Raw genomic sequence first — 114,231 nt, 5'->3', positions numbered from 1 at the left:
TGCTCGACGCCCCCGCCCACGGCGATCTCCATGCCCTCGCCCACGATCTGCCGGGCGGCGATGGAGATGGCCATCAGGCCCGAGGCGCACTGGCGATCGACGCTCTGGCCGGGCACCTCCACCGGCAGGCCGGCCCTGAGCGCCGCGGTGCGGGCGATGTTCATGTGCGTCGTGCCCTGCTGCAGGGCGGCGCCGAGGACCACGTCCTCCACCTCCGCCCCCTCCACGCCGGCGCGGGCGAGCGCGCTGGCGACGGCATGGCCGGCGAGCGCGGGGGCGCTGGTGTCGTTGAACGCGCCGCGATAGGCCTTGGCGATGGGCGTGCGGGCGGTGGAGACGACGACGGCTTCCCTCATGGCGCGGGATCCTTCCGGGGGACGTGGAGGGTTTCGGCGAGCGCCCTCAGCGCGGGACCGAGCGGCTGCGGGCGGCTGCTCGTGCGGTCCACATAGACGTGCACGGTGCGCCCCACCGCGGCGGTGAGCGGTGCCCCGGCGCGGAACAGCCCGAAGCCCCAGGCAAGGCTGGAGTTGCCGATGCGCGTGACGCGCACGCCCACCTCCACCTCGTCGGGATAGCTCACCTCGGAGAAGTAGTCGCAACCGACGCTGGCGACGATGCCGATGGCCCCGGCCCCGGCGAGGTCGAGCGCGCCGGCCTCGATCAGCGCCCGGTTGAGGGCGCTGTCGAAGTATTCGAGATAGACGACGTTGTTCATGTGTCCGTAGCGGTCCACGTCGTTCCAGCGCGTCTGCATGACATACAGGCGCGGGAACGCCGTCCGCCCCTCGGGGGCGGGGCGAGGCTCGCTCATGGAAGGGCTCCCGTCAGGCCGCGGCGGCGGCAGCGGCCTTGGCGCGCGCGATGATGCGGTCCACGTGGGCGAGGCCGGCCCCGGTCTCGATCACGCTGTCCAGCCGCGCGAGGTCGGAGAAGGCGGCCGCCACCGCCTCGGGCGTGCGATTGCCCTGCGGCAGGAACACGCCCTCCGTCTCCACGATGGCCATGCGCGCCACCGTGCCGGCGCCCGCGAGCAGGGCGGTGCGGCTCGGCGCGGCCTCGCTCACGAGATAGAGGGCGGCGGGGGTGACGTTCTCGGGCGCGAGATGGGCCAGGGTCTCCGGGTCCATCATGTCGCCGGTCATGCGGGTGGCGGCCGTGGGCAGCACGGCGTTGACGCGGATGTCGTGCTTCTCGCCCTCGAAGTGCAGCACGTTCATGAGGCCGATCAGGCCGGCCTTGGCGGCACCGTAGTTGGACTGGCCGAAATTGCCGTAGACGCCGGAAGTGGAGGAGGTCATCAGCACGCGGCCGTATTTCTGCGCGCGCATGGTCTCCCACACCGCCTTGGTGGCATTGGCCGAGCCGAGCAGGTGCACGGCGACCACGGCGGCGAAATCCGCCATGTCCATCTTGGCGAAGGTGCGGTCGCGCAGGATGCCGGCGTTGTTGACGAGGATGTCGATGCGGCCGAACGCCTTCAGGGCCGCCGCCGCCATGGCTTCCATGTCGGTGGCGGAGGTGACGTTTCCGCCGTCGGCGAGCGCCTCGCCGCCTGCCTCGCGGATCTCGTCCACCACCGCCAGCGCCGCGGCGCTGGAGCCGCCGGTGCCGTCGCGGGCGCCACCGAAATCATTCACCACCACCTTCGCGCCGCGGCGGGCAAGCTCCAGCGCGTGAGCGCGGCCGAGCCCGCCGCCTGCGCCGGTGACGATGGCCACCCGCCCTTCGAACGAGATGCTCATGCCTTGTCTCCCTTGAGGATCAGAACCAGCCATTCGGCCGCAAGCGCCGGCTTGGCGGAGCCTTCGAGCTCCACGGCCGCGTCGAAGCGGATGAGGTGGCCGCCGGCCTTCAGCTCCTGCGCGGCCACGCGGAACACGCCGCGGATGCGACGTCCCACCGGCACCGGCGCGAGGAAGCGCACCTTGTCGAAGCCGTAGTTGATGCCCACCTCGCCGGGCCCCGGCAGGTCCATCACCTCGGCGCCGAGCTTCGACAGCAGCGAGAGCACCAGGAAGCCGTGGGCGATGGTGCCGCCGAAGGCGCTCTCGCGCGCCGCGCGCTCCGGGTCCACATGGATGAACTGATGGTCGCCGATGGCATCCGCGAACAGATCGACGAGGGGCTGGGTGACGTCCAGCCAGCCGCTCGCGAGGGGCGGGGCGCCGGGGGAGGGAATGGGGCGGCTGAAGGGTCGGCTCATGGGGCGTGTTCTGGCATATCCTGCAACGGCGCGCTTCCGGGACAAGGGGCCTCCGGAGCAACATACTCAGTAGTATGACGGCGCCGGCCGATTTGTCCAGCCACCTTCGCAGGCCTTGCGCGCGGGGCATGTTCGCGCCTTAGTGCAGCGGAATGCGCAAAGGACCGGGTCGGGGGCATGGCGGGCGAGCACAAACCGGAGATCAGGACCGACGGCACCGGCAATGCCGACATCCTGGAGGCGGCTGCCGCCTGTTTCATGGAGCAGGGCTTTTCCGCCACCAGCATCGACGACGTGGCGCGCCGGCTCGGCGCCACCAAGGGCCGCATCTACCACTATTATTCCTCGAAGACGGACCTGTTCTTCGACGTGCACCGCGAGGGCATGGATCGCCTGTTCGTCGCGGTGGAGGCGGCATCGGCAACGGACGGGCCGGCCGGGGAGCGCCTGACCCACATGTTGGAGGCGCACGCCCTCGCCTCCATGGAGAACCACACCTACATCGCGGTCGTGGTGCAGGGCGTGCACATGCATCGCATGGCCGCCACCACGCCGGCCCAGCGCCGCACCCTGGACGCGGTGATGGACATGCGCCGCCGCTACGAGCGGCTGTTCCGCAGCATGCTCGATGCCGCCATCGCGGACGGCAGCGCGGTCTCGGAGCAGCCGTCCCTCACCATCAAGGCCGTGCTCGGCGCCATCAACTGGATGTCGATCTGGTACCGCCCCAAGGCCGGCGAGACCGGTGCGGACCGCGCGGCGCTGGCCGAGCACATCGTGCGTCCGCTGCGCCTCGGCTTCGCGCCCCGCACCGGCGCGTGAGCGCCGGCGAGGGGTGCGCCGGCGATCGCCGGTCGGGACAGGGATCGAACCGGCGCCTCAGCCGTTGCCGGGCGGCCCGTCTCGGGTCAGGAGGCCGCGCCGTGCCAGGTTGCGCATGAGCGCGCCGGCGCCGAAGGTCCAGGGCTCGCAGGCATCGCAGGCCCGCACCCGGTTGACGAGGCGGCCAAGCTCCGCCGAGCCGATGGCGACGATGTCGCCATCCTTGTGCGTGAAGCCCTGGTCCGGCGCGTCGCGATCCTTGACCGGCGCGAACATGGTGCCGAGGAACAGGACGACGCCGTCCGGATACTGATGGGTCCGGCTGATCATCTGCCCGACGATGTCCGCCGGATCGCGGCTGATCCGGGCGATGGAGGAGCGATCCTCCAGCGTGAACCCGTCCTCGCCGGTGATGGACATCACGATGTCCATGCGCCGGACGCTGTCGAGATCGAACCCCGCCCCGAACAGCCGCACCAGCGGGCCGATGGCGCACGATGCGTTGTTGTCCTTGGCGCGGCCCAGCAGCAGCGCCGAGCGGCCTTCCACGTCCCGCAGGTTGACGTCATTGCCGAGCGTGGCGCCGACGATGCGCCCGTCCGAGGCCACCACCAGCACCGCCTCGGGCTCCGGATTGTTCCATGTCGACCTGGGATGGACGCCCGCATCCATGCCGGTGCCGACCGCGGACATGGGCGGCCCCTTGGTGAACAGCTCCGCATCCGGGCCGATGCCGACCTCCAGATACTGGCTCCAGGCGCCGTTGGCGATCAGCACCTCCTTGGCACGGCGCGCCTCCTGCGAGCCCGGGCGGATCGTCGCCAGATCCCGCCCGACGGCCTGCTGCAGCTCGGCCCGGATGGCTGCGGCCTCCGACGGATTGCCCCGCGCGCGTTCCTCGATCACGCGCTCGAGCAGGGAGGCGACGAAGGTGACGCCGGTGGCCTTGATCGCCTGGAGATCGATGGGCGCCAGCAGCCACGGGCGCGTGCGGTCGCGGCGCTCCGGCGGGGTGTTGGCGAGGAGGGCTTCGAACGGCCCGAGGTTCTCGCCCGAGGCCGCCGCCAGCGCGGCGGCGGGATCGTCGGTCTCGCACAGGTCGCGCATGGTCGGGAAGGCGGCGCTCACGTCGACGACGCCCTCTGGGCGGACCGCGACAACCGAGGGGCCGGCCACCTCCGGCCGGAACACCCGGCCGGCGAGAACCGCCCGGTCGGCATCGTCGGGCAGGCTTGCTGTGAGCGCGGCGGCGAAGTCGAGCCCGCTCAAGACACCGCCTCCGCGGCGACCGCGGGCGCAACGCGCGGCTCCCATTTCAGGATGTGCTCGGCCACGGCCACCGTCTCGCCGTGCTGGTTCACCACCTCGATGGACGACCGCGTGCGCAGGCGGTCGGCTTCGACCTCACGGATCGTGTAGGTCAGGGTCACCGTGTCGCCGATGAACACCGGCCTGATGAAGCGCACCCGGTCATAGCCGAGGGAGACGGGCGTCGAATCGATGCCCTTTTCCAGGCTCCGGTCGATCATCAGCGTCGAGCAGGTGGACATGTAGCCCACCATCAGCGCGCCATGGGCGATCCGCTTGCCGAAGGCCGAGGTGCGCATGAATTCCTCGTTCACGTGGTTGCCCGAGAAGTCACCCGTGATGCCGGCGAACAGATAGACGTCGCTTTCGGAGACGGTCTTGGCGAACCGGACCTGATCCCCGACTTCCGCATACATGGCCTTCATGCGACCTTTCCTTTCCTGTTCGCGTTGCTTTCGGCTGCGTGGACCACCTTGTCTTCCAGCAGCTTGTCGATTTCGGCGGCGGAGAAGCCGAGCGACTGGAGGATCTGCGCGCTCTGCTCGCCGAGCCCGGGCGGCAGGAGCCGGACCGGCGGAACCTCGCCGTTGAACTTCAGGGGGTGCTTGACCACGGTGGCCTCGCCGCCGCCGATCGGGATCTGCTCGAAGATCTGGTTGTGGATCACCTGCGGATCGGTCCGCAGCTCGTCGTAGGTCTGCACCCGCTCGCACCAGACGCCCTGCGCATCGAAAGCCGGGCCGAGATCCGCCCAGCGCCAGCCGGCCAGCTCCCGCGCCACCTCCGCCGCGATCCAGTCGCGCTCGGCATAGGGGTCCAGCGGCGCCAGGGCCGCGAGCGCGGCGCTGCCGAGGGCGTCGGCGAGGCGCTGCACCGGATTGAGCGATACCGCGACGGTCCCGTCGGCGATGCGGTAGACCCCGTAGGGCGCCTCGTGGAACCAGGTGACGAGATGGCCCTCGCGCTCGAAGCGCTCGTTCCCGTAGCCCCCGCTGTAGTAGAGGGTCAGCGCCTCGGTCTGCATGTCGATGCCGGCGTTGAACAGGCTTCCCTCGATGAAGGTGCCCTTGCCGGTCGCCAGCTTGTGGGCGTAGGCCGCGGCCACGCCCATGGCCAGCAGTGCCGCGCCGTGCTGGTCCACCGCCGCGCAGCCGATGCCGGTGGGCGCCGCCGCGCCGGTGGCGGCGATGAGGCCGGAGCGCGCCTGCACCAGCAGATCCTGCCCGGGCCGGTCACGGGCAGGCCCGCTGGAGCCGAAGCCGGTGGCCGAGGCATAGATGATGGCGGGATTGATGCGGGCCATGTCGTCATAGCCGAGCCCGAGGCGCTGCATCACGCCGGGGCGATAGTTCTCGATGACCGCATCGGCCGACGCGATGAGGCGCTCGAGCACGACCCGGGCCTCGGGGTGCTTCAGGTCGAGCGCGAGGCTGCGCTTGTTGCGGTTGGCCGAGACGAAGAACGCGCTGACGTCGCCGACGAAGGTGGAGGCGCCGGACCAGTGCCGCTCGAAGGCGCCCTTGATCGGCTCCACCTTGATCACGTCGGCGCCCATGTCGGCGAGATATTGCCCGGCGGCGGGCCCCTGCAGGTAGTGGCAGAAGCTGAGCACCCGCATTCCCTTCAGGAGCGCGGTCGCCTGCGCTGCGCGTTCGGTGTCCTCATGCTGCATCTCGTTACTCCCGTCGGCGCCGCGCATGTGGCGGGCGCCTGGCTTGGCCTGTCGGCGGTCGGTTCAGCGGGTGCCCAGCAATTGCCGGGAGATGATCAGGCGCTGGATCTGGCTGGTGCCCTCCCAGATCTCGTAGACGCGGATGTCCCGGAACATCCGCTCCACCGCGCTGTCGCGGGTGTACCCATAGGCCCCGTGGATCTGCAGCGCGTCGCTCACCACGCGGTTGGCCATCTGCGAGGCGAACAGCTTGGCCTCGGAGGCCTCGCGGATGATCGGCGCGCCCTGGTCCTTGAGCCGCGCCGCGCGGCGCACCATCAGGCGCGCGGCCTCGATGGTCATGGACATGTCCGCGAGGGTGAACTGGATGCTCTGGAAATCGGTGAGGGCCTGGCCGAACGCCTTGCGGTCGCGGGCATAGGCGAGCGCGTGCTCCATGGCGGCCCGGGCGATGCCGACCGATTGCGCCGCCATGCCGATGCGTCCCGAGCCGAGCGAGGTCAGCGCCCGCTTCAGGCCGTCGCCCGGAGCGGCCAGCACCCGGTCGTCCGGCACGAAGCAGTCGTCGAACACGAGCTCGCCGGTCGCGAGCCCGCGCACGCCCATGACCGGCGCCGCGGCGCCGCGGATGAAGCCTTCGGTGTCGGCGGTGGCGAGGAACATGCCGATGCCGCCGCGACCGAGGCTGCGGTCCACCGTGGCCACCACGATGGCGAGGTCGCAGTTGAGCGCGAAGGTGATGAACTGCTTTGCGCCGCTGATGCGATAGCCTCCCTCCACGCGACGGGCGGTGGTGCGCACGGCGGCGACGTCGGAGCCGGTGTCCGCCTCGGTCTGGGCGATGGCGCAGATGAGCTCGCCGGCCGCCATGCGCGGCAGGAAGGCGCGGCGCACCGCCTCGCTGCCGTTGGTCAGCAGCACGTCGCACATGAGCTTGCACACCATGTGCGCGTCCGCCACCGCGGCCGAGGCGGTCGCCAGCTCCTCCAGCACGAGGGACCAGGACACGGTGTCGGCTTCAGCGCCGCCGTACTGCGCCGGGAGCGTCATGCCCAGCAGGCCCAGCGCGCCCATCTGGCGATAGATGGCGGTCGGGAACGCGTCGCTCTGGTCGATGCCCGCGGCGGCGGGCGCCAGCACCTCGCGGGCAAAGCTGCGCGCGGTGTCCTGGATGAGGGATTGGTCTTCGGTAAGGTCCAGCATGATGAAAGGTCCGGCACCCTGGCCTGTTGGTGCGGCCGGCCGGCGAACAGGCCGGCGCTGCGCGGTGTTGCGGTCGATGTCCGGCCGCCGGGTGGGGCCGGGCATCGTCTCGTGGCCCGGCGTCACGCCGGCGCCGGCCGGAGGCCCGCAGGGGGCTCCCCCATCGGCCTTGTCCGCGGCCTCACTTGGTCTTGAGGGCGGCCTGCGCGTCCTTCAGCAGGGCATCGCCGTTGGGCACGGCGGTGAGCAGGCTCGGCCACACGCCGCGCGCCACCTGCTTGAAGGGCGCGAGATCGGGATAGATCAGCTCGACCTTCGCCTTCTTCATGCCCTCGACGCCTTCCGCATAGGTCTTCTTGTAGGCTTCGAGGGACGCCTTGGCGGCCTGCTTGGCGGCGCTGCGCACCAGCTCCTGCTGCTCCTTCGTCAGGGCGTCGAACCGCGCCTTGGAGAAGACGAGCAGCGACGGCATGTAGTGAATCTTGGTGAAATTGAAGAATTTCGTGACTTCGACGAACTTGTCCTGCACCACCTGCGCCGGATCGGCCTCGGCGCCGTCCACGACGCCGTTCTGCAGCGCGACGAACACTTCCGAATAGGCCATCGGCGTCGGCTGCGCTCCCAGCGCCTCATAGGTGCGGATGAAGCCAGGGCCCTGCAGCACGCGGATCTTCATGCCCTTGAAGTCCTCGACCTTGCGGATCGCCCGCGAGCCGAACACCGAGCGCTCGAACGAGGAAAGGAAGGTGAGGCCGACAAGGCCGCGGCTGTCGAGCTGCTTGAGCATCTGCTCGCCGAACGGCCCCTGCATCACCGTATTGGCCTGGTCGAGATCATCGAACAGGTAGGGCAGCGACAGGATGGAGTATTCCTGGACCGTATTCTCCAGCGGCGGCGCGGCGGTGATGAAGGCGGCGATGGCGCCGGTCCGGGCGCTCTGGATCATCTTGACCTCGCCGCCGAGCTGGCTCTGCGGAAAGATGTTGACAGTAATCGCGCCCTTGCTTCCCGCCTCGACCACTTCCTTGAACTTGAGGGCGGCCGCCTGATAGTGGCTGTCGGTGGTCAGCGTGTGGCCGACCTGTATTTCAACTGCGAGGGACGCGGTCGTTGCGGCGAGCGTGAGCCCCGCGCCGATGATGGCTGAACGCAGCAAGGTCTTCATTCGGAAATCCTCCCTTTTATTGTTGGGTGTTCTGCGGGCGTGGTTCGGACCCGCCCTATTTGAGAAGCGCGAGCGAAAGCACCGGCACGTAGGAAATGATGAGGATGTCGACGACGAGAACGCCGAGGAAGATCAGCAGCGGGCGGATCAGCTGATCGATCCGCAGCCCCGCGATCTCGCAGGCGACGAAGAGGTTGACGCCCACGGGCGGCGTCACCATGCCCACCGCGAGGTTCACCACCACGATCATGCCGAAGTGGATGGGGTCGATGCCGAAGTGGATCGCCACCGGTCCGAGGATCGGCGCCAGGATGATGATGGCCGCGAGGGTCTCCATGAACATGCCGACCACGAACAGCAGCAGGTTCACCAGAAGCAGGAAGGTGAAGGCGGAGCCGGAGACTTCCGAGATCCACGCGCCGATCTGCTGCGGCACCTGGTTGATGGTCAGCGCGAAGCCGAACGCCGAGGCGAAGGCGACGATGAACAGGATGCCCGCCGAGGCGAGGCCGGAGCGGATGAAGATCCGCCCGAGATCGGCGACGGCGATCTGCCGGTAGACGAACAGGCTGATCACGAGGGCGTAGAAGGCAGCCACCACCGCGGCCTCGGTGGGCGTGAAGGCGCCCGTGTAGATGCCGCCGAGGATGATCACCGGCATGAGCAAGGCGAGCGAGGCGTCCTTGGTCGCCACCGCGATGCCGCTGATCCACGCGACGGGCGTCATCGGGGTGATGCGGTCGTAGCCCTTGATGGCGCACACGATCAGCACCGTGCCGATCAGCGATCCGCCCACCACCAGCCCGGGAATGATGCCGGCGATGAAGAGCGAGGTGATGGAGAGGTTCATCACCAGCGCATAGATGATCATCGGCAGCGACGGCGGGATGATCACCCCGAGCTCGCCGGACGAGGCCACGATGGCGGTGGCGAAGGGCAGCGGATAGCCCTTCTTCTCCATGGCGGGGATGGTGGTGGAGCCGATCGCCGCCGTGGTGGCGGACGACGAGCCCGAGATGGTGGCGAAGATCATGCTGGTCAGCACCGCGGCGGCGCCAAGTCCGCCGCGCAGCCAGCCCACGAACGCGTTGGCAAGATTGACGAGCCGCTGCGAGATGCCGCCCGCCTGCATGATGTTGCCGGCGAGGATGAAGAAGGGCACGGCCATGAGGGAGAAGCTGTCGAGGCTCTCGAACGCCGCCTGGACGCCGGCGATGATCGGCATGCCCTTGGACCACAGGATGCCGAAGGAGATGAGGCCGATGGCAACCGCGATCGGCACCGAGATGAACAGCAGGACGATCAGGCTTCCGAGGATCTGGACCACGAGCATGGCGATCAGTCCCCCGCCAGTTCGGCGAGCTCGGCGGCGTCGGCCGCTTCCTCCGCGGGGTTGGCGATGCTGGCGACCAGGAAGCCCACCAGATTGAGGAGCGCGAGGATGCTGCCGACGGGCAAGGCTGCGGCCACCCAGGTCATGGGAATGCGCATCACCGGCGACAGCTCGATGGCGCTGAGGGCCATCCATTCCATCCCGGTCTCCACCAGCAGCACGAAGAACGCCATGGTGAGAACCATGCCGCCGATCCTGAGCGCCTTGCCGAAGGGGAGGACGATAGTGAGGATCTCGACGGCGATCAGCTTGGCATGCCGGCAGAGCACGCCGACGCCGATGAAGACGCACCAGACCACGAGGTAGCGCGCCAGTTCCTCGGTCCACGGCGCGGAGGCGATCAGGCCGAGCTTCGGCAGGACGAAGCGGACGCAGACCTGGATCAGCACGGCGCAGGTCGCGACCGCGAACAGCACCGCGACGATCCAGCAGGCCACGCGGTTGATCACGTCCAGTGATTGGAGAAAGAGCCGGTTCATCGAAACCCCCGGCTCAGGCGGCGCGCGACGTCTGGCCGGCAAGGCCGGCGCACGCGGACTCGATGACGGAAACGACCTGCGCGCGCTCGGCTCCGGAGAGCGGGAGCCGCGGGGTCCGGCACCATTCCGGCGCGCCGTACACGATGTGCTCGGCCAGCTTGATGTACTGCACGAGCTTCACGTGCGTATCGAGATGGAACGCCGGGGTCAGCAGCCGGTAGAGCGGGCGGGCGGCCTCGAGGTCACCGGCCCTGCAGCGCTCGAACAGCTCGACGCATTCCGCCGGCCAGGCGTTGGTCATGCCCGACACCCAGCCCACCGCCCCGAGGGCGACGCTTTCGAGGATCAGGTCGTCGACCCCGCAGAAGACGTCGAACCGGTCGCCATGGGCGTTGAACAGGTCCGTCACCCGGCGGATGTCGCCGGTCTCCTCCTTGATGGCCGCGATGGTCGGCACATCGGCGAGGCGGTCGAGGATCTCCGGCGTGACATCCACCCGGTAGGCGAGGGGATTGTTGTAGATCATGATCGGCAGGCCGGTGGCGGCGCCGATGGTGCGATACCAGTGGACGGTCTCGTCCGCGTCGGTGCGGTAGACGAGGCTCGGGAAGGCCATGAAACCCTCGGCGCCCCAGCTCTCCATGCGCCGCGCCGTCTCGCAGGCGGTGTCGAGCGTGATCTCCGCGAGGCCCGACAGGAGCGGGACGCGGCCTGCGACCACTTCCCGCGCGGCACGGATCACCTGCTCCTTCTCCGCCGGCGACAGCGAGGCGTTCTCGCCGAGCATGGGCAGGACGATCAGGCCGGAGACACCGCTGGCGAGGAGCCGCTCCATGGCGGCCTGGCTCGCCTCGATGTCGATGGAGCCGTCCCGCTTCATCTTGGTGGTGACTGCCGGAAACACGCCGGTCCAGGTCATCTCGTTCTCTCCCCGATATGGATGACGCATCGACAGCCCCCGCCCACACGCTTCGGCGCGCGTTCGTTGTCAGCGGGAGCCTCGGTTCCTGTGGCGCTGGCGACCGCTAGCGCGGGCGCGGCCTGGATTCCGCCCGGGAGAATGCGAGTGGGTGGCGTTGCATGGGGTTTCTCCCGACCGTCCTGAGCGCTTGCAGAGCTGGTGTCTGGACGCTGCTGTTTGTAAGCGCTTACAGTAAGGGTCAGCCGCGCGGGCTGTCAACGCCCGTGTGAGCCTGCCGCGCCGTTCTGTGGCGGAAGCCGACCGCCGATGGTAAAGGTCCGGGAGCGCTGCAACGCTGGCGGGATTGGCCGTGAAGGCGTTGGCGCGCCTGATTTGAGTGGGATCGACAGGGCATCGTGACCGAGAAGAAGAGAAAGGCGGTCATCGCCGATATCGCCGCCGCGGCGGGCGTTTCCACGGCGACGGTCTCGCGGGCGATCAATACGCCCGCGATGGTCCGGCCGGAGCTGCGCGCGCGCGTTCAGGAAGCCTTGCGGCAGCTCGGCTACGTGCCGGACGGCGCGGCCCGTGCGCTGGCCTCCCGGCGCAGCCGCTCCGTGGGCGTCCTGGTGCCGACCCTGAGCACCTCGATCTTCGCGCGGGGCGTCGAGGCGCTTCAGAACCGGCTGGCGGAGGCCGGCTACAGCCTGCTGGTGGCCAATTCCCAGTACGATCTCGACAAGGAGCTGATGGAGGCCCGCGTTCTCCTGGAACGCGGCGTCGACGGCCTCGTCCTCGTGGGCAACGAGCGGGTCTCGGAGGCGCGCGCGCTGCTGCGGCAGTCCGGGCTTCCCATCGTCGTCACCTATGTCAGCGACGGGGCCGACGGACTGCCGGCGGTCGGGATCGACAATTTCCGCCTGGCGTATGACCTCACGCGCTATCTCGTGGATCTCGGCCACCGGCGGTTCGGCGTGATCTCAAGCCCCTTCGCCGCCAACGACCGCATCCGCGCGCGCAGGCAGGGCATCCTGACCTGCCTCGACCATCGCAATGCGATGCCGGAGGCCAGCGCGCTGCTCGAGGTGCCCTACACCATGGAAAGCGGCCGGCAGGCGCTGCGCCGTGTCGTCGAGGCCTGCCCGCCGATGACCGCGCTGGTCTGCACCACCGATGTGCTGGCGATCGGCGCCATCGCCGAGGCCAAGGACCTCGGGCTCAGGGTTCCGGAGGACCTCTCCATCGCCGGGTTCGATGATCTGGAGTTCGCGAGCTATCTCGACCCGCCGCTGACCACCGTGCACGTCCCGACCGAGCAGATCGGGCTCCGCGCCGCCGAGCTGCTGCTAGGACTGATGCAGTCCCGCCCGGTGGAGAGCCGCACCGAGCTGGAGGGCGAGCTCGCGATCCGCCGCTCCACCGGCGCCCCCCGGCGCAGCGGGGAGCTGGCGCCCCGGCGCTGAGGCCGCATCGCGCCGGGACGGCGTCAGCGGTTGAACCGCGGCGGCCGCTTCTCGATGAAGGCGGCAAGGCCTTCGGCGAGATTGGCGCTGCCGTAAAGCGCTCCGAACGCCTCGGCCTCCCGGGTGTCGATATCGCCGGACGGCTGGGCCGCCGCCACGCAGGCCTTGGCAAGCTCAAGGGCATCCCCCGGCAGGGCGGCGATCTCGGCCGCGAGCGCGTCCACCCGGCGATCCAGCTCGGGCGGTTCCACCACCTCGTTGATGAGGCCGATGGCGAGGGCGCGTTCGGCCGGGATGAAACGGCCGGTGTAGATCAGCTCCCGCGCATGGACCGGCCCGATCTCGCGCACGAGCCGCTTCACGCCGCCGGCCACCGGCAGGGCGCCCAGCTTGATCTCGGGAAAGCCGAAGGTGGCCTCGGTGGAGGCGATCCTGAGGTCGCAGGCCAGCATCAGCTCGCCGCCGCCGCCGAGGGTCAGGCCGCCGATCTTGGCGATCACCACTTGCGGCAGGGCCGAGATCCTGTCGAGCAGATATTGCTCGAACCGGATCTTGGCGACGCCCCCGAGCTCCGTCGTGGGAAACTCGCGGATGTCGGAGCCCACCGAGAAGGCGCGGGGCCCTGCCGCCTCGATCACCACCACGCGCAGATCGCCCCGATGCCCGGCGGCGCAGGCCGCCTCGAACAACGCTTCGCGGACCGCAACGGTGAGGACGTTGAGGGGAGGATTGGCGATGGTGATGCGCCCCACGGGGCCTGACGCGGTGAGCGTCACGCCCTGGGACGCGAACAGGGGGGCGTCGGTCTCGGCCACGGCTCAGATGGTCCCGTAGGTGGGGCGGAAGCGGCCGGGCATGACGACCTGGCAGAGCGCTTCCACGAAATAGTAGTCGCCGAACAGCACCGCGGAATCCGGCCCGATGTCGTGGGGGCGGGAGTAGCATCCGTGCTTCAGCAGCCCGCGATGGCTGCCCTCCTGCGCCAGCGAGGTGCGGCACAGCCCCTCCAGCAGCCACAGCCCCTGGCCGCGGCGCAGGGCGGAGCGCTCGGCGTCGGCATCGAGGTCGGCCATCTTGAGCAGCGCATTGGCGACGATGGCGGAGGCGGCGGTGTCGCGCGGGCTGTCGGGAATGGCGGGATCGTCGAAATCATAGAACGCCACGGGATCGTCGCCGATGCGCGCGAGGAAATGGTCGGCGAGGGTGTTGGCGAGCTCGAGATAGTCCCGCCGCCCGGTGGCGGCGGCGGTATCGGCATAGCCAAGGATCGCCCAGCCCTGGCCGCGGGACCAGCAGGACTCATCGGCGTGGCCCTGGAAGGTGTAGCCGCGCGCCCGTGCGCCGGAGGGCAGGTCATACTGGACGGCGTGGTAGGTCGACTGGTCCGGCCGGATGAAGGCGCCGCGCGTCATGTCCGCATGGGCGACGGCGGCGAGGGCGTAGCTCGCATCCCCGGTGTGGCGCGAGGCCCAGTAGAGCAGCGCCAGGTTCGCCATGGTGTCGATGGCCGAGCTGCAGCGGGCGCGGGCATCGTCCAGCGGCCCCCAGGAGGAAAGGTAGGCGCCGCGATCGGTCATCACGGTGCGGCTGCGCAGGCGCTCCGCCGCCGCGAGGCCGATGGCGGCCAGGTCCGCATCGCCGGTGACGTGATGGAGCGGCACCGCGCTCGCATTGAAGATGAAGCCGATGTCGTGGGTGTTGGGATCGTCCGCCCGCTGCGCGACGAGGCGCATGCGTTCCTGGGCGATCGCGAGATGCCGGGGATCGCCGGTGTGGAGATGGGAGGCCAGCAGCAAGCCCACCCAGAAGCCGCAGAACCAGTTGCCGTGGCTCCAGCCCGAAGGGCCATAGCCGGCGGATTCCGAGGCGAGCATGGTCTGCCAGGAGCCGTCGGGGGCCGTGACATAGGGAAAGGCGACGCCGAGGCGGCCTTCGTCCTCCAGCAGCTTGGTGGCGAGAAGGTCGAGGGCGTTCCTGTAGAGGTCGATCTGAGCGTTTGTATGCGCTTTCATGTCTTGGCTCGTTCGGCTGGTCGCGGAGCGGCGTCTGAAGCTCCGGCAGAAATTGCGTTGTAATTATTGAATTTTATGACGATTGCGGATCGCGGAAGTCAAGCTGCCATCGCCGCCAATCGCTGTCAATGAATGTTGCAATCGCTTACATAAGGCGCGCCGTCATCCGCCCGCTGGCGGAGTTGTGCGCCCCGCGCGGCGCACGTCACGATGCAGGCGTGCTACCAACGCGCAGGCGCGCCCGGCCGACCGATGCCATCGGCCCCGGCGGCTGCGCCGACACGGACAGGAGAGCGATCGCGATGATGCGCACCTTCATGAATGCGGCCCTCGGCGTGGGCCTCCTCGTCGCGCTGGCCCAGCCGGCCGCCGCATTTCCGGTGCCGGCGAAGCCGCCGGCGGCGGCTGCCGCGGCAGAGGTGGTGCCGGTGGCCAATGGCTGCGGCTGGGGCTGGTATCGCGGGCCCGGCGGCGCCTGCCACCGCTACGGCCATGGGCCATTTCCGGGCGGCTATTTCGGCCCCTACGGGCACTCCTTCGCCCTCGATCACGGCTGCGGCGCGGGGCGCTATCGAGGGCCCTGGGGGGCCTGCCACCGGTTCGGCACCGGCCCCTATCCCGGCGGCTATTTCGGCCCCTACTACCGCTGAGCCTCTTCCAGTTTCCAGATCTCCGGAGACCGACATGAAGCACCTGACTTCCGCCGTGGCCGCGCCCCTGGTCGGCGCGCTGGCCGGCTGGCTGCTGCTCGCTGTTCCCGCGGCGCAGGCCCAGCCCGCGACCCCCGCCGCCGCCGAGCCCGACATCGTGGTGGTCTACACCGACGCCGATGCGAGGGCCGTCCTCAACGCCCGCATCGCGGCGCTGAAGACCGTGCTTGAGCTCACGCCCGAGCAGGACAAGCTCTGGGGGCCGGTGGAGGCGTCCATCCGCAAGATCGCGGCCGATTCCATGGCACGCGGCAAGGCCCGTTCGGAGGCCCAGCCGCCGGCCGACGTGTTCGACGTGCTCGGGCGCATCGCCGATGCGGAAGCGACCCGCGCCGCCGACCTGAAGGCCTTCGTCGAGGCGGCGCGGCCGCTCTTCACATCCCTGACCGATGCGCAGAAGGCCCGCATTCCGGCCTTCCTGGGCATGGCCGGCAGCGCCGATTCGCCGCTCTCGACCCGTTCCCTGTGGCTGTTCGAGGAAGAGGAGCGCTGAGGCTCGCGCGCCGGCCGCCGCCTCCGAAGTCCCGGCCTCAGGCGGCGCAGGTGGGGTGCGCCCGGCGCTGGGCGTGCAATTGCTCGATCGCCGCGACGAAGCGCTCGGCGGCCGGCGGCTCGGCCCGCAGGGCCTCTCCCATCCGGCGGGCGCTCGTGGCGAAGTCGGGTTCCCACAGCAGGCGGGCGATGGCGTCGGCGATGACCGGCGCCGCGCTCGCCGCGTCGAGCCGCAGGCCGACACCGTGATAGGCGACCCGCGCCGCATTCTCGTTCTGGTCGCGTCCCATGGGCAGGATCAGCAATGGCACGCCGTGCCGCAGCGCGCGAAGCGTCGTGCCGTGGCCGCCGTGGGTGATGACCAGGGCGGCATGGGGCAGGATCGCCTCGTGCGAGGCTGAATCGAGGACCCGCACATTGGGCGGGATCTGCGCGCCGAACCGCTCCAGCACGTTGCCGAGCGTCACGACGGCCTCGACCGGCAATTCGCCCAGAGCCGAGATGATGGTCTCCAGCGCGCCGGACTGGCCCTGGTCCGTGGTGCTGAACGACACCAGCACGAGCGGGCGCTCCGGTGGCGCCGCCACGGGCGCCGCGCCGCCGGCGATCCAGCTCGGCTCATCCAGCAGCGGCCCCACGTAGCGCACGTCCGGCGGAAGCGCGGCCGCGGGATAGTCGAAGGCCGGGCTCGTCGCCAGGAGGTGCAGGTCGGCGGCGCGCAATTGGTCGAGCACGCGGGCGAGCGGCTTTCGGCCCAGCGCCTGCCGGGCGGCGTTGAGGCCCGGCAGGAAGCCGTTCCACATCTCTTCAGCCCACGCCGCCACCGATCGGTCGCGCTCGTGGTCGGCCGCGGTCTCGGCCGGCAGGAAGCCGGGGCCGAACGGCGGATGTCCCGGCAGGGGGGAAATGGAGACGTTGGTGGAGAGGATGGCCGTCGGCAGCTGCGCCACCTCGCCCGCCAGCACGGACCCGAACAACAGGTCGCTCGCCACCAGGACATCGGTGGGCTGCACGGTCATCACCTCGATGAGGTCGCGCGCCTGGGCCTCGGAGGGGCCGACGAAGATGCGCTCGCACCAGGCCGCGAAGGCGGCGAAGGGATCGGCCAGCTCGGTATCCCGCACGAAGCAGCTCGCCGCGGAACGATCGGGGCGGTTCGGCGCGCGCTTCCAGCCCACGAAGCGGGCGCCCGCGGCGCGGGCATCGCCGGCGATGGAATCGTCGGCGACGACCGTCACCTCATGGCCGCGCGCGCAGAGCGCCGCGACGGCGGAAATCGTCGGCGGCACGTTGCCGCCGCCCTTCCATCCGGCCACGACGATGCGCAGCCGGCCCGCGAGAGCCGGTGTCGGTTCCATCTGATGTCTCCCCAAAATGCCGGCGATCGGGTGCCGGCGCCCGTCAATCCTCGCGGAGCAGCCGCTCCACGATCTCGCTCATCAGGCGCGCCGTGCGCTCGGCCGAATGGCCCTGCCGGCGCCGCATCAGGTGCCAGACCCAGACGTCCGTCGTCGCCAGCAGCTCGGCGAGAAGATCCTCCCGCCGGGTCCCCTCGCGCCGCTCCAGCCAGGGGCGGAACATGTCCTCGATCCATTCCCGATGGCCGCGCCGGCCCTGCTCCAGGACCGCGCCGAACTCGGGAATGCGGTCCTCCTGGTTCAGGGTCCGCACCACCAGATCGCCGCTGCGCTCATAATCGGTCATCAGCACGGCGATGATGCCGGCGACATCGGCGGGCCGGTCGCGCCAGCGCTGGGCGCGGATGGTGGTGTCCTGCTGCGCCGCCATGGCGCTCAGCACGCCCGCCTTGTTGCCGAACCGGCGGATCACCGTCTGCCGCGTGGTGCCGGCCGCGGCGGCGATCTCGTCCAGCGTCACCTCGTCGAACCAGCGGGTCTCCATCAGCGCGGCGAGCGCATCGACGATCTGCTTCTCGGTGTCGCGCACGGCAGTCTCCCGCGCCACCTGTCGATACGGCCGTGCCGCCATGGTCATCTCCAATTCGTGTTACACACAGTAACTCGAAATATCTCGATGTCAACGGGCCTCGTCGCGCGCCCCGCTTGACGGAACGTCGTCGCAGCGGCATGGCCTTTGCGGCCACGTTCCCGCTCCCACCATTTCGAGCCCAGGTCGATGAATCGTTTCCGGATCCGCCAACGCCTGCCCGGCCTCGCCGCCGCCTGCCTCGCCGCCATCTGTGTCCATGGCGGCGCCGGGGCGCAGGAGGGCCGCGCCTATCGGCCGGTCGCGGTGGAGGTGGGCGCGCAGGTGACGCCGCCGCCCGAGCTGGTGGCGACCGCCCGGCGGCTCCATGTGGCCGCCGGCGCGCGCGATGCGCAGGCGGTGGCCGCCCTGATCGCGCCCAAGGTGGCTGTCGTCACGTCCGGCCTCACGCCCGCCGTGCGTCGGCAGGTGGAGACCCTCGGGCCCTGGCCCGAGGGCGATGCGGCGCTCGCGGCCATCGGCGCCGCCTTCCTGGAGGGCGATGCGCCCCCGGCGGGGGCTGCCGGGCGGGAGGCTCAAGGCCTTGCGCAGGCTCTCGACACCATCGCGGCCGCGACGGAGCGGCCGGACTGGGGCCGGGATCCTCTGCTCAAAGGGGCGTACTGCACCTACCGCGGCCTGCGCTGGGACGCCGAGACCGCGGCGCGGATCGCCGAGGGCGCGCGCGGCCTGCATGTGCCCGCCGCCACGCCGGTCCATGCGGCGCCCGTCGCCGCCGGGGCGGCGTCGGTGCCGCCCATCGCCTCGCTGAAGCCCGGACTGATCTATTTCGAGGGTGAGATGGACGACCTTCCAGACGGCTGGCGCGCCGTGCGGCTGCCTTCGGGCCGGGTCGGCGCGGTGCGCGAGGCGGATGTGCGCGACACCGCCGCGCAGGGCCTGTGCTTCCTGCGCGGTCCGGACGGGCGCTGGCAGGTGTCCGCTTTCTCCACCGTGCTGTTGTGATTTCTTGGGGGATTCATGAACATCGCTGTCGAAGCCGCCCTGCGCGTGGTTGGCCTGTTCTATGTGATGAGTGGCGTGCTGGTGGTGCGCTCGCTGGCCGTGTCGGGAATGGCGGATGCCGCCTACACGGCCATCATGGGCACGCCGCCGCACCCGGCGGAGCGGGCCCGCGAGCTCTGGCTGGCGGCAAGCTCGGTGCTGATCGCGGCCGGCGGCTTGGCGCTGATCCTGCTGCTGGACCTTGCCGCCGTCCTGTTCATTCTCGGGGCGCTGCTGCAGATCGCCTATCTCGGCGTGATCGCGCCGCGCTATCTCGATCCCCATGATGCGCCGGATGCCGGCGGGCGGGCAAAGACGTGGAACGCCGCCATCGTGTATCTCGTGGCCACGGGCCTCGTGGTGCTGGCGGCGCTGGGCGGCGTGCTGCGCCCCTGGCACGATGCGCCGGTCTGGCTGCTCGGCGCGGCCGGCGTCGCCCTTGTCGCGGGCATCGGCTGGACGGTGTGGGCGATGCGGCTGCGCAAGTCGCTCGGGCAGGGCGAATAGCAGGCGCCGGGGCGCCGCCCTCAGCGCGGCTCGATCCTTTCCGCCTCGGCGTCGGCGAGGCCGACGAGCAGGTGACGGCCCTCCGGGTCGACGTGGAAGATGCCGTAGCGGGCCCGCGCGTAGAGGTCCCCGTGGCCTTCCTGGAACAGGAACGAATGGGGCTCGACGCGGACGCCGCTGCCGACCTCGCTGCGGGTGACCCGGAACGCCACCTCGCCCGGCCCGGCGGTGCCTGCGATGCGCCGGAAGCTGCCGATGCGGCGCGCATCGAGGGCGAGGATGACAGTCCCGGCCGGGGCGCCGAGATCGATCTTCTCGCGTTCCAGCCCATAGGCGAGGCGCATGTAGTCGCCTTGCATCAGCGAGCGCGGATCGACCGGCGCCAGCGGCAGCAGCACCACCTCGCCGGCGGTGCGCAGCGTCTCGAGGCCGCGCACGCTCCAGCCCAGAGCGGCCAGCACGCCGAGGCTGGCGAGCAGGAACAGCGCGCGTCGGATCGTCTGGCTCACGGCGTCTCCTCCCGGTCCCAGCCGGCGCGGGCGATGAGCGCCTGTCCGGCCAGCAGGAGGACCCCGCTGCCCACGAGCGTGGCGGATTTCTCGAGGAAGGTCATGTCGCGCCCGTAGTACCAGAGCACCAGGAAAGCGGGCAAAGCGAGGATGCCCGCTACCCGCAGCGGCGTGTCATGCAGCGCGTGGCCGACGATGAGCACCAGCATGGCGAAGCTGATGCCCGGCGCCCCGGCGAGGCCGAGCAGGACCGCCCCCGCCGCCGCGGCGAGGAGGGGCGGCCGGGCCAGCCGGTCGAGCCCGCCGGCCGCCCAGCCGATCACGCCCACGAGGGCGATGGTGAGCACCGCCTCCACCGGGCGCGGGTCCATGGGGCGACCGCTCGCCCAGGCCCCGGCGTCCTGTCCGGCGGCGAGGATGCAGACGATGGTGCCCATCAGGGCAAGCGCGGCAGTGCCGATGGGCCGCAGCGCCAGCGGCACGCGATGGGACAGCAGGAGCAGCCCGGCGATCGCCGTCGCCAGCGTGAACAGGGCGGTGAGCGCGAGGCCGGGATCGATCCCGTAGCTCCGGCGGGCGAGGATTTCCACGATGGCCGCCACCCCTGCCGCATAGGGGGAGAGCACCCGGTCCAGCGAGGTGGCGGACACCGGATAGGTCAGGGCGGTGACGGCGAGGATGGCGGCTGTGGGCACCCACGGCCGGTCCTCGCCCGCCAGCAGGATGACGCCGGCGACCGTCATCACCTTGCCCAGCGCGAGGGCGGTGAAGGCGGTCTGCGCGAGGGCATCCCGGCCCAGCCCTGCCGGCACGCGGGGCAGCGCGAGGGACAGGACGATGCCGGCGGCGATGAAGGCGAGCCCCCAGGCGAGCACGCCGCCCCCGTCCCGGAAGGAAATCAGGTCCGCGACCACCAGGAACGACAGGAAGAAGGCGGTGGCGAGCAGGGTGCCGACGGCCGTCAGGATCTTCAGGTGCAGCGGCGGGTGCTCTTCCCGGGCGTCGGCCCGCAGCGCCGTGACCACCGCCGCCTCCGCCTCCGGCTCGAGCGTGCCGGAGGCGCGCCAGGCGGAAAGGAGCGTTGCGGCGTCGATGGAGGGGCGTGTCGTCATCTGGTGCTTCACGGACGCGCCTCCAGGTGGCGGGAGGTGGCCCTGAGCCAGGCGACGGCGGCGGTGAACAGGGCGAGCGTGACGACGCCCATGATGAAATAGGTGCCCATGTCCCCCCGCCTGCCGTCGCCGACCAGGCTGCGGAACACGGCGAAGTCGGCGATGACGCAGACCGAGAGCGCAACCGCGGCCAGCATGGCGAGGTCGGGCAGGGGACCGCGGTAGACCGCGGCCATCGCGACGAGCACCACGACGATGGCGAGGATCGCGCCCCCTTCCGCCGGGCCGAAGCGGCCGAACGCCGCCAGCAGGATGATCGCCAGCTGGACCGTCGCGGCGAGGAGCGGCAGGCCGAGGAAGAACCGCGTCCATCGCGCCGCCGGCCAGGAGACGCCACGCGCCGCAAGCACCTCGCGGGCGATGAGCGCGGCGCCGAACAGAGCCATCAGGCTCAGGTTCCGGCCGCTGTGGAAGGCGGCATCGGCCGGCTGGGTCTGGTCCCACCAGGTGACGAGCGCGGTGGCGGCGACGGCGATCCACACTGCCCAGGTGGCGGCCGAGCCGGCGAGCAGCGTCCAGGCGAGGGCAAGGCCGGCCCAGGCGGCGAACAGGGTCCAGGCGTCCGCGCCGGTCTGGTAGATCTGGCCGGCCACCGCGAGGAACACGCCCACCAGGGTGACGGCGGCGGTGGACGCCACCTGCGAGCCGCGCCGGCCAAAGCCGAGCACCACCACCGCGAGGCAGGCCGCGGCCATCATCCCGGCGATCAGCCCGAGCCGCGTGAGGGGCGGGATGCGGTTCCAGTTGAAGGCGAAGAAATAGATGATGCCGCACAGCACCAGCGCCGCGCCAACCGTGCCCAGCAGCCGCCCGGCCCACAGCCCCCACCGGCGCGGCGGCTCGATCAGGGCGAGGGCCGCGTCGCGCGCCTCCGCCGGGATCAGCCCGCGCGCCGCCAGCCGGTCCACGGCGTGGCGATCCACCCGGATCCCCGCCAGCCCCTGCATCCCGTCGATGACGTTCCCGCTCATCCGTATTTGTCTCGTCTTGCCGCCACTTCCGGCTCGGCTAACCTCGCGCAGGATGCCACCGAGGTCCAATCATGATCCGAGCCGCCTGCGCCGCCCTCCTCGTGCTCGCCGCCGCGGCCCCCGCGGCGGCGCTGGAGTGCGCGCTCGACAAGGCAGTCTATACCCCGCTCGATGCCGACGACGACTGGAGCGCGCCGGAGGGCGTCGCCAACGCGTGGGAAATCACCCATCCCCTGAAGTCCGATGCCTCCGCCGACCGGCCATGGGTGCTGCGCCTCGCCGAGACGCGGCAGGGCCTCGCCGCCGAGTTCGGCATTGCCGATCCTCCGGGCTTCAGCGCCACCCACGTCTTCATGCGGGTCCCGCCGGGCGGCAAGGCGAAGGGGCTGGATGCCGGCAAGGCGCCGTCTTCGCTGCTCTATTATTTCGGCGATGACCTCAAGCGGGTGGACCCGCGTGGCGAGACGCCGCCCAAGGCGCCGCCGCTGGTGCAGCTGCCCGGCCTGTCCAAGGCCTTCTGGGCGTGGAAGCGCGACGGGCGCCGCTTCGTGCCGCCGGATGGCCTGTGGAAGCTGACCGCCTGCCGGCCCTGACCGCGCACCGGCCCGGGGCGGAGCCATTTTCACGCCCTATTTCAACAGCCTATACTCACCTAACTCAGGGGGAGGCCCGCCGGGGCATGGGGGGGTGACGGAGATATCGCCGGGATACCCGGAGCGACGGCATGCGGCACGCGGCCGCAGCCCATTCCGCACGGTGCGACGTCCCGCGCGGCAACGTCCCGCGCGCGGGCAGGGCGTCTTCGGCCTTCTGGCCGGGGCGCTGCTCGCGTTCGCGCTGGCGTGCCCGCATCCGGCGGCGGCGCGCAATCTGGCGCTGCTGGTGGGCGTCGCCGATTACGACGAGCCGAAGATCCGCCCCCTCGCCGGGCCGCGCAACGACGTGATCCTGCTGTGGCGCCATCTCTCTCGCCATGGCTTCGAGGCGGCCGACATCACCGTTCTGGCCGAGGGGCTGTCGCAGGCGCCGGACGTGCCGGTCCCCGCCGCCACGCCCACGCGCGCCGCGATCCTCGACGGCCTCGCCCGCCTCGCGCAGCGCGCCGGGCCGGGCGACACCGTGCTGTTCCATTTCTCCGGCCATGGCACGACGCAGCCCGAGGCAGCCCGTGCCGACGGCGCGCTTCCCGAGGCCGGCGGCCGCGACCAGGTGCTGCTGCCGCGCGATGCCGGGCTCTACGATCCCGCCGCGCGCACCATCCGCAACGCCATCGTGGACGATGAGCTGGGCGCCGCCCTCGACCGCATCCGCGCGCGGGGCGCCACCGTGTTCGTGGTGGTGGACGCCTGCCACGCCGGCACCGTCACCCGCTCGGCCGACGTGGCGCGCGGTGTCGATGCCGCCGCGCTCGGCACGCCGCCGACCGGGGAGGCGCCCTTGGCTGCCGCGGCTGTGCGCGCGCCATCCCGTCCGCCGCAGCGCGGCGCCATGCTGCGGGGTGCCGGCGCGCCGGCGCCGGTGGAGGCGGGGGCGCTGGTGGCCTTCTTCGCGGTGGATTCCTGGACCCCCGCCATCGAGCGGGCCTTTCCGGCGCCTGCGGCCGGCCTCGTCGCGAAGCCCGTCGCGGACGGGCCGACGCAGGCCACGTTCGGTGTGTTCACCTGGCACCTGCTGCGCGCGCTGGAAAGCGGGCGGGCGGCCACGTTCCGCGATCTCGCCCGAATGATCGCCCTCGACATGGCGGCGTCCGCGCAGCTTGCCCAGGCGCCGCTCCCGGTGTTCGAGGGCGATCTCGACCGGGGCCTGCCGGGTGCCGGCGCCAGCGGGCCCCGCCGCTTCGCGACCCGGCGTGAGGGCGCGGACCTGGTGATCGAGGCCGGCGCGCTGCAGGGCTTCGACGAGGGGACGGAAATCGCCGTGTTCGACGGTCCGCTGGCGGATGCGCGGGCGCTCGGCAGGGTGCGTCTGCCGGTGGCAGCGGCCGGGGAGAGCCGCGTGCCGCTGGCGGATCTGCCGTCTGGCATTGCCGCCGCGCGCGAGGTGCTGTGGGTGCAGATGGAGCGGCCCGGCGTCGCCTTCCGGTACCGCGTGGCGAATGTCGCGCCGGCCGAGGCGGCGCTGGCCATGGCCCGCGCGCTGGAGCCGCGCGAGGGGGCGCCGGCCATCGGCATCGAGCTGGTGCCGGCTGGCCAGCCGGCGGATCTCGCGCTCCATCTGGCGGACGGGCGGCTGTGGCTGGTGCCGGAGGGCGGCCGCCTCGTGACGGATACCCAGGCCTACGGCCGCAGCTTCTCGATCCCCGCCGGGGAGCCCGGCCGGCTGCGCGATGCGGTGTGGGCCTTCGCACGGGCGGCCAATCTGGTGCGTCTCGCCAGCGTCGCCGACATGGGCGCGGGCGCCGCTTCGGGCGACGTGGAGATTGGCCTCGAGCTGATCCGCGAGACCGATCCCGCGCAACTGGCCGATGCCCGGCGCGGCTGCGGACCGGCCGCCCGGCCCTCGGCGCCGCAGCCGGTGGACAGCGGGATGGCGGCGGCGCTCGTCCATTGCGACACGGCGCGCCTCACCATCACCAACCGCTCCGAGCGCGAGATCGACCTCGGCATCTTCCTCATCGATCCGTTGGGCGGCATCGAAGTGCCGGTGCGCGGCTGGCGGCAGAACGGCTGCATCGCCACGCTGCCGGCGCGTGCCTCCGGCCCGCTCGTGCTGCGCACGACATTGCGGACATGGGGCAAGGATGGCCCCGGCCAGATCGGGCTGCACCGCATCCTCGTCTTCGCCCTGCCGCGGTCCGGCGGCATCCCCCCGTCGCTCTGCCACCTGCTGCAGCGGGACGTCGCGACCGCCGCGGCCGGAGCCTTGCGCGGAGGGGCGGGACAACGCGGCTTCATCGACCTGCTGGGCCGGGCTGCGCTGGTGGAGCCGGGCCTGCGCGGCGCCAATCCGTTCGAGGCGGAGGACGGCGCTGCCGGCGGCGTGGTGGTGCGCCAGTTCAGCCTCGACCTGTTGCCCCCGGAGGCCGGCCGATGATGCGCCTGCTGCTCCGTCTGATGCTGCTGGCGGCATGCGCCCTCGGCCTTGCTCCGCTCCGTCCGCTCGCGGCGCAGGAGGCCGTGCCCGCGCCGGCGCAGCTGCGCGACGAGGCCTTCCAGGCGGCGCAGAAGGCCATGCTCACCTCCGCCAGCGTCGCCCTCGCCCAGCTCGGCGCGCGCTTCGCCGCCGGCTCCGACGAGCTCGCGCGGCTGGTGCGTCAGCGGCAGGATCTCGTCGCCGCGTGGAAGGGGGCCGACCGCGCGCTGGTCAAGGCGTTCGGCATGGCCGCCAGCGGCGCCGCGGCGGAGAAGGACGTGGAGGCCCGCCGCGCCGAGGCGGGCGCGCTTCAGGCCCGCATCGCGGAAAGCGACCGGGAGATGGCCGCGCGCTTCCCCGCCTATGCCGAGCTGTCCCAGCCGCAACCGGTCTCCATCGCGGCGGCCCAGGCGCTGCTGGAGCCGGACGAGGCGCTGGTGCTGGTCTTCGTCGGCACCCGCGAGACCTTCGTCTGGGCGCTGACCCGCGACGCCGCCGACTGGCACCGCGTGGCGGTCCCGCGGGACGAGCTGGTGGCGCAGGTGAAGGCGCTGCGCGCCGGCCTCGATCCCGCCGCCGTCGCGGTGATGCGGTCCGCCCTGCGCGACTTCGGCGATACCGACGTGGACGGTGACGGCATCGCCACCCGCGCGCAGTCGGCCTTCAGCCGCGCCAGCGCCCATGATCTCTACCGCCAGATCCTGGCGCCGCTCGAGCCGCTGCTGGCGCAGCGCCGGCGCGTCTTCATCGTCGCCGAGCGGCCGTTCGATTCGCTCCCGTTCGCGCTGCTGGTGACCGAGCCGCCGCAGGGCGACGATACCGATCCCGGCGCCTTGCGGGAGACCGCCTGGCTGATCCGACGGCAGGGCATCGTCACCCTGCCGTCGGTGTCGAGCCTGAGGTCGCTGCGCGCGGCGCCCGCCACCCCGGCGCCGCTGCCGTTCCGCGGCTACGGCGCGCCGCTGCTGGGTGGGCGCGGGCCGCCGGTGCAGGTCGCCGCCGCGACCCCGGCCGTGGCGGACACGCTGCTGCGGGGCGGGCGGGTCGATCTGGAGACGGTGCGCGGCTTGTCGCCGCTGCCGCAGACGGAAGGCGAGCTGCGCCGCCTGGCGGAGGCCCTCGGCGCGCCGGCGGATGCGGTGCAGGTGGGGGCCGCGGCCACCAAGAGCGCGGTTCTGGCGGCCGATCTCTCGCGCTATCGCGTCCTCGCCTTCGCCACCCACGGGCTTCTCGCCGGCGACATTCCCGGCCTGTCCGAACCGGCGCTGGTGTTCACGCCGCCGGTGGCGGACGGGGACGACGACGGGCTGCTCACCGCATCGGAGGCGGCGCGCCTGCAGCTGGCGGCGGACTGGGTGATCCTGTCCGCCTGCAACACCGCCGGCAGCGACGGCACGCCGGGCGCGGACGGCCTTTCCGGCCTCGCGCGGGCCTTCTTCTATGCCGGCGCGCGGACGCTGCTGGTGTCCCACTGGCCGGTGCGGGACGACGCCGCTGCCCGGCTCACCACCGGCACCCTCGCCGCGCTCCGGGCCGATCCCGCGCTCTCCAAGGCCGAGGCGTTCCGGCGCGCGACCCTGGCGCTGATCGCCGATGCCGCCGACCCGACCCTGGCGCATCCCGCCATCTGGGCGCCCTTCGTCATGGTGGGAGAAGGGCGATGAGGCGGCTGTCTCCCGTCTCAGCGGCGCTCGTGGCCGGCCTTCTGCTGCACCAGCCCGCTTTGGCGCAGGCACCGGCCGCGCAATCCGTCGCGTCGCAGCCGGCGCCGGCCGCTCCCCTGCGGGACGAGCTCGCCGCCCGCCTCGATGCCGCCTACCGGCTGCTCGCCGCCGGCGAGCCCCGGCAGGCTGCGGCCCTGCTGCAGACGCTGCGCGTCCCGCTGGAGGATGCCGGCGATATCGACCTGCTGATCCGGTTCCACGATTTGGGCGGATACGCCGGCCACGTGCTGAAGGACCGCGCGGCGGAGATCGAGGGCAACGCCCAGTCGGCGATCCTGAACTATCTGGGCGCGCCGCTGGACGCTCCCGATACGGTGCTGGCCGAACTCGCCCTGGCCGAGGCCCAGCGCGGGCGTGACGGGCAGGTCTACGCGCTGGCGCACGTGCTGGCGGCGGCGCAGAACGGGCGCCGGGCCGGCGAGCCCTCCGCCGAACTGGAGGAGATGGAGGCGAAGGCCGCCGCGCTCATGGGCCAGCGCCTGCTGCGCGACGGGCGCCCCGAGCTCGCCCTGAGGTTCCTGCGCCAGGCCGTCGCGCTCGCGGCGAAGGGCCATATCGAGCCGGACGATGTCCGCAAGCTGGGCTTGCTCGTCGCCGAGGCCGAGCGGGATGCCGAGGGGCGGCGCGGCCTGCCGCCCGCCTCGCCGGAAGCGTGTGCCGGCCATCCCGGCCTGTCCGAGGCGCAGATGGCGGCCTGCCGGCGCAGCGCCGACATGGCCCTCGCGCAGGGGGACATGGCGGGTGCGGAGGCGATCCTCGTCGCCCTCACCAGCGATGTCCCGCGCGCCTCCCTGCGGGCGGACCGCTACGAGGCGGCGCGGGACCTGCTGGTGGCGCGCCTGCTGCATCGGCGGGCCGACGATCCGCAGCTGCGCGCCAGCGCCGATCTGATCGCCAACTATCTCGCCTTCACCGGCGACGTGGCCTCGGCGGCTCTCGTCGCCGCCCGCGCCGCCCGTGTCGCCATCGACGGCAAGGCCTATGACGCCCAGCTGGCGCAGACCTGCGGCCACGTCGCCCGCCGCGCCATCCGCGCCGGCGCGTCGGATCTCGCCCGCCGCATGCTGGCGCTCCAGCGCAGGGTGCTGCTGGCCGGTCTTCCCGATGCCGGCGCGTCGCTCGCCGTCGCCGATCGGCCGGTGCTGCAGCGGCGCCTGTCCGCCGCGCTGCTGCGGATCGAGAGCGCCCGCATCGCCGAGGACAGCGGCCTGCCGCGCCTCGCCGCCGCCCAGTGGGCGGAGGTGGAGCGCCAGGTCGCGGCCATCGACCTTGCGCAGTTCGACACCATCGAGCGCCTCACCGCGGTGGAATATGCGGGCGTGGAGGATTTCGTCTTCCCCAGCTACGCCGCGGCGCTGGAGTTCATGGGCCGGCTGGGCCGGCGCCTGCCCGCCAGCGACCCGCGGCACGATGTGGCGCGCGGCGCCTGGGTCAATGCCATCGAGGTCTGGTGGGGTGACACCGCCCGTGCCGACGCGCTGGCGGAAGAGGCCATCCGCGAGATCCGCGCGGCGCCGCAGGGGCGGGCGCAGGCGCTGGTGAACCTGCTTGCCGCCCGCTCCAGCATCGTCGCCCCGGCCAATCCGGCGCTGTCGGCCCGGCTCACGCGCGAGGCCTACGAGATTGTCGCCGCCCTGCCGGGGGAGGAGACGCGGCGGGTCGAGCTCCTGCTCGACATGGCGCTCGACCAGACCGACGCGGGCCTTGTGCGCGCGCTGGTGGCGGAGGCGCAGAAGCTGCGGGAGACCGGCGCAGCCATCGGCGTTGCCGCCGATGTGCGGCTGGACCTGAAGCGCGCCTTCATCGCCTTCGACGACGGCGACAGGGACCTGGCGCTGCGGCTCGGCGAGGGCGCGCTTGCGCGGCTGGTGGAGGCCGGCAAGGGCGACAGCTGGATGATGGTCGCGCCGGCCCGCGACCTCGCCGGCCTCTATGCCGCCCTCGGCCGCATGGACGCTGCCCGCCGCACCTACGAGACCCACGTGCTGGCGCGCAGCAACCCCATGCTGGATGGCGAGGAGAAGGCCATCTCCGACCGGCTCGGGCTCGCCAATCTGGAGGCCTATTACGCGCCGGACGGCACCACCGTGCGCACCCTTTCGACCCTGCTGGAGCGCGCCCGGCTGCGGGTGCGGGCCGATCGCGACCTGTCGCAGCGCATCCTGCGGGCGCAGGCATTCGCCTATCACGGCATCGGCGATGGCGAGAAGGCGCGGGCGGCGGCGCGCGACGCCCTCAGCGCGCCTCAGCCGCCCGTGAGCGATACCGAGGCCGCGCGCGAGGATCGCAAGCTCCTGGAGGCGCTGGTGGGCGCGGACTGGCTCGGCAGCCGCCCGGCGGGGCAGCCATGATCCCGCTCATCCCCTCGCGCACGACCCTGCAGGGCGTAGGCGCCGAAACCGCGCGCCGGCGCGCGGCGATGCGCGGCGCCCGCACCGAGGCCTCGTGCCGGTCGGCGACCCCGCGCGGCGCCGGTGCCGACTGGTCCGGCCCTCGCGTCCGGCGACGACGCGGCCGTGCGCCGCCTCCGGTTCCCTCCAGCGCCTCGCTCGAGCGGGCGGCTTGCCGGTCCTTCCAATCCCTGATCCCCCTCCCGACAGAGTGACACCCATGATGCTCCAGTCGTTCCGCTCCCGTGCCGCAAGGGGAGGCTTCCGGCTCCTCGCGCTGGCCGCCTGCATCGCGGCGGCCCCCCTCCCGGCCTCGGCCGAAGGCCCGGCGGCCGCGCCGGCCGCGCCCGGCACCGACCTGCTGCTCCAGCCGGCCCCGGGCAGCGCGCCCGCACGTCCCTCCACCCTGCCGGCCGTGGACAGCGTCGGGCCGGCGGAGCTGGCGGCGGACCGCGCCGCACGTCCGGGCGCCGCTGCGCGCGCGCTGCCCTATGCCGCCGCCGGCGCGGCGGTGAAGACCGGCGGTCTCCTGAAGCGCGGCACCAACGAGAAGATCGTCGGCGGCACGCAGGCGCCTGCCGGCTCCTATCCGTTCCAGGCGGCGATCGTTCGCGTGGCCAGCACCAACGGCAAGATCACCGGCTTCTCGCCCATGTGCGGCGGCACGGTGCTGACCTCGCGCTGGATCCTGTCGGCGGCCCATTGCTTCGTGGAAGGCGAGGGCGGCAAGGTGGAGGGGCTGCGCAGCACCAAGAACCTCCTCGTCCACGTGGGCAACACCAGCCTGCTCGCCGAGGACGGCGCGCGCGACTGGATCCCCATCAAGCGCATCATCGCCCATCCGAAGTACGTCACCGGCACCAACGTCAACGACATCGCGCTGGTGGAGCTGGAGCGCGCGCCCAAGCCGGGCGTGAAGGTGCAGCAGGTGACGGTGGTGACGCGGGAAACCGAGCCGGCGGATCTGCCGGAGGGGGCCGAGCTGCGCATCATCGGCTGGGGCACCACGGCCGAGGGCGGGCGTGCCTCGCCCGACCTGATGGAGACGCGCCTGAACGCGGTGGACCGCAACCGGTGCAACCGGGTGCTCACCTCCGCGCTGGTGGGCTCGCCGGATGCGCGCCGGGCGCTGGAGGACCTGAGCTACGTGTTCAACCTCTCCGCCGCCGCGCGCCGGACGCTTGAGCAGCAGCTGCCGCAGATCGGCGGCGTGGTGACCCCGCAGATGTTCTGCGCCGGCGCCGCGGTGGACGGGGTGGATACCTGCCAGGGCGATTCCGGCGGCCCGATCCTGAGCCGCAAGGGCGATGGGCCGCTGGTGCAGGTGGGCATCGTCAGCTTCGGCATCGGCTGCGGCCATGCCGAATTTCCCGGCGTGTACACCCGGCTCGCGCTCTACATCGACTGGATCAAGGCCACCATCGCCCAGCCGAGCCCGGCGCCCGCCGCGGCAGCTCCGGCGCCGGCGGCCGCCAGCACGCAGCGCCGGCCCTGAGCCGGCCGATCGAACCGGCCCCGTACCGCGGGGCCGGTTCCGGTTCGCGGGAGGGTGCCTCTAGGGCTTCACCGGCTGGCTGATGGGCCAGAAGGCGAGGGACAGGCTGGCGCTTTCCAGCGGCAGCCGCCCGCCGCGGGTCGTGCCGTCCATGAGGTCGTCGAGACCTGCCCCTTCCTCGCCGCGCGTCGCCGCGCCGGGCAGGTCGTTGTAGCCGGTGAGGGCGCACAGGGACGGCAGGTCGGTCTCGCCCTCGATGAAGGGCACGCCGATCACGAACACCCCGTTGGTGGTGCCGGGCGCGCGCCCCGGCACGATGGCGCGGGGATGGTAGGGCACCTCGAACACCAGCCGCCGCCCCGGCTCCAGCCGATCGGAAACCGTGAGGCCCACCGGGCAGGTGGGGCGGCGCGCCATCAGGTTCCACGCATCGTCGAGGAAGAAGATGGCGGGCATGACCGGGCGGGTGCTGCGGTTCTCCACCGCCACCTGCACCTTGTCGCAGACGGTGACGGGCGCATCCTCGGCCACCGCGGCCGCCGGGCCCTTGAACGCGCACTGCCGCGTTGCCGGGTCGAGGCCGAAGCGCATCACCTGGGTCGAGACGTCGAGGTCGCGCCCGCTGCCGGCGGCGGCGATCGCCTGCAGCCGGGTCATCTGGCGCGCCCGCAGCACCGCGCGGGCGATCGCCACGGCGGCGCTGCCGGTCTCCATGCCCGGCGGAATGGCGACGAGCGGGCCGGTCTCCACCGCCTGGGGATCGAGCCCCGCAGGCATGAAGCGCAGGCCGTCCATCGACATCCACGCCACCAGCGCCGGGGCGGCGTCATCGCGCCGCGCGCCGTCCTTCAGGGGCCCGGCGAGGGCGGCGTCGAACGCCTGCTGCAGCCGCGCGGCCTGCGCCGCATCGGGCGCGGCGGCGCCGGGCCACGGGCGCGGGCCGGAGATGGCGAGTGCCTCCTGCGGGGCGGGGCGCGCCAGCCGCGCGTAAGCGGCCTTGTCCAGCATCGCCGCGCCGGCAACCGTGGGGCAGCGTGCGCTCGCCGGCATGCAGCCCGGCTTGAGCGCCGCGAGGCGGGCGCGGGTTGCCTCCACCTCCTGCACCACGGCATGGCCCGATGGCCGGCCCGCCGGCTGCGTCGCGCTGTCGTAGAGCGCCACGACGGCACCGGTCTCCACCCCCTCCATCTGCCCGGCATGCAGGATGCCGGCGCCGACCCGCCACGCCATTGCGTCGACGGCCTGCGCGGCGCCGCCACCCGGCACCGGGGCGTCCATGCCGTCGCCGTCGAAGCTCGGCGTCTGGCGGGCCTGGAAGGCGGCATCCGCCCGCAGCACGCGGCCGGTCTCCACCATCAGCTGGCGATAGCTGAGCGCGGGCGCGCGCTGCATCACGTCGGTGAGGGCGGTGGTGAAGATGGAGCCCCAGGACCGCCGCTCCATCGGCGCGCCGGGCGGCAGCGCCACTTCCCGGGCGGTCTCGTTGGGCTGGGACGCGTAGAAGGCGGCGAGCTGTCCGGAGCCCGGCGGCAGAGCCGGCGTGAGGTCGGCCAGCACCGTGGTCTTCTCCGGCGTCATGGCCCCGGCGGTGGACAGGCCGATGTCCTCCAGCGCGATCTTCTTGTCATGCACGCCATCGCCCACGGCGCGCGAGGCGGAGCCGGAGAAGCAGCTGTCGAGGATGAACCAGACATGTGCCCCGCGGCTGCGGATGGCATCCAGCCGTGCGCCGAAGTCCGGCCCGGCGATGGCATTCTCGAAGCGGTTGCGCTCCGCCCCGGAAGTCGCTTCGGGTCGGGGCGGCGCCGCGTCGCGCGGCAGGAACACCTGGTCTAGCCCGTCCACCTTCAGGGCGGTGCGCGAGGGCTGGCGGGTGCCATGGCCGGACGCATAGAAGATGACGAGATCGCCCGCCTGCGCGCTCGCGGCCAGCTGGTCGAGGCCGGCGAGAATCGCGGCGCGGGTGGGCATGCCGGCGCTGCCTTCCACCCCGTCGGCGAGGATCGCCATCTCCTCCGGCGCGACGCCCCGGGCCTTGAGCGCCATCTGCATGCGGCGCACGTCGTTGGCGGGGGCCTTGAGCTGCTTGTCGGCCGGCAGGGCCGGATAGTCCGAGACGCCCACGAGGAGCGCCAGCGTCTTCGCCGCGGCGGCATCGGCCGCGAAGCCGGCGACGAGGGCCCCGAGCAGCGCCAGCGCGGCGCGGCGGCGCGGCCTCATCGTCCTGGCTTCCGGCCTTCGGCGAGGCGGCGGAGCAGTTCCTCGGCGGCACCATAGCGCCCGGCTTCGGCGGCGAGCGCCGCCGCCTGCAGGTCCCATTCCGCCGGCTTGCGCTCCAGCAGCCAGAGCGCGCCGGCCACCTGCGCGAAGGCCGGCGTGGGCGCGCCTTCGGCGATCCAGGCGGGAACGGGCGGCGCTGCGGGGTCGGCGAGCAGGTCCACCTTCGCCTCCGCGCCCTCGCCATCGCGGATCGCCAGCACCAGCGAGCCGGCGGCGGACGGCGGCAGCGCGAGGGTTGCGGTGCGTCCGCTCACCGGTGCGGTCGCAAGCACGGCGCTGTCCGGGCCACCGGCGCGGATCTCCACGGTGAAGGGGGCGACGCCACCCTGCCAGCCCAGCCACAGGCGGGTTCCGGGCACCACGCGCTGGGGCGCGCCGCGGCCGATCTGCAGGCGCAGGGGACCGTCGTTGCGGCCGATCAGATTGACCGTGCGCGCCGACGGCTTGGTTTCGAACAGCTCGCCGATCATGGCGGCGATGGCGCTGAAGCGTCCGCCGGTGGGCAGCGCTCCCTTGACCGGGTGCGGCGAGCGGGCGGCATCGACCCGCAGCTGGCGGTCGTTCACCGTCTCGATGGTCACCGCCGCGCCAGGCGCGCGCACCACCACGGCGTCGCCGTCGAACAGCGCGCCGCCGATCTGCACCGGGATCTCCTGTCCCTCGCGCAGCAGGTGGGCGGCAGCCTCGGGGTCGGTGTCCGGCAGCTCCACGCCGACGATGTAGCCGGCCGGGGGACGCATATCCGCGTCGCGGGCCTGCGCCGGCACCATCGCGGCGAGGTGGGCAGCGAGCAGGCCCGCGAGCGGGAGCCGCCGCGCGAGCGCACGGCGCGGTCCGGCAGGCAGCGGTGTGGCGCGCATCACGTGGGGGTCTCCGTGGGTTGCGGCGTCGGCTTGTCGGGCTTCAGCAGCGCGCGCCAGCCCCGCGCGCGCCAGTCCTTGCCGATGGCCAGAAGCCCCTCGGCGGTGGAGAGGAAGGCGACCATGCCGAAGGCCGCCAGCACGATGTCGCTCGCGGTGGAGGGCGCGAAGATCCGGCCCAGCACCATCAGCGCTCCCAGAACAGCGAGCGCCACGACCACACCCGCCGCCAGCGGCCGCAGGCGGGCGGTGATCAGCGCCAGCGTCCCCAGCAGCGCCAGCGCGATCAGCGTTCCGCCGAGCGGGCCGAGGGGCTGGCCGGACAGCACGGCCGGCGCCGTCGCCACCGCATTGGCGACGATGAGCGCGCCGGGCAGGAAGCCGATGGGCGTGAGGTGCCCGTCCATGCTCTCGGCATGGCTGGCGCCGATGATGACGAAGCGGTCGCGCAGCAGGTCATCCGCCACCGCGCGCGGCGCCACCACCGTACCCGAGGCCGTCATCAGCATGCGCGCCGAGACGCGCCGGAACAGAGGCACCTGCCGGCCGCCCCGCTCGATGAACTGCGGCGCCGCAAGGTCCGGCCCATCGGGGATCAGGAAGGCGATGGCGGCGCTCTGGTCCGGGTTGCGGGGCCAGGCGGGGGGCGGCGTGGCCGTCGCGGGCGCGCACACGGCCGCGGCGCGGGCGGTCCCGAACGCCTCGACGGCCGAGAGGGGGTGGGGCGGCACGCCCGCCACCGCCGCGGCGAACAGCTGGGGCGAGGGCAGGGTCCTGCCGCCGCCGGGCGCGCAGGTGGTGTGGCTCAGCTGCCACCGCCGTACCACCCGGTCCTCGTCGATGCGGCTCACGCTCGCGGCCCAGATCACATTCGGCCGGCCGCCCACCGCCGCATCGAGGATGGAAGGCTGCTCCTCCAGCGCATCGGCGCCGGACCCGCCGAGGGTCGGGACGCCGAGCCGGCGCGCGAGCGCGAGCGGAGGCGCCTCACGCGGGTAGGCGGTCACGAGGCCCGCCAGCGCGGCGTCGCCCGAGGGCGTGCCGGGGCGGGAGGTATCCATGTCCAGGAATATGCCACTCGCCTGCTTGGTGGCAGCGAGGGAGATGAGCCCGGAAAGCAGCTCTCGCGGCGCGACCTGGGGGTGGCCGAGCGCAGCCATGGTGGCCGGGTCGATGTCGACCAGCGTGACCGGAATCGCATCACGCGTCGCGCCCGACAGCACGGCGGACCAGCGCACGAGGCGATCCTTCTCGCCAAGGCCGGCGCTGAAACCGGCGATCCGCTCAGCGAGGCCGAACGCCCAGACCAGGGCGACGACGCCAGCGATAAGCATCGGCTTGGTCAGCAGGCCGAGCCACCGGGGTGGGCATTTCACGAACGGATCGACCTCGCGGATGCGCCGGCGACGACCGGCTAACAAGCTGGTAAATCGACAGATACAACTCCAGCATGGCTTTGGAAAGAGGCGGGGGTGCCGGAGCGGCACCCCGGTGCTCCGCAACCTTTCCAGCGGCAGGCCGGGGCGCAGGCTAACGCTGCGTCCGCCGAAGTCGCGGGCACGGCGGCGCGGGCATCGGCTGTGGCCAGCTTCAGCTGTGCGTAGGCCTCACGGCCCCGCCCGGCGGCCGCCACGGAGCGCCCTTCCTGCGCGGGCAGAACGGGTGTGGGGGGATGCCGGGGACGCCCGCTTATGGCGGCCATGCCGCGCGCGTCCACGCCGACGGCCGGTGGACCGTCAGTCCGCGCTGCCGGAGGCCCGGCGCGCCTCAGGGGCGCGTCCGCTTGCCCTTCGGTCCCTTGCCGGGGCCCTTGTCACGTCCCTTGTCTCCTCCCTTGCCCGGTCCGCTGGCGGGTCCACGCGGGGGATGGCCCTTGGCCGCGCGCTCGCCCTTGCCATGGCCCGGGCCGCCCTCCGGCCGCTCGTGCGGGGCTCCGCTTCGGAACGCCTTGCCCCGGAAGGGCTTGTCGTGCGCCGGCTTGCCGCCCGGCCGCCGGGCCCGGACGGGACGCTCCTCCCCGGCCGGGCCGGCGGGCAGCGGCTCGATCTGCACATCGTCTCCGTCGGCCTTGCGGGCCGCCTTCGCGAACCGGTCGGCGGCGGCGAGGCTGACCTCGAACGCGGTCTCCTCGTCGAAGATGCGGATGACGCCGATATCCTTGCGGGTCACGTTCCCGCGCCGGCAGATCAGCGGCAGGAGCCACTTGGGATCGGCATTGTTGCGGCGGCCGACGTTCAGGCGGAACCAGACGCTGCCCGCTCCCGCCCCGCCGGCGAAGTCGCGGTCGGCGGCCCGCTCGCGTGCCGCCCGCGCGGTGCCGGGGTCGCTCACCTCCTCCGGCGCCGGCAGGCCGGCCCGGTAGAGGCGGACCAGCGCCGCGGCCAGGTGCTCCGGCGAATGCGCGGCAAGGAGAGCCAACCCGGCGGCGGCGTCTTCCTCCGCCGGCTCCTCGGTGATGAGGGGATCGTGCAGCATCCGCTCGTGGTCGAGCGCGCGGATGTCCTCGGCGGTCGGCGGCCCGGACCAGGCGGGCACGATGCCGAGGCCGCGCAGCTGGTCCTCGGTGCGGCGGCGGCGGAACGGGGGAACCAGCAGCACGCTGACGCCCTTGCGCCCGGCCCGCCCGGTGCGGCCGCTCCGGTGCTGCAGGCTCTCGGCGTCGGTGGGCAGCTCGGCGTGGATGACGAGGCCGAGATTGGGCAGGTCGATGCCGCGCGCCGCCACGTCGGTGGCCACGCACACCCGCGCCCGCCCGTCGCGCAGCGCCTGCAGGGCGTGGTTGCGCTCGTTCTGGCTCAGCTCGCCGGACAGCGCCACGGCGGAGAACTGCCGCTCCTGCAGCATGGCCTGCAGGCGCCGCACCGCCTCGCGCGTGTTGCAGAAGACGATGGCGCTGGGGGTATCGTAATAGCGCAGCACGTTGACCACCGCGTGGTCCACCTCGGTGGGGGCGACGCGCATGGCCCGGTATTCGATGTCGGCATGGCCGCCTTCCGCGCTCGCCACGTCGATGCGCAGGGCGTCGTGCTGGTAGCGCTTGGCGAGGGCGATGATGCCGCGCGGCATGGTGGCCGAGAACAGCAGGCTGCGCCGCTCCGGCGGAGTGGCCTCGAGGATGAACTCCAGATCCTCGCGGAAGCCGAGGTCCAGCATCTCGTCGGCCTCGTCCAGCACCGCGACCCGCAGCGCCGACAGGTCGAGGCGACCGCGCTCCAGATGGTCGCGCAGCCGGCCCGGCGTGCCCACCACCACATGGGCGCCGAGGTTCAGCTGGCGCTGCTCCTGCCGCGGGTCCATGCCGCCGACGCAGGACACGATGCGCGCGCCCGTCGCCCCGTAGAGCCAGGCGAACTCGCGCTGGACCTGAAGCGCCAGCTCGCGCGTCGGCGCCACCACCAGCGCCTGCGGGGCGGATGCCGGGCCGAACCGCTCGGCACCGTCGAGCAGGGTGCCCGCCATGGCGAGCCCGTAGGCGACGGTCTTGCCGGAGCCGGTCTGGGCCGAGACCAGCAGGTCGCGGTCCGCCGCCTCGGGGGCCAGAACCGCCAGCTGCACCGGCGTCGGGGTGGTGTAGTCCCGCTCGGCCAGGGCACGGGCGAGCGCCGGATGGGTCGTCAGGAAGGGCACGGCTGGTTCCACCTGTTTCGCAGCATCGTCAGGCGTCGAGGGGAGCCATCGGAAGAGTGTCTGGGATGTCTTCCTAATCCCATGGGCGCCCGGACGCCACCGCCGCCGTTCAGGCCGGCGCGCCGCCGGCGCCTACTCCGGGGGCGCCGAGCCGACGGGCGCCGGGGCGCTGCCCGGCCGGTGCAGCAGCGTGAGCGACAGGAAGGCGCCCACCCACGAGCCCACCGCCGCGAACACCACGTACACCCAGTTCTCGGTGTAGCTGATCACGGCGAAGGAGGAGAGCATGTACCACACGCTCGACCAGTTGGCGGCGGAGAGCCGCCTGCGCGCCACCACGGCCGAGGTGAAGGCGACATAGCAGGCATCGGTCGCCGCCGTGGCGATGAAGACGCCGAGCGCGATGAGCGGATCGAGGGCTGAAACGGACGAAAGGAAGTGCTGCATGGCGGGCCTGCGCGGGGAGGGGAGCGGGGGAAACGCGTCTCCCATCATGGCGCAAGCCCCGCACCGGGCAATGACTGGGCGCGCGGACGCCGAGGCGGGGGAATGCCCTGGCGGGGGAATGCCCTGGCGGGATCAGACAATTTGGAGAGGGGGCTTGGTGGAGCCGCGAGACTGCGGAGCGGCGCTGGGTGTCGGCCGCGTCGGCACCAAGCGTAGGCCTGTTCACTGCCAATTGCGCGGCCGAGACCTTGCCGGGGCATAGGGGAGGTCCGGATTTCGACTTCGCGAACACAGGTCCCAAAGCGACTTGGCCGGCCCGCGAAGCTGGCTGCGTGTGCGGTGGCCTTCCTCCGGCTCGGGCGCGGAGTTCGGCGCCCCCGTGCGGCCGGCGGGTGGAGAGGGTCAACTGGTGCCTCAGATGAGCCTGCGATATGGGTTGGCCGAGGCTGGCGCGCGACGGCGCGGGATGCCGTGGCGCGGAGAGACGACCATGCGTGTTGGGGTGCTCGGCGCCACTGGGCTGATCGGTTCCGCTGTGGTCGCCCGGCTCCTCGCGGATGGTCATCAGGTGCTGGGCTGGGCCCGCAGCACCGCGGTTGCCGGCCGCAGCCAGCCCGCGGCATCATGGCAGGCCATCGACATGAGCCGCCTGACCGCTGCCGAGGACTGGAATTGCCACCTCGTCGGTCTCGATGCCGTGGTGAACTGTGCCGGCTTGTTGCAGGATGCTCCGGGTGAAAGCGTGGAGGCCGTGCATGCGCGCGCCGTGGCGGCGCTGGCGCTGGCTTGCGAGCGAAGCGGCGTCCGCCGGGTCATCCAGGTTTCAGCCATAGGGCTCGACGCTGGCACGCCCACCGCATTCTCCCGCACCAAGCATGTCGGCGACACTGCCCTCATGGCGCGGGATCTCGAATGGGTGGTCCTGAGGCCGTCCGTCGTGGTGGGGCGCCGAGCCTATGGCGGTAGTGCCTTGTTCCGGGCGCTTGCCACCTTGCCGATCCTGCCGGTGGTGAAGGAGACCGGCCCGCTCGATATCGTCGCGCTCGACGACGTGGCCGCCACCGTCGCGTTCTTCCTGCCGCCGGGGGCAACGGGCCGGGTTGTGCTCGACCTCGCCGGGCCGCAGCACCTGTCCTTCGCGGACGTCATCCGCCTCTACCGCGCTTGGCTTGGATGGCCGGAGGCCCGGATGATGGGGGTTTCCGCGACGGTCGCAGGCTTTGTCTTCCGGCTCGGGGACGCTGCCGGCCTTCTGGGCTGGCGCCCCCCGGTGCGCAGCACGATCCTCAGGGAGATCCGCCGCGGCGCAGCCGGCGACCCAAGACAATGGCAGGAGATGACGGGCATCGCCCTGCAATCCTTGACCGCCGCCCTCTCGGCGGAGCCGGCCGGTGTGCAGGAGCGCTGGTTCGCCGTGCTCTATCTGCTGAAGCCGGTCGTGCTCGCCACCCTGAGCTTGTTCTGGATCGCCACCGGGCTGATTTCCCTGGGCCCGGCCGCTTCCGCCGGAGAAACCCTGCTTCAGGAGGCGGGAACAGGTGCCCTCGCTCTGCCGCTGGCCCTCGCCGGGGCATTGGCCGACCTCGCCATCGGCCTCGGGATCGCCTGGCGCCGGACCGCACGGCTGGCCCTCGCTGGCGGGGTAGTGCTTTCGATCCTCTATGCCCTGTCCGCGACCGCGTTGGTGCCTCGCCTGTGGCTGGACCCGCTCGGGCCGTTGGTGAAGATCGTCCCCATCGTCGTCCTGCACCTGCAGGCGCTGGCCACGCTGCGCGACCGCTGATGGACTACTTCGTCCAGAAATACCTGCACATCCTGGGCGCCACCGTCCTGCTGGGAACGGGGGCCGGCATCGCCTTCTTCCTGGTCGCCGCCCATTTCACGGGGTCAGCGGCGACCGTCGCGGCAGTGGCGCGCATCGTCGTGCTCGCAGACTTCATCTTCACCGCCACGGCTGTGGTTCTGCAACCGATCAGCGGTGTTCTGCTCGCGTGGAACACGGGCTATTCCCTCACGGAGGGATGGATCGTGTTGTCGATCCTGCTCTATCTCCTCACAGGCGCGTTCTGGCTGCCGGTGGTGTGGATGCAGATGCGCATGCGCGACCTCGCTCAAAGCGCTCACGCGGGCGGCTTCCCGCTCCCCATCCTCTATCATCGGCTGTTCTGGGCCTGGTTCGCGTTTGGCTTTCCGGCGTTCGCGGCCGTCGCCGGCATCTTCTGGCTCATGATCACCAGGCCAAGCCTTCCCGCCTTCAGTTTCGGCGGATAATCCCCGAGATGGTCGCGAACCGCTTCGGGCGTTTCCCGCCGCAGGACAGGGCACCGCCCGCGGTGCAGATCCTCAAACGGGAATGGCGCCGAGCCTAACGGCCGCGTCCCGGTAAATCCCGCGCGTGTCCGTCATGGGCAACCGCGCGCTCACGCACGTGCTGGGCGGGAAATCCCGGGGTCGAGATTTTGCCAGAGTTTTCAGGAGGTTGATTGGTGGAGCCGAGGGGAATCGAACCCCTGACCTCTGCAGTGCGATTGCAGCGCTCTCCCATCTGAGCTACGGCCCCGATCCATGGGAGGCGCCATTTATGAGTTGGGGCCCCTCCCTGTCAAGCGGCCCGGGCGGCGAAAACGGAGCCGCGCGCGGGCTGTCCACCGGTCAGGTGGTGGCCGGTCCTTTCCGCTCCCCGCGCAGCACCACGTAGATGGCGGGGATGACCAGCACCGTCAGCGCCGTGGACGAGGCCAGCCCGAACAGCAGCGAGATGGCGAGGCCCTGGAAGATCGGGTCGGTCAGGATCACCGCGGCCCCGATCATGGCCGCCAGGGCGGTGAGCAGGATCGGCTTGAAGCGGATGGCGCCCGCCTCCAGCAGCACGTCCGTGAGCGGCCGCTCGGGCGCGCGGGCGTGGCGGATGAAGTCCACCAGCAGGATCGAGTTGCGCACGATGATGCCGGCGAGCGCGATGAAGCCGATCATGGAGGTGGCCGAGAACGGCGCGCCGAACAGCCAGTGCCCCGCCATGATGCCGATGAAGGTGAGGGGGATCGGCGTCAGGATCACCAGCGGCAGCTTGAACGAGCCGAACTGCGCCACCACCAGGATATAGATGCCGAGGATGGCGACGCCGAAGGCCGCGCCCATGTCGCGGAAGGTGACCCAGGTCACCTCCCACTCGCCGTCCCACAACAGGGTCGGGCGGCTCTCATCGGTGGGCTGCCCGTGCAGGGCCACCACCGGCTTGGGCAGCTCGCCGAAGTCGGCGGCCTCGATGGCGCGGCTCACCGCCAGCATGCCGTAGACCGGGGCCTCGTAGGCGCCGGCGAGATCGGCCGAGACCATCTCCGCCGCCCGCCCGTTGTGGCGGAAGACGGGGAAGGAGGCCGGCTCGCGCACCACCCGCACCACGTCGCCCAGCTCCACCACGCCGCGCCCGCCGGGCAGGGCATTGGCCGGAACGGGCGTGGACAGGGTGCGCGGATCCACCGCCTGCCCGCCTTTCGCCATGGCAAGGCGGATGGGGATGGGCGCGCGCCCGCCGCCGCGATGGGAATAGCCCAGCGTCGCGCCGGAGAAGACACCACGGATGGCGTCGTAAACGTCGCCCTGCTCCACCTTGTAGAATTCGAGGTTGTCCTGATCGATGGCGAGGCGCACCCGCTCGCCCGGCGTGCCGAAGCTGTCGTCTACGTCGACGATGAAGGGCACCGCCTCGAACGCCTGCCGCACCTTGCGGGCCACGGCGCGGCGGGTGTCCGGATCGGGGCCGTAGATCTCGGCGAGCAGGGTCGCCAGCACCGGAGGGCCGGGCGGGGGCTCCACCACCTTCAGGGCGCTGCCGGCGGGCAGGGGGATGGCCTTGAGGCGTTCGCGCACGTCGAGGGCCACCGCGTGGCTCGGCCGGCTGCGCTCGCCCTTGGGCTTCAGGTTGATCTGGATGTCGCCCTGCCGTGGTGCGCTGCGCAGGCCGTAGTGGCGCACGAGGCCGTTGAAGTTGAACGGCGCCGCCGTGCCCGCGTGGGTCTGGAACGAGACCGCCTCCGGCAGGTCGGCCAGCACGTCCACCATGGCCTGGAGCGTGCGGTTGGTGGCCTCCACCGAGGTGTCGGCGGGCAGGTCGAGGATGACGGCGAGCTCGGTCTTGTTGTCGAACGGCAGCAGCTTCACCGTCACGCCGTGGGTGTAGAACAGGCTCAACGAGGCCAGCGTCGCCACGCCCACGGCCGTGAGGAAGGCCCCCGAGCGCGCCCGCGAGGCGAGGATGGGCTTCGCCACCCGCACGTAGAGGCGCCCGAGCCGCCCGCCGTCCGCCGCCTCCGCATGGACGGCCGCGCCGCCGCGGCCGGCCACCTTCAGCATGAGCCAGGGCGTGAGCACCACCGCCACGAAGAAGGAGAACACCATGGCCGCCGAGGCGTTGGCGGGAATGGGGCTCATGTAGGGGCCCATCATGCCGGAGACGAACAGCATGGGCAGGAGCGCCGCCACCACGGTGAGGGTGGCGACGATGGTGGGATTGCCCACCTCCGCCACCGCGTCGATGGCCGCCTGCGCGCGGGAGCGGGCGTCCTTCATGGCCCAGTGGCGGGCGATGTTCTCGATGACGACGATGGCGTCGTCCACCAGGATGCCGATGGAGAAGATGAGCGCGAACAGGCTGACGCGGTTGAGCGTGTAGCCCATGAGCCGCGCCGCGAAGAGCGTGAGCAGGATGGTTGTGGGGATCACCACCGCCACCACCAGCGCCTCGCGCCAGCCGATGGCGAAGCCCACCAGAACCACGATGGAAACGGTGGCGAGGCCGAGATGCAGCAGCAGCTCGTTGGCCTTCTCGTTGGCGCTGTCGCCATAATCGCGGGTGACCTTCACCTCCACGTCGGCGGGGATGGTGCCGCCGCGCGCGGCAGTGATCTGCGCCAGCACCTCCTCGGCGATGACCACGGCATTGGTGCCCGGCCGCTTGGCGATGGCGAGCGAGACCGCCGGCCGGCGGGTCAGGCTGTCGCCGGTCTTCTCCACATGGGTGACGCGGGCCTCGGAAGGCTCGGTGGAAAGGGTCACATCCGCCACGTCGCGCACATAGACCGGGCGGCCGTCGCGCGCCGTGAGGAGGATGTTGCCGATCTCGGCGGGGGTCTGCAGCGTCTGGCCCGCCACCAGCGTGCGCTGGGCGCCGGCTTCGCGGACCGTGCCGGTATTGAAGGTGCGGTTCGCGCCCTCCAGCTTGCCGGCCAGCTGGGCAAGCGTGATGCCGTAGAGCGAGAGCTTCTCCGGATCGGGCGCGACGCGGATCTCCTCCGGCTGGGCGCCGACGATGTAGGTCAGGCCGATGTCCGGCAGCTTGGCGATGTCCGCCTGCAACTCGCGCGCGACGCGGGTGAGGTCGTTGGCGGTCCAGCGCGCGGCGGCCTCGGGCTTCGGGGTGAGTGTGAGGACGAGGATGGCCACGTCGTCGATGGAGCGGCCGACGATCAGCGGCTCGGCGATGCCCACAGGGATGCGGTCGAGATTGGCGCGCACCTTCTCGTGCACGCGCAGGATCGCCGCGTCGGGGCTGGTGCCGGTGAGGAAGCGGGCGGTGACCACCACGCCGTCGTCCTGGGTGTTGGAATAGACGTGCTCGACCCCGTCGATGGCCTTGACGATGGTTTCCAGCGGCTCGGTGACGAGCTTCACCGCATCTTCCGCCTTGAGCCCCTGCGCGGACACGCGAATGTCCACCATCGGCACGGAGATCTGGGGCTCCTCCTCGCGCGGCAGGGTGACGAGGGCGATGAGGCCGAAGGCGAAGGCGGCGATCAGCAGCAGCGGGGTGAGGGGCGAGGCGATGAAGGCGCGCGTGAGCGTGCCGGCGATGCCGAGGGGGCGGGGCTGTGCGGTCATGGTCAGCGGCCCGGGAAGAGGATGCGGTCGCCGTCGCGCAGGCCGGTGAGGACCTCCACGCGCGCGCCGTCTGCGGTGTCGAGGGGCGCGCCGAGCACCACCGGCACGTCGATGGCCGGGCGGGCGGCGTCGTCGGCGGGGGGAACGCCCTCCGCCGGGCCGGGCAGGATGCGCACGTAATCCACGCCATGGCGGGTGGAGATGGCGGCCGGCGGCACCGCCAGCACGGCGCGGCGGCCGATCTCGATCCACACGAGAGTGCGCTCGTTGACGAAATAGTCGCCGAGCCCGTCCACCTCCACGTCGGCCACGACGCGGCCGGCGGTGATCTCGGGATAGACCTTCACGATGCGGCCGAGCCGGGCGGCGGCGGGCGAGCCGGCCGCCTCCTCCTTGATGCCGCGGGCGCCGATGCGCACGCTGCCGCCCTCGCGGATGGTGGCGGCGTGGCGCTCCGGCAGGCTCAGGCGCAGGTAATAGGGGCCGGAGGCGATGCGGGCGATCTCGTCGCCGGCCAGCACCACGCTGCCGGGGGTGACGGGCACGGTCAGCACCCGCCCGTCCGCCGGCGCCACCACGGCGCCTTCGCGGGCACGTTGGAGCACCACGGCGCGGTCGGCCTCGGCGGCGCGCACCTGGTTGGTGGCGACATCGAACTGGGTGCGTGCGGTGTCTACCCGGCTCTGGCTGGCGACGCCGCGCGCCAGCAGCTGCTGGGCGCGGTCGAGCTCGGTGCGGGCATTGTCGAGCTGGGAGGTGAGCTCGCGGATGCGCGCCTCGGCGGCATTGAGCGTCAGGGCCAGCTTGTCGTCCACCACGAGGGCGATCTCGTCGCCCTCCTTCACCTGGCTGCCCTCGCTCACCGAGACCTGACGCATGGTGCCGCCGATGCGGGCGCGGGCCGGCACGACGGTGCGGCTCTCCACCTCGCCGAACACGGCTTTCAGCTCCGGCACGTCCAGCCGGCGCACGGTGAAGTCGTCCGCAGCCACGGCGGCGGAGGAGGCGAGGAGCGCCGCGAGGAGCGCGAGGGACCGCAGGATCATGGATGTCTCGTCAGCCGGGTAGCTTCGCGATCAGGAAAAGGCGACGCCGGGCTTCAGCCCCAGGCGCTTGAGGATCATCGCCGCCGGGCAGAAGCCGGTGACGGAGGCCTGCATCAGGTTCGCCCCCACGAAGGCGGTGAGCCACAGCCAGTAGGGCGAGACGAGGACGCCCAGCGCCAGCGAGGCCAGCACCATGAACCCGGCAAACATCATGACGGCGCGATCAACGGACATTATCCTGCTCCGTGAGGGGATCGTCGGCCCCAAGCCGGCGACGCTTCGTTGCATTTAATATTCAAAGATTGTAAATTCAAGTCTATGAATGTTTCAGACATGATGCCTGCCTCCGAGCAGGCGGCCGAGCTGATGCGCAGCCTTTCCCATCCGCAGCGGCTGATGGTGCTGTGCGCCCTTGGGGGAGGGGAGAAGTCGGTGGCGCAGCTGCGCGACGAGCTGGGGATCGATCAGGTGCCCATGTCGCAGCAGCTCATGCGCCTGCGCGCCGACGGGCTGGTGGAGGCGCGCAGGGAAGGCACCAGCGTGTTCTACCGCATCGCCCGCGCCGAGGTGCTGCTGGTGATCGAGGCCCTGCACAAGGCGTTCTGCGCCAAGGAGCAGGCCTGCTGAACAGGCCGGCCCAGGCCAACGCCCGGCGGGCAGTCCCGGGCGTTCGTGGCACCCCGGCCCGGGCAAGGGAACACGGGATCCGATCAGATGGCGATGCACTTTGATCGGCGGGTGCTCTAGCATGGTCGCAGTCGATCCGGTTTCGCCAAGGTCGATGGGGGGACCATGCCGAACGAGACGAAAGCAGCCGAGGGGCGCGGCGGGAGCCTCGCCGACCGGCTCCTCGCTGTGTGGGATCATCTGGGGCTCGAGGCCGCCCATGTGGCGACGCAGATGCCGGGCAGCCTCGCCGGCTTCGCGGCGGCCCATCCGGCGCGGATCGCGGGCCTCCTGTTCCACGAGCCGGTGGGCTGCGAGCCGGCGGCGTTCGCGGCGGTGGCCAGCCGATTGACGGTGCTCGCCGGGGATGGCGGCACCTCGTCCCAGATCGCCGGCGTGGTGGCGGCGGCGCTGCCCGAGAGCCGCCGGCGCACGCTTGAAGGCTATGCCCAGCCGGGATGGGCCGATCATGTGCGCGACCGCACGGACGAGGTGGTCGACGCCCTGCGGGATCTGCCCGGAACCGCCAGCCCGCCGGCCCGAGCGCCTGAAAGCGGCGCCCATGCCGGCATCAGCTATGAGATTGTGGGATCGGGGCCGGCGCTCGTGCTGTTCCCGCTGTTCCTCGCCCCCACCCAGTGGGACGCCGCGCTGCCCCGCCTCGCCGACCATTTCACCGTGATCCGGCTGGGCGGCGCGCATCTCGGCGGTGTCGCCCTGCTGGAGGATCGCGCGAGCAGCCCCAGCTATCGCGGCATGTTCACCACGCTCCTGGACATCATCGCCCCCGCCCCCACGGATCACGTCCTCGACGTGGGCGCGGGATCGGGCGCGCTGGCGCGGATCGCGGCGCGGCGTGCGGCCCAAGGGGCGGGGCATGTCACCGCCTGCGATATCAACGCCTACATGGTGAAGGAGGGGGCGGGCCTTGCCGAGCCGGCCGGCCTGTCGGATCGCATCACCTTCCGCGAGGCGGACGCCGAGCATCTGCCGTTCGCCGACGCCGGCTTCGACCATGCCTACAGCGTGACCGTGCTGGAGGAATGCGACGCCGACCGCGCCCTTTCCGAGCTGTTCCGGGTGGTGAAGCCCGGCGGGCGGGTGGGCGTCATCGTTCGCGCCATCGACGGCCGGCATCAGTTCAGCGCCGATCTGCCCGATGCGATCCGCGCCAAGGTGGAAGTGGTGCCACCCATGGTGTCGCCCGGGGGCGCCGCCGACGCGAGCCTCTACCGGCGGATGCGCGCGGCGGGCTTTCGGGATCTCGTGCCGTGCCCGGCTATGCCGTCGTTCGAGAACGGCAGCGGCTTCTGGCGCTTTATCGTCGGCCGGCTGGAGCCGCGCCTTTCGGCGGAAGAACTCGCCGTGTTCCGGGTGGCGCTCGCGGAAGCCGAGGCCGCCGGCACGCTGTTCGTCACCTTTCCCCATCACGGGATCGTCGGCACGAAGCCCGGACCCTAGAGCACGCGCTGATCGGATCGCATCGCGATCTGATCGGATAACGCGTTCTCGATCTAAGAGTGAGAGGGCGATTCACCGATCAGGTTGGTCCAATCTGATCGGATCGCGCTCTAGGTCCAGCCCCGGCTTCCGGCCTCAGCGATCCCGGCGCGGCCGCCACACCGCCGTGCGCTTGATCTCCATGTCCTCCAGCTCCCGCGTCACCGGCACGCTGTAGTCCGCCAGGCGCTCCAGCCGGTCCTTGGGCAGATAGGTGCGGCCGGGATCGCCGATCAAAACCGTTGCGCCACGTCCGGCGAGCGCCAGCAGCCAGGCGAACACCCGCTCCGACAGGTCCCGCTCATAGGCGATGTCGCCGGCGAGCACCGTGTCCCAGCCGCCATCGTGCCCGATCAGGTCGTCCTGCACGGGGGAGAGGACGACGCCGTTCGCCTCCCCGTTGAGCGCGATGGCCGCCACCGCGAACGGATCGATGTCGGCACAGGTGGCGGATACCGCCCCCGCCTTCATGGCGGCGATGGCCACGAGCCCGGAGCCGGAGGCGAAATCCAGCACCTTGCGGCCGCGCACGGTCTCCGGATGGTCCAGCACATGCCGGGCGAGGGCCTGCCCGCCGGCCCAGGCGAAGGCCCAGAAGGGCGGCGGCAGGCCCATCTCGCCCAGTTCCTCCTCGGTGCGATGCCAGATGGGCACCGCCTCGTCGGCCACATGCAGCGAGACCTCCGGCACCAGCGGCACCGGCCGCAGGCGGGTCTCGGCGCGGATGAAGGCGGCGGGATCGAGAATGCGGCTCACAAGCCGCCCATGGCGCACACCAGCTCCCATTCCGCGTCCGTCACCGGCTGCACGGACAGGCGGGAATATTTCATCAGCGCCATCTCGGCGAGGCGGGGCTCGCCCTTCACCGCGGCGAGCGTCACCGGGGTCTTCAGCGGCTTCACCGCCTTGATGTCCACCATCACGAACTTGCCGGTGGCGTCGGACGGGTCGGGATAGGCTTCCTTGATGACCTCCACGATGCCGACGATCTCCTTGCCCTCGTTCGAGTGGTAGAAGAAGCCGGTGTCGCCGATCTTCATCGCCATAAGCTGCTGCTTGGCGAGGTGGTTGCGCACGCCGTCCCAGTGGGTGCCCTTGGCGCCGGCCTTCACCTGCATCTCCCACGACCACTTGAAGGGCTCGGACTTGTAAAGCCAATGGGCCATGGCAGAGCTCGCGTTGCACCGGATGCTGCGGGTTTGCCGCGTCGCGTCCGGCTTGGCAAGCCTGCGGTGGCGCCCCGGGGCCGCCGGACCATCGGCCGCGCTCGCGCTTTCGTCATGGCGGGCAGTGTTCCTGCCGGCCCAAATCGATCTAATGTCGCGCCGGCGGCGCGGACGGGCCGCCCGATGCGAGGAACACGCCATGGTCTATGAGATCGCCACGATCGACATCAAGGAAGGCTCCGAGGCGGCCTTCGAGGCGGCCGTGAAGGAGGCTGCGCCCTTCTTCCAGAAGTCGCGCGGCTGCCGCGGGCTATCCCTGGAGCGCTCGATCGAGGCTCCCTCCCGCTATTATCTGGTGGTCACCTGGGACACGGTGGAGGACCACATGGTGCATTTCCGCAATGCGCCGGAATTCCAGGAATGGCGCCGGCTCGCCAGCCCCCATTTCGCCAGCCCGCCGCAGGTGGAGCACACCTCGGTCGCGCTCACCTGCTTCTGAGCGCCCGCGTGGCCCGCACCTGCGGGCTACGCGGTTTCCCCATGTTGAGAGCTGTATCCGAATAGACATAGCTTGTTCCATCTCAATGCGCCGGCTCACGAGGCCGGGGAGCCTTGGGGCGCCCGTTGCGGGCGGACCGGAATTTTTGGAGGCTTGCGGTGGAGATGGATCGGGGTCCTGCGGAGGCGGCCGACGGCCCCGCCGCCTTCTTTCGTGCCCAGCAGGCGGCCTTCGGCGCCACGCTTGCCGCCCACCGGGGCGCGCAGGACGTGGTGGACCGGGTCTGGATGCAGGCCTTCTCCAGCTACGAGCACAATGTGACCGAGCAGACCCGCGACCTGCCGGAGCCGGCCTGCCGCAAGGGCTGCGGCACCTGCTGCCGCATCCAGGTGGTGGCGACCGCGCCCGAGGTGCTGATGGTGGCGCGCTATGTGCGGGCCATGGCGGAGGGCTTCCGCAAGGTGGGCATCGACCTGCCGGCGCGCCTCGCCGCTGCGCCGGCGCGCACCGATGCCGCCGGCACCATGGCGCTGGGCTGCGAATGCCCCTTCCTCGCCGAGGGCATCTGCGTGATCTACCCGGTGCGCCCGCTCGCCTGCCGCGGCCATGTCTCGTTCGACGAGGAGGCCTGCGTCGCGGCGCTGGAAGGGCAGGCGGACGAGGTGCCGGTGTCCGAATCGCACCGCACGGTCCGCGCGCTGGTGCAGGGCGCGCTGCAGTCGGCCCTGCGGGACGCGGGCCTGGCGTGGGACCTCTACGACCTCGTGGGCGGCTTGCGGGTGGCCTTGGCCCGTCCCGATGCGGAAGACGCCTTCCGCGCCGGCGCGGACGTGCTCAGCCCCGCCCTGATCGATGCGGTGAGCCGCGAGGAGATGGCCCGCACCTTCGACCGCCTGAAGGCGTAGGCCGCGGCCCGCGCCACTGCGGGGCACGTGAGTGGGAGGGGTCGACCCGCCCGCCGCTTTCCGTCGGCGTGTCTTCGGGCGTGTCCTCGGGCGGGAACATGACGGCATGCGTCCTGTCCCGCGGAGCCCCTTAGGGCGGCGTCCGGGCCAGACGGGGACGCATTGATGGCGCTCGATGCGCGAGATGGCGAGCCGACGCTCCGGCGTCCGCACGAGGAGCGCTAAGGGCAGGGCGTCGCGCGGCCCAGGTCGTGCCTTCCGCCCAGGTCGTGCCTTCCACCCAAGTCGTGCCCTACACCCGTGTCGCTTCGTGGGCGGCGCCAGTCGGCGTGTCGCCAATCCATCGAGCGCTTCGCGCCGAGCCTTCGGCTTCGCTCAGCATGCCACGCGGAGCGCGTTGGTGCTGCTTTGTTCAGCACGCCTGCCGGCGCGCCTTGGTGTTGCTTCGGTCAGCGCGCCTTCCGGCGCGCTTCCACGGCGGCGAGGGCGGCGGCGAAGGCGCCGGGAATGTCGAGGGTCGAGGTATCCAGCAGCACCGCGTCGTCCGCCATGGTGAGCGGCGCCGCGGCGCGGCCTGAATCCCGCTCGTCGCGCCGGCGGATGTCCTCCAGCACGGCATCGTAGGCGATGTCCTCGCCGCGCCCGCGCAGCTCGAGGAAACGCCGCTCGGCGCGCACCTCGGGCTTCGCGGTCACGAACAGCTTCGCGTCAGCGTCCGGGCAGATGACGGTGCCGATGTCGCGCCCGTCCAGCACCGCGCCGCCGGGCTGGGTGGCGAACCGGCGCTGCAGCTCCAGCAGGGCGGCCCGCACCTGCGGCCGCGCCGCCACCACGGACGCCGCCTCGCCCAGCGCGGCGGTGCGCAGGGCGTCAGGGTCGAGGGCTGCCACGTCGAGCGCATGGGCGGCGCGCACCGAGGCCACCTCGTCCGCCAGCACCCCCTCGGCGAGGCAGCGCGCCCCCACCGCCCGGTAGAGCAGGCCGGTGTCGAGGTGCGGCAGCCGGAAATGCGCCGCGAGGCGCCGGGCGAGCGTGCCCTTGCCGGAGGCCGCCGGCCCGTCGATGGCGATGATCACGGCCATCCTCAGGCGATCTCGCCGCCGAGGCCGCGCATCATGGGAATGAAGCTGGGGAACGAGGTGGCGATGAAGGCCACGTCGTCCACGCTCACGCCCTCGGTGGTCGCAAGGCCGAGCACCAGGAACGACATGGCGATGCGATGGTCCATGTGGGTCGCCACCGGCCCGCCGCCGCGCACGGTCTGCGCGCCGGTGACGAGCAGGTCGTCGCCATGGACCTCGTGGGCGATGCCGCAGGCGGCAAGGCCGTCCGCCACCGCGGCGAGGCGGTCGCTTTCCTTCACCCGGAGCTCGGACAGGCCGCGCATGGCGGTCACCCCGTCAGCAAAGGCGGCGGCTACCGCCAGCACGGGATATTCATCGATCATGGCCGGCGCGCGCTCGGCCGGCACCTCGACGCCCTTCAGGCGGGAATGGCGCACGCGCAGGTCGGCGACGCGCTCGCCGCCCTCCTCGCGCTCGGCCAGCACCTCGATGCTCGCGCCCATTTCCAGCAGGGTGGTGATGAGGCCGGTGCGCAGCGGGTTCATCATCACGTTGGTCAGCGTCACGTCCGAGCCGGGGACGATCAGCGCCGCCACCAGCGGGAAGGCGGCCGAGGAGGGGTCCGCCGGCACGTCCACCGGCGCGGCCACCAGATGCGGGCGGCCGGCGAGGGTGATGCGCCGTCCGTGGGCGCCGTGCGGCTCCACCCGAACCGAGGCGCCGAAATGGGCGAGCATGCGCTCGGTATGGTCGCGGGTGGCCTCGCGCTCGATCACCACCGTCTCGCCGCGGGCGCCGAGGCCGGCGAGCAGCACGGCGGACTTCACCTGCGCCGACGGCATGGGGGTCTCGTAGGTGATGGCGCGGGTGGCATCGCTGCCCTTGAGCGTGAGCGGCAGGCGGCCGCCCTCGGCGCTTTCGGCCACCTCCACGCCCATGGCCACGAGCGGGTCCAGCACGCGCTTCATGGGTCGCTTGCGCAGGCTGGCGTCGCCGTCGAACGTGGCGCTCACGTCCTGCCCGGCCACCGCGCCCATCATCAGGCGCACGCCGGTGCCGGAATTGCCGAAATCGAGCGGCGCGTCGGGCTGGGCGAGGCCGTTGGCGCCGGTGCCCTCCACCTCCCAGCGGCCCTCGCCGAGCCGGGTGACGCGCGCGCCGAGGGCCGAGCAGGCCTTGGCGGTGTTCAGCACGTCCTCGCCCTCCAGCAGGCCGGTGATGCGCGTCACGCCCTCCGCGAACAGCCCGAAGATCAGCGCGCGGTGCGAGACCGACTTGTCGCCGGGCACCCGGACGTGGCCGGAAAGCGGTCCGGAAGGCCGTGCGGCGGCGGGCTGGGCGGGACCGGATCCGTGGCCGGAGGCGGGAGCGGCGCTGGGGGTGGCGGACATCTGGGCCTCTTGGGGACGCTGGACCGGCGCGGCGGCCGTCCGAAGCTCTTCTGTGGGAACAGGAGCGTCGTCTAGCACAGGGCGTGGCGAGGCGTCACCGCCCGGCCCGGCGGATCGGCCCTTGACAGGGAATACGCCACGCGCCAATGGAGCACGCTCCTGTTGAGCCCTTCCGAGGATCTTTGCCGTGGCGAAGCCTGAACTCGGCACCAAGCGCATCTGTCCTGTCACGGGGCGCAAATTCTACGACCTGAACAAGGACCCGATCGTGTCCCCGTTCACGGGCGAATCCTATCCGCGTTCCTATTTCGAGCCGGCCGCTCGTGGTGCCAGCCGGACCGAAACACCCCGTAACGTCCCCGAGGACGCCGAGGGCGAGGACACCGAGGCCGAGGTCATCAGCCTCGAGGAAGCCGACGAGGAGGCCTCCGGCTCTGCCAAGGTCACCACCGGCGACGACGTCGATGTGGATGACGACATCGAGGCCGGTGACGACGACACCTTCCTCGAGGAAGACGAAGATGATGGGGATGACGTCTCCGATCTGATCGGAGAGGGCCTCGAGGACGACGAAGAGGCTTGATACCCGTCGCGGCCTGTGCTTAAAGGCCGCTCTCGCTCGGCGGACCTGTTTCTCCGAGCTTCCGCCGCGGGTTTCCCCGCATGCAGATCCGGCGTTTCCACCCCAATGGAGACGTTTCTGCAGGCAGGCCGCGGTCCGGTGGGGCCATAGCTCAGTTGGGAGAGCGCTTGAATGGCATTCAAGAGGTCGGCGGTTCGATTCCGCCTGGCTCCACCAATTCACTTTTAAGCGTGCGAAGCGCCGGTCCGGATCCTGCCCGGGTCCGTCAGGCGTGACCACGCTTCCCCGCGTGGGGCCATAGCTCAGTTGGGAGAGCGCTTGAATGGCATTCAAGAGGTCGGCGGTTCGATTCCGCCTGGCTCCACCACTTCCTCCACGCTGATCCGGATCACCGCCGTGTCGTCGCCGACCCGGGCGGTGGCGGCTGCGCCGGATGTCTGTCGGCCTCCCTTCCCCTGAGAAGAGCGTGGTCGGGCGCGACTGGCGCCCGCAGCCGCCCGCTTCCTCGCGCTCCCGGTTCGGCAGCCCGACGCCGCGCCCGTGATCCGTGCCCCCCTCGACCGTGCTCCGCGACGGCCCCGCCACAGGGACCTGCCGCCTGCGAATCACTTCGGCCGCCCGGCACCGGTGCGCGGCGCGAATCACCTGGCGGACCCGTCTCCAGTCCGAAGCCGCGGCATCACCTGCCCCCGCTCTGGCCCCCTTGATCGGGCTTGCCCTGCGTGAACGCGCACGGGTCGTGCGCGGGGCGCCGGCCGCGCGCCGGGAATGTGATGCTGCGGTGCATTGACGGCGGCGGTTGCCGGGTCTTTTCTCCCGCTCCCTCCCTCTCCTCCCCGGAGCCTTCCTCTCCATGCTGGAGTATCGCCCCCTCGGGCGCACCGGCCTTTCGGTGTCGTCCATCGCCCTCGGCACCATGACGTTCGGGCAGCAGAACACCGAAGCCGAGGGCCACGCCCAGATCGACCGCGCCCTCGATGCCGGCATCAACTTCATCGACACCGCCGAGCTCTATTCCATCCCGCCCAAGGCCGAGACGCAGGGCTCCACCGAGCGCATCATCGGCACCTGGCTGAAGGCCCGCGGCGGACGCGAGCGCGTCATCATCGCCACCAAGGCGGTGGGCCGCTCCGACCAGACCTGGTTCCGCGCCGGAGAGCGCAAGACGCGGCTCGACGCGCGCAACATCAACGAGGCCATCGAGGGCTCGCTGCGCCGGCTTCAGACCGATTATGTGGACCTCTACCAGCTGCACTGGCCGGACCGCTCGGTGCCGCTGTTCGGCGGCCATGCCGATCCCCGGCTCGCCACCGGCGAGGGGCCGGAGGTGCCCATCGAGGAGACGCTGGGCGCGCTCGGCGATCTGGTGAAGGCGGGCAAGGTGCGGCACATCGGCCTGTCCAACGAGACCGCATGGGGTGTCCACCGCTTCCTCGCGGCGGCAGAGGCGGGGCACGGCCCGCGCATCGCCTCGGTGCAGAACGCCTACAACCTGCTGAACCGCACCTACGAATACGGCCTGTCGGAGTTCGCCGAGCGGGAGGATGTGGGCCTTCTGGCCTATTCGCCGCTGGCGCAGGGCTACCTCACCGGCAAGTATCTCGACGGCGCCCGCCCGGCCGGCACCCGCACCACCCTGTTCAACCGCGGCCAGCGCTACGAGAAGCCGGGAACGGAGGCGGCGATCCGCGATTATCTGGACGTCGCCGCCGCGCTCGGGCTCACGCCGGTGCAGCTGGCGCAGGCCTGGGTGACGAGCCGCAGCTTCGTCACCTCCAACATCATCGGCGCCACCTCCATGGCCCAGCTGGAGGAGACGCTCGCCACCCTCGACGTGGCCATCACGCCGGAGATCGAGGCGCGGGTGAATGCGGTGTTCCAGCTGCGCGGCAGCCCTGCGCCGTGAGCTGTCCGGGCGCGGGATTCGGTCCGTTTCGGATCAGTCTTTCCTGCGGCTTCACGGACCGCGTGATAGACATCTGCCCACACAACCGGAGCGCCACGAGACGGCCTCCGCGAGCGGGCCGGACGAATCGAATCCCGTGCCAAGCCCTGACCGGCACGGGGTGGGCGGGCCGGACGGTAGCCAGAAATGGCGCCGTCCGGCTCGTTTCCCTCAAGGCCCCATCCCTCACCCAATCCGGCTCCTGAACGACCCCGGCCTCCCGCGCGCCGCGCCGTCCCCACGGACGGGGCAAAGCCCCTGCCGCGCCGTCCCCTGATTGCGGCCAGCCGCTGGCGTCCAGCCCCTCCGTCCAGGGTCCCGCTTGGCGGCCTGCGCCCGTCTGCGATCAGCCGGGCGCAGGTCCTTTACGCGGTTGCGTGCATGGATTGCGCCCGCATTCCGAGATTTTTGCGCGCGCCGGTTGTCGATCTGCGTCGGAATGGAGTGAAATTTCGCGCTCCGGCCTATTCCGCCGCGGAGCGCTCGCCCGCCCGTGCCGGGGCCGCGGCGCGCAGGCCGAGGCGGGCGAACAGCGCGGCGTCCTTCTCCCGTTCCGGATTGCCGGTGGTCAGCAGCGTGTCGCCGGTGAAGATGGAATTGGCGCCGGCGAGGAAGCACAGGGCCTGCAGCTCGTCGCTCATGGCGTGGCGGCCGGCGGACAGGCGCACCACCGAGCGGGGCATGAGGATGCGCGCCAGCGCGATCAGCCGCACGAAGGCGATGGGATCGGGCGGGTTGGCGGTGTCCATCACCGGCGTGCCGTCGATCTCGTTCCACATGTTCAGCGGCACGCTCTCGGGGTGCGGCGACAGGCCGGCCAGCAGCACCAGCATGGAGATGCGGTCGTCCACCGTCTCGCCCATGCCGACGATGCCGCCGGTGCACAGGCGGATGCCGCCGGCGCGCACCGAGGCGAGGGTGTCGAGCCGGTCGTCCATGGTGCGGGTGGTGACGATCTGCGGGTAGAATTCCGGCGAGGTGTCCACGTTGTGGTTGTAATAGTCGAGGCCGGCGGCGCCTAGGCGGTCCACCTGCGCGGGGGTGAGCATGCCCAGCGTCACGCACGCCTCCAGCCCCATGGCCTTCACGCCGGAAATCATGGCGCACACGGCGTCGAGGTCGCGGTCCTTGGGGCTGCGCCAGGCGGCGCCCATGCAGAAGCGGGTGGCGCCGCCGTCGCGGGCCGCGCGGGCCTGCGCCAGCACCTCGTCCACGCCCATCAGCTTGCTGGCCTTGAGCCCGGTCTCGTGATGCGCGCTCTGGGAGCAGTAGCCGCAATCCTCCGGGCAGCCGCCGGTCTTGATGGCGAGCAGGGTGGCCGTCTCCACCTCGGCCGGGTCGAAATGGCGGCGGTGGATGGACTGAGCGCGGAACAGCAGATCCGGGAAGGGCAGGTCGTAGATGGCGCGCGCCTCGTCCTGGGTCCAGTCGGAGCGGGGTGCGCCCGCGTCCACGCCGTTGCCGGTTCCGGCCATCGCGCTCATGGTTCGTCCTTCCTCGATGTCGTCGGTTTCCCGATTACGCCGCAACGCATCATCGATGCAATCCCGCCCGAGGGGGAAGCGGCCGCGGACCGGGCGCGCGCGGCCATTCAGCCGTTCGCGCAGCGGGGGCCGGGTGCGCGAGGTGGCCGATCACCATCAGGTGAGCGCCGCGGCGGCGGCTGGAGTGGCACCCTGCGCCCGGCGGCCGGGGTGTCGTGGTCCTGTCATCGAAGCCGACGACACCACGGCGCCGGATCTGCGCGCGGGGGCCCCCGATGGATTATTTCAGACGCTTCAACTTCCTGTTCGCCACCCCGGCCTTCGACGCCGAGGATCTGGAAGGCGCGCGGCTCGGCCAGATCGTGGCGGAGATCGAGCGCGCCGGCTTCGAGGTGGTGCGCGCCCGCAACCTCGAGGACGCCGAGATCGTGGTGCAGACCGACGCCGCCATCGGCTGCATGGTGGTGGACTGGGGCAAGAAGGGCCTGGAGGGCAAGACCTCCGCCCTCATCAACCTGATGCGCCGGCGCGGCCTCGACTTCCCCATCATTTTGCTGATCCGCAGGAAGCGGCTCGAAGACGTGCCGGTGGAGGTGCTGGACTTCATCGACGGCTATGTCTTCCTCTCCGAGGAGACGCCCCCCTTCATCGCCAAGAACCTGGTCAGCCGCCTGAAGCAATATGCCGAGACGCTGAAGACCCCGTTCTTCGGCGCGCTGGTGGATTATGCCGAGGAAGGCAACCAGCTGTGGACCTGCCCCGGCCACAACGGCGGCGTGTTCTATTCCAGAAGCCCCATCGGCCGGGTGTTCATGGAGCACCTGGGCGAGGCGGTGTTCCGCGACGACCTCGACAATTCCGTGCTTGATCTCGGCGACCTTCTCACCCACGAGGGGCCGGCGCTGGCGGCGCAGAAGGAGGCGGCGAAGATCTTCGGCGCCGAGAAGACCTATTTCGTGCTCAACGGCACCTCCACCTCCAACAAGGTGGCCCTCTCCGCCCTCGTCACCGATGGCGACCTGGTGCTGTTCGACCGCAACAACCACAAGGCCGCCCACCACGGCGCGCTGCTCATTTCCGGCGGCATCCCGGTCTATGTGCCCACCATGCGCAACGCCCATGGCCTCATCGGCCCCATGGACTACGCCGCCTTCGACGAGGAGGCCCTGCGCGAGCGCATCCGCACCCACCCGCTGGTGAAGGACCCCGATGCGTGGAAGAAGCCCCGGCCGTTCCGCGTGGCGGTGGTGGAGCAGTGCACCTATGACGGCACCATCCACAACGCCGAGATGATCCTGGAGAAGATCGGCCACCTCGCCGAATACATCCTGTTCGACGAGGCGTGGGCCGGCTTCATGAAGTTCCACCCGCTCTTTGCCGGGCGCTTCGCCATGGGGCTGAAGGATCTGGGACCGGATGCGCCGGGCATCATCGCCACCCAGTCCACCCACAAGCAGCTGGCGAGCTTCTCGCAGGCCTCGCAGATCCACATCAAGGACCGGCACATCAAGGGCCAGAAGCGGCGGGTGGAGCACCGCCGCTTCAACGAGAGCTTCATGCAGCACGCCTCCACCTCGCCCTTCTACCCCCTGTTCGCCTCCCTCGACGTGGGCGCGCAGATGATGAAGGGCCGCTCCGGCGAGGTGCTGTGGGACGACACCATCCGCCTCGGCATCGAGCTCAGAAAGAAGATCCGCGCGGTACGCCGCGAGTTCGAGGAGAAGGAGCAGCGGCCCGAGCGGCGCTGGTTCTTCGAGCCGTTCGTGCCGGACCGGGTGGCCATCCCCGATGCCTCCCGCTCCGGCGCGGTGCATGAGGTGGCGTGGGAGAGCGTCTCAACCGACCTCCTCGCCAGCGATCCCGCCTTCTGGCAGCTCGCCCCCGGTGCGGCGTGGCACGGTTTCCCCGGCATGGCCGAGGGCTTCGCCATGACCGATCCCAACAAGCTCACGCTCCTCACCCCCGGCTTCGAGCGGGGCGGCGGCTATGCCGAGCACGGCATCCCGGCGCCGGTGGTGGCGCAGTATCTGCGCGAGAACCGCATCGTCGCCGAGAAGAACGACCTGAATTCGCTGCTCTTCCTGCTCACCCCGGGCGTGGAGGCCTCCAAGGCGGGCACGCTCATCTCCGGCCTTGTCGCCTTCAAGAAGCTGCACGACGACAACGCGCTGCTGGAGGACGCCATTCCCGAGTTCTTCCGCCGCCGCCCGGCCCGCTATGCCGGGGTGCGGCTGAGGGACCTGTGTGGCGACATGCACCGCTTCTTCCGCGCGGCGGATGTCAGCGGCCTGCAGGCCCGCCAGTTCTCGGCCCAGCACCTGCCGGAAATCGCGCTCTCGCCCCACGATGCCGCGCGCTGCCTGGTGCGCAACGACGTGGACTACCTGCCCATCGACGCCATCGCGGGGCGCATCGCCACCACGCCGTTCGTGGTCTACCCGCCGGGCATCGCCACCATCGTGCCCGGCGAGCGGCTCGGCGACCGGGCCCGGCCCATGATCGACTACCTGAAGATGTTCGAGGCCTGCTTCAACGCCTTCCCCGGCTTTGACGTGGAGATCCAGGGCGTCTATCGCGAGACGGACGGCATGGGCCGCGTGCGGCTCCACACCTATGTCGTGGCGGAATAGGGCAGGGGCGTACGGACCGGCCATGGAAGGCGAGACTGACCAGCAGGGCGCAATCGTCATCCGTCCCTCGCGGGACACGGACGTGGAGGCGATGCTCGCCATCTATCGCCGCCACATCCGGCGCGGCGTCGAGGCCGGGGTGGAGGACGACGGCGCGCCCGAGCCGGACGACCTGAAGGAGCGGCGGAAGAATTTCCGCGCCCGCCGCTTCCCCCATCTGGTGGCGACGCGCGACGGCGAAGTGGTGGGCTATGCCTATGTGGTGCTGTTCCGCAAGCGCCCGGCCTATCGCTACACCGTCAAGCATTCCATCTATGTGCACCACGATCAGGTGGGCCGGGGCGTCGGCAGCACGCTCATGGGCGCGCTCATCGACGCCTGCGCCGCAACCGGCTTCCGGCAGATGATCGGCTATATCGACGCCGACAACGCCGCCTCCCTCGCCTTGCACGAGCGGTTCGGCTTCGTGCGGGTGGGCTTCCTGCCGGGGGTCGCCTATCGCTATGGGAAGTGGGCCGACAGCGTGATGGTGCAGCGCTCGCTCGGCCCCGGCGCCACCACCCCGCCGCCGCCTCTGCCCCTCTCCACCCGCTGAGGCCGCGCGGGCCGTCACGGTGGCGCGGCGGGATCGCGCCGCGCGTGGCAAACGGCGCGCGGCGGCCTATGCTCGCGCTTGCCCATATTCCGACACCAGGACCCGCCCCCGGCATGAGCGCCCTAAGCCGAGACTTCCGCTGCCTGTACCGCCACGGCTTCCTGCGCATCGCCGCCTGCGTGCCGCGCGCCACCGTGGCCGATCCCGCCTTCGCCACCGCGCGCACGCTGGAGCTGGCCCGGCAGGGGCACGAGGAGGGGATCGCCGTGATGCTCTTCCCCGAGCTCGGCCTGTCCTCCTATGCCATCGACGACCTCCTGTTCCAGACGCCGCTGCTCGACGCGGTGGAGGCGGCGGTGGGGGAGATCGCGGACGCCGCGCGCGATCTCGATCCGGTGCTGGTGGTGGGCGCCCCCCTGCGCCACGCGGGGCGCCTGTTCAACACCGGCATCGTCATCCATCGCGGCACGGTGCTGGGCGTGGTGCCCAAGAGCTACCTGCCCAACTACCGCGAGTTCTACGAGCGCCGCTATTTCTCGCCCGGCGTGGACGAGCGCGGCGGCGCGATCCTCCTGGGCGGGCGCGAGGTGCCGTTCGGCGTGGACCTGCTGTTCCGCTCGGAGGGCGCGGTGCCCTTCACCTTCCATGTGGAGATCTGCGAGGACGTGTGGGTGCCGCAGCCGCCGTCCACGCGCGCGGCGCTGGCCGGGGCCGAGGTGCTGCTCAACCTTTCCGCCAGCAACATCACCATCGGCAAGGCCGAGGCACGGCGCCTGCTGTGCGGCTCCCAGTCGGCCCGCACCGTGGCGGCCTATGCCTATTCGGCGGCGGGGCCGGGGGAATCCACCACCGATCTCGCCTGGGACGGGCACGCCGCGGTGTTCGAATATGGCGACCTGCTGGCCGAGGCGGAGCGCTTCCCGGTCGGCTCGGTGATGGCGGTGGCGGACGTGGACCTGGAGCGGCTCCGGCAGGAGCGCATGCGCGTCAACACCTTCGGCGATTGCGCCCGGGCAGAGGCGGGGGCCGTGCCGGCCTTCCGCACCGTGCGCCTCGCCTATGAGCCGCCGGCCCGCCCGGTGGCGCTGAGCCGCGTCGTGCCGCGCTTCCCGTACGTGCCGGACGATCCCGCCCGGCTGCGGGAGGATTGCTACGAGGCCTACAACATCCAGGTGCAGGGCCTCGCCAAGCGGCTGGCGGCCACGGGCATGAAGCACGTGGTGATCGGCGTGTCCGGCGGGCTCGATTCGACCCAGGCGCTCATCGTCGCCGCCCGCGCCATGGACCGCTGCGGGCATCCGCGCGCCAACGTGCTGGCCTACACCTTGCCGGGCTTCGCCACCTCCGAGGGCACCAAGGCCAATGCGTGGGCGCTGATGCGCGCGCTGGGCGTGAGCGCGCAGGAGATCGACATCCGCCCCGCCGCCCGGCAGATGCTGGCCGATCTCGGCCATCCGTTCGCGCGGGGCGAGGCGGTCTATGACGTGACGTTCGAGAACGTGCAGGCCGGCCTGCGCACCGATTACCTGTTCCGCCTCGCCAACCACAACAATGCGCTGGTGGTGGGCACCGGAGACCTCTCCGAGCTGGCGCTGGGCTGGTGCACCTATGGCGTGGGCGATCACATGTCCCACTACAACGTCAACGCCTCGGTGCCGAAGACGCTGATCCAGCACCTGATCCGCTTCGTGGCCGCCTCCGGCGACGTGAGCGGCGAGACGGCGCAGGTGCTGGCGGCCATCCTCGCCACGGAAATCTCGCCGGAGCTGGTGCCGGCGGAGCCGGGCGGCGCCATCCAGTCCACCCAGAGCATCATCGGCCCCTATCCGCTGCAGGATTTCACGCTCTACTACCTCAGCCGCTACGGCTTCGCCCCCTCGCGCATCGCTTTCCTGGCCGAGCACGCCTGGGCCGATGCGAGCGCCGGCCGCTGGCCGGATGCGGTGCCGCAAGGCGAGCGGCACGCCTATGACCTCGCCGAGATCCGGCGCTGGATGAAGGTGTTCCTGCGGCGTTTCTTCACCAGCCAGTTCAAGCGCTCCACCATCCCCAACGGGCCGAAGATCTCCTCCGGCGGCTCGCTCTCCCCCCGCGGCGACTGGCGCGCCCCCTCCGACAGCGGCCCCGGCCCCTGGCTTGCCGAGCTGGAGGCGAACGTGCCGGACGAGGCGGCGCGATAGGGGAGGCGTGGCGGGTCTCGCGCCGGGTTGGCGGACGGCGGCGGCGCGGGGCAACAACTGCGCCGGGTTGGCCGGCGGCGGCGCGGGGCAACAACTGCGCCGGCTTGGCGGGCGGCGGCGCGAAGGGACCGGCGCGCCGGGTTGGAGGGCTGCGGCGCGGGAGCGGGGATGGTGCCGGGTGAGGGGATCGAACCCCCGACCTTCGGTTTACAAAACCGCTGCACTACCGCTGTGCTAACCCGGCTCCGGCCCATGCTGTACCAGCGCCGCAAAACGCGGACAAGCGGCCGGAAACGAAACGGCCCCGCCGGAGGGCGGGGCCGCGTCGTGCGGGCTGTGTGCGGCGGCCGCGCGGCGCGGGGCCGCGCGCTGGCGTCAGTGCCAGTGATCGATGTTGCGATCCTTGGTCTCGGGCACGAACAGGAGGCCGATGACGAAGGTCATCAGGGCGATCACGATCGGATACCAGAGGCCGTAGTAGATGTCGCCGGTGGCGGCCACCATGGCGAAGGCGGTGGCCGGCAGCAGGCCGCCGAACCAGCCGTTGCCGATGTGATACGGCAGCGACATGGAGGTGTAGCGGATGCGGGCCGGGAACAGCTCCACGAGAGCCGCCGCGATCGGGCCGTACACCATGGTCACGAACAGCACGAGGATGAACAGGAGCCCGATCACCGCCGCCACCTGCGGGCGGAAGATGTCGAACGGATGCGCCATCCTCACCACGTCCTTGTTGGTCGCTGCCGACGGGTAGCCCGCCGCCTGGAGGGCCGCGGTGGTCGCCTTGCTGAAGTCAGGCGAGTAGGGAACCACGGTGTCGTTCACCTTCACCTGCACCGGCGAGCCGGCGGGGGCGGGCTCGGTGGTGTACTTCACCGACGACTTGGCGAGGAAGTCGCGGGCGAGGTCGCACGGCTGGGTGTAGACGCGGGTGCCGACAGGGTTGAACAGGCTGCCGCAATTGCCGGGATCGGCCACCACGGTCACGCGCACGTTCTGGATCGCCTTCTCCAGCGCCGGGTTGGCGTAGGTGGTGATCATGTTGAACAGCGGGAAGTAGCTCGCTGCGGCGATCAGGCAGCCGGCCAGGATGATGGGCTTGCGGCCGATCTTGTCGGAGAGCCAGCCGAAGAGCACGAAGAAGCCCGTGCCGAACACCAGCGACCACGCGATCAAGAGATTCGAGGTGTAGCCGTCCACCTTCAGGATCGATTGCAGGAAGAACAGGGCATAGAACTGGCCCGTGTACCAGACCACGCCCTGGCCCGCGACGAGGCCGAACAGGGCGAGCAGCACGATCTTGAAGTTGCCCCACTGGCCGAAGGCCTCCTTCAGCGGCGCCTTCGAGGTGGTGCCCTCCTCCTTCATCTTCTGGAAGGTCGGCGATTCGGACAGCTGGAGGCGGATCCAGACCGAGATGCCGAGCAGCGCGATGGAGACGAGGAAGGGAATGCGCCAGCCCCAGGCCGCGAAGTTCTGCTCGCCGACGACGGTGCGGGTGACCAGGATGATGATGAGCGACAGGAACAGGCCCAGCGTCGCGGTGGTCTGGATCCACGAGGTGTAGAAGCCGCGCCGCCCATGCGGGGCGTGCTCCGCCACGTAGGTCGCGGCGCCGCCGTACTCGCCGCCGAGCGCGAGGCCCTGCAACAGGCGCAGCACGATGAGGATGATGGGCGCGGCGATGCCGATGGAGGCGGCGCTGGGCAGGATGCCGACGATGAAGGTCGACAGGCCCATGATCAGGATGGTGACGAGGAAGGTGTACTTGCGGCCCACGAGATCGCCGACGCGCCCGAACACGATGGCGCCGAACGGACGCACCAGGAAGCCGGCGGCGAAGGCCAAAAGGGCGAAGATGTCACGCGTCGCCGGCGGATAGGCGCTGAAGAACTGCGCGCCGATGATCGCCGCGAGCGAGCCGTACAGATAGAAATCGTACCACTCGAACACCGTGCCGAGCGAGGAGGCGAAGATGACCTTCTTCTCCTCCCGGGTCATCGGGCGCGCCTTGGCGCCTGCGGTTGCTGTCGTAACGCTCATGGACGTGGTCCCTCCCGTTGTCGGGCTCCGCCGGGGCGGAATCGAAGCCGAACACGAGCCTTGTCGAGGAGGGGCCGGGCGGAAAATGCACGTTCGCCCGCCGGCACGGTGGGGTGCGGCGGGCTGCGGGGCGTTCCTTCCTTCGGCCCTTCGTTCCGCCTTGGTGTTGGCGTGCGGATTTTCGACAGGGCAGGGCGCTTTGCGCGCCATGACGTAACGTTGGCGGACGGGCGTTAAACTTTCGATTGGCAAAAGGTATTAGGTGCAGGCGCGAAGGTGCTCGCCTGCCGCCTGCTGCATTGCGGGATCGGGCCTCAGGCCCGCTTCATCATCCGTCGCGCCATGCCCAGGGAGAGCGCGGCCGCATTGGAGACGTTCAGGCTCTTGATGGCGCCCGGCAGGTCGATGCGGGCAAGCACGTCGCAGGTCTCGCGGGTGAGCTGGCGCAGGCCCTTGCCCTCGGCGCCGAGCACCAGCGCGAGCGGCGCGCGCAGCGGCGTGTCCTCGAGGTCGGCCGGGCCCTCGCTGTCGAGGCCCACCACCAGCATGCCGTTGTCCTTGAGCTCCGTGAGCGCGCGCGCGAGGTTCTGCACCAGGCAGAACGGCACGTGCTCGAGCCCGCCCGAGGCGCTCTTGGCCAGCACGCCGGTGGCCACCGGGCTGTGGCGCGCGGTGGTGACGATGGCGCTCACCCCGAAAGCCGCCGCCGAGCGCACGATGGCGCCCACGTTGTGCGGGTCGGTGATCTGGTCCAGCACCAGCACGAGATCGGTCTTGGCGATGTCCTTCAGCGGCGGCGAGCGTAGGTGGTCCACCTCGGCCAGAAGGCCCTGATGCACCGCGTCCGGTCCCAGCAGCTTGTCGATCTCCGAGGGGCGCACCAGTTCCGGCGCGACAGGCAGGGTCAGCCCCTCCTCGGCCAGCCGGTTCACCGCATTCTCGGTGGCGAGGATGCGGCGGAACTTGCGCTTCGGGTTCGCCAGCGCCTCCGCCACCGTGTGCCAGCCGTAGAGCAGCGCCACGTCGTCCGCGCCGGCCCATGGCGGGGCCTTGCCGCCCTTGGCGCGGCGGGGCGGAAAGGGCGCGCCGGACCGGCCGCCGGGGCGCTGGGCGAAGGCGGGGCGGGAACCGGGGCGGCGGGGCTCGCGGGGATGGTCGGACATGGGATGGCTTTGTCAGACCCCGCCGCCCGGCGCAAGGGGCGGCGGGACCGGATGCGGCCGCGCCCGGCGCAAGGGGCGGCGGGGCCGGCGCAGGCGCGGCGTCTGCGCCGGTGCTCCCGGGGCGGCGGCCGGAGGCCCGTGGCGGCGCCTGAGACCGGGTTCGCGATCCCGCCGTCCACAGGACCGTCGCAGCCGGCGCATTTCCGGTTGACTTCGGCGCGCCGCTTTCACATAAACCCGGCCTCGGACGGCGATTTGAGCTTGCTTGTCGCTGCCTTCGGCCCGCTGGCGTTCTCCTGCATCACCAGTCCGGCTCGAAGCCCTGGCCGCAAGGCCCGGGTCTGAACGATGACGGGCGTCGTTATGGAGGGGTGCCCGAGTGGTTAAAGGGGACGGACTGTAAATCCGTTGGCTCTGCCTACGTTGGTTCGAATCCAACCCCCTCCACCACCCGTCATCGTCGCGCAGGCCAGCCGACAGGCGTCAGCGTCCGCCCGGTTCCCGCAAGGGGCCGGCACGCTGTCGCGCGGTATTGTCCGGCTTGTCCCCAGCCGGCGGGCCAGCCATCGCGGCGGCTTCCGCGGGGCACGGGCCTGTGTTAAGCGTCGCGCAGCGCGGGTGTAGCTCAATGGTAGAGCAGCAGCCTTCCAAGCTGAATACGAGGGTTCGATTCCCTTCACCCGCTCCAGCGCCTCGCGCGGCGCTCTGACGCAAGGTCAAGTTTCCGCTTTCATCCTCAGGTTGTCCGGGGCAGCTTCCTCTCGCCTCGTGCGACGGGAGAAACGCGTGCGCCTCAAGATCGTCGTCCTGCCGCTGCTGCTGATGGTGCTCGCGGCCTGCGCCTCCGTGCCTGGCCCCTCGCTGACGGCGGGCGACCTCGGGCAGTTCCGCCTCGCGGCGGTGGAGGTGAAGGGGGCGCAGGCGTTCGGTGCCTGGCCGGCCGAGGAGGAGGCCTTCATCGCCGCCCACGCGCTCGACCAGGAGACGCTGACGCGCATCCGCACCCGCCCCATCAAGGAGGACCCGGCGCTCGCCGCCTTCGCCCTGTCGCAGGCGACCACCCTGTTCCAGCAGGAGATGCCAGCGGCGACGCAGAGCATTCTCTCCGGCCAGAAGCCGGTGAGGATGGTGGTGCACCTCCAGCGCTTCGACGTGCCCTCGGTGGCGCGGCGCATGTTCACGGACCAGGTGGCGATGCTCTCCGCCCGGGTGCAGCTGGTGGACGCGCAGGGCGCGACGGTGCTTGATTCTCCCGACCTGCGCGTCGCCACGCCGCTCCTGGGCGGGCTTTCGAGCGCGGTCGCCTCGGCGGTCGAGAGCTCCTCCGGCAACGAGCCGGGCGCGGGCCTCGTGCGCAAGTTCGCCGAGGCCTATCGCGGCTGGCTCTTGCAGAAGTAGGAGAAACCCCCTATCCCACGCCCGGCTTTTTCGCGCGGCCCGTGCTGGGCGCTGACCGACTGAGAGAGAACGATGGCCAAAGAGAAGTTCAACCGCTCGAAGCCGCACTGCAACATCGGCACGATCGGTCACGTGGACCACGGCAAGACGTCGCTGACGGCTGCGATCACGAAGATCCTTGCCGAGACGGGCGGCGCGACCTTCACGGCGTACGACCAGATCGACAAGGCGCCGGAAGAGAAGGCGCGCGGCATCACGATCTCGACCGCGCACGTGGAGTATGAGACCAGCAACCGCCACTACGCGCACGTCGACTGCCCCGGGCACGCCGACTACGTGAAGAACATGATCACCGGCGCGGCGCAGATGGACGGCGCGATCCTGGTGGTTTCGGCGGCCGACGGCCCGATGCCGCAGACCCGCGAGCACATCCTGCTCGCCCGTCAGGTGGGCGTGCCGGCGCTGGTGGTGTTCCTGAACAAGTGCGACATGGTCGACGATCCCGAGCTCCTCGAGCTCGTGGAGATGGAGGTGCGCGAGCTCCTCTCGAAGTACGACTTCCCCGGCGACGACATCCCGATCGTGCGCGGCTCTGCGCTGGTTGCGCTTGAGAACGGCGATCCGGAGCTGGGCAAGAACGCGGTGCTGAAGCTGATGGAGGCGGTCGACGCCTACATCCCGCAGCCCGAGCGTCCGATCGACCTGCCGTTCCTGATGCCGATCGAGGACGTGTTCTCGATCTCCGGCCGCGGCACCGTGGTGACCGGTCGCGTCGAGCGCGGCATCATCAAGGTGGGCGAGGAAGTGGAGATCGTCGGCATCCGTCCGACCGTGAAGACCACGGTCACCGGCGTCGAGATGTTCCGCAAGCTGCTCGATCAGGGCCAGGCTGGCGACAACGTCGGCATCCTGCTGCGCGGCACCAAGCGCGAGGACGTGGAGCGCGGCCAGGTCGTGTGCAAGCCGGGTTCGGTGAAGCCGCACACCAAGTTCAAGGCCGAGGCCTACATCCTGACGAAGGAAGAGGGCGGCCGCCACACGCCGTTCTTCACCAACTACCGCCCGCAGTTCTACTTCCGCACGACGGACGTGACCGGCGTGTGCACGCTGCCGGAAGGCACCGAGATGGTGATGCCCGGCGACAACGTGTCCATGGACGTGCACCTGATCGTGCCGATCGCCATGGAAGAGAAGCTGCGCTTCGCCATCCGTGAAGGCGGCCGCACGGTTGGAGCAGGGGTGGTGGCTGCGATCATCGAGTGATCGCAGCGCTGGACCTCGAGTCCGGAGCGTGACGGAACAGGGCGGCGCCTTCGGGCGCCGCCTTTTTCGTTTGGCGAAGTCACTGCTTTCGGGGGACGCATGATCGGACGGTTGAATGTCGTCGCTCTGGTCCTGCTGGCGATGGGGATGCCTGCGGCGGCAGGGGAATTCGCTCAACGCCGCGCACAGGCGCTGGGAGATCGGACCTATGTGTCCTTCCCTCTGCTCCTGCCAGAAAACATTGTCGGGCTTCACTATCGCCCCGGCCGCGATGTGTACGACGCCATCGCCTACTTTGAGGCGCCCCAAGAGGGTGCTGAAGGCGGCCGTCTCGTGGTGTGGACCTCGTACGAGAAATCCTTGCAGTACGGGACGTGGACGGCTGAAGATTTCCGGATCTGCGTCGAGCCGAATGCCTTCTACACGAGGCAAATTGATTGGCGGCTTCACGAGCGCCTGTGCATTGGACGCGACACGGATGTCGCCACAAAAAGCCTGTTCTTCGAAGGCGACGTGTTCGGGCTGGCGAAGCGGCCGACGGCTCCGTTCGATCTGTCTGCCGCGAACCTGCCAGAGGTTTTCCGGCTCCTGCGCAACGCGACCCCCGCGCAGGCCGTGCCTTGAGCGAACGGGGCGGATGAGGTTCCTGTGGCGTGTTCGCCATCCCCCTTTACACGCGCGCCGCATGCCACTACACACACCCGTCCGATGCGCTGGGTCACTCCCCGGCGCGGCGGAGTCTACCCTTGAAGCCGGCGGGCATCGGCTCCCCTTCAAGGTGTCGGCCTAGGAGTGTAGCTCAACTGGTTAGAGCACCGGTCTCCAAAACCGGGGGTTGGGGGTTCGAGTCCCTCCACTCCTGCCAGTCCAGGTTCCCGGAGAGGGGCGGGCGGCAGGGCAGGCAGACGGCGGCGATGGGCGCGGCACGCGCGACCGGAGCGCCGCATTTTGGAATCCCGCAGCAGGGCCTCGCAAGGACATCCCTTCGAGCCGGTGCCGGCGGAACGGACATTTCATGCGGCGCCCGGCGTCGCGAGAGAGAGGTGGCGGCCACCGGGTTTTCCCAAGGGGCCGCCGGCGACACATGGCGAAGAACAGTCCTGTCGAGTTCTTTCAGCAGGTCCGCGCCGAAACGGCGAAGGTCACCTGGCCGACCCGGCGCGAGACGCTCATCACCACCGCCATGGTGTTCGTGATGGTGCTGCTCGCCTCGATCTTCTTCCTCGTCGCCGACCAGATCATCCAGTTCGGCGTCTCCGCCCTGCTCACCATCGGGCATTGAGGCGGGAGGCATTCATGGCAAAGCGCTGGTACATCGTTCACGCCTATTCCAACTTCGAGAAGAAGGTGGCCGATTCGATCCGCGAGCAGGCTGATCAGCGCGGGCTGACCGACCTGTTCGAGCAGATCCTCGTGCCCACCGAGAAGGTGGTCGAGGTGCGGCGCGGCCGGAAGGTCGACACCGAGCGCAAGTTCTTCCCCGGCTATGTGCTGGTGAAGATGGACCTCACCGACGAGGCGTTCCATCTCATCAAGAACACGCCGAAGGTCACCGGCTTCCTGGGCGCCGACAACAAGCCCATGCCGATCTCCGAGACTGAGGCCATGCGCATCCTGCAGCAGGTGCAGGAAGGCATCGAGCGGCCGAAGCCGTCGATCTCGTTCGAGGTGGGCGAGACCGTGAAGGTCTCCGACGGGCCCTTCGCCTCCTTCAACGGCATCGTGGAAGAGGTCGACGACAGCCGCTCGCGCCTGAAGGTGGCGGTGTCCATCTTCGGCCGCGCAACGCCGGTGGAACTGGAATTCGGTCAGGTCGAGAAGGTCTGATCCGAAAGGGTGGCCTTCGGGCCGCCTGAAGTCGGGCGCTCCGCGCGAGCGGGCGCCGGCGTGGGAGGGAAGGGGGCGTCTCGCCAAGCGCCCCGCCGTCCCGAACCACGCGATCCCGGCCGCACCCCGATGCGGGGCTGCGGCGCATATTGGGAGTTGTTGCAATGGCGAAGAAAATTACCGGCTACGTCAAGCTGCAGGTGCCCGCCGGCAGCGCCAATCCGGCCCCGCCGATTGGTCCCGCGCTCGGCCAGCGCGGCCTGAACATCATGGAATTCTGCAAGGCGTTCAACGCCCAGACGGCGCAGCTCGAGAAGGGCATGCCGATCCCGGTCGTCATCACCGCCTACCAGGACCGCTCCTTCACCTTCGAGCTGAAGACCCCCCCGGTCTCCTACTTCCTGAAGAAGGCCGCCGGCCTCGACACGAAGAAGAAGCCCGGCACCGGCTCCAAGACGCCCGGCAAGGGCACCTTCGTTGGCAAGGTCACGCGCGCCCAGCTCGCGGAGATCGCCGAGAAGAAGATGAAGGATCTGAACTGCGAGACCGTCGAGGCCGCCGTCCAGATGATCGAAGGTTCGGCCCGTTCCATGGGCCTGCAGGTTCAGGGGTGAGCGCCATGGCGAAGGCTGGCAAGCGTATCCGCGCCGCGAACGAGGGCATCGACCGCGTCAAGCTGTACGGGCTGGACGAGGCTCTGAACCTCCTCAAGGAGCGCGCGACCGCCAAGTTCGACGAGACCATCGAGGTCGCGCTGAACCTGGGCGTCGATCCCCGTCACGCCGACCAGATGGTCCGTGGCGTCTGCAACCTGCCGAACGGCTCCGGCCGTACGGTGCGCGTGGCGGTGTTCGCCCGCGGCGCCAAGGCCGACGAGGCCAAGGCCGCCGGTGCCGACATCGTCGGCGCCGAGGACCTGCTGGAGACCATCCAGGGCGGCAAGATCGAGTTCGATCGCTGCATCGCGACCCCGGACCTGATGCCGCTGGTCGGCCGTCTCGGCAAGGTGCTCGGCCCGCGCGGCCTGATGCCGAACCCGAAGGTCGGCACCGTGACCATGGACGTGAAGGGCGCCGTCGGCGCCGCCAAGGGCGGCGCGGTGGAGTTCCGCGTCGAGAAGGCGGGCATCATCCACGGCGGCGTGGGCAAGGCCTCCTTCCCGGTGGACAAGCTGGCTGAGAACATCCGCGCCTTCGTGGACGCGGTGGTGAAGGCCAAGCCCGCCGGCGCCAAGGGCACCTATGTGCAGCGCGTGGCGGTGTCCTCCACCATGGGCCCGGGCCTCAAGATCGAGCCGTCGACCGTCCTTTCGGCCTGATCGGCCAAGAGGTTGCGCATTCTGGAAAGGCCGGGCCGAGCGCCCGGCCTTTTCGCGTCCGGTGGCCGGCGGGGCGCGCCATCCTTTCCGGAACGTTGCGCCAGCCCCGGCGTCAGGTCGGGGCAGGGCTGCGTTTGCGGCGCTACTGCCACGCTGCAATGCGGGATAATTTCTCCTCACCAGTGCGGTGCATCATGCGTACGGCCGCACGAGGAGGATGAGATGTTCGCGCTCCAGACCCTTGGCGTCGCCCTGCGCAACGTGTTCGCCGGCGAGATCATGCGCCGCCGCGTCACCGACGAGCTGGCCCGGCTGAGCGATCGCGAGCTCGCCGACATGGGCATCAGCCGCTCGGACATCCGCCGCCTGGCCCGCGAGGCCGCGGTGGAGGCGACGGCGGTGCCGGCCGACGTGCCCGCCGCACAGGCTGCCGTGGCGCCCCGCCGCCCCGCCGTGACCGGCGCCGCCCGCCCGGCGTGAGATGCTGCCACCCGTCGTCCGGCGCGAAAAATGCACGGAGGACGTGACAAGGTGGCGGGAACCGAGTATATGGCTTGTTTCCGGGCGGCTTGCCGCCCGGTCAGGTATCTGAGCTTTCGCCCTTGACGGGGTGAAAGGGCTGGGAGGGTTCGCCCGCCCGGCCTAATCGTCTGTCAGATATCCGCAAGCGTGGCCTGCCGGCCCGTAGGCGGAAGGAGGCAGGCGGAAGTCCTGTCCGAGACTGCCGGCGCCCTGATGATCGCTGAATTCGGCGTTCGCTCAAGGCTTAATTCTCGCCACCCGCCTCCCGGAGGCGGCCCCTGGAGAGCCAGCATAGACGGGGAAGACCGGAATTTGCCTCCGCCTGCCAGTGCGGGCGGGGAGGAAGATCGGTTCGGAACCAGCGCCTTGCGCTCCGCGTCACGGTTCGCCCGTGCCCCGGATCGAGAGGGGACAGGGCATGAGAGCGTCGCGGATCGCGGCCTTCATGCCGGCTTCGGCAAAGGTCGCGGCGCGCGGCAAGGCGCAACCGGCGGAACTGAGCCCTTCGGGGCAAGGTGCCGCCAAGGCTTAAAGAGAGCCAGACGTGGATCGAGCGGAAAAACAAGAGCTCGTCACGACGCTCACGGAAGTGTTCAAGTCCACTTCCGTCGTCGTGGTCGCCCACTATTCCGGCCTCACCGTGGCCCAGATGTCGAAACTCCGTCGACAGATGAAGGCCGAGGGTGCGACCGTGAAGGTGGCCAAGAACCGCCTCGCCAAAATCGCTCTGGAAGGCTCCGACGTCGCCCATGTGGCGTCCCTGCTCAAGGGACCCACCGTGATCGCCTATTCGGATGATCCGGTGGCGGCGCCGAAGGTTGCCGTCGACTTCGCCAAGGCCAACGACAAGTTCGTGATCCTCGGCGGCGCGATGGGCAAGACGGCCCTCAACGTGGACGGTGTGAAGGCGCTCGCCACACTCCCGTCCCTGGACGAACTGCGTGCCAAGCTCGTCGGCCTCATCCAGGCTCCGGCGACCAAGATTGCGCAGCTCACCACGGCACCGGCGGCCAAGCTCGCCCGCGTGTTCGGGGCCTATGCCAAGCAGGACGAAGCAGCGTGAGGCCGCGGCCGCCACAGGCGGCCTGATCTCGCAATTCGAAAATCCGAACCTATCTTAAGGAATATCCCATGGCTGACCTGACCAAGCTCGTTGACGAGCTGTCCTCCCTCACCGTGCTCGAGGCCGCCGAGCTGGCGAAGCTCCTCGAGGAGAAGTGGGGCGTTTCCGCCGCTGCCGCCGTGGCTGTGGCCGCTGCCCCCGGCGCCGGCGCTGCCGCCGCCGCGGTGGAAGAGCAGACCGAGTTCACCGTTGTCCTGGCTGGCGCCGGCGACAAGAAGATCGAGGTCATCAAGGAAGTCCGCGCCATCACCGGTCTCGGCCTGAAGGAGGCCAAGGATCTGGTGGAAGGCGCTCCCAAGCCCGTCAAGGAAGGCGTGGCCAAGGACGAGGCCGAGAAGCTCAAGGCCCAGCTCGAGAAGGCTGGCGCCAAGGTCGAGCTCAAGTGAGCCTTTGACTTCGGGGGTCCCGGCCGCATGGCCGGGACCTCTTCATAGCCGGCCGGTGAGGCCGGTGCGCGAGGAGAGACGGTTCTCCCGGCAGCCTATCAGGTCGCAAGGCCCGAGGCTGCCGGGAGAGCCGTCATGGTGCTGAAAGGGGATGGCGTTTTCGCCCCCAACCCTAAAGGCGCCGATGGCATGGAAAGGTTCCGGTGCCGGCGCGGCGAGCCCCGCCCTCCTGACGGAGGCAAGGGGCGCCGGCCCGACAGGACCAGGACGGACGAGGATCGAGATGGCGCAAACGTTCACCGGTCGGAAGCGGATCCGCAAGTTCTTCGGCAAGATCAAGGAAGTGGCCGAGATGCCGAACCTCATCGAGGTTCAGAAGGCGTCCTACGACCAGTTCCTCCAGATCGAGGAGCCCAAGGGCGGACGCGACGACGACGGCCTGCAGGCGGTGTTCAAGTCGGTCTTCCCGATCTCCGACTTCTCCGGCGCCGCCATGCTGGAGTTCGTGCGCTACGAGTTCGAGCCGCCGAAGTATGACGTGGACGAGTGCCGCCAGCGCGGCATGACGTTTGCCGCGCCGCTCAAGGTGACGCTGCGCCTGATCGTGTTCGATGTGGATCCCGATACCGGCGCCAAGTCGGTGAAGGACATCAAGGAGCAGGACGTCTACACCGGCGACATCCCGCTCATGACCATGAACGGCACGTTCATCGTGAACGGCACCGAGCGCGTCATCGTCTCCCAGATGCACCGCTCGCCGGGCGTGTTCTTCGACCACGACAAGGGCAAGACCCATTCCTCGGGCAAGCTCCTGTTCGCCGCGCGCATCATCCCGTATCGCGGGTCCTGGCTCGACATCGAGTTCGACGCCAAGGACATCGTCTATGCGCGCATCGACCGGCGCCGCAAGATCCCGGTGACGAGCCTGCTCTATGCGTTGGGCCTCGATTCCGAGGAGATCCTCTCGACCTTCTACGAGACCATTCCCTTCGAGCGCGCGAAGGACGGCTGGCGCATGCCGTTCGATCCCAAGCGGATGAAGGGCTACAAGGCCGTCTCCGACATGATCGACGCCGACACCGGCGAGGTCGTGCTCGAGGCCGGCAAGAAGCTGACCGTGCGGGCCGCCCGCCAGCTGGCCGAGAAGGGCCTGAAGTTCCTCAAGGTCTCCGACGAGGAGATGGTCGGCCAGTACATCGCCGAGGACCTCGTGGACGCCGCCACCGGCGAGATCCACGTCGAGGCCGGCGACGAGATCACCGAGAAGACGCTGAAGCTGCTCGAGGAAGCGGGATACAACGAGATCCCGGTGCTCGACATCGACCACGTCAACACCGGCGCCTACATCCGCAACACGCTCTCGGCCGACAAGAACGTGACCCGCGAGGACGCGCTCTTCGACATCTACCGCGTGATGCGTCCGGGCGAGCCGCCGACGCTCGACAGCGCGCAGGCCATGTTCCACTCGCTGTTCTTCGATCCGGAGCGCTACGACCTCTCCGCGGTCGGCCGCGTGAAGATGAACATGCGCCTCGACCTCGACTGCCCCGACACCGTGCGCGTGCTGCGCCGCGAGGACATCCTCTCGGTCATCAAGACGCTGGTGGAGCTGCGCGACGGCAAGGGCGAGATCGACGACATCGATCACCTGGGCAACCGCCGCGTCCGCTCGGTCGGCGAGCTCATGGAGAACCAGTACCGCGTCGGCCTGCTGCGCATGGAGCGCGCCATCAAGGAGCGCATGTCCTCGGTGGACATCGACACCGTGATGCCGCAGGACCTCATCAACGCCAAGCCGGTGGCGGCGGCGGTGCGCGAGTTCTTCGGCTCGTCCCAGCTCTCGCAGTTCATGGACCAGACCAACCCGCTCTCCGAGATCACGCACAAGCGGCGTCTCTCGGCGCTTGGCCCGGGCGGTCTGACCCGCGAGCGCGCCGGCTTCGAGGTGCGCGACGTGCACCCGACCCACTACGGCCGCATCTGCCCGATCGAGACGCCGGAAGGCCCGAACATCGGCCTCATCAACTCGCTGGCGACCTTCGCCCGCGTGAACAAGTACGGCTTCATCGAGGCGCCCTACCGCCGCGTGGTGGATTCGAAGGTCACCGACGAGGTGGTCTATCTCTCCGCCATGGAGGAGGGGAAGTATTACGTCGCGCAGGCGAACATCCCGCTCGACAAGGACGGCCGCTTCGAGGAAGACCTCATCATCTGCCGCCACGCCGGCGACGTGTTGATGGTCGCCCCCGACCGCGTGGACTTCATGGACGTGTCGCCGAAGCAGCTCGTTTCGGTCGCCGCGGCGCTCATCCCGTTCCTTGAGAACGACGACGCCAACCGCGCGCTCATGGGCTCCAACATGCAGCGCCAGGCGGTGCCGCTGGTGCGCTCGCAGGCGCCGCTGGTGGGCACCGGCATGGAGGCCGTGGTGGCCCGCGATTCCGGCGCCGCCATCGCCGCCCGCCGCACCGGCGTGATCGATCAGGTGGATGCCACCCGTATCGTCATCCGCGCCACGGAGGAGAACGACCCCTCCAAGTCGGGCGTCGACATCTACCGGCTGATGAAGTTCCAGCGCTCCAACCAGTCCACCTGCATCAACCAGCGTCCGCTGGTGCGCGTGGGTGACGCGGTGAAGAAGGGCGACATCATCGCCGACGGTCCCTCCACCGAGCTCGGCGAGCTGGCGCTCGGCCGGAACGTGCTGGTCGCGTTCATGCCGTGGAACGGCTACAACTTCGAGGACTCCATCCTGCTCTCGGAGAACATCGTCAAGGAAGACGTGTTCACCTCGATCCACATCGAGGAATTCGAGTGCATGGCCCGCGACACCAAGCTCGGGCCGGAGGAAATCACCCGCGACATTCCCAACGTCTCGGAAGAGGCGCTGAAGAATCTCGACGAGGCCGGCATCGTCTACATCGGCGCCGAGGTCCGCGCGGGCGACATCCTGGTGGGCAAGATCACGCCGAAGGGCGAGAGCCCGATGACGCCGGAGGAAAAGCTCCTGCGCGCCATCTTCGGCGAGAAGGCCGCCGACGTGCGCGACACGTCCCTGCGCCTGCCCCCCGGCACCACCGGCACCATCGTCGAGGTGCGCGTGTTCAACCGCCATGGCGTGGACAAGGACGAGCGCGCCCTGGCCATCGAGCGCGAGGAGATCGAGCGTCTCGCCAAGGACCGTGACGACGAGCAGGCGATCCTCGATCGCAACGTCTACGGCCGCCTGACCGAGATCCTCGACGGCAAGGTCGCCATCGCCGGGCCCAAGGGCTTCCGGAAGGAGACCCAGGTCACCCGCGAGATCCTCACCGAGTATCCGCGCTCGCAGTGGTGGCTGTTCGCGGTCGCCGACGACGCCATCATGGCCGAGCTGGAGGCGATCCGCGCCCAGTACGACGACTCCAAGAAGCGCCTCGAGCAGCGCTTCCTCGACAAGGTCGAGAAGCTGCAGCGCGGCGACGAGCTGCCCCCCGGCGTGATGAAGATGGTCAAGGTCTTCGTCGCGGTGAAGCGCAAGATCCAGCCCGGCGACAAGATGGCCGGCCGCCACGGCAACAAGGGCGTGGTCTCGCGCATCGTGCCGGTGGAGGACATGCCGTTCCTCGAGGACGGCACCAACGTGGACATCGTGCTGAACCCGCTGGGCGTGCCCTCGCGCATGAACGTCGGGCAGATCCTGGAGACGCATCTCGGCTGGGCCTGCGCGGGCCTCGGCCGGCAGGTGGCCGCCGCGGCGGAAGCCTATTATGCGCGCCAGGACCTGAAGCCCCTGCGCGAGCGGCTGGAGACCATCTACGGCAAGGACGAGATCGAGCAGCTCAAGGACACCGAGCTGCCCGAGCTCGGCGAGAACCTGCGCAAGGGCGTGCCGATGGCCACTCCGGTGTTCGACGGCGCCCACGAGGCGGACATCGAGCACGAGCTGGAGCGGGCGGGGCTCGATCCCTCCGGCCAGTCGACGCTGTATGACGGGCGCACCGGCGAGCCGTTCGATCGTAAGGTGACCGTGGGCTACATCTACATGCTGAAGCTCCACCACCTGGTCGACGACAAGATCCACGCCCGCTCCATCGGCCCCTACTCGCTCGTGACCCAGCAGCCGCTGGGCGGCAAGGCGCAGTTCGGCGGCCAGCGCTTCGGCGAAATGGAGGTGTGGGCGCTGGAAGCGTACGGCGCCGCCTACACGCTGCAGGAGATGCTGACCGTGAAGTCGGACGACGTGGCCGGCCGCACCAAGGTCTACGAGGCCATCGTGCGCGGCGAGGACACGTTCGAGAGCGGCATTCCGGAGAGCTTCAACGTGCTCGTGAAGGAAATGCGCTCGCTCGGCCTGAACGTCGACCTCGAGAACACCTGACGGGTGCGCGGCCCACGCGGCCGCCCCGTCCTCCGCCTCGCGCGGACAGCCTGACCGGCGTTCGGCCGGTCAGGATCGAATAAAGGCCCACTTCGTCTGGGAGCCAGCTTATGAACCAGGAAGTCCTGAACGTCTTCAATCCGACCGTTCCGGCCCCCACCTTCAATCAGATCCGCATCTCCATCGCGAGCCCGGATAAGATCAAGTCCTGGTCCTACGGCGAGATCAAGAAGCCGGAGACCATCAACTACCGCACGTTCAAGCCCGAGCGTGACGGCCTGTTCTGCGCGCGCATCTTCGGTCCCATCAAGGACTACGAGTGCCTGTGCGGCAAGTACAAGCGGATGAAGTACAAGGGCATCATCTGCGAGAAGTGCGGCGTCGAGGTCACCCTCTCGCGCGTGCGGCGCGAGCGCATGGGCCACATCGAGCTTGCTGCCCCGGTGGCGCACATCTGGTTCCTGAAGTCGCTGCCGAGCCGCATCGGCCTGCTGCTCGACATGACGCTCAAGGACCTCGAGCGCATCCTGTACTTCGAGTATTTCGTGGTGACCGAGCCGGGCATCACCAAGCTCAAGTACCGTCAGCTCCTCTCCGAGGACGAGTACCTGCGCGCCCAGGACGAGTATGGCGAGAGCGCCTTCACCGCCATGATCGGCGCCGAGGCCATCCGCGAGATCCTGCGCGGCATGGACCTCGACAAGATCGCCGCCGACCTGCGCGTCGAGATCTCCGAGGCCACCACCGAGCTCAAGCCCAAGAAGCTCGCGAAGCGCCTCAAGATCGTCGAGGCCTTCCAGCAGTCCGGCAACAAGCCGGAGTGGATGATCCTCACCCACGTGCCGGTGATCCCGCCAGACCTGCGCCCGCTCGTCCCCCTCGACGGCGGCCGGTTCGCGACCTCCGACCTGAACGACCTGTACCGCCGCGTCATCAACCGCAACAACCGCCTCAAGCGGCTGATCGAGTTGCGTGCGCCGGACATCATCATCCGCAACGAGAAGCGCATGCTTCAGGAGGCGGTTGACGCGCTGTTCGACAACGGCCGCCGCGGCCGCGTCATCACCGGCGCCAACAAGCGTCCCCTCAAGTCGCTCGCCGACATGCTCAAGGGCAAGCAGGGCCGCTTCCGCCAGAACCTGCTCGGCAAGCGCGTGGACTATTCCGGCCGCTCGGTGATCGTGGTGGGTCCGGAGCTGAAGTTGCACCAGTGCGGCCTGCCCAAGAAGATGGCGCTGGAGCTGTTCAAGCCGTTCATCTACTCGCGCCTCGACGCCAAGGGCCACTCGGCCACGGTGAAGCAGGCCAAGAAGCTGGTGGAGAAGGAGCGTCCCGAGGTGTGGGACATCCTCGACGAGGTGATCCGCGAGCACCCGGTGATGCTGAACCGCGCGCCGACGCTCCACCGCCTCGGCATCCAGGCGTTCGAGCCGGTGCTGATCGAGGGCAAGGCGATCCAACTGCACCCGCTCGTCTGCTCGGCGTTCAACGCCGACTTCGACGGTGACCAGATGGCCGTCCACGTGCCGCTCTCGCTGGAAGCCCAGCTGGAAGCGCGCGTGCTGATGATGTCCACCAACAACATCCTGCACCCGGCGAACGGCCAGCCCATCATCGTGCCGTCGCAGGACATCGTGCTCGGCCTCTACTATCTCTCGATCATGCGCGAGAAGGAGCCCGGCGAGGGCATGCTCTTCGCCAACATGGCCGAGATCGACCACGCGCTGAACGCCAAGGCGATCACGCTGCACACCAAGATCAAGGGCCGCTACATCGGCCTCGGCGCCGACGGCAAGGAATACTCCAAGATCTATGAGACCACGCCCGGTCGCATGAAGATCGGCGAGCTGCTGCCGAAGGATCCGAAGCTGTCCTACGACGTCGTCAACAAGCTGATGACGAAGAAGGAAATCTCCAACATGATCGATGCCGTCTACCGGCACTGCGGTCAGAAGGAGAGCGTGATCTTCTGCGACCGCATCATGGCGCTCGGCTTCTACAACGCGTTCCGCGCCGGCATCTCGTTCGGCAAGGACGACATGGTGGTGCCGAAGAAGAAGTGGGACCTGGTGGAGGAGACCCGCGCCCTCACCAAGGAATACGAGCAGCAGTACAACGACGGCCTCATCACCCAGGGCGAGAAGTACAACAAGGTCGTTGACGCCTGGGGCAAGTGCACGGACCGCATCGCCGACGAGATGATGAAGGAAATCTCGTCCGTGAAGCGGGACCCGAAGACCGGCCGCGAGAAGCAGATCAACTCGATCTACATGATGAGCCACTCCGGAGCGCGTGGGTCGCCGGCCCAGATGAAGCAGCTCGCCGGCATGCGCGGCCTCATGGCCAAGCCGTCGGGCGAGATCATCGAGAGCCCGATCATCTCGAACTTCAAGGAAGGCCTGACCGTGATGGAGTACTTCAACTCCACCCACGGCGCGCGAAAGGGCCTTGCCGACACCGCTCTGAAGACCGCGAACTCGGGTTACCTCACCCGCCGCCTCGTGGACGTGGCGCAGGATTCCATCATCACCGAGCGCGACTGCGGCTCGGACAAGGGAATCCACATGCGCGCCATCGTCGACGCGGGCCAGATCGTGGCCTCGCTCGCCTCGCGCGTCCTCGGCCGCACGGCTGCCGAGGACGTGGTGGAGCCGGCGACCGGCACCGTCATCGTGCCCCGCGGCACGATGATCGAGGAGCCGCACATCGAGCGCATCAACAAGTCGGGCATCCAGGAGATCAAGATCCGGTCGGTGCTGACCTGCGAGACGCGCAACGGCGTGTGCGCCACCTGCTACGGGCGCGATCTCGCCCGCGGCACGCCGGTCAACATGGGCGAGGCGGTGGGCGTCATCGCCGCCCAGTCCATCGGCGAGCCGGGCACCCAGCTCACCATGCGCACCTTCCATATCGGCGGCGCGGCGACCCTCGCCGACTCGTCGTTCGTGGAAAGCAACTTCGAGGGCACGGTCCGCATCCGCAACCGCAACGTGGCGCGGAACTCGGACGGCGACCTCGTGGTCATGGGCCGCAACCTCGCGGTGGTCATTGTCGACCTCGACGGCACCGAGCGCGCGGTGAACCGCGTGCAGTACGGCGCCCGCCTCAAGGTGGACGAGGGCGACACCATCAAGCGCGGCCAGCGCATCGCCGAGTGGGACCCCTACACCCGTCCGATCCTCACCGAGGTGGACGGCACGGTGGCCTTCGAGGACCTGGTGGAAGGCGCGTCCATGAACGAGACGGTCGACGAATCGACCGGCATCGCCAAGCGCGTCGTGACCGACAGCCGCGCCGGTCGCGGACCGGAGCTGCGCCCGGCCATCCTCATCAAGGGGAAGGACGGCAAGGTCTCCAAGCTGCCGCGCGGCGGCGACGCCCGCTATCCGCTCCCGGTGGAGGCGATCATCTCGGTCGACCCGAACCAGAGCCTGAAGGCCGGCGACGCGGTGGCCCGCGTGCCCATGGAAAGCGCCAAGACCCGCGACATCACGGGCGGCCTGCCGCGCGTGGCGGAGCTGTTCGAGGCGCGTCGTCCCAAGGACGCGGCCATCATCGCGGAGATCTCCGGCACCATCCGGTTCGGCCGCGACTACAAGAACAAGCGCCGGCTCTCCATCGAGCCGAGCGACGGTTCGGATCCGGTCGAGTACCTGATCCCCAAGGGCAAGCACATCCATCTCCAGGACGGCGACGTGGTGGAGAAGGGCGACTTCATCGTCGACGGCAACCCGGCGCCGCACGACATCCTGGCGATCAAGGGCGTGGAAGAGCTTGCGGCCTTCCTCGTGAACGAGATCCAGGAGGTCTACCGGCTCCAGGGCGTGAACATCAATGACAAGCACATTGAGGTGATCGTCCGGAACATGCTGCAGAAGGTGGAGATCGACGACGCCGGCGAGACCGACTTCCTCGACGGCGAGCAGGTGGACCGGCTCGAGTTCCTCGAGGCGAACGAGAAGGCGGCGGAAGAGGCGAAGAAGCCCGCCACCGGCCATCCCGTGCTGCTCGGCATCACCAAGGCGTCGCTGCAGACCCGCTCCTTCTTCTCGGCGGCCTCGTTCCAGGAGACGACCCGCGTCCTCACGGAAGCGGCGGTCAACGGCAAGATCGATCCGCTCGAAGGCCTGAAGGAGAACGTCATCGTCGGCCGCCTCATCCCGGCCGGCACCGGCGCCCAGATGAACCGCCTGCGGACCATCGCGACCAACCGCGACGACCTCATCGTCGCCACCCGCGACGAGCAGACCGAGGGCCAGCCGCTGGTGCAGGGCCCGGCCGACGCGGCGGAGTGATCCGCCGGCGTGTGACGCCGCGATAAAGGGAAAAGGCCGCCTCCGGGCGGCCTTTTCTGTTTCGGAGCCGGGTTGGAGGCTGGTCCATCGCGGCGGGGGCGGCGGGCTCGGAGAGGGACGGCCGTCTGGCGTCGCGCGCGCACAGCGGTCATGCAGCGCGTTCGTGTGCATGGCGCGGGTGGCTCCACGACGGAGGCCAAGGCCACCTAGACCGCACTTCATGCCGAGCAGGCGGTCGACGACTTTTCCTTCAGCAACGCGGTGAAGTTGCGCGTGGTCCGGGAGGGGCGGTCCAGGCGGGATCGAACGATGCTCAGGGTCAGGGGGATCGGCTCCTTCAGCTGACGGACGCTGATCCCCAACCATCCGCCGTCTCCGACGGAAAACTGGTCGACGATGGCGATGCCGACGCCCGCGCGCACCAGCGCGCAGGCCTGCTCGGCACGCAGGATGTCCACCTTCACCCGCCACTCGACACCCGCCCGCTGGAAGGCTCCCGACACCATCTGGCCGAATGGAATGGATCGGCTGTAGAGGACAAGCGGATAGGCGGCGACCTCGGCCAGGCTGACCTCGCGCTTCTGCTCCAACGCATGGCCTTCCGGCATGATGCAGACCATGCGCCCTTCGGCGAACGGCTCCACCACGAGGTTGGGATGGTCCACCGGCAGCACGGAGACCGCGACATCGGCCTGCCTGCTGAGCAGCTCGTGCGCCATGTGGCTCGTGAGCGTGGTGCGGAAGCGCAGGTGGACGCCGGGGTATTGCTCCAGGAACCGGGCGACGATCGGCGGCATGTAGTTGATTGCAAGGCTGGGGCTGGAGCAAAGGTCCAGCGTGCCGCTCGAGCGCAGCGTGAGATCGCGGGCAAGCTCGTCGATGCGCACCGCTTCCTCGTAGAGCCGGTCCACCTCGCGAAACAGCAGTTCCGCCTCGTGAGTCGGCTTGAGCTTGCCGCGAGCCCGCTCGAACAACTGAAGCCCCAGGCTCTGCTCGGTGTAGGCGATGAGGCGGCTCACGGCCGGCTGCGAGATGAAAAGCAGCTTTGCGGCTCCATTCATGGAGCCCGTGAGCATCACGGCACGGAACGCCTCCATCTGCCTCAGCTTGAAGCGCATGCTTGCCCTATAACATAACATTATATGATGGACCGACATTCGCATTATGCCCACCACCTGGAGAGCCGTAAAGTCGCGCTGCAGACGGGCTCTGCGACGGGCGCATCGCGGCGTAGGGCAAGGTTATTTCGTTGAAGTTTCCTACAGTAATGCATGAGGTCGCGCCTCGCGCACGAGCCTGCGGATGGCCGGGCAAGCGAACATATAAGAAAAAAGCATCTGTTGGTGCAGGAGGAGGGTCTGCCAAAGAACGGACCCGCTGACCGTGGTCAGAACAACATGAATTCAAGGGAGGAGTTCAGGTGAATTCACGCGAAACGCGCAAGCGGACAAGAGACTGGCGTGGCGCCGTGCTGGCACTGGGAGGCATCATCGCGCTTCAGGCGCCGGCCTTTGCCCAAAGCGGTGCGGCACCGCAGGCGCAGCCGCTGAAAATCGGCGTGATGTCGGACATGGCCGGCCCCTACGCCGATTTCGCCGGCACAGGGTCGCTTGTCGCGGCGCAGATGGCGGTCGAGGCGTTCGGAGGGAAGGTTCTGGGCCGGCCCATCGAGATCGTGAAGGGCGATCACCAGAACAAGGCCGACGTCGGGTCGTCGCTCGCGCGGAAATGGTTCGACGTGGAAGGCGTCGAGATGATCACGGACGTGCCCAATTCGGCCGTCGCGCTCGCCGTGCAAGGCATCGGCAAGGAGAAGGACCGCATCGTGCTCAACACGTCCGCGGTCAGTCCCCAGCTGACGGGCGCCGCCTGCTCGCCGACCGGTGCCCATTGGGTCTCCGACAGCTACGCGCTGGCGAACGGCCTGACCAAGGCCGTGCTCGCCCAGGGCGGGAAGACCTGGTTCTACCTCGTCGTCGACTATGAGGGCGGGTACGCCCAGGAGCGGGAGTCCGTTCCGGTGGTGGAAAGCTCCGGAGGCAAGGTGCTCGGTCGGGTGCGCCACCCCCTCAATACGACCGACTTCGGCTCCTTCCTGTTGCAGGCCCAGACCTCGAAGGCCGAGGTGGTCGCCCTCACCAACGCCGGCAACGATACGATCAACGCGATCAAGCAGGCGGCCGAGTTCGGCATCGCGCAGGGTGGCCAGCGTCTCGTCGGCATGTTCGTGAACATCACCGACATCCATTCCCTCGGCCTCCCCGTGGCCCAGGGACTCACCCTGATGGAGGGCTTCTACTGGGATCGCGACGACCAGTCCCGCGCCTTCAGCCAGGAGTTCATGAAGCGTCACGGCAAGATGCCGACGCAATACCAGGCCGGCGTCTATTCCGCCGTGTCCCATTACTTGAAGTCCGTCGCCGCCGCCGGCACCGTCGCCGCCGCTCCGGTGATGGAGAAGATGCGGGCGCTCCCCGTCACCGACGCCTTCGCCCGCAACGGCCGGCTGCGCGAGGATGGCCGCATGGTGCACGACATGTACCTCGTGGAGGTCAAGAAGCCGGGGGACTCCAAGGGGCCCTGGGATCTCTACAGGATCCTCGCCACCATTCCGGGCGATCAGGCGTTCCGCCCGCTCGATCAGGGCATGTGCCCTCTGGTGAAGAAGCCCGGCTGACACCGTGATCGCTTCGATGCGCCAGCGCCGGAGAGGGCCGTTCGGCTACCTCCGGCGCGTGGCGGAGGAACGGCTGCACCAAGTGGCGCCGAAGGCAGACGACAAGACACATGCGGAGACAATGATGGACATGGAGATGTACGAGGCCGGCCTTGCGGCCCGCAAGCGCGTCCTCACCGAGCCCTACGTCGAGAAGGCGCTCCAGTCGGCCGACAAGTTCACGCAGGAATTCCAGACATTCATCACCACGTATTGCTGGGGCGAAGTCTGGACAAAGACTGTCCTCACCGACAAGCAGCGCAGCATGAACAATCTGTGCATGACGGCGGCCCTCAATAAATGGGCCGAGTTCGAGCTCCACTTCCGCGGCGCCATGCGCAACGGGCTGAGCCTCGCCGAGCTCCGGGATGTGCTTTTGCAGATCACGGTCTATTGCGGCGTCCCTTGCGGAGTGGAGGCTTTCCGCCATGCGCGCAACGTGCTGACCGCAGACGGCATCGACCCCGACAAGGAGGGAAGCCTTTGAGCGACATGGTCATCGGCTTCATCGGCCTCGGCGACATGGGCGGCCCCATGGCGGGACATATAGCGGCGAGCGGCGCGACGCTGGTGGCGTACGATGCCGCGCCGACGCGGGAGGCGCCGCCCGGCGCCAGACGTGCCGGCAGCGTGGCGGAGGTCGCCCAGTCCGCGGATGTGATCTTCCTGTCCCTGCCCGACGGATCGGTGTCCAGGGCCGTGGCGGAGCAGATCGTCACCGCGGCCGGGCGCCGGGCCACGGCAGTTGTGGAGCTCTCCACCATCGGTCCGGCAGCCGCGCGCCTGCTGGATCTCCAGCTGGCGGAGCACGGACTTGCATTCGTTGATTCTCCGGTGAGCGGCGGACGGACGGGCGCCATCAGGGGAACGATCGCGGTCATGTGGAGCGGCCCGGCCGCTTTGCTGGAGCGCCTGCGCAGCGTGGTGGAGTCGTTCTCCGGATCGGTGTTCCTCGTCGGGCCGACGCCCGGTCAGGGCCAAGCCCTGAAGCTGCTCAACAATTTTCTTTCCGCGACCGCCATGGTGGCGACCTCGGAGGCAATGCTGTTCGGGCGCCGCTATGGTCTCGACATGGGCACCATGCTGGACGTGGTGAATGTTTCGACGGGCCGCAATACGGCGACCAGCGACAAGTTTCCGAACCGCATCCTGACCGAAACCTACGACGCCGGGTTTCGCATGGCGCTCATGGCCAAGGACGTGGCGCTTTACCTCGACGAAGTGAAGAAGGCGGGAACGGTCTGCGGCGTCGGAGAGCGGGTGGCCGCCTGCTGGAAGCAGGCCTTGGGGGCCTTTCCCGACGGGGACTTCACGGAAATCTACAAGGTCCTCGCCGAGACGAAGACCTTGGAGCGCGCCTGACGGGCGGCTGGGAGAATAGATCGCGATGATGCTCACGGAAACCGAGATCGACCGCCTGCTGGCGACCGCACCGCAGCCGCTGCGGCAGGTGCGCCCCTTCCTCACGGCCGGGCTGACGGCGCCCGGCAGCTTTCTGGTCGGCCTCGGTGCCGTCCGACAGGTCGGCGCGGTCGCTGCCGCGCTGACGCAGGGCCGGCGTGCCGTCCTCGTCAGCGACCATGTGATCGCGGGAACGGGGGCGGTCGCCGTCGTGGAGGGGCGACTGGCGGATGCCGGCTTTCGTGTCTCGACCTTCCTCGATGTCGAGCCCGAACCGCATCTCGCGACCATCGAGCGCGTGGAGATGCTCGCCCTCACGCAGGGGGCGGACGTGGTCATCGGCCTCGGGGGCGGCTCGGTGATGGACGTGGCCAAGATCGCTGCGATTGCGATCGGCTCCGGCCATTCGGCTGCGTCCCATCTGGGCGCGCCCCAGGCGACGCCGCGTGCCGGGCGCCTGCCGCTGGTTCTGCTGCCCACCACGTCGGGCACCGGCAGCGAGGTCAGCATCTTCGCGGTCGCGACGATGGACGGCCGGAAGCGCTCCCTCGTCGGACCGGAGCTTGTGCCGCACGCTGCGATCCTCGATCCGCTGCTGACGCTCTCGATGCCTGCGAAAGTCACGGCGGCGACCGGCCTCGATGCGCTGACGCACGCGACCGAGGCGGTGATGCATGCGGCCGCGACACCGCTCAACGAGGTTCTGTCGACCGGCGCGATCGCGACCATCATGCGCGCGCTGCCCGCCGCCGTAAAAGACGGTTTCGATCTCGATGCGCGCTATGCCATGGCCGTCGCCTCAAGCCTCGCGATGATGAGCTTCAACCTGTCCGGGGGCCTTTGGGCGCACAGCGTGTCGTATGTCCTGACCAGCCATCACAAGATGCCCCATGGCCTGGGGTGCGCGCTCGCGCTGCCTTGTCTCGTCGATTTCAATGCGTCAGCGATATCGGCCGTCCTGGATCGCCTGTCGCCGGTGTTCGGCGGCGCTCCCAGCGCGCGCATCCGTCATCTGCTGGAGGCGGTCGATGTCCCGCCCGGCCTTGCCAGCCACGGCGTCGGGGAAGCGGAGCTTCCGATCCTCGCCGACGAGATGCTCGCGCTCTACCCGCGCGCCGCCAATCCGGTGTCGATGGATTACGACGCAGCCCTTGTCTTCTGGCAGAAGATGCACGCGGGCGGATCGGGCGGCAATGCCTGCAAGCACCGTGCATAAGGCCGGGTGCGATAATCGACACTCTTCGGATTAATGGCTAGATACTGCCAGTCGTGAGCCGCCCCGGCGCGGCGCCAGGCCGCCGCAACAGAAATCGGGCTCCAAGGAGGCTGCCGTGACTTCCCTCGCATCCAACGGCGCGACGCGCGACGCCTATCCCGACGTTCAGCTCCATATCGCCGGCGTGTGGCGCGATGCCGAAGGCGGCCGCCGCATCCCGGTGGTCAATCCGGCCACCGAGGAGCAGATCGGCTCCGTCGCACACTGCTCCCGCGCCGATCTGGACGAGGCGCTCGCCGCCACCGAGCGGGGTTTTGAGATCTGGAGCAAGGTCTCCGCCTTCGACCGCTCCAAGCTCATGCGCAAGGCCGCGGACCTGTTGCGCGAGCGCGCCGATTCCATCGCCCGCCTCATGACCCTTGAGCAGGGCAAGCCGCTGGTCGAGGCCCGGATGGAGACGCTGGCGGCGGCCGATGTCATCGACTGGTTCGCCGAGGAGGCGCGTCGCGCCTACGGGCGGGTCGTTCCTGCCCGTGCGCCCGGCGTGTACCAGCTCGTCATCAAGGAGCCGGTGGGACCGGTGGCGGCCTTCACGCCCTGGAACTTCCCCATCAACCAGGTGGTGCGCAAGCTTTCCGGCGCGCTGGCGGCCGGCTGCTCCATCATCGTCAAGGCGCCCGAGGAGACCCCTGCCTCACCGGCCGAGCTGATCCGCGCCTTCGTGGACGCGGGCGTGCCCGAGGGCGTCATCGGCCTCGTCTACGGTGTTCCGGCGGACGTGAGCGCGTATCTCATTCCGCACCCGGTCATCCGCAAGATCACCTTCACCGGCTCCACCCCCGTGGGCAAGCAGCTGGCGGCGCTGGCCGGCGCGCACATGAAGCGGGCGACCATGGAGCTCGGCGGCCACTCGCCGGTCATCGTGTTCGACGATGCCGATGTGAAGGCTGCGGCCAGGCAGATCGCCACCGCCAAGTTCCGCAACGCCGGACAGGTGTGCGTGTCCCCCACGCGCTACCTGATTCAGGAAAGGGTGTACGAGGAATTCGTGGATGCGTTCGTCACCGTCGCCAAGGCGGTGAAGGTGGGCAACGGCCTCGACGCCGGGACCACCATGGGGCCGCTCGCCAACGAGCGCCGCATCCCTGCCATGGAAGCGCTGATCGCCGACGCTCGCCAGAAGGGCGCGGACGTCGCCACGGGCGGGGCCCGCATCGGCAACAAGGGCTACTTCTTCGAGCCGACCGTGGTCACCGGCGTGACCCGCGAGATGCGGATGATGAACGAGGAGCCGTTCGGCCCCCTGGCCATGATGCTGCCCTTCGCGGACTTCGACGAGGCCGTCGCGGAGGCGAACCGCCTGCCGTACGGCCTTGCCTCCTACGCCTACACGCGCTCGGCGAAGACCGCGAATGCCGTGGCCTCGCAGGTTCAGGCCGGCATGATGACCATCAACCACCTGGGCCTTGCCCTGCCGGAAGTCCCGTTCGGCGGCATCAAGGATTCGGGCTATGGGTCGGAAGGCGGCTCCGAGGCGATCGAGGCCTATCTGAACCCCAAGTTCGTTTCCCAGGCGGGGGTCTAGGTCGCGAGCCCAAAAGCTCTGAGCCATAGGCGGGTTGATGCGCGGCCCGGATGAGGGGCGCGCTTCGGCGTGCGCGGTCTCTCGCGCGCGGCTGTGCCTGAGGCGGCGAAAGGCGCCGTCGGGCGGCGGGGGAAAAGTGGTGCTGCGGCTGACGCGCGTGCGCGGCCAGCATGTTAAGCAAGGTCGAGCGCCGAATCGGGAGCCGCCTTCATGCCCGTCTCGCCCCCCCGTCCGCCGTTCGAGGAGACCGAGATCGCCATTGTCGGCGCAGGCATCGTCGGCCTGTCGGTGGCCCACGTCCTTGCCCGCCTTGGCATCCATGTGCGTTGCTTCGATGCCGGCGCTGCGGGCGGTGCCCAGTCCGCTGGCGGATCGCGCATCATGCGCGCGGCCTATAGCGACCCGCGCATGCTGTGGCTGGCCCGCAAGGCCAGCAAGGGCTGGGCGCTGTGGGAGGAGGAGGCCGGCCGCACCCTCATCGAGCGCACCGGCTCCTTCCTCATCGTCTCCGAGGCCGAGGCGGAACTGAAGCGCCTCGCCGGCCTCGACCTGAGGGTCCGCTTCGTCTCGCAGGCCGAGCAGGAAGAGCTTCTGCCGGTGCATCGGCCCTGGTCGAGGCCGGTGATCCTGGAGGAGGAGGCGGGCACCATCCGCGCCCGCGACAGCATCGAATGGCTCGCCGGCACCCTCGGCGATGCGCTGCACGAGCACACTCCCGTGCTGGGCCTGACCCAGCGGTCGGGGCACGTGCTCGTCTCCACCCGCAGCACCATCTGGCGCGCGCGGCGCGTTCTGGTGGCGGCGGGAATGCAGACGCCGGTGCTCTCCGGCGCCATGGGGGTCAAGGTGCCGCAGGTCTACAGCGTCCACCAGCGCCTGCTCTTTCCCATGACCGGGGATCTGGCGTCCCGGCCCATGGTGTCTTTCCGCGACAAGAGCGACCACCGCCACGGCGTGCTCTACACCTACGGCCTCCCGGCGCTGCACGACGGCCTGTTCGCCGTGGGGCTGGAGCCGAGCGACACCGACCGCAGCGGCGGCGGCCATCCGGACCAGGTGATCGAGCATACGCTGGCGCTGGCGGCGGAGACGCTGCCGGGCCTCGACACCGCGCGCTTCACCATCGAGAGCTGCGTCTCCACCTCGCTGGAGCATCCCGACGACGGCGCGCCGTGGGAATCCGAGCGGCTTGAGGTGGTGCGTCGCGGCGCGGTGGATTTCTTCGCCGGCGGCCACCTGTTCAAGTTCGCCCCGGCGCTGGGGGAAATGCTGGCCGGCGTGGTGCTGGGCGGCGATGTGCCCGATATGCTCTGGCCGCAGTGAGGGAGCGCCTGCGCGCGCCCGGCGCAACAACAGCCGCGCAGGCGGCGCACCCCGAGGAGACCCCATGCCGCTTCCCGCCAATGCCTTCAAGCGCGCGATCCACGCGGGCCGTCAGCAGATCGGCTTCTGGTGCGCCATCCCCTCCAGCTACACCACGGAGATCCTGGCCGGCGCCGGCTTCGACTGGCTGGTGCTGGACACGGAGCATTCGCCCAACGAGCTGCCGAACGTCCACGCGCAGCTCCAGTCGGTCACCGGCGGCACCGCCCATCCGGTGGTGCGCGTGCCGTGGAACGATCCGGTCACGCTGAAGCGCTTCCTGGACGTGGGGGTGCAGACCTTCCTCATCCCCATGGTGGAGAACGCGGAAGAGGCGCGGGCGGCGGTGGCGGCCACGCGCTATCCGCCGGACGGCGTCCGCGGCTTCGCCGTCGCCTCCCGTGCCACCGGGTTCGGGCGGTACACCGATTATTTCGAGCGCTACGAGCAGGAATTGTGCGTGCTGGTGCAGGTGGAGACGGCGGAAGCGCTGGCGCGGGTGGAGGAGATCGCCGCCGTGCCGGGCGTGGACGGCGTGTTCATCGGCCCCGGCGACCTCTCCGCTTCCATGGGGCTCCTGAACCAGTCGGCGCACCCGCGCGTGGTGGAGGCCATCGAGGACGGGCTGAGGCGCATCGCCGCCGCCGGCAACCGGCCGGGCATCCTCGCCGGCGATCCGGCGCTGGTGAAGCGCTACATGGCCGCCGGATCGGTGTTCACCGCCGTGGGGGTGGATGCCGCCGTCTTCACCCGCACGGTGGATGGCATCGCCCGCCAGTTCCGCGCGTGAGGCGCGGGGCTACTGCGGCGCGCGGCGTCCATCGCTGCGCACCGGCACTGTCCCGCAGGACGGGCTGATCCGGGCAAGGGCAAAAGGGATGCGGGAGGGTGGTAGCAGCGGGCGGACTTGAACCGCCGACCTCCGGGTTATGAATCCGGCGCTCTCACCAACTGAGCTACGCTGCCACGTCCATCGACGTGATGTCGAGAGACGGGCTTATAGGGGCGGCCGGTCGCGGGTGTCAAGAAAGCGCGGGCGGCGCGGGGCATCGCACGGGCGGATTTCCACCGCCCGCGCCGGGCGCCGCAGCCGTCAGCGCGCAGCCTTCTTGATGCGCACCAGCTTGAAGAAGCCGACCGGGAACACCGGGGCGATCTCGATCACCTTCATGTCGGGATAGCGGGCGGCCCAGTTCTTCAGGCGGCTGGCCTTGAAGGCGATGCTCCAGCCGATCTTCTTCACCAGCGGGGCGAGCGCCGCCTCCACATGCATGGTGGCGCCCTCGTCGGCGCCCAGCTTGGAGGCGACGACGATCTCCCCGCCGGGCTTGAGCACGCGGTACATCTCGTCCAGCGCGCCTTCCGGATCCGGCACCAAAGTGATGACGAACGGCACGGTGATGGCGTCGAAGCTCTCGTCCGCGAAGCCGAGGTTGCAGGCGTCCATGGCGGCCAGCAGGCCCACCTGGGAGAGGCCGCGCGAGACCTTCTTGTCCACCGCCTTCTGCAGCATGTGGAACGACAGGTCGATGCCCGTCACCTGCGCGTTGGGCGGGTAATAGGGCAGCACGAGGCCGGTGCCGACACCCACCTCCAGAATCTGCGGCCCGCAGGCGGCGGCGGCGCGGGCGGCCTTGCGCTGCGCGTCGGCGAGCAGCTTCACGTAGACCTTGTCGTAGATGGGCGCCCACTTGGCATAGGCCCGCTTCTGCCCTTCAAGATCGTACTGAACCGACATCGTCCGTCTCCCGGCCTCCGGCCGCATCTTTCCCCCGGCCAGCCGGCCGGCCACTTCCTCAGGCGACGGCGGCGACGCTGCCGGCCACGCCCTCGGCCTTCACGATCGTCCCGCCCCCGAGGAGGCGGGCGCCCGGGCCCGGGCCATCGTAGAACACGCAAGCCTGTCCCGGCGCAACGCCTTCCTCGCCTTCAGCGAGCAGGACCGCCGGGCTCCCGTCCGCCGCGCGGCCGAGATGGGCCGGCACGGGGGGACGGGTGGAGCGCACCTTCACGCTCACCTCCGCCTCGCGGGCGAGCGCGTCGGCGAAGGGGATATCCCCCAGCCAGTTCACGTCCTCCAGCACGATCGCGCGCACCGCCAGCGCCGCGCGCGGGCCGACGCGGACCTCGCGCCGGGCGGCGTCGATGGAGATGACGTAGAGCGGCTCGGGCGTGGCGATGCCGAGGCCCTTCCTCTGGCCGATGGTGTAATGCATGACGCCGCGATGGCGGCCCAGCACGCGGCCGTCCAGATGCACGATGTCGCCCGGCTCGCCGGCTTCCGGCCGCAGGCGGCGCACCACCTCGGCATAATCGCCGCCGGGCACGAAGCAGATGTCCTGGCTGTCGGGCTTGTCCGCCACCGGCAGGCCGAGCTCGGCCGCGAGCGCCCGCACGTCCGCCTTGCGCATCTCGCCGAGCGGAAAGCGCAGGCGCGCCAGCTGGGCGTCGGTGGTGGCGTAAAGGAAATAGGACTGGTCCCGCGCCTCCTCGGCGGCGCGGTAGAGCGCGCGGCGGCCGCCGGGCAAGGCGCGGCTCGCCACATAATGGCCGGTGGCGAGCACGTCCGCGCCCAGCTCCCCGGCGGTGGCGAGGAGGTCGCGGAACTTCACCGTGCGGTTGCAGTCCACGCAGGGAATGGGGGTGACGCCGGCCGCATAGCTGGCGGCGAAGCGGTCGATCACCTCTTCCCGGAACCGGCTCTCGTAGTCGAGCACGTAATGGGGAATGCCGAGGGTGCGCGCCACCTCGCTGGCGTCGTAGATGTCCTGCCCCGCGCAGCAGGCGCCGCGCCGGTGGGCGGCCTCGCCATGGTCGTAGAGCTGGAGGGTGACGCCCACCACGTCGTATCCGGCGCGGGCGAGCAGGCCGGCGACGACCGAGGAATCCACCCCGCCCGACATGGCCACCACCACGCGCGTCGTGGCGGGATCGCCGGCGATGTCGATGGGGGGGAGGGGCAGGTGCATCTGTGCTCTTCGGTCTCGTCCCGGGGCGGGGCGCCGGCTCAATATAGGGGGGCGGGCCCGGCGTGCAATTCGTTCCGCTTCGCGGAATGCCTCCTTCTGGGCCGGGAGCGGGGCGAAAGCGGGGCGGCGCTCAGGGCAGGTTGAGCTGCCAGGAGACGCCGAAACGGTCGTTGACCCAGGCGAACTTGCGGCTGAAGCCATAGGCCCCCGGCGGCATCATCACCCCGCCGCCGTCCGCGAGCGCCGCGCACAGCCGGTCCAGCTCCTCCTCCGCCGTGCAGGTGACGAACAGGGAGAAGGAGGGGGTGAAGGTGAAGGCGTGGGGCATGGGGCTGTCGAAGATCATCAGGCTCTGCCCGCCCACCGTGAGCCGCGCCGTCTTCAGCCCGCCCGCGGGGCCCTGCTCGTCCTCCGCGTAGCACACCACGTCGGTGACGGCGCCATCGGGAAACAGGCCGGCATAGAAGCCGACCGCCTCCTCCGCGCGGCCCTGGAACATGAGGAAGGGCGTGACGCTGGCGCCGGCCTTCGGGGAAACCTCACGCGCCATGGTCCTCTCCCTCAGATGGGGCCTCTCCCTCAGGTCCGGTCCCGCGCCGCCCGCGCTCCGGCCGGCGCCTCACCCGCGCGCGGCGCGGCGGGCGGGCTCCTCGTCCTCCACCGGCCCCTCGAACACCGAGACCAGCGCCCGCCGGATGGCCGACTGGCGCGCCGCGCCGGTGATCTTCGCGCCCATCAGGTCGGTGACGTAGAACACGTCCACCGCCCGCTCGCCGAAGGTCGCCACATGGGCCGAGGCGATGTTCAGGTTCAGCCGCGACAGGGTGTTGGTGAGGGCGAACAGGAGGCCCGGACGGTCGAGGCCGGACACTTCCACCACCGTGTGGCGGTTGGACCAGGAATTGTTGACCGTCACCTCCGGCTCCACCGTGAAGGTGCGGCGGCCCTTGGGCAGCTTCTTGGCCATCACCTCCGGCAGGCGGACCTCGCCGGTGAGCGCCTGCTCCACCGCATCGCGGATGCGGCCGGCGCGGCGCAATTCGTCCTCGTCATGGTCGAAGGCGCGGCGCAGCGCGATGGTGTCGAGCGCAAGGCCGTCGGTGGTGGTGGAGATGTGCGCGTCCACGATGTTCGCGCCCGCCGCCGCGCAGGCCCCGGCGATGATGGACAGGAGCTTGGGATGATCCGGCGCTAGCACGGTCAGCGTGGTGATGCCGCGCCCCGGCTCCAGTGCCGCATGGGTGGCGATGGCGCGGCCGTCGGTCTCCGCCTCGTCGATGAAGCGGGCGTGGCGCAGCTTGGTCTCCAGGTCCACGCGCAGCCAGTAGGGCGGATAGTGGCGTGCCACATAGGCCGCCACCTTCGCGTCCGACCAGTCCGACAGGGCGGCGCGGAACTGGCTCTGGGCGGCATTGACGCGCTTGCCGCGGTCCACCTCGGAGAAGCCGCCCGTGAGCACCGGCTCGGTCTCGTAATAGAGCGTCTTCAGCAGCTGCGCCTTCCAGCCGTTCCAGGTGCCGGGCCCCACCGCGCGGATGTCGGCGGTGGTGAGGATGGTGAGCAGCTTCATGCGCTCGAGGTTCTGCACCACGGCGGCGAAGTTCTCGATGGTCTTGCGGTCGGACAGGTCGCGCGACTGGGCGACGGTCGACATGACCAAGTGCTGCTCCACCAGCCAGGCCACCGTCTCGGTCTCCACGGGAGAGAGGCCGAGCCTGGGGCACAGCCGCCGGGCGATCCGCGCGCCGGCCACCGAATGGTCCTCCGGCCGGCCCTTGGCGATGTCGTGCAGCAGGAGCGCCACATAGAGCAGGTTGCGGTTCTTCACCGTGGCCATCAGCTCGTTGGCGAGCCCGTTCTCCGGGTTCACCTTGCGCTCGATCTCCGAGAGGATGCCGATGCAGCGCAGCAGGTGCTCGTCCACCGTATAGTGGTGGTACATGTTGAACTGCATCATGGCGACGACCTTGCCGAACTCCGGCAGGAAGCGCCCCAGCACGCCGGCCTCGTTCATCCGCCGCAGCACCGTCTCGGGCGCGTTCTTGGAGGTCACGATCTCCAGGAACAGGCGGCTCGCCTCGGCATTCTCGCGCAGGCCGGCGTCGATCAGCGGCAGCGAGCGCGCGGCGAGGCGCATGGCGTCCGGATGGAGCGCGAGGTTGCGCTTGTCGGCCACGTGGAAGATGCGGATGAGATTGACCGGGTCACGCCGGAAGGCGTCCTCGTCCGCCACGTTCAGGCGGTCGTGGTCGAGGATGAAGTCCGGATAGTCCTTCAGGGTGATGCGGCGGGAGCCGGCGCGGAAGCGCTCCACCATGCCCTTGAGGCCGGGCACCGGCTTCTCGTGGCGCTCCTCCAGCGCGGCGGAGAGGATGGCGGTGAGGTCGCCCACGTCCTTCGCCACGAGGAAATAATGCTTCATGAAGCGTTCCACGTCGCGCTGGCCGGGATGCTCGGTGTAGCCGAGCCGCTGGGCCATCTCCCGCTGCACGTCGAACGACAGGCGGTCCTCGGCGCGGCCGGTGAGGAAGTGCAGGTGGCACCGCACCGACCACAGGAAATCCTCGCACCGCGTGAAGAGGCGCGCCTCCTCGCGGGTGAAGACGCCCTTCGCCACCAATTGGCCGGTGGTCTGCACGCGGTAGACGTACTTGGCGATCCAGAACAGGGTGTGCAGGTCGCGCAGGCCGCCCTTGCTCTCCTTGACGTTGGGTTCCACCAGATAGCGCGACTGGCCGGAGCGGCGCAGGCGCTCCTCGCGCTCGGCCATCTTGGCGGCCACGAACTCTGCACCCGTGCCCTCCACCACCTCGGCGTCGAACCGCTTCTCCAGGTCCTCGAACAGGGCCTTGTCGCCGACGATGAAGCGCGCCTCCAGGATGGAGGTGCGGATGGTGAAGTCGGCCCGCGCCTGCCGCAGGCATTCCTCCACCGAGCGGGTGGCGTGGCCCACCTTCAGCCCGAGATCCCAGAGGATGTAGAGCATCGCCTCGGCCACGCTCTCGCCCCAGGCGGTCTGCTTGTAGGGGAGGAGGAACAGGATGTCGGTATCGGACCCCGGCGCCATCATGCCCCGGCCGTAGCCGCCCACGGCCGCCACCGCCATGCGCTCGGAGCGCGAGGGGTTGTCCATGGGGTAGAGGAAGGTGGTGGCCACCTCGTGGGCGGAGGCGATCACCGCATCCTGCAGGGCGGAGAGGCGCATGGCGCAGCAGCGCCCGCAGCCGTCCTCGCGCAGGAGACGCTCGGCCTCGGCGCGGCTGGCGTGCATGGCCTTCTTCAGATGGGCCACCACGGCGTTGCGCAAATCCAGCTCGCGGCCCTTGTGGGCGGCGGCGATGTCGCGGATCTCGGCCCTCAGCTTCTGGCCCACGAAGGGTTCGCCGATGACGCGGTTGGCTTTGGCGGGACGGGGATTGGACATGCTCGGCGATCTTGCTCGGCGATCTTCTTCGCGATCTTGGGCGGCGACGGTTTCAACGAGGCCAGTCGTTCTCTTTACCGCAATCCCGCGACGGCCGCGAGCGGTGCGCGCGCCCGTCCGCGCCGGAGCCCGGCGGGCGGCGACCGGCTCGCGCCCCGGGGGCTCGGGCATGGCTTCCGAATGGCTTGGCAGCCGGGCCCGGTCTGCCGGTCTGAGCCGGGCATGGGCGGCGAACCACTCCCATGCTACCGCCAAAGCGCCGCGATCGACCGGTAGATGTCATCTCCCCCAAGCGGCGGCATCCTGCGCCAGACTGGAGGCGGCGCTTGCCTTGCGGTCTTTCCGATGGGTTAGCTGGGCAGGCGGGGCTGTGACGGACGGGTCTCACGCTCCAGACGGGCGAAAGGCGGCGCGATCACGCGCGCGACAGGCGGAGGGAAGGGCATGAGGCGCGCGAACCGGAGCACGGCGGCAGGGCTCGTCGCGGTCCTGTGCCTTGCGATGCCCGGCGCGGCGGATGTCCGCGCCGCCATGCCCGGGCAGGCGGCATCGCCCCTCGGGGCCGGGAGCATGTCGCCGCGTCCGAGCGTCCGGCCCGCGCCGCGCCCCTCGACCCGCCCGGTGACGCGTCCCGTCACCCGCCCGCCATCTGCCGGCTCCACCCGGCCCGTCACCCGTCCCCCCGCGATCCAGCCGCGTGCCGTGTCACCCTCGACGCCGCGCGTAGGCCCCTCTGTGCCGGAGCCGTCCAGCCGGCCGCTTCCCGGAACCGCCGGCACATCCCCCGCGCTCGCCAGCCCGCCACCCGGTGCTCCAGCCGGGCCGCGCCCCATCTATCGCCCGCCGGGATCGCCGCGACCGGCGGGAACCTTCCCCGGTGCCGGAGGGACTGCCACGGAGGGAACCGCGCCGCCTTCTCCGACCATCCCGGCGACGGGACCGGCGGCCGGTGCGGCGAGCCGCTTGCCGGGCGCGCCACTGCCGGGCGGCGGGCCAGCCAGTGGGGAAGCGGCCCCGTCCGGTCTGGTGAGGCCGCTTTCCCCCACCCCGCCCGCGACGGGCTCCGGCGTGGCCGCCCCCCTGCCGGCAGCGCCCCCGCCGGCGGGAGGATCGCCGCCCGTCCCGGGCGTTGCCGTGGTCCCCGCGCCCGGAACTGGCGGGGCCGCAGCAGGAGAGGCGCTCCCGCCTGCCGCCGGGAAGCCGGCCGGAACGCCGGCGCCGGTCATGCTGCCGCGGCCGCTTCCCCCGGCCGATCCCACGCCCATCATGCCGCCCCTGCCGCCGGCGCGATCGGAACCGCCGCCGATCATCCTGCCCGCGCCGCCCGGCGGGCCGGCCGGGGCGGCGCTCGGCTTCATGCCGGGCGGGCTCGCGGTGCCCATCGTCGGCCCGGCGCCGGGGCCGGGCATGTGCTGGTTCTACACGACCCCCGCCCGCAACATCGGCTTCTGGTCCAAGTGCCCTTGAGAGCCCATGTGCGCAGCTGACCCCCGCGCGCCCTGAAGCCGCCCTCCAACGGGAAAGGGTCGGCGCCCGCGCTCTGCCGGCGCAGCGCAGCGGGCGGCCCGTCGGGCGCTGCGCCAGGAGCGCCAGCCGGCGCGGTCCTCACGCGCGCGCCCCGCGGTCCGCTCCTCGCCCGCCGCCCCATTGTCCGCCGGCTGCCGGCCGATCCTTAACCGGTCCTTATCGCCCCGGCCTTACCGTCGGGCAGGAGGCCGGCGCTGCTCTTCCGCCCCATTTTGGTGCTGGAAGGAGCGGCGCCCGGCTTATCCGGAGGCGGGCGCAGCGACGGGACATTCCATGACGGCACGCGGACGAGGCGAGGGAACAAGGCGCGAGCCGCTGCTGGAGCGGCCCGAATCCCTGTTCGACGTCCGTCTCGACCCGCGCGACCGCTCGGGCGGCGCCCCGCCGCCGGTCGAGCCGCCGCGCCGCGCCCGTCGTGCCGCGCCTCCGCCCCCGCCGCCTGCCGAGCCCACCCGTCGCGCCGCGCCGCCCCCGAAGCCGCGCAAGCCGCGCCGCCGCCGGGGCTCGCTCGTGTTCGGCCTGGTGAAATGGGGCCTCATTCTCGGCGTGTGGGCGCTGATCGCGGTGGCGGGCGTCGTGGCCTATGAGGCCTCCAAGCTGCCTCCCATGCAGACGCTGATGATCCCCAAGCGTCCGCCCACCGTCACCGTGGTGGCGACCGACGGCAAGCGACTGGCGACGCGCGGCGACATGGGCGGCGTGGCGGTGCCGATCGGCGAGCTGCCGCCCTATCTGCCGAAGGCGTTCGTCGCCATCGAGGACCAGCGCTTCTTTTCCCATTTCGGTCTCGATCCGGAAGGCCTCGCCCGCGCCTTCGTCACCAACCTCACCTCGCGCCGACTGCGGCAGGGCGGCTCCACGCTGACCCAGCAGCTGGCCAAGAACCTGTTCCTGACCCAGGAGCGCACCGCCTCCCGCAAGATCCAGGAGCTGGTGCTCGCCCTGTGGCTGGAGCACAAGTTCACCAAGAGCGAGATCCTCGACCTCTATCTCAACCGCGTCTATTTCGGCGCCGGCGCCTATGGCGTGGAGGCGGCCGCCCAGCGCTATTTCGGCAAGTCCGCCCGTCAGGTGACTTTGGCGGAGGCGGCCATGCTGGCCGGCCTCGTCAACTCGCCCTCGCGCCTTGCCCCCACCCGCAACCTGAAGGGCGCGCAGGCGCGCGCGGCGCTGGTGCTCGCGGCCATGCGCCAGCAGGGGCTGATCTCTCAGGACATGGCGAGCACCGCGCTTGCCCGCCCGGCCCAGCTCTCGCGCGCAGGCATGCCCGATTCGTCCGGCTACGTGGCCGACTGGGTGATGGACCAGCTGGATTCGTTCGTCGGCGAATTGCCCGGCGACGTCACCGTCCGCACCACCGTGGACCCGGCGCTGCAGCAGGCGGGAGAGCGGGCGCTCGAGGAGGCGCTGGCCAAGTCCGGCGCGAAATATGGCGTGGGGCAGGGCGCGCTGGTGGCGCTCGACGCGGACGGGGCGGTGCGCGCCCTCATCGGCGGGCGCTCCTATGCGGAGAGCCAGTACAACCGCGCGGTCACGGCCCGCCGGCAGCCCGGCTCGGCCTTCAAGCCCTTCATCTATCTCACCGCCATCGAGCACGGCCTGACCCCGGACAGCGTGCGCGACGACGCGCCCATCCAGCTGAAGGGCTGGCGGCCGGAGAATTCCACCCACGAATATCGCGGCCCGGTGACGCTGACGCAGGCCCTCGCTTTGTCGCTGAACACGGTGTCGGTGCGGCTCGCGCTGGAGTTCGGGCCGAAAGCGGTGGTGGCGACGGCGCAGCGGCTCGGCATCACCTCGCCGCTCGATCCCAACCCCTCCATCGCCCTCGGCACCTCGGAAGTCTCGGTGCTGGAGCTGGCCTCGGCCTACGTGCCGTTCGCCAACGGCGGCATCGGCGTCATTCCACACGTGGTGGACGAGGTGCGCGGGGCTGACGGCAAGGTGCTGTACCAGCGCGCCATTTCCGGCCCGGGCCGGGTGATCGCGCCGGAATATGTGGCCATGATGAACCACATGATGACCGAAACGCTGGCTTCCGGCACCGCCCGCCGCGCCGACCTGCCGGGCTGGGAGGCGGCGGGCAAGACCGGCACCTCGCAGGATTACCGCGACGCCTGGTTCGTGGGCTACACTGCGCGTTATGTCACCGCGGTGTGGCTCGGCAACGATGACAGCTCCCCCACCAAGAAGGCGTCCGGCGCCAACCTGCCGGTGGAGATCTGGAGCCGCTTCATGAAGGACGCGCACCGCGGCGTGCCGGTGGCCGAGCTGCCGGGCGGGCTGCGCTCCTACGGCTTCGGCGGCGCGGGCTATGGCCAGCCGGGCGGCACCTATCTGCCGCCGGAAAGCCTGCCGGACGACCGGCCGCCGGCGGTGGTGGGCGCGGTGCCGGCCGCGCCGCCCGCCCAGGAGCCGCCCATGACGCTCGACCGCTGGTTCGTGGAGACCTTCCTCGGCGGCGGGCGGCGCTGAGGCGACCGGGGCGGGCCGGCACGATCGCATATTGCGCCCGCGCCGCGCTTCCCGGATAACCCGAGCCATGACTGAGACCCCTTCCGCGCCCGACGCGCCCGATCCCTACATCGAGCCCGGCCGCCTGCTGTTCGCGGGCGACTGGCAGTTCGTGGCCGCCGCCCCCACGGTGGAGGTGCTGCCGCCCATGCAGGGGCTGGAGATCGCGCTGGCGGGGCGCTCCAACGTGGGCAAGTCCTCCCTCGTCAACGCGCTCACCGGCCGCAAGGCGCTGGCGCGGACCTCGGTGACGCCCGGCCGCACGCAGGAGCTCATCTTCTTCCGGGTGGGGCCGCAACTGTCTTTGGTGGACATGCCCGGCTACGGCTTCGCCAAGGCGCCGAAGGAGAAGGTGGACGCCTGGACGCGCACCATCAAGGCGTACCTGCGCGGCCGGGTGAACCTTGCCCGCGTGTTCGTGCTGATCGACAGCCGCCATGGCATCAAGCCGGTGGACGAGGAGATCCTCGACCTGCTGGACAAGGCGGCGGTGTCCTACGCCATCATCCTCACCAAGACCGATCAGGTGAAGCCCAGCGCGCTGCCGTCCGTCATCGCCGGTGTGGAAGACAAGATCCGCCGGCGTCCCGCGGCCTATCCGATCGTGTTTCCCACCTCCAGCGAGACCGGCGCCGGCTTCCCCGAGCTGCGGGCGGCGGTGGCACGGCTGATCGACGAGCAGGGCTGAGGCCTCACGCCTCCTGCCCGTAGTCCGCCCGCCACGCGCGGATGGCGGCGCGGGTGGCGCCGAGCACGGCGTCGCCCACCGCCTCGCCGAGCGCGGTGTGCATGCCGGCGTATGGCGTCGGGGCCGGCCCCAGCGGCGCGCAGACGACGATGCAGTCGGTGCCCGTGCCGGTCACGATCTCCCGCCGCCCCGGCCGGCGATAGGCCGCCTCCATCAGCGCCACGGTGCGCGCCTGGGTGACGATGGAGGCCGCCTCCAGCAGCGCGCCGTCGGTCACCGGCACGGAGAGGGCGCACAGGATGTTGATGGTGCCCGCGTTCAGCGGATGCAGGTGCGCACCGACCCGCTCGCCCACGTGCTCGCCATTGTTGAGGCCGAGCGTGACGAGGCAATCCGCGCCGAGGCCCTCCACCACCCGCACCGCGCGCTCGTGGCGGGCGACGTTGCGGGCGGTCATCATGCCCACCGCATCGGCGAGGCCGCGGGCCGAGAGCTTCTCGTGGAACCAGCGCTCCGGATCGTCCACCGCGCACAATTCGGCGTTGCCCACCTCCAGCCACGCAACGGCGGCGGCATCCACGAAGCCCGGCCGCGCCAGCGACCAGCTGACCATGCGCTGCATCTGCGGGAAGCGGGCGACCAGCCACGGCCGCTCGCAGGTGGTGTGGAACACGGGCCAGCCTTGTCGCGAGGGGAGATGAGCCCCTCAGACCAGCTTGGCCGGCTCAGGTCAACCCGGAGCGAACCCGGCCCGCAGCGGACCGGGCTGGCGGCGTGACGCGCGCTCAGGTCTCGTCGCGGGTGCGGATCCACTCGACGATGCCGGAGAAGTCCTTGCCCTCGTTCCCCTCGGCGGCAAACGCCGTGTAAAGCGCGGTCGCCGCCGCGCCGATGGCGGTGGAGGCGCCGGCGGTCTCGGCCGCATCCTGCGAGAGCTTGAGGTCCTTCAGCATCAGCGCGGCGGCAAAGCCGGGCTGATAGCCGCGGTTGGCCGGGCTGGTGGGCACCGGGCCGGGCACCGGGCAATAGGTGGTGAGCGACCAGCACTGGCCGGAGGAGGTGGAGGCGACGTCGTAGAGCGCCTGATGCGAGAGGCCGAGCTTCTCGCCCAGCACGAACGCCTCGGAGACGGCGATCATGGAGATGCCGAGGATCATGTTGTTGCAGATCTTCGCCGCCTGCCCGGCGCCGGCGCCGCCGCAATGGACGATCTTCTTGCCCATCAGCTCCAGCAGGGGCTTCGCCGCGCCGAATGCCTCATCCGTGCCGCCCACCATGAAGGTGAGGGTGCCGGCCTCCGCGCCGCCGACGCCGCCGGAGACGGGGGCGTCCACGCTGGCATGGCCGGCCGCCTTGGCCGCCTCGTGGAAGGCGCGGGCGGAGGCGACGTCGATGGTGGACGAATCGATGAACAGCGTGCCCGGCTTGGCGGCGGCGAACAGGCCCTCCGCGCCGGTGGTGGCGCCCACCACGTGCTTGCCCGAGGGCAGCATGGTGACGACCGCATCCACCGCGGCCACGGCCGCCCTGGCGCTGTCCGCGATGGCGATGCCCTTGGCCTTCGCCGCCTCCAGCGCTGCGGGCACGAGGTCGAAGCCGACGACGGCGTGGCCGGCCTTCACGAGATTGACGGCCATGGGCCCGCCCATGTTGCCGAGGCCGATGAATGCGATGGTGGCCATGATGGTTCCTCCCGGATGCGATGGCGTCCCTCGCCGGTGCGGGGAGGGACGAAGCAAAGAGGGGAGGGGGTGACCCGGCGCGCCGGCAGCGATCCGCCGGGGCGACATTCCCCCTCGCCCGATCCCCCTCCGTCGCTGCTGCCGGCCTCGGCCGCGACCCTCCCCGAAGCCGGCGCCAGCCGCGTTCGGGCAGGAGAGGGGGACAGCGCCCGTCAGTTCCCCTGCGCGATGAGGGCGCGGGAGACGATGAGGCGCATGATCTCGTTGGTGCCCTCGAGGATCTGGTGGACGCGCAGGTCCCGCACGATCTTCTCGATGCCGTAGTCGGCGAGATAGCCGTAGCCGCCGTGCAACTGCAGGGCGTCGTTGGCCACCTCGAAGCCGCGGTCGGTGGCGACGCGCTTGGCCATGGCGCACAGCTTTGTGGCGTCGGGCGTCTTGGCGTCGAGCGCGGCTGCGGCGCGCCACAGGAAGGTGCGCGCGGCCTCCAGCTCGATGGCCATGTCGGCGAGGCGGAACTGCAGCGCCTGGAACTCGTCCAGCCGCTTTCCGAACGCCTTGCGCTCGCGCATGTAGGAGAGCGACTTCTCCAGCGCCGCCTGCGCGCCGCCGAGCGAGCAGGCGCCGATGTTCAGGCGTCCCCCGTCAAGGCCGGCCATGGCGATCCTGAAGCCTTCGCCCTCCGCGCCCAGCCGGTTCTTCACCGGCACGCGCACGCCCTCCATGATGACCGAGCGCGTGGGCTGCACGTTCCAGCCCATCTTCTTCTCGTTGGCGCCGAAGGAGAGGCCGGGGGTGCCGGCCTCGATCACCAGCGTGGAGATGCCCTTCGGCCCCTCGCCGCCGGTGCGGACCATGACGACGTAGATGTCGGAGGTGCCGGCGCCGGAGATGAACTGCTTCTGCCCGTCCACGATGTAGTGGTCGCCGTCGCGCACCGCCTTGGTCTTCAGCGCCGCCGCATCCGATCCGGCGCCCGGCTCGGTCAGGCAGTAGGAGGCGAAGTGCTCCATGGCGACGAGGCGGGGCACCCATTTGCGGCGCTGGGCGTCGTCGCCGAAGCGGTCGATCATCCAGGTGGCCATGTTGTGGATGGACAGATAGGCCGAGGTGCCGGGGCAGCCGGTGGCGAGCTGCTCGAAGATGAGCGCCGCGTCGAGGCGCGAGAGGCCCGAGCCGCCCACGTCCTCCTTCACATAGATGCCGCCCATGCCGAGCGCCGCGGCGGCGCGCAGGGTGTCGACCGGGAAATGCTTCTTCTCGTCCCACTCCACGGCATAGGGCGCGATTTGCTCGTTGGCGAAATCGCGCGCCATGTCGCGGATGGCGATCTGGTCCTCGTTCAGCGTGAACATGGGGGATGCCTTCGTGCGCGCCACGGTTCGCCCGCCGGGGGTGGTCGCCACGGCGGGCATGCCAGACGAAAACCGCCCCGCCGCCTGAGGCGCGGGGCGGCCGTCGCGGGCCTCAGCCCATGGTCGGGATCACGAAGTCCGCGCCGTCCTTGATGCCCGAGGGCCAGCGGGAGGTGACGGTCTTGGTCTTGGTGTAGAAGCGCACGCCGTCCGGGCCGTGCTGGTTCAGGTCACCGAAGCCGGACCGCTTCCAGCCGCCGAAGGTGTGGTAGGCGAGCGGCACCGGGATCGGCACGTTGATGCCCACCATGCCCACCTGCACCTTGGAGGCGAAGTCGCGGGCCGCGTCGCCGTCGCGGGTGTAGATGGCGACGCCGTTGCCATACTCGTGCTCGGTGGGAAGGCGCAGGGCCTCCTTGTAGTCCGGCGCGCGCACCACGGAGAGGACGGGTCCGAAGATCTCCTCCTTGTAGATGCGCATGTCGGCGGTCACGTTGTCGAACAGGCAGCCGCCCATGTAGAAGCCGTTCTCATAGCCCTGGAGCTTGAAGCCGCGGCCGTCCACGAGGAGCTTGGCGCCTTCCTGGACGCCGATGTCCACATAGTTGCGCACCCGCTCCAGCGCCTCGCGGGTGACGAGGGGGCCGAAATCGGCGGTGACGTCGGTGGAGGGGCCGATCTTCAGGCTCTCGACCCGCGGCACCAGCTTCTCCAGCAGGCGCTCGGCGGCTTCCTCGCCCACCGGCACCGCCACCGAGATGGCCATGCAGCGCTCGCCCGCCGAGCCGTAGCCGGCGCCGATGAGGGCATCGACCGCCTGGTCCATGTCCGCGTCGGGCATGATGATCATGTGGTTCTTGGCGCCGCCGAAGCCCTGCACGCGCTTGCCGTTGGCGCAGCCGCGCCCGTAGATGTACTGGGCGATGGAGGACGAGCCGACGAAGCCGATCGCCTGGATGTCCGGGTGGTCGAGGATGGCGTCCACCGCCACCTTGTCACCGTTCACCACGTTGAGGATGCCCGGGGGCAGGCCGGCCTCGAGCATCAGCGCGGCGAGGTGCATCGGCACGCCGGGATCGCGCTCGGACGGCTTCAGGATGAAGGCGTTGCCGCAGGCGATGGCCGGGCCGAACTTCCACATGGGAATCATGGCCGGGAAGTTGAACGGCGTGATGCCGGCCACCACGCCCAGGGGCTGGCGCATGGAATAGATGTCGATGCCCGGGCCGGCGCCGTCGGTGAACTCGCCCTTCATGAGGTGCGGGATGCCGACGGCGAACTCGATCACCTCGACGCCGCGCTGGATGTCGCCCTTGGCGTCCGGCACCGTCTTGCCGTGCTCGCGGGCGAGCAGGTCGGCGAGCAGGTCGTAGTCGCGCTGCACCAGCTCCAGGAACTTCATCAGCACGCGGGCGCGGCGCTGCGGGTTGGTCGCGGCCCAGGCCGGCTGGGCGGCCTTGGCGTTGGCGATGGCGGCGGCCATCTCCTCGTTGGAGGCGAGCGCCACCTGGGCCACCACCTCGCCGGTCATGGGCTGGTAGACGTCCGCCGTGCGGCCGGACGTGCCGGGCACGTGCTTGCCGCCAATGAAATGGCCAATCTCGCGCATGATGCGTGTTCCCTTGCGGTGCGTTTCCAAAGCGTCCGGCGCCGTGGAGGCGCCGTTTGATTGGCCGGCACATTGCCGTATCTTTTTATGCACGGCCACGGCTATCTTCGCACCATCCATGTGCGTCAATTCACATGAGGGGAGGCCATGCGGGCAGGGGATTTCGAGTGGTCGGACTTGAGGTTCTTCCTCGCCGTGGCGCGCGCCGGCCGTCTCACGGTGGCGGCGGCGCGGCTGAAGGTGGAGCATTCCACGGTCAGCCGCCGCCTCGCCGCGCTGGAGGCCTCGCTGGGCGCCAAGCTGTTCGACCGGCGACCCCACGGCTATGGCCTCACGGCGGCGGGGGAGCGGCTGCTGGCCGCCGCCGAGGGCATGGAGACGCTGGCGCTGGCGGCGCAGGGGGAGATCGGCGGGGCGGACCTCGGCGTCGCGGGAACCGTGCGCATCGGCGCGCCCGACGGCTTCGGCACCTTCTTCCTCGCCCCGCGCATCGCTGCGCTGGCCGACCTGCACCCGGAGCTGGACATCCAGCTCCTCGCCATGCCGCGCCTGTTCTCCCTCTCCAAGCGCGAGGCGGACATTGCCATCTCGCTGTCGCGGCCGAAGGAGGGGCGGCTTCATGCCCGCAAGCTGGCGGACTACCGGCTCGGCCTCTATGCCGCCCGCGCCTATCTGGAGCACACGGGGCCCATCGAGAGCCGGGCCGCGCTCGCGCGCCATCCCTTCATCGGCTACGTGGACGACCTGATCTACGCCCCGGAGCTCGACTACGTGCCGCTGGTGGCCAAGGACATCAGGGTGCGGCTGAAGAGCTCCAGCCTCGTCGCCCAGCTCACCGCCACGCAGGCCGGGGCGGGCGTGTGCGTCCTGCCCTGCTTCATGGCGGACCGCTTCCGCGGCCCGGGGCCGGACGGGCTGGTGCCGGTGCTGCCTTCCGAGGTGGGGCTGACGCGGGCCTTCTGGCTGCTCACCCATACCGACACGCGCGATCTCGCGCGCATCCGCGTGGCGGCGGAATTCATCGCCGGTGTGGTCCAGAAGGGCCGCGCCGTGCTGATGCCGGGGTGAGGAGCGGCGCTACTTCACGCGCCAATACTGATCGGACGGACCTCCGGCGACCTCGCACGTCGCCAGCTGGAGGCGGGCGCCATTGGCGGAACCCGGGTTGCCGACGACATCGATGCAGTTACCGGACAGCTTGTGGCGGATCAGTCCCTCCGGGGTCAGCTGCCACTGCTGGTCGGTCTGCGAGCCGTTGGGGTTCTTACCTGACAGCTCGCACTCATAAAGGATGAGCGGCGTGCCGGCCTTGACGCCCGGGGCACCGGGCACGTCAATGCACTTGCCGGAGAGCGTGTTGCGGATGAAACCCTGCGGCAGGAACTCCCACCTCTGGTCGGTCTGCGAGCCGTTGGGGTTCTTGCCGGAGAATTCGCAGGCATACAGGATCAGCGGCGCGCCGTTCTTGACGCCGGGCGCGCCCGATACGTCGATGCACTTGCCCGACAGCTCATTGACGATGAACTTGCCCTGGGCGCTTGCCTCGCCCGTGGACAGGAACAGCGCGGCGGACAGTACGGCGGCGCTCAGCCCGATTCCGGTCTTCATGGCTTCCCCCCATGCCAGTGTTTTTTTCCGGCCCGATGCCGCGTTCCCCCACGCGAAGCTTGGCCGCACGACCCGCTTCCCTTAGCAAGGTTCGCGCGGGGCCGATATACCCCGCGCACCTTGACGGGCACCGGCTCTCCCCCTATAGGAGCCGCTTCCCGATAGAGCGGGTGAGTGCACGAGGGTCGTCTGGCCCCGGCGGCGTTCCCCGCGCCATACGAAGAAAAAAGGACTTTCGCCATGTCCCGGCGGTGTGATCTGACCGGCAAGGGGGTTCTGACGGGCCACCTCGTGAGCCACTCGAACCGCAAGACCAAGCGCCGGTTCCTGCCGAACCTGTGCGCCGTCACGCTGGAGAGCGAGACCCTGAAGCGCTCCGTGCGCCTGCGCATCAGCGCCAACGCGCTGAAGAGCGTGGACCACCGCGGTGGCCTCGACGCCTTCCTGAAGAAGGCCCGTGACGAGGAGCTGTCCCCCCTCGCGCTCGAGCTGAAGCGCCAGATCGCCAAGGCCAACAAGGCCGAGGCTGCTCCGGCCGCCTGAGCCGCGCTCAAGGTTCGTGACGAGATTCGCCCGCGGGTGGCAACGCCCGCGGGTTTTCGTCGTCTGTGGGCAGGCCAAGGGATTGCCGGGCCTGTCGGCAGCTCCCGGCAGATCTGACTCTCCGCGCCCGCCCGCCGCGCCATCGGCACGGCGGTGGCGTCCGGACTCAGGCGAGGTGGATCACCGCGTCGATGAGCCGGTCGAGATCCTCGGGGCGGGACAGGCGGTGGTCGCCGTCCTTGATGAGGGTGAACACCACGTCGTCCTCGGCGAGGCAGCTGACGAGGCGCATGGCGTGCTCCCACGGCACGTCCTCGTCCCGCGCCCCCTGCAGGATGCGCACCGGGCAGCCCACCGAGAAGGGCGCGCCGAGCAGCAGGTGCCGCCGTCCGTCCTCGATCAGCGCGCGGGTGATGACATAGGGGTCCTCGCCGTACAGCGTCGGCTTGAGGAAGCGCCCCGTGGTCTCGATCAGCTCGCGCACCGGCGGGGGGAAACGCTCCCACATCAGGGTTTCGGTGAAGTCCGGGGCCGGGGCGATGAGGATCAGGCCCTTCAGCCGCCGCGGCCCGCCCGCCGCCTCCCGTGCCGCGAGGAGGCGCGCCAGCAGCAGCGCCATCCATCCGCCCATGGACGAGCCGATCACCACCTGCTCGCCGGCGGTCGCCGCGTCGAACACCGCCACCGCCTCCTCCAGCCAGCGCGAGATGGTGCCGTCCTCGAACGCGCCGCCGGAGATGCCGTGGCCGGAATAGTCGAATCGCACGTTGGCGCGGCCGTTGGCGGCGGCCCACTGGGCGAGGCGCTCGGCCTTGGTGCCGGTCATGTCCGACTTGAAGCCGCCGAGCCAGAACAGGCCCGGCGCCGCCCCCGGCAGGGTGCGCACGGCGATGTCGCGGCCGCCCACGTCGAGGCGGGTCAGCACTTCGGTCTCGGTCATGGAAGGTGTTCCGGGCTCACGCGAAGGTGGCGAAGTAGCGGTCGATGATGCGGTCGTAGATGCGCGTCAGCGCCTCGATGTCGGCGAGCGGGGTCGCCTCGTCCACCTTGTGCATGGTCTGGCCGACCAGGCCGAACTCCACCACCGGGCAGATGTCCTTGATGAAGCGCGCATCGGAGGTCCCGCCCGAGGTGGAGGGCTCGGGCCGGCGGCCGGTCTCCGCCTCCACCGCATCGGCCACCAGCTCGGTGAACGGGCCGGGCGCGGTGAGGAAGCTCTGGCTGGCGCCGGCCTGGAAATCGAGGCTGTAGGGCTCGCCGGCCGAATCGAGGCGGCCGGTGATCTCCGCCTTCAGGGTCTCCAGCGTGTGGCGGTCGTTGAAGCGCACGTTGAAGCGCGCTGTGGCCTCGGCGGGGATCAGGTTGAACACCGGGTTGCCCACGTCCACCGACACCACTTCCAGATTCGACGGCGGGAAGAAGTCGGAACCGGCGTCGAGTGGGGCGGCGTCGAGGGCCGCGAGAAGCCGGATCAGCCGGGGCACGGGATTGTCGGCGAGGTGGGGATAGGCCACATGCCCCTGCAGGCCGCGCACGGTGATGACGCCGTTGAGGCTGCCGCGCCGGCCCACCTTGAAGGCGTCGCCCAGCGCGGCCGGATTGGTGGGCTCGCCGAGCACGCAATGGTCGATGCGCTCGCCGTTCGCCTTCAGCCACTCCACCACCTTCACCGTGCCGTCGAGGGCGGGGCCCTCCTCGTCGCCGGTGATCAGGAAGGAGAGGCTGCCCTTGGCCGGCCGTCCGGCCTTGAGTGCGGCCGCGAGGAAGGCCGCCACCGCGCCCTTCATGTCCACCGCGCCGCGCCCGTAGAGCTTGCCGTCGACGATCTCGCCGGAGAAGGGGGCGTGGGTCCAGTGGGCGGGATCGCCCTCCGGCACCACGTCCACATGCCCGGCGAAGCACAGGTTGGGGCTGGCGTCGCCGAGGCGGGCGTACAGGTTGGGAATGGGCACGCCGCCGCTCTCGAAGGTGAGGCGCTCCACCCGATAGCCCGCCGCCTCCAGCTTCTGCGCCACCAGATCCAGGGCGCCGCCGGAATCGGGGGTGACCGACGGGGCGCGGATCAGCTCGGCCGCGAGCGCCACCGGATCGGTCCCCGACACGGCGGGGACGGCCCCGGCGGACTTGAGCGTGGCTTGGGGCTTGACGGGAACGGCGCCGGTCATCAGGAAAAGCCTCTCTCTTCCGGCAGCGGGGCCGGGGGAACCGAATTAGCGGCAAACGCGTCCGCCTTTCCAGCGGTTTTCACGCATGCGCGGCCCGGGGTGGTCCAATCGCCGGCCGCCTTTTCCCGGCCATCTGCCACGAGGATGCCGCCTTCGGGCGACAGGAACGCCGCCGCGGAGGTTCGAAATGCACGTGATGAAGTCCGCGGCCGCTCTGGTCGCGCTCCTGTTGACTGTTGTGCCGCTGGCCGGGGCCGATGCCCAGCCGGCCCAGATCCAGCATCAGGGGCAGCATCAGGGCCAGATCCGGCCGGCGCCGTCGGAAGGCAATGCGGCGGCCGGCATTCCCGAGGCGCCCGCGCCGCTGCCCGCCACGGTGCCCGCCGCCTCGCCGCCCGCTGCTCCTGCGCCCGCTGCTTCTGCGCCTGCCGCGCCGCCCGCGGCCGCTGCTTCCCGCCCGGCCGCGCCCGCGCCCGCGGCAGCTCCGGCTCACCCGGCGGCTGCCGCCCCTGCCGCCCCTGCCGCTGCCACAGCCGCTCCTGCTGCAGCTCCTGCCGCCGCTGCAACGGCTCCGGCAGCGCCCGCGCCTGCGGCCCCCGCGCCCGTGGCCCCCGCGCCCGTGGCCGTGCCGGTCGCGCCCGCTCCGCCCGATCCCGCCGTCGTGGCCGCCCGCGAGAAGATGGAGGCCGCCCGCGCCACCCTCGATGCGCTCGACGCGGCGCTGGCGCTGGAAGGGCTGCGTCCCAACGATCTCGACGACCTGCGCCAGCGCCTCGATCCCGCCCGCCGCGACCTCGTGGGCGTGAGCGACCAGATCTCGCCCCGCGTCAGCGACGCCGAGACCCGGCTGAACGCGCTCGGCAAGCCGACCGAAGGCGTGGCCGAGGATCCGGCCGTGGTCGCCGATCGCGAGCGCCTGCAGAAGGTCAATGCGGAGCTCGGCGCCGTGCTCAAGCAGAGCCGGGCCCTGCTGCTGCGGGCCGATCAGGTCTCTGACCGCATCAGCACCCGCCGCCGCGCCCTGTTCACCAGCCAGCTGTTCGAGCGCTCGGATTCGATCCTCGATCCCGATTTGTGGACCAACGCTGTCTCCTCGGTGACCTCCGAGGCGCGGGCGATCCGCTTCTTCGCCAACGACTGGACGGCCTTCGCGCTGCGCCGGCAGGGCCCGCTCGCGCTGATGGGCATCCTTTTGGGCGCCACCGCCATCGTGGTGGCCGTGGTGGCCGGCGGGCGCCTGCTCCGCCGCCGCCTGCGCACCCGCCCGCCCGAGCCGGGGGTGAGCCTGACCCGCCTGCGCGCTGCCCGCGAGGCGCTCAAGGTGGTGATGCTCAACGCCACCGTCGCGCCCCTCGCCACCATCGCCGCGCTGGCGTTCATCGGTGGCTTCGAGGTGGTGCCGCCGCGTGCGGTCGACCTTCTGCACGGGCTGACGGTGGCGGTGTTCATCAAGGCCATCGGCAATGCCGTCGGCCGCGCGCTGCTGGCTCCCGACGAGCCGTGGCGACGGCTGCCGCCCCTGTCCGATGCGGCCGCGAGCCTCGCCTTCCGCTATTTCTCGTTCGCGGTGTGGACGCTCGCCATCGCCGCCTTCCTCAATGCCCTGCACCGCGTGCTGTTCGCCCCGGTGGGCCTGACGGTGGTGACCAGCGCGCTGATGGCGCTGCTGATCGCCGGCTTCATCGCCCGCTTCCTGGTGGGGATGGTCCGCTCCGACGAGGGCACCGGCGAGGCCGCCGAGGGGGCCGCGCCCACCCAGGAGCTGGTGGCTCCGGCGGAGGGCCGGCAGTGGCTGCGCCTCGTGGTGTGGATCGCCGTGGTGATGCTGATCGGCGCGCTGGTGGCCGGCTATGTGAGCTTCGCCGCCTTCGTCGCCGCCCGCATGGTGGTGGCCGCCGCCGTGCTCGGCTGCCTCTACATCCTGTACGCGCTGATCGATTCCTTCTTCGGCGAGGGTCTCGGCGCCGAGACCCACCGCGCCCAGCGGATCTCCAAGGCGCTGGGCCTGAAGGCGGCCCGCCTCGAGCTCATCGGCGTCCTGCTCTCCGGCCTCCTGAAGGTGCTGCTGTTCGTGGTGGCCGCCTTCCTCATCGTCGGCAGCTGGGGCACCTCCACCGCCGACGTGATGGACACGGTGGAGCGCGTCTCCTTCGGCGTGCGCATCGGCTCGGCCACCATCACCCTGTGGAGCGTGCTCTACGCGGTGCTGCTGCTGCTGGTGAGCCTGGTGCTGGCGCGCGCGTTCCAGCGCTGGGTCTCCACCGCGCTGCTGCCGCGCTCGGGGCTGGAGCCGTCGCTGCAGTCGTCCATCAGCACCATCGTCGGCTATGCCGGCACCATCATCGCCATCATGATCGCCATGAGCGAGATCGGCCTCAACCTGGAGAACGTGGCCCTGGTGGCCGGCGCGCTCTCGGTCGGTATCGGTCTCGGCCTGCAGGGCATCGTGTCGAATTTCGTGTCCGGCCTCATCCTGCTGGCGGAGCGGCCGGTGCGCGTGGGCGACACCATCAACGTGAAGGGGGAGGAAGGCTACGTGCGGCGCATCTCGGTGCGCTCCACCGAGATCGAGACCTTCGAGCGCGCCACGGTGATCGTGCCCAACTCCGACCTGATCACCGGCATGGTGAAGAACTGGACGCACTCCAACACCACCGGCCGCATCATCGTGCAGGTTTCCGTCTCCTACGACTGCGACCCGGAGGAAGTGCGTGACCTGCTCGTCTCCTGCGCCTGCGACCATCCGCAGGTGCTGCAGACGCCGCCGCCGCGGGTGTTCCTCACCAAGTTCGCCGATGCCGGCATGGCGTTCGAGCTGCGCTGCGTGGTGGCGAACGTGGATTATGCGCTGACGGTGAAGAGCGATCTGCATTTCCAGGTGCTGGCGCGCTTCCGCAAGGCGGGCATCGGCATGGCGATCCAGCCGTGGGCCTCGCTCAGCCGCGCGCCCACCGACATGGTGCCGCCGCCGCCCACGCCCCCCGATCCGTTGCAGTGATGCGCCCGGGGCGTCCGGCCGACCCGCCGGGCGCCCCGCTAACGGTTCCTCAACCGTGATGGCCGCACAACGCTGGCATCACGGGGGGCGGGGAGCCCCCGACCCCAGCCGGAAGACTGCCATGCGCGACCCGATCCTCCGCCGTTCCCTTCTCGCCGGTGCCGGGCTCGCGCTGCTCACCTTCGTCGCCGCGTGCGGCACCACCGAGCAGATCGACAGCCAGCCGGCCTTCTACACAAACCTCGCCAAGACCGGGAAGCCGGTGGACGCGGCCGCCGCCGCCTCGCTGCTCACCGACTACCGCGTCGCCCGCGGCCTCTCGCCAGTGAGCGTCGACGAGCAGCTGAACAAGATCGCTCAGGACCAGGCCAACGCCATGGCCAAGGCGGACAACCTCTCCCACGAGGTGGGCGGGCGCAATTTCATGAGCCGCATGAAGGCCTCCGGCTACAATGCCTCCAAGGCCGTGGAAAACGTGGGCGCGGGCTATCACACGCTGGCGGAGGCGTTCTCCGGCTGGCGGGATTCCCCCTCCCATAACAAGAACATGCTGGAGCCGGGCGTGACCCGCATGGGGATCGCCACCGCCAACGCCCCCAATTCCAAGTACAAGGTCTACTGGGCGCTGGTGCTGGCTCAGCCCGATACCAGCGGCCGCTGAGGCGCCGGACACGCTCGCCTGCGCGGCGATGACCTGGCCGGCGCGGGCCGGGCCGCTTTCCGCCGCCGGGCATCCCGTCGTTCCGCGCCCCCGCGCGCCATCCGCACAGGCCGGGCGGCCGCGCTCACGCATCTTCGTCGAGCGAAGCGGTTGCCCCTTCGCTTGAAAATGCTCTAGCGTGCGCCGCAACATGGCGGGGGCGGAAAGGCATGGGCGAGGATGTTGGCGCAGTCGAGTGAGTATGAGCGCCGGCGCCGGGTGTTCCGCTGGGAGATTCCCTCCCGCTACAACATGGCCGTCCACGCCTGCGACGCCATCGCCGCGCGCACGCCGGACGCCACCGCCCTGCTGCTGCCCGAGGGCGACGATTTCCGTGCCGTCTCCTATGGCACGCTGGCCGCGCTTTCCAATCGCCTCGCCCACGCGCTGCTCGCCCACGGCATCCGTGCAGGCGACCGTGTGGCGATCCTGCTGCCGCAGTCGCTCGAAGTGCTGGTGACCCATCTCGCGGTCTACAAGATGGGCGCGATCGCGGTGCCGCTGGCGGGCGCGTTCGGGGTGGAGGCGATTGCCTACCGGCTGTCGGATTCCGGCGCGCGGGCGCTGGTGACCGACGATGCCGGCCTCGCCAAGGTGACGGAACGGCCCGAGGGCCTCGCCTTCGTGGTGAGCGTGGACGGCGCGCGCGACGGCGCCGTGGCCTTCTCCGACCTGATCGAGGCCGCGTCCGACCGGCCGCTGGACATCGCCTCCGGCCCGGACGATCCGGCGCTGATGATCTACACCTCCGGCACCACCGGCCAGCCCAAGGGCGCGCTGCATGGCCACCGGGTGCTGCTGCCGCACGTGAGCGGCGTCACCTACACCCACGAAGGCATCGGCCAGCCCGGCGACCGCATGTGGACGCCTTCCGACTGGGCCTGGGCCGGCGGGCTGCTGAATACCGTGCTGCCGGCGCTGGCGCTCGGCGTGCCGGTGGTGGCGCAGCCGCGCGGCAAGTTCGATCCCGAGGCCGCCTTCGCCCTGCTGGCGCGGGCCCAGGTGCGCAACGTGTTCATCCCGCCCACCGCCCTGCGCATGATGCGCGCCGTGAGCGACCCGCGCGGGC

94 protein-coding genes, 8 tRNA genes and 1 pseudogene (2 of these 103 running past the window's edge) are annotated in these 114,231 nt (G+C 70.5%); 54 read left to right on the top strand and 49 right to left on the bottom strand.

The annotated features are described in order from the left end of the window. The 4 genes in view from V5F49_RS07900 to V5F49_RS07885 are tightly spaced (at most 13 nt apart) and all read right to left on the bottom strand, a layout consistent with a single transcriptional unit that may run on beyond the window. A protein-coding gene (locus tag V5F49_RS07900) for an acetyl-CoA C-acyltransferase (protein WP_394117714.1) crosses the window boundary here: on the bottom strand, window positions 1-356 show its beginning. It extends 847 nt beyond the left edge of the window; only the first 356 of its 1,203 coding nucleotides appear in the window; it begins with the start codon at window positions 354-356; its stop codon lies off the left edge, out of view. Beyond that, window positions 353-814 (bottom strand): acyl-CoA thioesterase, encoded by a 462-nt coding sequence (locus V5F49_RS07895; protein ID WP_394117713.1) that lies wholly within the window; start codon window positions 812-814, stop codon window positions 353-355. The genes V5F49_RS07900 and V5F49_RS07895 overlap by 4 nt, the downstream gene beginning before the upstream one ends. A gap of 13 nt (window positions 815-827) precedes the next feature. After that, window positions 828-1,745, bottom strand: coding sequence for an SDR family NAD(P)-dependent oxidoreductase (locus V5F49_RS07890; protein WP_394117712.1), 918 nt, complete (start codon window positions 1,743-1,745; stop codon window positions 828-830). Then, entirely contained in the window at window positions 1,742-2,206 is a 465-nt protein-coding gene (locus V5F49_RS07885; RefSeq protein ID WP_394117711.1) for a MaoC family dehydratase, read from the bottom strand. The genes V5F49_RS07890 and V5F49_RS07885 overlap by 4 nt, the downstream gene beginning before the upstream one ends. Before the next feature lie 177 nt (window positions 2,207-2,383). Here V5F49_RS07885 and V5F49_RS07880 point away from each other — a divergent pair, with 177 nt between their 5' ends. Continuing rightward, entirely contained in the window at window positions 2,384-3,028 is a 645-nt protein-coding gene (locus tag V5F49_RS07880) for a TetR/AcrR family transcriptional regulator (protein WP_394117710.1), read from the top strand. A gap of 57 nt (window positions 3,029-3,085) precedes the next feature. On the opposite strand, the gene V5F49_RS07875 is transcribed toward V5F49_RS07880, so the two are convergent. The 8 genes from V5F49_RS07875 to V5F49_RS07840 all read right to left on the bottom strand — a co-directional run bounded on the left by V5F49_RS07875 (window position 3,086) and on the right by V5F49_RS07840 (window position 11,167). Continuing rightward, window positions 3,086-4,297, bottom strand: coding sequence for a fumarylacetoacetate hydrolase family protein (locus V5F49_RS07875; protein ID WP_394117709.1), 1,212 nt, complete (start codon window positions 4,295-4,297; stop codon window positions 3,086-3,088). After that, complete coding sequence (locus V5F49_RS07870; protein WP_394117708.1) at window positions 4,294-4,761, bottom strand: MaoC family dehydratase; 468 nt, start codon at window positions 4,759-4,761, stop codon at window positions 4,294-4,296. The genes V5F49_RS07875 and V5F49_RS07870 overlap by 4 nt, the downstream gene beginning before the upstream one ends. After that, window positions 4,758-6,008 (bottom strand): CaiB/BaiF CoA transferase family protein, encoded by a 1,251-nt coding sequence (locus V5F49_RS07865; protein ID WP_394117707.1) that lies wholly within the window; start codon window positions 6,006-6,008, stop codon window positions 4,758-4,760. The genes V5F49_RS07870 and V5F49_RS07865 overlap by 4 nt, the downstream gene beginning before the upstream one ends. 63 nt (window positions 6,009-6,071) lie before the next feature. Then, window positions 6,072-7,211, bottom strand: coding sequence for an acyl-CoA dehydrogenase family protein (locus V5F49_RS07860; RefSeq protein WP_394117706.1), 1,140 nt, complete (start codon window positions 7,209-7,211; stop codon window positions 6,072-6,074). Window positions 7,212-7,392: 181 nt separating this feature from the next. Beyond that, window positions 7,393-8,376 carry a TRAP transporter substrate-binding protein gene (locus V5F49_RS07855; RefSeq protein WP_394117705.1) on the bottom strand — a complete coding sequence of 328 codons (984 nt, stop codon included), beginning with the start codon at window positions 8,374-8,376 and terminating at the stop codon, window positions 7,393-7,395. Window positions 8,377-8,431: 55 nt separating this feature from the next. Further along, window positions 8,432-9,709, bottom strand: a complete 1,278-nt coding sequence (locus V5F49_RS07850) for a TRAP transporter large permease (RefSeq protein ID WP_394117704.1) — start codon at window positions 9,707-9,709, stop codon at window positions 8,432-8,434. A gap of 5 nt (window positions 9,710-9,714) precedes the next feature. After that, complete coding sequence (locus tag V5F49_RS07845) at window positions 9,715-10,248, bottom strand: TRAP transporter small permease (RefSeq protein ID WP_394117703.1); 534 nt, start codon at window positions 10,246-10,248, stop codon at window positions 9,715-9,717. A gap of 13 nt (window positions 10,249-10,261) precedes the next feature. Further along, window positions 10,262-11,167 (bottom strand): dihydrodipicolinate synthase family protein, encoded by a 906-nt coding sequence (locus V5F49_RS07840; protein ID WP_394117702.1) that lies wholly within the window; start codon window positions 11,165-11,167, stop codon window positions 10,262-10,264. Window positions 11,168-11,565: 398 nt separating this feature from the next. Here V5F49_RS07840 and V5F49_RS07835 point away from each other — a divergent pair, with 398 nt between their 5' ends. After that, window positions 11,566-12,612 carry a LacI family DNA-binding transcriptional regulator gene (locus V5F49_RS07835; RefSeq protein WP_394117701.1) on the top strand — a complete coding sequence of 349 codons (1,047 nt, stop codon included), beginning with the start codon at window positions 11,566-11,568 and terminating at the stop codon, window positions 12,610-12,612. Window positions 12,613-12,635: 23 nt separating this feature from the next. Here V5F49_RS07835 and V5F49_RS07830 read toward each other — a convergent pair whose 3' ends face one another. After that, complete coding sequence (locus tag V5F49_RS07830) at window positions 12,636-13,427, bottom strand: enoyl-CoA hydratase/isomerase family protein (protein WP_394117700.1); 792 nt, start codon at window positions 13,425-13,427, stop codon at window positions 12,636-12,638. A gap of 3 nt (window positions 13,428-13,430) precedes the next feature. Beyond that, complete coding sequence (locus V5F49_RS07825) at window positions 13,431-14,624, bottom strand: glycoside hydrolase family 88 protein (protein ID WP_394117699.1); 1,194 nt, start codon at window positions 14,622-14,624, stop codon at window positions 13,431-13,433. 302 nt (window positions 14,625-14,926) lie between these two features. Between V5F49_RS07825 and V5F49_RS07820 the strand changes: the two genes are divergently transcribed. Then, a complete protein-coding gene (locus V5F49_RS07820) occupies window positions 14,927-15,274 on the top strand; it encodes a hypothetical protein (protein ID WP_394117698.1) in 348 nt (115 codons plus the stop codon). A gap of 34 nt (window positions 15,275-15,308) precedes the next feature. After that, window positions 15,309-15,827, top strand: a complete 519-nt coding sequence (locus tag V5F49_RS07815) for a hypothetical protein (RefSeq protein ID WP_394117697.1) — start codon at window positions 15,309-15,311, stop codon at window positions 15,825-15,827. 37 nt (window positions 15,828-15,864) lie between these two features. On the opposite strand, the gene V5F49_RS07810 is transcribed toward V5F49_RS07815, so the two are convergent. Further along, window positions 15,865-17,184 (bottom strand): nucleotide disphospho-sugar-binding domain-containing protein, encoded by a 1,320-nt coding sequence (locus tag V5F49_RS07810; RefSeq protein WP_394117696.1) that lies wholly within the window; start codon window positions 17,182-17,184, stop codon window positions 15,865-15,867. Window positions 17,185-17,227: 43 nt separating this feature from the next. Further along, window positions 17,228-17,815: a TetR/AcrR family transcriptional regulator gene (locus V5F49_RS07805; protein ID WP_394117695.1), complete on the bottom strand. Its 588-nt coding sequence runs from the start codon at window positions 17,813-17,815 to the stop codon at window positions 17,228-17,230. 147 nt (window positions 17,816-17,962) lie between these two features. Here V5F49_RS07805 and V5F49_RS07800 point away from each other — a divergent pair, with 147 nt between their 5' ends. Next, a complete protein-coding gene (locus V5F49_RS07800; RefSeq protein WP_394117694.1) occupies window positions 17,963-18,778 on the top strand; it encodes a hypothetical protein in 816 nt (271 codons plus the stop codon). Window positions 18,779-18,793: 15 nt separating this feature from the next. Continuing rightward, window positions 18,794-19,324: a hypothetical protein gene (locus V5F49_RS07795; RefSeq protein ID WP_394117693.1), complete on the top strand. Its 531-nt coding sequence runs from the start codon at window positions 18,794-18,796 to the stop codon at window positions 19,322-19,324. A 20-nt stretch (window positions 19,325-19,344) separates the two neighbouring features. Here the strand turns inward: V5F49_RS07795 and V5F49_RS07790 are convergent, their stop codons facing one another. The 3 genes from V5F49_RS07790 to V5F49_RS07780 are packed head-to-tail and all read right to left on the bottom strand — an operon-like array spanning window position 19,345 to window position 21,976. Continuing rightward, on the bottom strand, window positions 19,345-19,833 hold the full coding sequence (locus V5F49_RS07790) for a GDYXXLXY domain-containing protein (protein WP_394117692.1): 489 nt from the start codon (window positions 19,831-19,833) through the stop codon (window positions 19,345-19,347). Continuing rightward, entirely contained in the window at window positions 19,830-20,957 is a 1,128-nt protein-coding gene (locus tag V5F49_RS07785; RefSeq protein WP_394117691.1) for a DUF4401 domain-containing protein, read from the bottom strand. Before V5F49_RS07785 ends, V5F49_RS07790 begins: the two co-directional genes overlap by 4 nt. Further along, complete coding sequence (locus V5F49_RS07780) at window positions 20,954-21,976, bottom strand: DUF2157 domain-containing protein (RefSeq protein ID WP_394117690.1); 1,023 nt, start codon at window positions 21,974-21,976, stop codon at window positions 20,954-20,956. The genes V5F49_RS07785 and V5F49_RS07780 overlap by 4 nt, the downstream gene beginning before the upstream one ends. A gap of 71 nt (window positions 21,977-22,047) precedes the next feature. Between V5F49_RS07780 and V5F49_RS07775 the strand changes: the two genes are divergently transcribed. From V5F49_RS07775 to V5F49_RS07755, 5 genes are all read left to right on the top strand, one after another. Then, window positions 22,048-22,569 (top strand): hypothetical protein, encoded by a 522-nt coding sequence (locus V5F49_RS07775; RefSeq protein ID WP_394117689.1) that lies wholly within the window; start codon window positions 22,048-22,050, stop codon window positions 22,567-22,569. Window positions 22,570-22,732: 163 nt separating this feature from the next. Continuing rightward, on the top strand, window positions 22,733-25,009 hold the full coding sequence (locus tag V5F49_RS07770; protein ID WP_394117688.1) for a caspase family protein: 2,277 nt from the start codon (window positions 22,733-22,735) through the stop codon (window positions 25,007-25,009). After that, window positions 25,006-26,712: a CHAT domain-containing protein gene (locus V5F49_RS07765; RefSeq protein ID WP_394117687.1), complete on the top strand. Its 1,707-nt coding sequence runs from the start codon at window positions 25,006-25,008 to the stop codon at window positions 26,710-26,712. The genes V5F49_RS07770 and V5F49_RS07765 overlap by 4 nt, the downstream gene beginning before the upstream one ends. Beyond that, entirely contained in the window at window positions 26,709-29,123 is a 2,415-nt protein-coding gene (locus V5F49_RS07760) for a hypothetical protein (protein ID WP_394117686.1), read from the top strand. The genes V5F49_RS07765 and V5F49_RS07760 overlap by 4 nt, the downstream gene beginning before the upstream one ends. Before the next feature lie 259 nt (window positions 29,124-29,382). Further along, a complete protein-coding gene (locus V5F49_RS07755; RefSeq protein ID WP_394117685.1) occupies window positions 29,383-30,657 on the top strand; it encodes a serine protease in 1,275 nt (424 codons plus the stop codon). A gap of 60 nt (window positions 30,658-30,717) precedes the next feature. Here the strand turns inward: V5F49_RS07755 and V5F49_RS07750 are convergent, their stop codons facing one another. From V5F49_RS07750 to V5F49_RS07730, 5 genes are all read right to left on the bottom strand, one after another. Further along, window positions 30,718-32,877: a caspase family protein gene (locus V5F49_RS07750; RefSeq protein WP_394117684.1), complete on the bottom strand. Its 2,160-nt coding sequence runs from the start codon at window positions 32,875-32,877 to the stop codon at window positions 30,718-30,720. Next, complete coding sequence (locus V5F49_RS07745) at window positions 32,874-33,797, bottom strand: hypothetical protein (RefSeq protein ID WP_509210761.1); 924 nt, start codon at window positions 33,795-33,797, stop codon at window positions 32,874-32,876. Before V5F49_RS07745 ends, V5F49_RS07750 begins: the two co-directional genes overlap by 4 nt. Continuing rightward, window positions 33,797-35,131: a CHASE2 domain-containing protein gene (locus V5F49_RS07740; RefSeq protein WP_394117682.1), complete on the bottom strand. Its 1,335-nt coding sequence runs from the start codon at window positions 35,129-35,131 to the stop codon at window positions 33,797-33,799. Before V5F49_RS07740 ends, V5F49_RS07745 begins: the two co-directional genes overlap by 1 nt. A gap of 433 nt (window positions 35,132-35,564) precedes the next feature. Beyond that, a complete protein-coding gene (locus V5F49_RS07735) occupies window positions 35,565-37,424 on the bottom strand; it encodes a DEAD/DEAH box helicase (RefSeq protein WP_394117681.1) in 1,860 nt (619 codons plus the stop codon). A gap of 132 nt (window positions 37,425-37,556) precedes the next feature. After that, a complete protein-coding gene (locus V5F49_RS07730; RefSeq protein ID WP_394117680.1) occupies window positions 37,557-37,871 on the bottom strand; it encodes a hypothetical protein in 315 nt (104 codons plus the stop codon). Between the two features lie 490 nt (window positions 37,872-38,361). Between V5F49_RS07730 and V5F49_RS07725 the strand changes: the two genes are divergently transcribed. Continuing rightward, window positions 38,362-39,654 (top strand): SDR family oxidoreductase, encoded by a 1,293-nt coding sequence (locus tag V5F49_RS07725; RefSeq protein WP_394117679.1) that lies wholly within the window; start codon window positions 38,362-38,364, stop codon window positions 39,652-39,654. Beyond that, window positions 39,654-40,142 (top strand): DUF2269 family protein, encoded by a 489-nt coding sequence (locus V5F49_RS07720; RefSeq protein WP_394117678.1) that lies wholly within the window; start codon window positions 39,654-39,656, stop codon window positions 40,140-40,142. Before V5F49_RS07725 ends, V5F49_RS07720 begins: the two co-directional genes overlap by 1 nt. A 213-nt stretch (window positions 40,143-40,355) precedes the next feature. Here V5F49_RS07720 and V5F49_RS07715 read toward each other — a convergent pair. The 4 genes from V5F49_RS07715 to V5F49_RS07700 form a co-directional block, all read right to left on the bottom strand. Next, window positions 40,356-40,431, bottom strand: a tRNA-Ala gene (locus V5F49_RS07715). Window positions 40,432-40,523: 92 nt separating this feature from the next. Then, window positions 40,524-43,748: an efflux RND transporter permease subunit gene (locus V5F49_RS07710; protein WP_394117677.1), complete on the bottom strand. Its 3,225-nt coding sequence runs from the start codon at window positions 43,746-43,748 to the stop codon at window positions 40,524-40,526. A 2-nt stretch (window positions 43,749-43,750) separates the two neighbouring features. Then, window positions 43,751-44,794 (bottom strand): efflux RND transporter periplasmic adaptor subunit, encoded by a 1,044-nt coding sequence (locus V5F49_RS07705; protein WP_394117676.1) that lies wholly within the window; start codon window positions 44,792-44,794, stop codon window positions 43,751-43,753. Between the two features lie 30 nt (window positions 44,795-44,824). Next, entirely contained in the window at window positions 44,825-45,028 is a 204-nt protein-coding gene (locus V5F49_RS07700) for a YgaP family membrane protein (protein ID WP_394117675.1), read from the bottom strand. A 99-nt stretch (window positions 45,029-45,127) separates the two neighbouring features. On the opposite strand from V5F49_RS07700, the gene V5F49_RS07695 reads away from it, so the two are divergent. Both V5F49_RS07695 and V5F49_RS07690 read left to right on the top strand, forming a co-directional pair. Next, window positions 45,128-45,421: a metalloregulator ArsR/SmtB family transcription factor gene (locus tag V5F49_RS07695; protein ID WP_394117674.1), complete on the top strand. Its 294-nt coding sequence runs from the start codon at window positions 45,128-45,130 to the stop codon at window positions 45,419-45,421. A 165-nt stretch (window positions 45,422-45,586) separates the two neighbouring features. Next, a complete protein-coding gene (locus V5F49_RS07690) occupies window positions 45,587-46,921 on the top strand; it encodes a class I SAM-dependent methyltransferase (protein WP_394117673.1) in 1,335 nt (444 codons plus the stop codon). A gap of 135 nt (window positions 46,922-47,056) precedes the next feature. On the opposite strand, the gene V5F49_RS07685 is transcribed toward V5F49_RS07690, so the two are convergent. Further along, entirely contained in the window at window positions 47,057-47,746 is a 690-nt protein-coding gene (locus tag V5F49_RS07685; protein WP_394117672.1) for a class I SAM-dependent methyltransferase, read from the bottom strand. After that, window positions 47,713-48,126, bottom strand: coding sequence for an EVE domain-containing protein (locus V5F49_RS07680; RefSeq protein ID WP_394117671.1), 414 nt, complete (start codon window positions 48,124-48,126; stop codon window positions 47,713-47,715). Before V5F49_RS07680 ends, V5F49_RS07685 begins: the two co-directional genes overlap by 34 nt. Window positions 48,127-48,325: 199 nt before the next feature. Here V5F49_RS07680 and V5F49_RS07675 point away from each other — a divergent pair, with 199 nt between their 5' ends. Both V5F49_RS07675 and V5F49_RS07670 read left to right on the top strand, forming a co-directional pair. Beyond that, window positions 48,326-48,625: an antibiotic biosynthesis monooxygenase family protein gene (locus tag V5F49_RS07675; RefSeq protein WP_394117670.1), complete on the top strand. Its 300-nt coding sequence runs from the start codon at window positions 48,326-48,328 to the stop codon at window positions 48,623-48,625. Window positions 48,626-48,789: 164 nt separating this feature from the next. Further along, a complete protein-coding gene (locus V5F49_RS07670) occupies window positions 48,790-49,530 on the top strand; it encodes a YkgJ family cysteine cluster protein (RefSeq protein ID WP_394117669.1) in 741 nt (246 codons plus the stop codon). Between the two features lie 449 nt (window positions 49,531-49,979). Here the strand turns inward: V5F49_RS07670 and cmk are convergent, their stop codons facing one another. After that, entirely contained in the window at window positions 49,980-50,606 is a 627-nt protein-coding gene (gene cmk, locus V5F49_RS07665; RefSeq protein WP_394117804.1) for a (d)CMP kinase, read from the bottom strand. An 8-nt stretch (window positions 50,607-50,614) separates the two neighbouring features. Beyond that, complete coding sequence (aroA, locus tag V5F49_RS07660) at window positions 50,615-51,985, bottom strand: 3-phosphoshikimate 1-carboxyvinyltransferase (protein ID WP_394117668.1); 1,371 nt, start codon at window positions 51,983-51,985, stop codon at window positions 50,615-50,617. Window positions 51,986-52,172: 187 nt separating this feature from the next. Here aroA and V5F49_RS07655 point away from each other — a divergent pair, with 187 nt between their 5' ends. The 4 genes from V5F49_RS07655 (at window position 52,173) to V5F49_RS07640 (ending at window position 54,474) form a co-directional block, all read left to right on the top strand. Continuing rightward, the gene (locus V5F49_RS07655; RefSeq protein WP_394117667.1) at window positions 52,173-52,568 is read left to right on the top strand and encodes a TIGR02300 family protein; all 396 of its coding nucleotides are present in this window, start codon (window positions 52,173-52,175) and stop codon (window positions 52,566-52,568) included. Between the two features lie 140 nt (window positions 52,569-52,708). After that, a tRNA-Ala gene (locus V5F49_RS07650) sits at window positions 52,709-52,784 on the top strand. Window positions 52,785-52,859: 75 nt separating this feature from the next. Beyond that, window positions 52,860-52,935: transfer RNA gene (locus V5F49_RS07645), tRNA-Ala, on the top strand. Window positions 52,936-53,424: 489 nt separating this feature from the next. After that, window positions 53,425-54,474, top strand: a complete 1,050-nt coding sequence (locus V5F49_RS07640; protein WP_394117803.1) for an aldo/keto reductase — start codon at window positions 53,425-53,427, stop codon at window positions 54,472-54,474. Between the two features lie 503 nt (window positions 54,475-54,977). Here the strand turns inward: V5F49_RS07640 and bioB are convergent. Beyond that, complete coding sequence (bioB, locus tag V5F49_RS07635; protein ID WP_394117802.1) at window positions 54,978-55,988, bottom strand: biotin synthase BioB; 1,011 nt, start codon at window positions 55,986-55,988, stop codon at window positions 54,978-54,980. Window positions 55,989-56,272: 284 nt separating this feature from the next. Between bioB and V5F49_RS07630 the strand changes: the two genes are divergently transcribed. From V5F49_RS07630 to V5F49_RS07620, 3 genes are all read left to right on the top strand, one after another. Further along, entirely contained in the window at window positions 56,273-58,627 is a 2,355-nt protein-coding gene (locus V5F49_RS07630) for an Orn/Lys/Arg family decarboxylase (protein ID WP_394117666.1), read from the top strand. A 22-nt stretch (window positions 58,628-58,649) separates the two neighbouring features. Next, window positions 58,650-59,222 (top strand): GNAT family N-acetyltransferase, encoded by a 573-nt coding sequence (locus V5F49_RS07625; RefSeq protein ID WP_394117665.1) that lies wholly within the window; start codon window positions 58,650-58,652, stop codon window positions 59,220-59,222. Window positions 59,223-59,335: 113 nt separating this feature from the next. Continuing rightward, on the top strand, window positions 59,336-61,402 hold the full coding sequence (locus V5F49_RS07620; protein ID WP_394117664.1) for an NAD(+) synthase: 2,067 nt from the start codon (window positions 59,336-59,338) through the stop codon (window positions 61,400-61,402). 169 nt (window positions 61,403-61,571) lie between these two features. On the opposite strand, the gene V5F49_RS07615 is transcribed toward V5F49_RS07620, so the two are convergent. The 3 genes from V5F49_RS07615 to rlmB all read right to left on the bottom strand — a co-directional run bounded on the left by V5F49_RS07615 (window position 61,572) and on the right by rlmB (window position 64,608). Continuing rightward, a tRNA-Thr gene (locus V5F49_RS07615) sits at window positions 61,572-61,646 on the bottom strand. 131 nt (window positions 61,647-61,777) lie between these two features. Next, window positions 61,778-63,445 (bottom strand): MFS transporter, encoded by a 1,668-nt coding sequence (locus V5F49_RS07610; RefSeq protein WP_394117663.1) that lies wholly within the window; start codon window positions 63,443-63,445, stop codon window positions 61,778-61,780. Between the two features lie 314 nt (window positions 63,446-63,759). After that, on the bottom strand, window positions 63,760-64,608 hold the full coding sequence (gene rlmB, locus V5F49_RS07605; RefSeq protein ID WP_394117662.1) for a 23S rRNA (guanosine(2251)-2'-O)-methyltransferase RlmB: 849 nt from the start codon (window positions 64,606-64,608) through the stop codon (window positions 63,760-63,762). A 365-nt stretch (window positions 64,609-64,973) separates the two neighbouring features. Here rlmB and V5F49_RS07600 point away from each other — a divergent pair. The 15 genes and pseudogenes from V5F49_RS07600 to rpoC all read left to right on the top strand — a co-directional run bounded on the left by V5F49_RS07600 (window position 64,974) and on the right by rpoC (window position 81,100). Further along, window positions 64,974-65,058, top strand: a tRNA-Tyr gene (locus V5F49_RS07600). Window positions 65,059-65,222: 164 nt separating this feature from the next. Then, a tRNA-Gly gene (locus V5F49_RS07595) sits at window positions 65,223-65,296 on the top strand. Between the two features lie 98 nt (window positions 65,297-65,394). Continuing rightward, a complete protein-coding gene (locus V5F49_RS07590; protein WP_394117661.1) occupies window positions 65,395-66,006 on the top strand; it encodes a hypothetical protein in 612 nt (203 codons plus the stop codon). Window positions 66,007-66,078: 72 nt separating this feature from the next. After that, complete coding sequence (gene tuf, locus V5F49_RS07585) at window positions 66,079-67,269, top strand: elongation factor Tu (protein WP_509210716.1); 1,191 nt, start codon at window positions 66,079-66,081, stop codon at window positions 67,267-67,269. Between the two features lie 99 nt (window positions 67,270-67,368). Beyond that, window positions 67,369-67,893, top strand: a complete 525-nt coding sequence (locus V5F49_RS07580; RefSeq protein WP_394117961.1) for a hypothetical protein — start codon at window positions 67,369-67,371, stop codon at window positions 67,891-67,893. 164 nt (window positions 67,894-68,057) lie between these two features. Beyond that, a tRNA-Trp gene (locus V5F49_RS07575) sits at window positions 68,058-68,134 on the top strand. Window positions 68,135-68,353: 219 nt separating this feature from the next. Continuing rightward, complete coding sequence (gene secE, locus V5F49_RS07570) at window positions 68,354-68,551, top strand: preprotein translocase subunit SecE (RefSeq protein ID WP_394117962.1); 198 nt, start codon at window positions 68,354-68,356, stop codon at window positions 68,549-68,551. A 14-nt stretch (window positions 68,552-68,565) separates the two neighbouring features. Beyond that, window positions 68,566-69,096 (top strand): transcription termination/antitermination protein NusG, encoded by a 531-nt coding sequence (nusG, locus tag V5F49_RS07565; RefSeq protein ID WP_394117963.1) that lies wholly within the window; start codon window positions 68,566-68,568, stop codon window positions 69,094-69,096. A 164-nt stretch (window positions 69,097-69,260) separates the two neighbouring features. Next, a complete protein-coding gene (gene rplK / locus V5F49_RS07560; RefSeq protein ID WP_394117964.1) occupies window positions 69,261-69,710 on the top strand; it encodes a 50S ribosomal protein L11 in 450 nt (149 codons plus the stop codon). Between the two features lie 5 nt (window positions 69,711-69,715). Beyond that, window positions 69,716-70,414 carry a 50S ribosomal protein L1 gene (gene rplA, locus V5F49_RS07555; RefSeq protein WP_394117965.1) on the top strand — a complete coding sequence of 233 codons (699 nt, stop codon included), beginning with the start codon at window positions 69,716-69,718 and terminating at the stop codon, window positions 70,412-70,414. Window positions 70,415-70,714: 300 nt separating this feature from the next. Then, window positions 70,715-70,795 (top strand): annotated as a pseudogene (locus V5F49_RS07550) (YjiS-like domain-containing protein); the annotation flags it as partial. Window positions 70,796-71,480: 685 nt separating this feature from the next. After that, window positions 71,481-71,999: a 50S ribosomal protein L10 gene (gene rplJ / locus V5F49_RS07545; RefSeq protein ID WP_394117966.1), complete on the top strand. Its 519-nt coding sequence runs from the start codon at window positions 71,481-71,483 to the stop codon at window positions 71,997-71,999. A gap of 68 nt (window positions 72,000-72,067) precedes the next feature. After that, window positions 72,068-72,445 carry a 50S ribosomal protein L7/L12 gene (gene rplL / locus V5F49_RS07540; protein ID WP_394117967.1) on the top strand — a complete coding sequence of 126 codons (378 nt, stop codon included), beginning with the start codon at window positions 72,068-72,070 and terminating at the stop codon, window positions 72,443-72,445. A gap of 283 nt (window positions 72,446-72,728) precedes the next feature. Continuing rightward, window positions 72,729-76,805, top strand: a complete 4,077-nt coding sequence (rpoB, locus tag V5F49_RS07535) for a DNA-directed RNA polymerase subunit beta (RefSeq protein ID WP_394117968.1) — start codon at window positions 72,729-72,731, stop codon at window positions 76,803-76,805. A 110-nt stretch (window positions 76,806-76,915) separates the two neighbouring features. Continuing rightward, the gene (gene rpoC, locus V5F49_RS07530; protein WP_394117969.1) at window positions 76,916-81,100 is read left to right on the top strand and encodes a DNA-directed RNA polymerase subunit beta'; all 4,185 of its coding nucleotides are present in this window, start codon (window positions 76,916-76,918) and stop codon (window positions 81,098-81,100) included. A 218-nt stretch (window positions 81,101-81,318) separates the two neighbouring features. Here the strand turns inward: rpoC and V5F49_RS07525 are convergent, their stop codons facing one another. Continuing rightward, window positions 81,319-82,218: a LysR substrate-binding domain-containing protein gene (locus V5F49_RS07525; RefSeq protein WP_394117970.1), complete on the bottom strand. Its 900-nt coding sequence runs from the start codon at window positions 82,216-82,218 to the stop codon at window positions 81,319-81,321. A gap of 350 nt (window positions 82,219-82,568) precedes the next feature. On the opposite strand from V5F49_RS07525, the gene V5F49_RS07520 reads away from it, so the two are divergent. The 7 genes from V5F49_RS07520 (at window position 82,569) to V5F49_RS07490 (ending at window position 90,170) form a co-directional block, all read left to right on the top strand. Then, window positions 82,569-83,777 (top strand): ABC transporter substrate-binding protein, encoded by a 1,209-nt coding sequence (locus V5F49_RS07520; RefSeq protein ID WP_509210760.1) that lies wholly within the window; start codon window positions 82,569-82,571, stop codon window positions 83,775-83,777. Window positions 83,778-83,781: 4 nt separating this feature from the next. Beyond that, window positions 83,782-84,303 (top strand): carboxymuconolactone decarboxylase family protein, encoded by a 522-nt coding sequence (locus V5F49_RS07515; protein ID WP_394117972.1) that lies wholly within the window; start codon window positions 83,782-83,784, stop codon window positions 84,301-84,303. A 5-nt stretch (window positions 84,304-84,308) separates the two neighbouring features. Continuing rightward, window positions 84,309-85,178, top strand: coding sequence for an NAD(P)-dependent oxidoreductase (locus tag V5F49_RS07510; protein ID WP_394117973.1), 870 nt, complete (start codon window positions 84,309-84,311; stop codon window positions 85,176-85,178). Between the two features lie 25 nt (window positions 85,179-85,203). Continuing rightward, a complete protein-coding gene (locus tag V5F49_RS07505) occupies window positions 85,204-86,433 on the top strand; it encodes an iron-containing alcohol dehydrogenase family protein (RefSeq protein WP_394117974.1) in 1,230 nt (409 codons plus the stop codon). Between the two features lie 115 nt (window positions 86,434-86,548). Further along, entirely contained in the window at window positions 86,549-88,018 is a 1,470-nt protein-coding gene (locus V5F49_RS07500; protein WP_394117975.1) for an NAD-dependent succinate-semialdehyde dehydrogenase, read from the top strand. A gap of 210 nt (window positions 88,019-88,228) precedes the next feature. Then, window positions 88,229-89,341, top strand: coding sequence for an NAD(P)/FAD-dependent oxidoreductase (locus V5F49_RS07495; RefSeq protein ID WP_394117976.1), 1,113 nt, complete (start codon window positions 88,229-88,231; stop codon window positions 89,339-89,341). Between the two features lie 64 nt (window positions 89,342-89,405). Beyond that, entirely contained in the window at window positions 89,406-90,170 is a 765-nt protein-coding gene (locus tag V5F49_RS07490; protein WP_394117977.1) for an HpcH/HpaI aldolase family protein, read from the top strand. A gap of 99 nt (window positions 90,171-90,269) precedes the next feature. Here the strand turns inward: V5F49_RS07490 and V5F49_RS07485 are convergent. The 5 genes from V5F49_RS07485 to V5F49_RS07465 all read right to left on the bottom strand — a co-directional run bounded on the left by V5F49_RS07485 (window position 90,270) and on the right by V5F49_RS07465 (window position 95,773). Further along, window positions 90,270-90,346: transfer RNA gene (locus V5F49_RS07485), tRNA-Met, on the bottom strand. 127 nt (window positions 90,347-90,473) lie between these two features. Beyond that, window positions 90,474-91,118 carry a class I SAM-dependent methyltransferase gene (locus V5F49_RS07480; protein ID WP_394117978.1) on the bottom strand — a complete coding sequence of 215 codons (645 nt, stop codon included), beginning with the start codon at window positions 91,116-91,118 and terminating at the stop codon, window positions 90,474-90,476. Window positions 91,119-91,176: 58 nt separating this feature from the next. Then, window positions 91,177-92,349, bottom strand: coding sequence for a tRNA 2-thiouridine(34) synthase MnmA (gene mnmA, locus V5F49_RS07475; protein WP_394117979.1), 1,173 nt, complete (start codon window positions 92,347-92,349; stop codon window positions 91,177-91,179). Window positions 92,350-92,479: 130 nt separating this feature from the next. Next, a complete protein-coding gene (locus tag V5F49_RS07470) occupies window positions 92,480-92,899 on the bottom strand; it encodes a VOC family protein (protein ID WP_394117980.1) in 420 nt (139 codons plus the stop codon). Window positions 92,900-92,968: 69 nt separating this feature from the next. Further along, on the bottom strand, window positions 92,969-95,773 hold the full coding sequence (locus tag V5F49_RS07465; protein ID WP_394117981.1) for a [protein-PII] uridylyltransferase: 2,805 nt from the start codon (window positions 95,771-95,773) through the stop codon (window positions 92,969-92,971). 1,224 nt (window positions 95,774-96,997) lie between these two features. Between V5F49_RS07465 and V5F49_RS07460 the strand changes: the two genes are divergently transcribed. From V5F49_RS07460 to yihA, 3 genes are all read left to right on the top strand, one after another. After that, window positions 96,998-97,240 (top strand): hypothetical protein, encoded by a 243-nt coding sequence (locus V5F49_RS07460; protein ID WP_394117982.1) that lies wholly within the window; start codon window positions 96,998-97,000, stop codon window positions 97,238-97,240. A 333-nt stretch (window positions 97,241-97,573) separates the two neighbouring features. Continuing rightward, the gene (locus V5F49_RS07455; RefSeq protein ID WP_394117983.1) at window positions 97,574-99,775 is read left to right on the top strand and encodes a transglycosylase domain-containing protein; all 2,202 of its coding nucleotides are present in this window, start codon (window positions 97,574-97,576) and stop codon (window positions 99,773-99,775) included. A 67-nt stretch (window positions 99,776-99,842) separates the two neighbouring features. Further along, on the top strand, window positions 99,843-100,502 hold the full coding sequence (gene yihA / locus V5F49_RS07450; protein ID WP_394117984.1) for a ribosome biogenesis GTP-binding protein YihA/YsxC: 660 nt from the start codon (window positions 99,843-99,845) through the stop codon (window positions 100,500-100,502). A gap of 4 nt (window positions 100,503-100,506) precedes the next feature. Here the strand turns inward: yihA and V5F49_RS07445 are convergent, their stop codons facing one another. The 4 genes from V5F49_RS07445 to V5F49_RS07430 all read right to left on the bottom strand — a co-directional run bounded on the left by V5F49_RS07445 (window position 100,507) and on the right by V5F49_RS07430 (window position 105,148). Beyond that, window positions 100,507-101,175 (bottom strand): adenosylcobinamide amidohydrolase, encoded by a 669-nt coding sequence (locus tag V5F49_RS07445; RefSeq protein ID WP_394117985.1) that lies wholly within the window; start codon window positions 101,173-101,175, stop codon window positions 100,507-100,509. A gap of 112 nt (window positions 101,176-101,287) precedes the next feature. Then, window positions 101,288-102,184, bottom strand: coding sequence for a 3-hydroxyisobutyrate dehydrogenase (gene mmsB / locus V5F49_RS07440; protein WP_394117986.1), 897 nt, complete (start codon window positions 102,182-102,184; stop codon window positions 101,288-101,290). 212 nt (window positions 102,185-102,396) lie between these two features. Further along, entirely contained in the window at window positions 102,397-103,539 is a 1,143-nt protein-coding gene (locus V5F49_RS07435) for an isobutyryl-CoA dehydrogenase (protein ID WP_394117987.1), read from the bottom strand. Between the two features lie 112 nt (window positions 103,540-103,651). Beyond that, window positions 103,652-105,148 (bottom strand): CoA-acylating methylmalonate-semialdehyde dehydrogenase, encoded by a 1,497-nt coding sequence (locus V5F49_RS07430; RefSeq protein ID WP_394117988.1) that lies wholly within the window; start codon window positions 105,146-105,148, stop codon window positions 103,652-103,654. Between the two features lie 147 nt (window positions 105,149-105,295). Here V5F49_RS07430 and V5F49_RS07425 point away from each other — a divergent pair, with 147 nt between their 5' ends. Then, complete coding sequence (locus V5F49_RS07425; RefSeq protein ID WP_394117989.1) at window positions 105,296-106,216, top strand: LysR family transcriptional regulator; 921 nt, start codon at window positions 105,296-105,298, stop codon at window positions 106,214-106,216. A 9-nt stretch (window positions 106,217-106,225) separates the two neighbouring features. Here V5F49_RS07425 and V5F49_RS07420 read toward each other — a convergent pair whose 3' ends face one another. Beyond that, window positions 106,226-106,756 carry an RICIN domain-containing protein gene (locus V5F49_RS07420; RefSeq protein ID WP_394117990.1) on the bottom strand — a complete coding sequence of 177 codons (531 nt, stop codon included), beginning with the start codon at window positions 106,754-106,756 and terminating at the stop codon, window positions 106,226-106,228. 240 nt (window positions 106,757-106,996) lie between these two features. Between V5F49_RS07420 and rpmB the strand changes: the two genes are divergently transcribed. Beyond that, window positions 106,997-107,299: a 50S ribosomal protein L28 gene (rpmB, locus tag V5F49_RS07415; RefSeq protein WP_394117991.1), complete on the top strand. Its 303-nt coding sequence runs from the start codon at window positions 106,997-106,999 to the stop codon at window positions 107,297-107,299. Window positions 107,300-107,465: 166 nt separating this feature from the next. Here the strand turns inward: rpmB and V5F49_RS07410 are convergent, their stop codons facing one another. Continuing rightward, window positions 107,466-108,239, bottom strand: a complete 774-nt coding sequence (locus tag V5F49_RS07410; RefSeq protein ID WP_394117992.1) for an alpha/beta hydrolase — start codon at window positions 108,237-108,239, stop codon at window positions 107,466-107,468. Window positions 108,240-108,255: 16 nt separating this feature from the next. Further along, window positions 108,256-109,464 (bottom strand): succinyl-diaminopimelate desuccinylase, encoded by a 1,209-nt coding sequence (gene dapE / locus V5F49_RS07405; RefSeq protein ID WP_394117993.1) that lies wholly within the window; start codon window positions 109,462-109,464, stop codon window positions 108,256-108,258. Between the two features lie 604 nt (window positions 109,465-110,068). On the opposite strand from dapE, the gene V5F49_RS07400 reads away from it, so the two are divergent. The 3 genes from V5F49_RS07400 to V5F49_RS07390 all read left to right on the top strand — a co-directional run. Then, on the top strand, window positions 110,069-112,462 hold the full coding sequence (locus V5F49_RS07400) for a DUF3772 domain-containing protein (protein ID WP_394117994.1): 2,394 nt from the start codon (window positions 110,069-110,071) through the stop codon (window positions 112,460-112,462). A gap of 121 nt (window positions 112,463-112,583) precedes the next feature. Continuing rightward, a complete protein-coding gene (locus V5F49_RS07395; RefSeq protein WP_394117995.1) occupies window positions 112,584-113,123 on the top strand; it encodes a CAP domain-containing protein in 540 nt (179 codons plus the stop codon). Window positions 113,124-113,342: 219 nt separating this feature from the next. Continuing rightward, window positions 113,343-114,231, top strand: partial view of an AMP-binding protein gene (locus tag V5F49_RS07390; protein WP_394117996.1) — the 5' portion only. Its footprint extends 710 nt past the window's final position; only the first 889 of its 1,599 coding nucleotides appear in the window; its start codon is at window positions 113,343-113,345; its stop codon lies off the right edge, out of view.

It is taken from the genome of Xanthobacter lutulentifluminis, from assembly GCF_043194675.2.
Classification (GTDB): domain Bacteria; phylum Pseudomonadota; class Alphaproteobacteria; order Rhizobiales; family Xanthobacteraceae; genus Xanthobacter.
The sequence above is the reverse complement of the archived record's forward strand: the minus strand, read 5'-3'. Positions and strand labels throughout refer to the sequence as shown.

Excerpts from the sequence above, each read along its gene's own strand:
- V5F49_RS07895 (WP_394117713.1), bottom strand. The coding sequence starts at position 814 with ATGAGCGAGCCTCGCCCCGCCCCCGAGGGGCGGACGGCGTTCCCGCGC.
- V5F49_RS07890 (WP_394117712.1), bottom strand. The coding sequence starts at position 1,745 with ATGAGCATCTCGTTCGAAGGGCGGGTGGCCATCGTCACCGGCGCAGGC.
- V5F49_RS07885 (WP_394117711.1), bottom strand. The coding sequence starts at position 2,206 with ATGAGCCGACCCTTCAGCCGCCCCATTCCCTCCCCCGGCGCCCCGCCC.
- V5F49_RS07880 (WP_394117710.1), top strand. The coding sequence starts at position 2,384 with ATGGCGGGCGAGCACAAACCGGAGATCAGGACCGACGGCACCGGCAAT.
- V5F49_RS07870 (WP_394117708.1), bottom strand. The coding sequence starts at position 4,761 with ATGAAGGCCATGTATGCGGAAGTCGGGGATCAGGTCCGGTTCGCCAAG.
- V5F49_RS07865 (WP_394117707.1), bottom strand. The coding sequence starts at position 6,008 with ATGCAGCATGAGGACACCGAACGCGCAGCGCAGGCGACCGCGCTCCTG.
- V5F49_RS07860 (WP_394117706.1), bottom strand. The coding sequence starts at position 7,211 with ATGCTGGACCTTACCGAAGACCAATCCCTCATCCAGGACACCGCGCGC.
- V5F49_RS07855 (WP_394117705.1), bottom strand. The coding sequence starts at position 8,376 with ATGAAGACCTTGCTGCGTTCAGCCATCATCGGCGCGGGGCTCACGCTC.
- V5F49_RS07850 (WP_394117704.1), bottom strand. The coding sequence starts at position 9,709 with ATGCTCGTGGTCCAGATCCTCGGAAGCCTGATCGTCCTGCTGTTCATC.
- V5F49_RS07845 (WP_394117703.1), bottom strand. The coding sequence starts at position 10,248 with ATGAACCGGCTCTTTCTCCAATCACTGGACGTGATCAACCGCGTGGCC.
- V5F49_RS07840 (WP_394117702.1), bottom strand. The coding sequence starts at position 11,167 with ATGACCTGGACCGGCGTGTTTCCGGCAGTCACCACCAAGATGAAGCGG.
- V5F49_RS07825 (WP_394117699.1), bottom strand. The coding sequence starts at position 14,624 with ATGAAAGCGCATACAAACGCTCAGATCGACCTCTACAGGAACGCCCTC.
- V5F49_RS07820 (WP_394117698.1), top strand. The coding sequence starts at position 14,927 with ATGATGCGCACCTTCATGAATGCGGCCCTCGGCGTGGGCCTCCTCGTC.
- V5F49_RS07815 (WP_394117697.1), top strand. The coding sequence starts at position 15,309 with ATGAAGCACCTGACTTCCGCCGTGGCCGCGCCCCTGGTCGGCGCGCTG.
- V5F49_RS07810 (WP_394117696.1), bottom strand. The coding sequence starts at position 17,184 with ATGGAACCGACACCGGCTCTCGCGGGCCGGCTGCGCATCGTCGTGGCC.
- V5F49_RS07805 (WP_394117695.1), bottom strand. The coding sequence starts at position 17,815 with ATGGCGGCACGGCCGTATCGACAGGTGGCGCGGGAGACTGCCGTGCGC.
- V5F49_RS07800 (WP_394117694.1), top strand. The coding sequence starts at position 17,963 with ATGAATCGTTTCCGGATCCGCCAACGCCTGCCCGGCCTCGCCGCCGCC.
- V5F49_RS07795 (WP_394117693.1), top strand. The coding sequence starts at position 18,794 with ATGAACATCGCTGTCGAAGCCGCCCTGCGCGTGGTTGGCCTGTTCTAT.
- V5F49_RS07780 (WP_394117690.1), bottom strand. The coding sequence starts at position 21,976 with ATGAGCGGGAACGTCATCGACGGGATGCAGGGGCTGGCGGGGATCCGG.
- V5F49_RS07775 (WP_394117689.1), top strand. The coding sequence starts at position 22,048 with ATGATCCGAGCCGCCTGCGCCGCCCTCCTCGTGCTCGCCGCCGCGGCC.
- V5F49_RS07765 (WP_394117687.1), top strand. The coding sequence starts at position 25,006 with ATGATGCGCCTGCTGCTCCGTCTGATGCTGCTGGCGGCATGCGCCCTC.
- V5F49_RS07760 (WP_394117686.1), top strand. The coding sequence starts at position 26,709 with ATGAGGCGGCTGTCTCCCGTCTCAGCGGCGCTCGTGGCCGGCCTTCTG.
- V5F49_RS07755 (WP_394117685.1), top strand. The coding sequence starts at position 29,383 with ATGATGCTCCAGTCGTTCCGCTCCCGTGCCGCAAGGGGAGGCTTCCGG.
- V5F49_RS07750 (WP_394117684.1), bottom strand. The coding sequence starts at position 32,877 with ATGAGGCCGCGCCGCCGCGCCGCGCTGGCGCTGCTCGGGGCCCTCGTC.
- V5F49_RS07745 (WP_509210761.1), bottom strand. The coding sequence starts at position 33,797 with ATGCGCGCCACACCGCTGCCTGCCGGACCGCGCCGTGCGCTCGCGCGG.
- V5F49_RS07740 (WP_394117682.1), bottom strand. The coding sequence starts at position 35,131 with ATGCTTATCGCTGGCGTCGTCGCCCTGGTCTGGGCGTTCGGCCTCGCT.
- V5F49_RS07730 (WP_394117680.1), bottom strand. The coding sequence starts at position 37,871 with ATGCAGCACTTCCTTTCGTCCGTTTCAGCCCTCGATCCGCTCATCGCG.
- V5F49_RS07725 (WP_394117679.1), top strand. The coding sequence starts at position 38,362 with ATGCGTGTTGGGGTGCTCGGCGCCACTGGGCTGATCGGTTCCGCTGTG.
- V5F49_RS07720 (WP_394117678.1), top strand. The coding sequence starts at position 39,654 with ATGGACTACTTCGTCCAGAAATACCTGCACATCCTGGGCGCCACCGTC.
- V5F49_RS07710 (WP_394117677.1), bottom strand. The coding sequence starts at position 43,748 with ATGACCGCACAGCCCCGCCCCCTCGGCATCGCCGGCACGCTCACGCGC.
- V5F49_RS07705 (WP_394117676.1), bottom strand. The coding sequence starts at position 44,794 with ATGATCCTGCGGTCCCTCGCGCTCCTCGCGGCGCTCCTCGCCTCCTCC.
- V5F49_RS07700 (WP_394117675.1), bottom strand. The coding sequence starts at position 45,028 with ATGTCCGTTGATCGCGCCGTCATGATGTTTGCCGGGTTCATGGTGCTG.
- V5F49_RS07695 (WP_394117674.1), top strand. The coding sequence starts at position 45,128 with ATGATGCCTGCCTCCGAGCAGGCGGCCGAGCTGATGCGCAGCCTTTCC.
- V5F49_RS07690 (WP_394117673.1), top strand. The coding sequence starts at position 45,587 with ATGCCGAACGAGACGAAAGCAGCCGAGGGGCGCGGCGGGAGCCTCGCC.
- V5F49_RS07685 (WP_394117672.1), bottom strand. The coding sequence starts at position 47,746 with ATGGGAGCTGGTGTGCGCCATGGGCGGCTTGTGAGCCGCATTCTCGAT.
- V5F49_RS07680 (WP_394117671.1), bottom strand. The coding sequence starts at position 48,126 with ATGGCCCATTGGCTTTACAAGTCCGAGCCCTTCAAGTGGTCGTGGGAG.
- V5F49_RS07675 (WP_394117670.1), top strand. The coding sequence starts at position 48,326 with ATGGTCTATGAGATCGCCACGATCGACATCAAGGAAGGCTCCGAGGCG.
- V5F49_RS07670 (WP_394117669.1), top strand. The coding sequence starts at position 48,790 with ATGGATCGGGGTCCTGCGGAGGCGGCCGACGGCCCCGCCGCCTTCTTT.
- aroA (WP_394117668.1), bottom strand. The coding sequence starts at position 51,985 with ATGTCCGCCACCCCCAGCGCCGCTCCCGCCTCCGGCCACGGATCCGGT.
- bioB (WP_394117802.1), bottom strand. The coding sequence starts at position 55,988 with ATGGCCGGAACCGGCAACGGCGTGGACGCGGGCGCACCCCGCTCCGAC.
- V5F49_RS07630 (WP_394117666.1), top strand. The coding sequence starts at position 56,273 with ATGGATTATTTCAGACGCTTCAACTTCCTGTTCGCCACCCCGGCCTTC.
- V5F49_RS07625 (WP_394117665.1), top strand. The coding sequence starts at position 58,650 with ATGGAAGGCGAGACTGACCAGCAGGGCGCAATCGTCATCCGTCCCTCG.
- V5F49_RS07620 (WP_394117664.1), top strand. The coding sequence starts at position 59,336 with ATGAGCGCCCTAAGCCGAGACTTCCGCTGCCTGTACCGCCACGGCTTC.
- V5F49_RS07610 (WP_394117663.1), bottom strand. The coding sequence starts at position 63,445 with ATGAGCGTTACGACAGCAACCGCAGGCGCCAAGGCGCGCCCGATGACC.
- rlmB (WP_394117662.1), bottom strand. The coding sequence starts at position 64,608 with ATGTCCGACCATCCCCGCGAGCCCCGCCGCCCCGGTTCCCGCCCCGCC.
- tuf (WP_509210716.1), top strand. The coding sequence starts at position 66,079 with ATGGCCAAAGAGAAGTTCAACCGCTCGAAGCCGCACTGCAACATCGGC.
- V5F49_RS07580 (WP_394117961.1), top strand. The coding sequence starts at position 67,369 with ATGATCGGACGGTTGAATGTCGTCGCTCTGGTCCTGCTGGCGATGGGG.
- secE (WP_394117962.1), top strand. The coding sequence starts at position 68,354 with ATGGCGAAGAACAGTCCTGTCGAGTTCTTTCAGCAGGTCCGCGCCGAA.
- nusG (WP_394117963.1), top strand. The coding sequence starts at position 68,566 with ATGGCAAAGCGCTGGTACATCGTTCACGCCTATTCCAACTTCGAGAAG.
- rplK (WP_394117964.1), top strand. The coding sequence starts at position 69,261 with ATGGCGAAGAAAATTACCGGCTACGTCAAGCTGCAGGTGCCCGCCGGC.
- rplA (WP_394117965.1), top strand. The coding sequence starts at position 69,716 with ATGGCGAAGGCTGGCAAGCGTATCCGCGCCGCGAACGAGGGCATCGAC.
- rplL (WP_394117967.1), top strand. The coding sequence starts at position 72,068 with ATGGCTGACCTGACCAAGCTCGTTGACGAGCTGTCCTCCCTCACCGTG.
- rpoB (WP_394117968.1), top strand. The coding sequence starts at position 72,729 with ATGGCGCAAACGTTCACCGGTCGGAAGCGGATCCGCAAGTTCTTCGGC.
- rpoC (WP_394117969.1), top strand. The coding sequence starts at position 76,916 with ATGAACCAGGAAGTCCTGAACGTCTTCAATCCGACCGTTCCGGCCCCC.
- V5F49_RS07525 (WP_394117970.1), bottom strand. The coding sequence starts at position 82,218 with ATGCGCTTCAAGCTGAGGCAGATGGAGGCGTTCCGTGCCGTGATGCTC.
- V5F49_RS07510 (WP_394117973.1), top strand. The coding sequence starts at position 84,309 with ATGGTCATCGGCTTCATCGGCCTCGGCGACATGGGCGGCCCCATGGCG.
- V5F49_RS07505 (WP_394117974.1), top strand. The coding sequence starts at position 85,204 with ATGATGCTCACGGAAACCGAGATCGACCGCCTGCTGGCGACCGCACCG.
- V5F49_RS07495 (WP_394117976.1), top strand. The coding sequence starts at position 88,229 with ATGCCCGTCTCGCCCCCCCGTCCGCCGTTCGAGGAGACCGAGATCGCC.
- V5F49_RS07490 (WP_394117977.1), top strand. The coding sequence starts at position 89,406 with ATGCCGCTTCCCGCCAATGCCTTCAAGCGCGCGATCCACGCGGGCCGT.
- V5F49_RS07480 (WP_394117978.1), bottom strand. The coding sequence starts at position 91,118 with ATGTCGGTTCAGTACGATCTTGAAGGGCAGAAGCGGGCCTATGCCAAG.
- mnmA (WP_394117979.1), bottom strand. The coding sequence starts at position 92,349 with ATGCACCTGCCCCTCCCCCCCATCGACATCGCCGGCGATCCCGCCACG.
- V5F49_RS07470 (WP_394117980.1), bottom strand. The coding sequence starts at position 92,899 with ATGGCGCGTGAGGTTTCCCCGAAGGCCGGCGCCAGCGTCACGCCCTTC.
- V5F49_RS07465 (WP_394117981.1), bottom strand. The coding sequence starts at position 95,773 with ATGTCCAATCCCCGTCCCGCCAAAGCCAACCGCGTCATCGGCGAACCC.
- V5F49_RS07460 (WP_394117982.1), top strand. The coding sequence starts at position 96,998 with ATGCTGCCGCGGCCGCTTCCCCCGGCCGATCCCACGCCCATCATGCCG.
- V5F49_RS07455 (WP_394117983.1), top strand. The coding sequence starts at position 97,574 with ATGACGGCACGCGGACGAGGCGAGGGAACAAGGCGCGAGCCGCTGCTG.
- yihA (WP_394117984.1), top strand. The coding sequence starts at position 99,843 with ATGACTGAGACCCCTTCCGCGCCCGACGCGCCCGATCCCTACATCGAG.
- mmsB (WP_394117986.1), bottom strand. The coding sequence starts at position 102,184 with ATGGCCACCATCGCATTCATCGGCCTCGGCAACATGGGCGGGCCCATG.
- V5F49_RS07435 (WP_394117987.1), bottom strand. The coding sequence starts at position 103,539 with ATGTTCACGCTGAACGAGGACCAGATCGCCATCCGCGACATGGCGCGC.
- V5F49_RS07430 (WP_394117988.1), bottom strand. The coding sequence starts at position 105,148 with ATGCGCGAGATTGGCCATTTCATTGGCGGCAAGCACGTGCCCGGCACG.
- V5F49_RS07425 (WP_394117989.1), top strand. The coding sequence starts at position 105,296 with ATGCGGGCAGGGGATTTCGAGTGGTCGGACTTGAGGTTCTTCCTCGCC.
- V5F49_RS07420 (WP_394117990.1), bottom strand. The coding sequence starts at position 106,756 with ATGAAGACCGGAATCGGGCTGAGCGCCGCCGTACTGTCCGCCGCGCTG.
- rpmB (WP_394117991.1), top strand. The coding sequence starts at position 106,997 with ATGTCCCGGCGGTGTGATCTGACCGGCAAGGGGGTTCTGACGGGCCAC.
- V5F49_RS07410 (WP_394117992.1), bottom strand. The coding sequence starts at position 108,239 with ATGACCGAGACCGAAGTGCTGACCCGCCTCGACGTGGGCGGCCGCGAC.
- dapE (WP_394117993.1), bottom strand. The coding sequence starts at position 109,464 with ATGACCGGCGCCGTTCCCGTCAAGCCCCAAGCCACGCTCAAGTCCGCC.
- V5F49_RS07395 (WP_394117995.1), top strand. The coding sequence starts at position 112,584 with ATGCGCGACCCGATCCTCCGCCGTTCCCTTCTCGCCGGTGCCGGGCTC.